The sequence below is a fragment of the Burkholderia seminalis genome (assembly GCF_001718535.1).
GTDB lineage: Bacteria > Pseudomonadota > Gammaproteobacteria > Burkholderiales > Burkholderiaceae > Burkholderia > Burkholderia seminalis.
In genome coordinates this window covers 674292-787587 of sequence record NZ_CP013400.1, presented here as the reverse complement: position 1 = coordinate 787587, position 113296 = coordinate 674292, and the positions used below count along the sequence as shown (strand labels likewise).

The window sequence follows — 113296 nt, the reverse complement described above, 5'->3', positions numbered from 1 at the left end:
GCCCTTCGACCAGTCGGCCAGCCGCCGCACCTCGGGGCTCAGGAACCACACCCACCACATGAAGCCGACATAGCGCGCCGGGCTCTTGAAATACAGCCAGAAGCCGACCGCGATGGCCAGCACCGGAAACGCGAGCGTCAGCACCTTGCCCTGATGCACGGCGATCAGCGCGGCGGTGAAGGACCACAGCGCGGCCTGCCCGACCCAGTGCTTCGGCTCGGGAAGCCGGCTGCGCTTGGGCGACGGTGCGCGCTCGGCGGCAATCGTACTCATCGATCCGCTCTCACCGCGACGACGGGCGTGAATCGGCGAGCGGCATCGCCAGCCCCGCGGCGGCCGGCGTGCGGCGCCGGCGCAGCATGTCGCGCGTGATCCGCACGTGCTGCTCGGCGAACGCCTGCGTGGTCAGGTCGCGATCGCGCAGGCATGCGGCGGCCGCCCGCGCGCAGTCGAGCGCCGCCGCCGGATCGGCGACGAAGCGGTCCGCGGCCTGGCGCATCGCCGGTGCATCGAACGCCGGCACATACGCGGCCGTATCGTGCGGGAAGTAGTCGCTGAGCCCGCCGACATCGGACACGATCATCGGCTTGCCGACGGCCGCCGCCTCGAGCATCACGGTGATACCCGACGCATGGAAATTCGGCCGCAACGGCACGACGATCACGTCGGCCCACGCGTACAGCTCGTGCTGCTTCGCCAGCCCCGACGCCGAGCCGATCTTCACGTTCGGCGCATGCCACTCGCGCGGCACGCGGCGGCGCGTCGCGAGCCGCACGTCGTAGCGCGCGTCGCCGCCGAACGCGGCGAGGAACGTGCGCCAGTCGCGGTCGCGGTCGTTGCCGATCGCCGCGATCCGCAGCGGCTGGTTCGGTGTCCACTGCCGCGGCTCGGCCGGCGGAAAATCCTGGGTGTTCAGCCCGTAGTAGACGAACTCGGCTTCGCGACCGAGATAACGACGGCACAGCTCGGCGTTGTCGCGCGCCAGCGTGGTCAGCGCGTCGGCGCGCTTGAGCAGCTTGCGGTACAGCCAGCGGCGCGGACCGCCGAAACTGTCCCACTTGTCGAACAGCCACACGCTCTGCGCGAGCAGCAGCGGCCGCTTGCCCCGCGTACCGGCGAGCTTGAGGACCAGCGCCGCCGCCAGATGCTCCTGTTCCGTATGCGTCCAGATCACGTCGGTGTTCAGCAGCGCGGCGCGATTGCGCCACGCATGCACGACGTCGAAGCCGAGCGCCGCCTTCAGCGCGCGGCGTGCAAGGCTGGCGACGCGGTTCTCGCCGCCGTCCTGCGAATAGGTCAGCCGGAACTCGTCGGATTCGGCGTGGTGATAGCCGTACAGGCAGCCGATGTTCTCGCCTTTCCGGTAGGTACGCGGATCGGCGCCGTAAAACAGATGGACGTGGACGTTCGTTGCAGTCATGCGAGCCCTCCGGGGGTGGCCGCGCGCGAGGCGCGCGGGCCGTTCAAGACGTCACCGGCGGCATCGCCGCATGGTGGGGGGCAAGGTTCGCGCGGCGGGCATCGCGCGCGCCACGGCGCACCGCGCGCCAGTGCTCGCGGATCCGCTCGCGCTTCGCCGTATGCAGCGACAGCAGCACGTGCGCGAAGCCCGGGTAGACGCGCGTGCCGACCAGCGTCCACCACCACCACGCGATCTCGCGCCGCAGCGGCGGCAGGTGCTCGCGCAGGATCAGGTGCATGTTGTACGCGCCGTTGCTGATCGCATTCAGCGACGCGGCATCGCGCCGGTCGTCGTCGAAACGCTCGGCCGGAAAATGATCGACCGCGATCGCCGGGTCGTAGACGAGCGTCCAGCCGTCGCGCTGCACGCGCATGCTGAAGCCCATGTCGTTGTGCACCTGCGCACCGGCGCCGCGCAGCCGCGTGTCGAAGCGCAGCCGCTCGATCGCGGCGCGGCGGTAGCTCATGTTCGCGCCTTTCAGCATGTCGACTTCGCGCGCGCCGCCGACGCCGAGGTGATGATTGCCGACGATCTTGCCGGACAGCGTGAGCTGGCCGACGCGTTCGCGCGATTCGTCGAGCACGCGGCCTTTCTCGTGGACCCAGTCGCGCCCGCCGACCGCGCCCACGCGCGGATCGGCCTCGAATACCGCTTCGACGCGGGCGAGCCAGTCGCGATGCGGCGCCGCATCGTCGTCGGTGATGGCCACGATGTCGCCGGTCGCGGAATCGAGCCCCTTGTTCAGCGCGGCGACCTGCCCCGGCACGTCGACCGGCACGACGCGCAGCGGCAGCGCGCCGCCGACCGCCGGATCGGCGAGCCGCTCGTGCGTGGCGTCGTCCTCCGGGCGCGCGACGACGATCACCTCGTCGGGCAGCCGCTGCTGGCGCTGCAGCGCCAGCAGGCAGCGCGCGAGGTCGGCGGGACGCCGGTAGGTCGGAACGAGCACGGAAATTTTCATCGATGGTTCTCCAGTCGGCCGGGCGGGCAGCACGCGCCGCCCGCCCGGTTACGCGCCAGACGGATCAGGCGCTCAGGTATTCATGCACGGCCGCATAACCGCGGCCGTAGCCGCGCGCCTTCGGCGGCACGCCGTTGAAGATCCCGCCTTCCAGGTCGACACCCGCGGTGCGCAGGCGCTTGATCGCATCGGCGATCTCGCCTTCGGTATGCATGCCCGAGCGCAGCACGAGGAACGTCGAGCCGGCCATGCGGCCGATGATGGTCGCGTCGGTCACCGCCAGCACCGGCGGCGAATCGATCAGCACGACGTCGTAGCGCTTGCCGAGCCCTTCGAGGTATTGCGGCAGGCGCGACGACATCAGCAGCTCCGACGGGTTCGGCGGACGCGTGCCGGCCGCGATGAACGACAGGCCCTGCACCGGCGTTTCGCGCACGGCATCCTCGAGCGGCGCCTGGTCGCTCAGCAACTCGGACAGGCCCGGCTGCGCGGTCAGGCCGAAATAGCGGTCGAGCAGGCCGCGGCGCATGTCGGCGTCGATCAGCAGCACGCGCTTGCCCGAATGGGCGAGCAGCACCGCGAGGTTGACCGTCAGGAAACTCTTGCCGATGCCCGGCGTCGGGCCCGTCAGCACGATCACGCGGTTCTTCGCGTCCATCATCGCGAACTGCATCGCGGTGCGCAGGCTGCGCAGGCTCTCGACGCTGAGATCCTTCGGACGCAGGCTCGCGAGGATCGGCCGCGCGCGGCCGCCGCCCTTCTCGGCCGCCGCGTCGAGCTTCACCTGCTCGGCGCTTTGCGGCACCAGCCCGTACAGCGGCAGGTTGAACGTGCGCTCGATGCGGTCCGGATCCTCGATGCCCTGGAACAGGTTGCGGCGCAGGAACACCACGCCCGTGCCGAGGATCAGGCCCAGGAACACGGCCGCCGACAGGATCAGCACCTTCTTCGGCTTGACCGGATCGCCCGGACGCAGCGCCGAATCGACGAGGTGGATGTTGCCGCCCGTGCCGGCCTTCTGCACCGACAGTTCCTGCACGCGGTTCAGCAGCAGCACGTAGATGTCCTCGGCGACCTTCGCGTCGCGCTGGAGCTGGACGGCCTTCACTTCGGTGGCCGGCAGGCTGCGGAAGCGGTTGCTGAACTTGTCCTTCTCGCCCTGCAGTTCCGCGAGCTGCTGCTTGGCCGCGATCACCATCGGGTGCGAATCGGTGAAGCGCTGCGCGAGCGACGCGAGCTGCAGGCGCTGCGCGGCGATCTGCTGTTCGTACTGCACGCTGCCTTCGAGGTAGACCTTCGCCTCGTCGCTCGCGTTGATCGAGCCCGACGTGCGCTGGTACTGCGTCAGCGCGGCTTCCGCGCGTTCGAGGTCGGCCTTCAGGCGCGGTTCCTCGCCCTTCAGGAAGTCGAGCATCTTGGTCGCCTCGGCCTGCTTCGCGACCACGTGCTGGTTCAGGTACGACTGCGCGAGCGCGTTCGCGATCGCGGCGGTCTGGTCCGGGTCCTTGCCTTCGAGCGAGATCTGCACGACGCCCGTCTGCTTGCCCTGCTCGGTCACCTGGATGCCGGCCTGGAAGCCGCTGATGGCGTCGAGATCGTTGTAGCGGACCACCGTGAACTGCGTGCCGGGGCGCGCGACGAGCTTCTGCACGAGCAGCGTCACGCCACCGCCCTGCGCCGCTTCGCCGACATGGCCCGACAGCAGCCGCGTCCCGTTCGGGTCGACCAGCGAATAGGTGCCGTCCGGGCCGGCCGTCAGCGTCAGCTTCTTGCCTTCGAGCGCCGGCACGACGCTGATCGAATCGACGTCGGCGACTTCGCCGCCCCACGCATACGACTTCAGGCCGAGCCACGGCCGCGACGGCACGCCCGCCGTCGCGAGGCGCGCGGCGAGGCTGCCGATCACCGGCAGCGTCTTCGGCGCGATCGAGAAATTCAGCTTGAACTGATCGACCACCGGCGCGACGACGCCGCGGCTCTTGATGATCTCGATTTCCGCATCGGTCTGCGCCTGCTGCGGACCGGTGTTGATCGTCGCGCCGGTCTGCGTCTGCGTGAGCGCCTGCGACGTGTTGTCGTTGCTCTCGACCCGCACGTGGACGTCGGCCTGGTACACCGGCTTCGCCACGTAGCAGTAGAGGCCGGCGAGCGCGACGACCGTCACCGCGATGCCGAGCAGCAGCCAGATGTCGTCCATGATCACCTGGAGCAACTGGCCGAGGACGACGTCCTCTTCCTCGGTTTTCACGGACAGATCCGCGTAGGAGTGTTTCGCTTGCGTGTTCACCATTCGTTCCCGCTTGAGTGGTGCCGGGGCGGAGGCGCCGCCCCGGCGGGCTATCAGCGCGTGATTTGCCGCATGTAGAAGATCGTCTGGATCGTCGGCAGCACCTGCTGCAGCACACGGTTGAACTGCACCGAGCTGGCCGTGCTGACGTAGACGACGTCGAGCGGTTGAAGCGGGAAGCGGCTCGACAGCATCAGCGCATCGGGTTGCGTCATGTCGAGACGGAACACTTCGGGCTTCGTCGGGTTGTCGCGCATCCCGCGCATCACGTAGATCTTGCGCGGGTTCGCGTCGGTGTCGAGGATGCCGCCGCCCGCGGTCAGCGCGTCGGCGATGGTCAGCCGGCCCTTGAGCATCGGCACCGTGACCGGCGTCTTGACCTCGCCCATGATGAACACGCGGCTGTCGCTGCGGTCCGGCACGTTGATGATGTCGCCCGCCTGCAGCATCACGTTCTTGTTGACTTCGCCGCGATCGAGCACGCCGTTCGCGTCGAGCGTGTAGAGCTTGCCGTCGCGGGTCAGGCGCACGCGCTGCAGGTCGGCCTCGTTGGTCGAGCCGCCCGAGCGCGAGATCGCGTCGACGAGCGTCAGCGGCACGTCGCTCATCGCGAGCGGGCCCGGCTGCTTCACCTCGCCCGTCACCTGCACCTTCTGGCTGCGGAACGACAGCACGCGCACGTCGAGCTGCGGATTCTTCACGTAGCGCGACAGGCCGGACGCCATCTCGTCGCGGATCTGCGCGACGGTCTTGCCCGCCACGCGCACGCGGCCGACGAACGGGAAGAAGATCGTGCCGTCGGCGCCCACCGTCTGGCCATACGGATCGGCCTGGCCCGGCAGCGCGGTCGTATACGGCTGCTGCAGCGCGCCCGCGACCGATTGCGTCGTGTTGCCGCCGCTCGAGAACGACTGGCCCTGCGGCGTCGTCAGCTCGGGGTGGTCCCACACGGTGACGCCGAGGATGTCCTGCGGGCCCACGCGATAGGTGTACTGCGACGGGTCGGTGTAACGTCCCGGCGGCAGCGGATGGTCGACCTGCGCCTTCTGCAGCTGGTCCATCACCACTTTGGCGTCGATGTAATGCACCGGATAGGTTTCGGCGGCTTGCTGCCGGCCTTCGTCCTTCAGGTTCGACGAGTCGAGGTAGTTGCCGGGAGCGGTTGCACAGGCCGACAGGAAAGTCGTCAGCGCGACGGCAAGCGCCACCGGGCGCATCGGGCGTTTCAGCATAGTTTCTGTAGCCATCCTTGAACCAGACGTTCGATCAGTGAGTAGCTCTCGCGGTAGTCGGCCTCGGGGCCGCCGTGCGGGTCGGCAATCTCGGCCCCTTCCCACTTGCCGAGCAGGTGGACCTTGCCGCGCGCGAACGGATCGACCGATTCGACGGCCGCGATCTGTCCGCGCTCGCTGACGAGAATCAGGTCGGCGTCGCGCACCAGCCGGCGCGACAGCCGCCGCGAGCGGTGGGTCGTCGCATCGACGCCCCGCTCGGCGAGCAGTTGCCGCATCACCGGATCGATGCCGTCGCCGTCATTCGCGTGCACGCCGGCCGAGTGAAAGGTCGGGCGCGGGCCGCCGCGCGACGCGGCGTGCGACTTGAACAGCATTTCCGCTGCCGGGCTGCGGCAGACGTTCGCGTGGCAGACGATCAGGATGTTCCGGAACATGGCGCCTCGTAACGAGTGACGGGAAACGGGTTACGCACTCGCGCGCGCGGCGCCGGGCACGCGGGCGGCGACGGCCTGGCGCGAGCCCGGCCGGCCGATCGGGTGGTACTCGATGCCCTGCTCGCTCATCGTCTCCGGCTCGTACAGGTTGCGACCGTCGAAGATCACCGGCGCTTTCCACAGGCGGCCGAGCGCGACGAAGTCGGGGCTCTTGAAGATCTTCCATTCGGTGACGATCACGAGCGCGTCGGCGTCGCGCGCGGCCTGCGCCTCGTCGTCGACGAAGGTCAGGCGCGCCAGCCAGCTCGGGTGATCGGCGAGATCGAGCGCGATCACGCGGCGCGCTTCCTGCTGCGCGACCGGGTCGTACGCGGCGATGCGCGCACCGCGCGACAGCAGCTCGGCGATCAGCTCGCGGCTCGGCGCTTCGCGCATGTCGTCGGTGTTCGGCTTGAACGCCAGGCCCCAGATCGCGAACGTGCGGCCCGTCAGGTCCTCGCCGAAACGCGCGACGATCTTGTCGGCGAGCACGCGCTTTTGCGTCGCGTTGACCGACGACACGGCCTTCAGGATCTGCAGCGCCTGCCCGTGCTCGTCGGCCGTGCGGATCAGCGCCTCGACGTCCTTCGGGAAGCACGAGCCGCCGTAGCCGCAGCCGGCATACAGGAAGTGATAGCCGATGCGCGGATCGGAGCCGATCCCGCGGCGCACGGCCTCGATGTCCGCGCCGAAGCGGTCCGCGAGGTTCGCCAGCTCGTTCATGAACGAGATGCGCGTCGCGAGCATCGCGTTGGCCGCGTACTTCGTGAACTCGGCCGAGCGCACGTCCATGTACAGCGTGCGTTCGTGGTTGCGGTTGAACGGCGCGTACAGCTTCTTCATCAGTTCGCGGGCGCGCTCGCCCGGCACGTCGTCGTCGCAGCCGATCACGATGCGGTCCGGACGCGTGAAATCGTCGACGGCCGCGCCTTCCTTCAGGAATTCCGGATTCGACACGACCGAGAACATCTGGTCGCCGCCGCGCTTCGCGAGCTCCTCGGCAACCGCCGCGCGCACGCGCTCGGCCGTGCCGACCGGCACCGTCGACTTGTCGACGATCACCTTGAAGCCCGTCATGTAGCGGCCGATGTTGCGCGCGGCGGCGAGCACGTACTGCAGGTCCGCCGAGCCGTCCTCGTCGGGCGGCGTGCCGACCGCGATGAACTGCACATCGCCGTGCGCGACCGCGGCCTCGACGTCGGTCGAGAAGCGCAGGCGGCCGGCCGCGCGGTTGCGCGCGATGACTTCCTTCAGGCCCGGCTCGTGGATCGGCACGCCGCCGTTGTTCAGGACGTCGATCTTTGCCTGGTCGACGTCGAGACAGAACACGTCGTGCCCGATGTCGGCGAGACAGGCGCCGGTGACAAGACCTACGTAACCGCTGCCGATGATAGTCAGATTCATGATGTGTCGGACCTCGTGACCAATGATTCGAAATTCGTAAAACCGGAACGCCTGCGCGGCGCGTCAGTACGCGTTGCTGCCGGTAAAGCCTTTCCAGAGCGTCAGCACGACGATCTTGATGTCGAGCCAGAACGACCAGTTCTGCATGTAGTACAGATCGAGCTTCACGCGCCCCATCATCTTCTCGATCTGGTCGGTCTCGCCGCGATAGCCGTTGATCTGCGCCCACCCGGTGATGCCCGGCTTGATCCGGTAGCGGAACATGTAGCCCTTGACCAGATCCTTGTAGATGTCGTCGTGCGCGAGCGCATGCGGGCGCGGGCCGACGACCGACATCTCGCCCTTCAGCACGTTGATGAACTGCGGCAGCTCGTCGAGGCTCGTGCGGCGCAGGAACCGGCCGACCGGCGTCACGCGCGTGTCGTTCTTCGTCGCCTGCGTGACTTGCCCGGCCACTTCCTGATGCACCTTCATCGAGCGAAACTTGTAGATCTCGAACTCGTGCCCGTCGATGCCCTTGCGCTTCTGGCGAAAGAACACCGGCCCGCGCGACGTCAGCTTGATCAGGGCCGCGATCAGCACCATCACCGGCGCGAGCGCCGTGAGCGCCGCCAGCGCGAACAGCCGGTCGAACACGAACTTCGGCAGGATCCGCACGTCGGTGATCGGCGACGCCGCGAGGTTGATCGCCGGCACGCCGAGCACCTCGACCACTTCCTGGTTGAAGAACGACAGCGTGCGCACGTCCGGGATGAAGCGGATATTCACGAAGTCGTGGCGGAACACCGTCACGATCTGGTGAATCCGGCGCTCCTCCGTGATCGGCAGCGTGAGCCACAGCTCGCTGATCGCGCGGCTGCGCACCAGCCACACCAGCGATTCGAACTGCCGCTCGATGCGCACGTCGTCGAGCGCCACTTCGCCCGGCGCTTCGCTTTCGTCGTACACGCACACCGGGTTGAAACCGGCTTCCGGCCGCGCCCGCATCTGCGCGATCAGCCGCCGCGCCGCCGGCGTACCGCCGACGATCGCGACCGCCTTCAGGTTGTAGCCGCCGCGACGCAGCTGCCGCAGCACGACGTGCACGCACGTCTTCGAGCCGGCGAGCAGCGCCATCGTCACGAGCGCCCAGTAGCCGAGCCAGAGCCGCGACAGCTCGCCCGACTGGTGAAAGCTGAAGCTCATCAGGATGCCCGCGAGCTCGACCACGAGCCACGCGAACGCGACCCGGCCCACCAGCCCGACGAGACGCTTGCCGCGCCACGACTGGTAAATGCCGATGGCCGGAAAGAACACGACGACGAGCAGGCAGTCGAACAGCACCGTCGTGCGCTGCAGGTCGTTGAGCCAGATACTGCCGTCGTGCAGCGCGGCGGCGATCAGCGCCCCCGCTACGACCATCGCGATATCGATGACTCTCGCCAGCACGCTCAACATGTCTGCTTCCTCTTTGAACAGGCGTTTGCCGAACAGCTCCTCGTGCGACCCGTGCCGCACCTTCGATTCAAACGTTGCATGACGCTATTGAAGCGACAAGAAAATCCCCCCTCAAGCGCACAAGTATTTCGAAAAATAATCGGAAATTCTTGCCGCGAACTTTTTGAATTAATTCGGCACGTTTTCCCGAATCGATCTGAAATCGAGAATTTTTCGGAAACTTTACGTTCGGCTCAATCCCTTTACAGACAAGCTCCAGCCGCCGGCGCACGGAATTATTTTTTATTTTTTTATTTGCATCCGATGCTAGCGCGGAAAATTTTTCCAGATGAATGCCCGATGAATATCAGGCAATGGGCCCGGTTTTATTGTCGATTTACTTCATGCTACAACGACAGGCACTGACTTCAACCGTGGAGAGTGCCATCATGAATGCTCCGGCCGTGGCAGCCGAAACGCGCCATGCTTCTTCCGCCGCCCCCGCCGCCGGCACGCGCCTCGCGGTGCAACCGGTGATTCTTGCCGGCGGCTCCGGCACACGCCTGTGGCCGATGTCGCGCGAACGTTTTCCGAAACAGCTGATCGGCCTGCTCGGCGACCATTCGCTGCTGCAGTCGACCGCCCTGCGCCTCGACGGCCTCGCGGCCGACCATCCGCTGAACGACGACGTGCTGATCGTGTGCGGCGAGGATCACCGCTTCACGACCGCCGAACAGCTGCGCCTGACGGCCAAGCGCGCGACGATCATGCTCGAGCCGCTCGGCCGCGACACCGCGCCCGCGCTCACGCTGGCTGCGCTGCGGCTCGTCGCCGGCGGCAACGATGCGGTGATGACGGTGATGCCGGCCGACCACGCGGTCGCCGACCTGCCGCGCTTTCATGCAGCGGTCGCGGCCGGCGTGCACTGCGCCGCGCAAGGCAAGATCGCGACGATGGGCATCGTGCCGAAGCACGCGGAGACCGGCTACGGCTACATCCGCGTGGGCGCGCCGCTCGGCGACGCCGCGACCGGCAGCCTCGACGTGCGCCGCCTCGACCGTTTCGTCGAGAAGCCGCACCTCGAACTCGCCCAGCAGTACGTCGCATCGGGCGAATACTGGTGGAACAGCGGGATCTTCATCGTGCGCGCGTCGGTCTGGCTGAAGGCGATCCGCCAGCTCGAGCCGGCGATCTACGCCGCGTGCGAAACGGCCGTCGCCCAGGGCAAGGACGACGGCGATTTCTTCCGTGTCGATCGCGAGGCGTTCGCCGCGTCGCCGTCGAACTCGATCGACTACGCGGTGATGGAGCCGCTCGCGAGCCTGCCGCAACTGTGCGAAAGCGTGGTCGTGCCGCTCGACGCCGGCTGGTCGGACGTCGGGTCGTGGGACGCGATCTGGCAGATCTCGCCGAAGGACGATGCGCAGAACGTCGGCCGCGGCCATGTGCTGTTCGAAGGCGCCGAATCGACTTTCGCGCATTCGGAAAGCCGGCTCGTCGCCTGCGTCGGCACGCAGAACCTCGTCGTCGTCGAAACGCCCGACGCGGTGCTCGTCGCGGACAAGTCGCGCGTGCAGGACGTGAAGAAAATCGTCGGCCGCATCAAGGCGCAACGCGGCGCGGAAGCCACCGATCACCGCAAGGTGCATCGCCCGTGGGGCCACTACGACTCGGTCGACATGGGCGAGCGCTTCCAGGTGAAACGCATCGTCGTGAAGCCGGGCGCGCAACTGTCGCTGCAGATGCATCACCACCGCGCCGAACACTGGATCGTCGTGCGCGGCACCGCGCGCATCACGCGCGGCGACGAAACGTTCCTGCTGTCCGAAAACGAATCGACCTACATCCCGCTCGGCGTCTCGCACCGCCTGGAGAACCCGGGCAAGATGCCGCTCGAACTGATCGAAGTGCAATCGGGCGCGTATCTCGGCGAGGACGACATCGTCCGCTTCGACGATACCTACGGCCGCCAGTGATGCATCAAACGCCCGGGGCGCCGCTTCGACGGCGGCGCCCCGGGGGCCAGGCCCGTTCACACCGACAACGGTCTCGCGAACGTACCCGGGCAGGCACGCGCGGGCGTCGTGGCACACGACGGCCCGCGCCTCGCATCGGCACCGCGATCAGCCGACGCGGTACGCGTACTCGCGACGTTCCGACTGCACCGGATCGTTGCGGCTTTCGGTCAGCGCACCGGTATGACGCTCGGCGATGAAGCGCTTGATGTCGGACTCCGCACGCGACAGCGCCGACAGACCGGCCAGCACCTCGCTTTGCGGCGCGCGCGCCGGCTCGTCGCTCGCGCCGTGGCGATCGATCCACTGGCGCGCCCAGTCGAGCGCGTACTGCTCGGCTTCCTCGGCGTCGGTAAAGCGCGGGCCGATCAGGCCCGAGCGTTCCACGCGCCGGTCGTCCTGCGAGATCTCGGCCCACGCGCGATACATCAGGTTCTGCACCGGCTGCGCGGTGCCGCTGATCGTATAGCCGCGATACGAGTCGACTTGCGGTTCGGCCGCGGCGAAGCTCGCCGACGACACATGCGCATGACGCAACTCCGTCGACGGCGCGCCGGGCACCACGAACGATGCGTCGGACCGGTCGATCACCGCATCGTCCTGCCTCGCGCTGACCGACGCGCCTTCGCCCTCCCAAACGTTTGCCTGAGCGACCGGCAATTGCCACGACTCGGGGTTTTGCCAGAACACGCCGCGCAAGCGATCGTTGTCGGGCACGGATTCCACACGGCGCGCGGGAACCACAGGCACCGGCGGCGGCGGAATATACGCGAACGTGCGCCCGCTGAACTGGGTCAGCACGTCGATCATCTGCAGCAGCGTGCCGTTCGCAAGCCACTCCTCGTAGCGGCGGCGGCACGTCGGCCCGGACGGATAGCGGCCGGGCAGCTTGGACCAGGCTTCACCGGTCGTCAGGATCCAGAGCACCGCATTGGCAACGACGCGCGGTTCGGCACGCGGACGCCCGCGACGATTCAGCCGGATGGGTTCATCGGCGATCAGCGTTGAAAGACGAAACCACTCTTCATCGTTAAGCTCATCGAAGAACATAGTAGATCTCTCCACGCAGCCAGGCCGGGCTGCGATTGGCGGCGCCATTGCGACACTTCGCGTCGCGGGGGCGGCCAGGTTGCACATTATGGTTATCCGGTGTTGTGCATGCCGGCTCGGCACCGCACTTTTACGGTGCCGTGATTCCCGGCAATGGCGCACAAATCACGGTCTCACTCCAATGTGGGAATTTTTGTGCACGAAGCATACCATCCTCAGGGTTTATCTCAATATGACAATGACTTAATGTTACGCACTGAAACAACCTGCCATTGATGCGCAATCCATTTACGCTTGAATTTTTTTGCGAGATCTTTATGCCCGTCGCTGCAAAGGCCCGCCTGGCGGGGCTCTACAGGGTATGAAGAATGGCTTGAAATAACCGGTTACAGGCTGGTCCGACCCTTGCCGGCAACAATCGCCGGAACTGCTGCCTAAAATCGGTAAATCATGGGAAAATTCGTAACAAGAGATTCACGAATCGGTAAATCATTCAATTTCCGTTCGCCGTGATTATCTTCGTACACAATCTTGATATTGTTTCTCTGCGAGTGATGAAAGGGCGGTGACGCGCGATGCACGGTATGTCTCCGCGTGCAAATTCGTGACGCGTGTTACATCTTCGCGGCGACAGCCGGGCGGCCCCCTGTTTCGGGTCGGAACGGAACGGCGGAAACCGGGCGCGCGGGACGCGCGGCGCTCGGTCAGCGCAGGTCGCCGGCCAGCGATGCGGTCACGTCCGCGTCGATGCGCTGCGGCGGCATCGTATAGGCAGGATGATCGCAGCCGATCGACAGCGCCGCCCCGCCCTTGAGCGCCGCGCGCATCGGCGCGTCGAGTTCGAAACGCACGAAGTGCACGGCCGACGTCTTCTCGGCGGTGTCGCGCTCGAGATCCTCGTCGGCGATCGCGTAGACGCTCGCATGCCCGTCGACCCGCACGTACACGCGATCTTCGACGCCGATCAGCCGCGCGAGCGCCGCGCGCCGCTCGGCCTCGTGCTCGTATTCGATCTGCATCGTCGCCTTCAGGTTGGTGCCGTCGGGTATCAGCGGCAGATACGCGTCCAGCTCGCCTTCGATGCCTGCCTCGTCGAAGATCTTCTCGATGTGCAGCATCTCCTGGATCTGATAGCGGATCGTCGTCTCGTCCTCGAACAGGAAGCGCAGATGGTTGCCTAGCGCCACCGCGCGGCGGCGCTTGTACGCGACGAGCCGCGCGTGTTCGGTCCGGCGGATCTTCGCGTACGCCTCGAGCGTCAGCAGGGAGTCGCGGGTCAGCGTCATGAGAGGTCCTCGAGGATGGCGGGCGTCGTCAGACGCCGTAGGCGCGGCGCAGCAGCGTGAGCGGATGCGCGAGCGGCGCGGACGGCAGCCCCTTCTCGTCGATGCCCTGCACGATGTGATGGCCGGCCAGCGCGCAGTCGGACGACACGACGTCCGGCCGCGGCTCGGCCATCGCCTTGAACACGGGTGCGCCGATCCGCATCGCGTCCGCATGGAATTCCTTCTTCACGCCGAACGTGCCCGCATGCCCCGAGCAACGCTCGACGACGTTCACGCGCGTATCGGGCACGAGCGACAGCGCGTCGGCGGTCTTGCGGCCGATGTTCTGCACGCGCGCATGGCACGGCACGTGATACGACACGGTGCCGAGGCCGGTCTTGAAATCGGTCTTCAGCAGCCCGTCGCGATGCCGCGCGATCACGTATTCGAACGGATCCCAGAACGCATCGGCCACCGCGCGCACCGCGTCGTCGCCGGGGAACATCAGCGGCAGCTCGCTCTTGTACATCAGCACGCAGCTCGGAATCGCGCCGATCAGCGCGTAGCCTTCGCGCGCATAGCGTTCGAGCACCGGGATGTTCGCGGCCTTCTTCGCGGCCACGCCCGCGAGGTTGCCCTGCTCGAGCAGCGGCATGCCGCAGCAGGCTTCGCGCGCGACGAGTTCGTACGGGATGTCGTTATGCGCGAGGATCGCGAGCAGATCGTGGCCGATGCCCGGTTCGTTGAAATTCACGTAGCACGTCGCGTAGATCGCGACCTTGCCGGGCGTGCGTTCACCGTCGCGCACGGGCGGGTTGCCGGAGCGCTGCGCGGCGCGCCGGAACTTGCGCGGCGCGAACTCCGGCAGCCATGCGTCGCGATCGACGCCGAGCGCCGCTTCGAGCGCGTGGCGGGCGGGCGGCGTGCGGTTCACCGCGTTGACGGCCTGCGTGACGATCGGAATGCCCGCGAAATGACCGAGCGCATCGGTATTCGACAGCACCTTGTCGCGCAACGCCACTTCGCCGCGCCGGTAGCGCGCGGCCTTGCCGCGCAGCATCAGGTGCGGGAAGTCGACGTTCCATGCGTGCGGCGGCACGTACGGGCATTTCGTCATGTAGCAGAGGTCGCACAAATAACACTGGTCGACGACCTTGCCGAACGCTGCCTTCGGCACTTCCTCGATGTCGCCCATCGGCGTGTCGTCGACCAGGTCGAACAGCGCCGGAAACGCGCCGCACAGCGACACGCAACGCCGGCACCCGGCGCAGATGTCGAACACGCGCGTCATTTCCGCATCGATCGCGGCCTGGTCGTAGAACGCATCGGACTGCCAGTCGAGCGGATGCCGGGTCGGGGCTTCGAGACTGCCTTCCTTGTGGGGCATGGGGCGCTCCAGCGTGGCGCGCATGCGCGCGAGCGCGCTGCCCGCGCGCGGCGGGCAGCGATGAACGAACGGCCGGCCGCATGCCGGACGCGCGGCGATGCCGTGCGGCCCGCGGCGGCCCGTCAGTCGACGAGACTGTCCAGCGCCTTCGTATAGCGGTTCGCGTGGCTGCGTTCGGCTTTCGCCAGCGTTTCGAACCAGTTCGCGATTTCGTCGAAGCCTTCGTCCCGCGCGGTCTTCGCCATGCCCGGATACATGTCGGTGTATTCGTGCGTCTCGCCGGCGATCGCCGATTCGAGATTCAGCCGCGACGAACCGAACGGCAAGCCCGTGGCCGGATCGCCGACCGCTTCCAGGTATTCGAGATGGCCGTGCGCATGGCCCGTTTCGCCTTCGGCGGTCGAGCGGAACAGCGCGGCGACGTCGTTCTGCCCTTCGACGTCGGCCTTCGAAGCGAAATACAGATAGCGCCGGTTCGCCTGCGATTCACCCGCGAATGCGGCCTTCAGGTTCTCTTCGGTTTTGCTGCCCTTGAGTTGAGCCATTTGCGCCTCCGTTCGAGTCGGCGCGGCCGCGTGCGAAGCCGGGCCGATGAAGTATGTGGGGAACGATGCGTGTGCCGGGGCGCGCACATCGTGCTCTTCAATCTAGGCGCTCGCGTTCGCATCCCCCAATAGGCTTTTTCAATGCGCGCGATAGTGTCGGGTGGGGGCGCGGGTGGCGTCGGGACCATGCGTTCGGCGCGCTCCGCGTGGGTCATGCCTCATGCGTCAGGCATCGGTCGCGCGCTTGAGCAGTAATTCGCGTTCGCGCGCGTTGCGCGTCATGTCCGCCGCGCGCCGGAACTCCAGCCGGGCTTCGTCGGTGCGGCCGAGCTTGGCCAACAGGTCGCCGCGCACGCTCGGCAGCCAGTGATAACGCGCGAGCGCGGGATCGTCGCGCAACGCATCGACGATGTCGAGGGCCGCGGCCGGCCCGAACGCCATCCCCACCGCCACCGCGCGATTCAACTCGACGACCGGCGACGGGGCAACCTCGGCGAGCGCGTCGTACAGCGCGACGATCTGCGCCCAGTCGGTATCCGACGCCTGCCGCGCACGCGCATGGCAGGCCGCCAGCGCGGCCTGCAGCGCATACGGCCCGCGCACGCCGCCGAGCTTGGTCGCCCGCTCCAGCGCCGCGAGGCCGCGCCGGATCAGCAGCGGATCCCAGCGGCTGCGATCCTGATCGAGCAGCAGCACCGGCCGGCCCTGCGCATCGGTGCGCGCATGCATGCGCGACGCCTGCAGTTCCATCAGCGCGACGAGCCCGAGCACTTCGCTCTCGTCCGGCGCGAGCCCGGCCAGCACGCGGCCGAGCCGCAGCGCTTCGTCGCACAGCGCCGGACGCGTCCAGTCGTCGCCGGCGGTCGCCGCATGGCCTTCGTTGAACACGAGGTAGATCACTTCGAGCACCGACGCGAGCCGTGCCGGCCGTGCATCGGCGGCCGGCACCTCGAACGGCACGTGCGCGGCCGACAGCGTGCGCTTCGCCCGCACGATCCGCTGCGCGATCGTCGGCTCGGGCGTCAGGAACGCACGCGCGATCTCGCCGGTCGTCAGCCCGCCGAGCAGCCGCAGCGTCAGCGCGACCCGCGCATCGGTCGACAGCACCGGGTGGCACGACGTGAAGATCAACCGCAGCAGGTCGTCGCCGATGTCGTCCTCGCTCGCGTCGGCGAGCGCCTCCGCGATGTCGGGGACGACGTGCGCTTCGAGCGCGTCCATCTCGTGACCGAGCTGGTCGCGCTTCGCCGCATGCAGCGACTCCTGCCGGACACGGTCGAGCGCGCGGCGCTTCACGGCCGTCATCAGCCACGCGGCCGGATTGTCGGGCACGCCGTCGACGGGCCAGTGTTCGAGCGCCGCGACGAGCGTGTCCTGCGCCAGTTCCTCGGCCACGCCGACGTCGCGCACCACGCGCGCGGCACGCGCGATGATCTTCGGCGCCTCGATCCGCCAGACCGCTTCGATCGCACGATGCGTCGCCTCAAGCGTCACGACGCCTGCCCCTGGCCCGACGCGTCCAGCGGCATGGCCATCAGCTCCCATGCGTGGCCGTCCGGATCGTCGAACCCGTGGCCGTACATGTTCGGATACTCGCGCGGGGCCTGCGGCGCGGAGCCGCCGGCCGCGAGCGCCTTCGCGACGATCGCGTCGACCTCGGCGCGGCTGTCGCACGACAGGCACGACAGCACCTGCACCTGCGTCGCCGGATCGATGATCGTCTTGCCGGTAAAGGTCTGGAAGAACGGCCGCACGAGCAGCATCGCGAAGATCGTGTCGCTGATCTTGATGCAGGCGGCCTGGTCGTTGGTATAGGCCGGCACGACTTCGAAGCCGAGGGCCTGGTAGAACGCCTTCGAGCGCGGCAGGTCGGCCACGGGCAGGTTGATGAAGACCATCTTGTGCATGACGGGTGCTCCCGGTGAAGTTGGATCGACGTGGACGCTCAGGCGCCGGCGCGGCCGACGTGGAGATCGCGGAACCGCTCGACCGCATCGCTCGGCGTGAGGTCGTCGAGTTCGAACAGCGGCCGCACCTCGATCTCGCAATCCATCTCGGCACCGAACGGCGCGGGAAACCGCCGCGTCCATTCGAGCGCCTCGTCGCGCGAACGCACCTGGATCAGCGTGTAACCGGCGATCAGTTCCTTCGTTTCGGCAAACGGCCCGTCGACCACCGTGCCCTTGCCGCCCGTGTAGCGCACGCGCCAGCCGCGCGCGCTCGGCCGCAGCCCGTTCGCGTCGAGCAGCACGCCCGCCTTGGCCAGTTCCTCGTGATAGACGGTCATGGCCTCGACCAGCCGGTTGTCCGGCAACGCGTCGGATTCGCTGACGGCGTTCGCCCGGATCATGATCATGAATCGCATCGTGTACTCCTTGTCGTCGATGGCAGGAGGCGCCCGTTCATCGGGGCCTTATCCGGACGACGGACGAAAGACGGCCGGATCGACACGCGCCGCGACGCATCAGGGTAAATACCGAGTCGCCGTCGTTACAGGAAGCACGGCCCCACCGCCCGAACCTCGACCGTGCACCATTGCGCGGCCGGGCACTGGCGCGCGATCTCGATCGCCTCTTCGCGCGTGTCGACATCGACGAGGAAGAAGCCGCCGACCATTTCCTTTGCCTCCGCGAACGGGCCGTCGAGCAGGCGCGTCTCGCCGTCCCGCACCTGCACGCGCGTGCCGCGCTCGGAGCGCTCCAGCGACTCGACGCCGCGCAGCACGCCGCGCGCCTTCAACGTCTCGGCGAAATCGACCATCCGCGCGTACAGCGCCTGACCTTCGTCGAGCGTGCGCTCGGCGCGCTGTTCGGTCGGTTCGACAATCAACAGCATGTAAGACATGGATTTCTCCTGTGGGGACGGGGCGCGGCAGCGATCGGCACGCGGCACCCGATGCGAAAGCGTAACAGCCGCGATGCGGCCGGCCGACATCGTTGGCCGATCGGCACTGGCCTGACGGCCAATTCGGCCGCTTCCTGACATTTTGCCTTCAGGATGCAGGCCCGAACTGTCGGATTTTCTTCCCGAGGACCGCCCCATGTCACGCCTGCCGCCGCTGCTTGCCGTTGCGCTGTTGCCCGCCCTCTTCGTCCGCCCGGCCGGGGCCGCGCTGCCGATCAGCGCCGGCTGCGGCGGCGCGACCTCGGCGATTGCCGACCTGCGCCGCGCCGGCGGCCCGTCGCCGGCGGCAGGGCACACGACGTCGATCGAGGCCGTCGTCACGGCGGCGTTCGGCGGGGCCGACGGCCTCGGCGGCTTCTTCGTCCAGCAGGCGGACGCGCGGCGCAAGCGCACGCCGGGCGTCCCGGAAGGCCTGTTCGTGTACGCGCCGAACGCACGCGCGACCGCCGGCGATCTCGTGCATCTCACCGGCCGGGTCGACGATCGATACGGCCGCACGCAATTCACGCTGACGGGCGGCATCGCCGTCTGCGCACGCGGGCAGACGGTCACGCCCGCCACGCTCACGCTGCCGGTCGCCACGCCGGACGTGCTGACCGCGCACGAAAGCATGCTGGTGCGCCTGCCGCAAACGCTGACGGTCAGCGACACGCACGAACTCGGCCGCTACGGCAGCGTCGTGCTCAGCAACGGCCGGCTGCGCATCCCGACCCAGGTCGCGCCGCCCGCCGAGGCCGCGGCGCGCGCGGCGGCCAACGCGCGCAACCGCATCGTGCTCGACGACGGCTCGAACCGCCTCGATCGCACGGCAGTCCGCTATCCGCCACCCGCACTGAGCGCCGCCAACACGCTGCGCGCGGGCTACACGGTGCGCGGCGTCGAAGGCGTGCTCGAGCTGCGCTACGGCGCGTGGCGCCTGCAACCGGCCGCCGGCGCACCGCCGGTGTTCGACGCCGCGACGAATCCGCGTACCGATGCGCCACGCCGGCATCCCGACGCCGACGTGCGCATCGCGTCGTTCAACGTTTTCAACTATTTCAACGGCGACGGCCACGGCGGCGGATTCGGCGCAGCGGCCGATCGCGGCGCAAAATCACCCGCGGCATTCGCGCGGCAGGAAGCAAAGATCGTCGCGGCGTTGCGCGCGCTGGACGCCGACGTGATCGGGCTGATGGAAATCGCGAACAACGGCCACGGCGACACGAGCGCCGTGCGGCGTCTCGCCACGCAACTCGGCGACGGCTGGCGCGCGGTCGATCCCGGTACCGCGCGGCTCGGCGACGATGCGATCGCGGTGGCGCTGCTGTACGACAGCCGCGCGGTCGAACCGGTCGGGCGCGCCGCCACCGTCGCGCTGGGCGGCCGGCACCGGCCGCCGCTCGCGCAGACATTCCGGCGCGTCGGCGGCACACGTGCGTTCACGGTCGTGGTCAATCACCTGAAGTCGAAGAACTGCCCGAACGCGAGCGGCGCCGATCGCGACCAGTCGGACGGCCAGGGCTGCTGGAATGCGGCCCGCACGCGGGCAGCCGTGCGCGTCGCCGACTGGCTCGCCACGTCGCCGACGGGCGCCGCGGCCGACGGCGTGCTGCTGATCGGCGACCTGAACAGCTATGCGAAGGAAGACCCCGTTCGTGCGCTCGAAGCGCGCGGCTATACGAACCTGGTGGCACGCTTCGTCGGTGATACTGCGTACAGCTACGTATTCGGCGGCGAAGCCGGCAGCCTCGATCACGCGCTCGCGACGCCGGGCGTGGCCGCGCGCGTCAGGGCCGTGCACGTCTGGCACATCAACGCCGATGAACCGTTTGCCCTGCAACCGGTGCCCGATTACAAAACGGCCGCGCATCGGTCGTCCTATTACGCACCCGACGCGTATCGGTCATCGGACCACGATCCCATCGTCGTCGACCTCGCACTGGGTAACGGCCCGCGAATGCCGGGCGCAGGCACAAACCCTGCTCGCCCGTACGGCGTCGATTAGTGCATTTGCATCAGCCCATCGCGTGCAATGGCACTATTTACCTGGTACCCCGGGCGACGCCATATTTACCGCACATTCACTTCGTATCGCTTTGAGCTGCACACGTTTCGCCCAATTGAGAATTTTTTTCAATCTTCGCGCGGCCCCGCGTGGCGGGGCTTCCCGGCAATTCCGCCGACGAATTGAAAAATTGTCTCGAAACTCAATCGGGTCAAGTGAATCACATTGGTTGCTGGGATTCGTCTTATCTTCAAATTGGCCTTGAATCGAAGGAGGATAAACATCATGGCGCTCACCGACTCGATCGAACACAAGCTGGACCGCGGCCTCTCCGACATCCGTCGCACCGGCCGGCGCGTGGGACGTACGACACGCTCGGCCGCCCGCGACCTGCACGCGGACGTGACCGACGATCTGCGCGGGCTGGTCGACGAACTGGAAGACCTGTTGAAAAACGATGGCGACGGCGATATCGCCGCCCTGCGCAAGCGCGTGCAATCCAAGCTCGACGAAGCACGCGGCGCGCTCGACTACGCGTCGGGCAGCGCGGCCGCCCGGCTGCGCGAGTCGGCGGAACGCGTGTCGCAGGTCGTGCACGACAACCCGTGGCAAACCGCCGGCGTCGTGGCCGGTCTCGCATTCGTTGCGGGCCTGCTGCTGTCCCGCCGTTGACCGCGGCCAGCCGCCCCGCTGCCCGCACCGCCCATCTTCAATCAGACAACGAAGGAGAACCGCCATGCAGAAGTCTCTCGCCATGAAGGCCGCCGCCGCCGTGATGCTCGGCAGCCTCGCGCTCGCCGGCTGCACGACCACGCCCGACAAACCCGACAGCCCCGCCGCCAGCGCATCGAAGCGCCAGTCGATCGACGCCAGCGTGAACGCCACGCTGTCGCGCCTCTATTCGACGGTGCCGGGTTCGCGTGAGCTCGTCGCGAAATCGCGCGGCACGCTCGTGTTCCCGAACGTGCTGCAGGCCGGTTTCATCGTCGGCGGCCAGTCCGGCAACGGCGCGCTGCGCGTCGGCGGCAGCACCGTCGGCTACTACAACACGTCGTCGCTGTCGGTCGGCCTGCAGGCCGGCGCGCAGTCGAAGGCGATCGTGTTCCTGTTCATGACGCAGGATGCGCTCGACTCGTTCCGCAAGTCCGAAGGCTGGTCGGCCGGCGCCGACGCGTCGGTCGCGGTCGTGAAGGTCGGCGCGAACGGCGCGGTCGACTCCAACACGGCCACCGCACCGGTCGAGGTGCTGGTCCTGACCAACGCGGGCCTGATGGGCGACCTGTCGGTGAACGGCACCAAGGTGACGAAGCTCAACATCTGACGATGCGGCACGCGGCCTCGGGCCGCGCCCGCTTCCCGGCAGCGCCGCGGCCCCGGCCGCGGCGTTTTCGCATGGGTCACACGCAGCCGCTATGATCGCGGGGCCTTTGCGGGCATACTCCCGTTCGGGCCGCCCCGCGCCGCGCTCCGCCGCGAACCCGTGACGTTCGCGAGCCGATCGCGCGCCGGGCCACGCAATTCAATCAAACGAAGCAACAATCTGCGCGAACGCCACCCATGGATAGCGGACACGATCACCAAAAATTCTTCTATTTCCTGCTGGCCGCGGTCACCGTCGGACTCTGCTGGATCCTCGCGCCGTTCTCCGGCGCCGTGTTCTGGGGCACCATTCTCGCGATCCTGTTCCAGCCCGTGCAGCGCTGGCTCGCCGCGCGCTTCGGCAAGCGGCGCAACCTGGCCGCGCTCCTCACGTTGTCGCTGATCATCCTGATCGTGATCCTGCCGCTCGTGTTCGTCGCCGCGACGCTCGTGCAGGAAATCGCGTATGTCTACCAGGAAATCAAGTCGGCGCCGCCGAATTATTCGCAGTACTTCCAGGACATCATTCACGCGCTGCCGTCGTCGATCCAGCACCTGCTGCAGAAATACGGGTTGACCAACATCCCGGGCATCCAGAAGAAGCTGACCGACGGCGCCGCGCAGATCAGCCAGTTCGCGGCCACCCAGGCGCTCAGCATCGGCCAGAACACGTTCCAGTTCATCGTGAGCTTCGGCGTGATGCTGTACATGGTGTTCTTCCTGCTGCGCGACGGCGGCGAGATCGGCCGCCGCGTGCGCCGCGCGCTGCCGCTCGACGACGAGCACAAGAACCTGCTGCTCGCGAAATTCACGACGGTCGTGCGCGCCACCGTGAAGGGCAACATCGCGGTCGCGCTCGTGCAGGGCGCGCTCGGCGGCCTGATCTTCTGGATCCTCGGCATCGAGGGCGTCGTGCTGTGGGGCGCGCTGATGGCGTTCCTGTCGCTGCTGCCCGCGATCGGCGCGGGCCTCGTATGGGTGCCGGCGGCGCTCTACTTCCTGATGATCGGCGCGGTCTGGAAATGCGTGATCCTCGTCGCGTTCTGCGTCGGCGTGATCGGCCTCGTCGACAACCTGCTGCGCCCGATCCTCGTCGGCAAGGACACGAAGATGCCCGACTGGGTCGTGCTGATCTCGACGCTCGGCGGGATGGCGCTGTTCGGCATCAACGGGTTCGTGATCGGGCCGCTCGTGGCGGCGCTGTTCATGGCGAGCTGGGACATCTATGCACGCTCGGAACAGGGCGAGTGACGCGCGCCGTCAAGGATGACGGATGTTGATGACGACGGGCGCCACGGCGCCCGTTTCGTCATCCGCCGCAACCGTCATCACACCGCCGTACGGGCCGACGCGATACGCGCGCCCCGATACCAGCGGCACGCTTCGATCGTCGCGCGCATCGCGCCACGTGGCGCGTACCCCCGAACCGGCATCCGGCTCGAACGGCGTGCCATCGGCCGCGGCCAGCGTCACCTGCGCGCCCGGCAAGCGCCGGCCGTGCGCTTCGAACCGCAGTGTCGCCACCGCGCTGCCGGTCATCTCCCGCCCTTCGACGAACGCGCCGGACGGCGCATCGAGCGTCACGTCGTAGAGATCGACGAGGGCGCCCGTGAAATGCACGACGCCGTCCGACGTCGCCTGCCCGTTTGCCATCGCACTCGACATGGCCAGCGCGACACCGAGCCCGACAGCGATCCGCTGCACGCCACCCGTACGCGACGCCGTTCGATTGCGCACCGCGCCCGATGCCGATGCCCCCCGTTTCGCGTCGTTTCGCATGTTCCCTCTCCCCTTTCGCGTGACCCAAAAAAAGGCGGCGTGACGCGTCGGTCACGCCGCCTGTCTGCTGGCAATCACTTTAGGGAGAGCGGCCGGGACAATATATGGGACAAGTCCTAAAATGCGGCCCGGTTAATCGAACTCACTGTAGTCGGCACCGGTCGCCGGCAACCGGCGACCCGCCTCTCCGCCTCGTCACGCATCCGGATCGACGCGCAGCACGAGCTTGCCGCGATGGTCGCCGTCGAACAGGCGATTGAGCACGTCGGGCGCATTCTCGAGACCATCCGCCACGGTTTCCTCGGCCTTGAGCCGGCCGTCGCGCAGCCAGCCGGCAAGCGTCTGCACGGCTTCGCGGCTCTTGCGGTAGTCCAGGATCAGGAAGCCGCGCATCGTCAACCGCTTCGAGATCAGCACGCCGACGTCGTCGGCCGCGCGGCCGCTGTTGTAGTTCGAGATCACGCCGCACAGCGCGACGCGCCCGCCGATCACCATTCGCGACAGCACCGCGCGCATCACCTCGCCGCCGACGTTCTCGAAGTTCACGTGCACGCCGTCCGGCGTCGCCGCCTTCAGTTGCTGACGGAAATCGTCGGCCTTGTAGTCGACGGCCGCGTCGAAGCCGAGCGTCTCGGTCAGATAGCGGCACTTGTCCGCGCCGCCCGCGATGCCGACCACGCGCGCGCCGTGGATCTTGCCGATCTGCCCGGCGATCGAGCCGACCGATCCGGCCGCCGCCGACACGACGAGCGTCTCGCCCGGCTGCACCGGCGCGATGTCGGTCAGCCCGTAGTACGCGGTCAGCCCGCTCATCCCGCACGCGCCGAGCAGCGTCGGCAGCGGCAGGCCCGACTGCGCGGGCAGCTTCACGAGCTGCGCGGCCTGGTCGGCCGGCACGACCGCATAGTCCTGCCAGCCGACGAGCCCCTGCACGAGATCGCCGGGCGCGAACCCCGCATGACGCGACGCGACCACGCGCCCGATGCCGAGCGCGCGCATCACCTCGCCGATCGCGACAGGCGGCAGGTACTGCGGCACGTCGCTCATCCACACGCGGTTGGTCGGGTCCATCGACAGGTACAGCACGCGCACGAGCACCTCGCCGTCCGCGAGCGCCGGCACCGGCGTCTCGACGAGCGAAAAATGTTCGCGGCCGACGCGCCCCTCGGGGCGCGTCTTCAGCAGCAGTTGGCGGTTCACGGGTGTCGACACGATGTTCTCCTCCAGTCGTTGTGGTTCGGGATGCGCGTCAGACCGCGCACATGCCGCCGTCGATCACGAGTTCGGCGGCCGTCACGAAGCGGCTCTCGTCGGAGGCGAGATACACCGCCGCGTGCGCGACGTCGTCCGGCTCGCCGAGCCGGCGCAGCGGAATGCCGCGCGCGAGCTTGCGCGTCGCGTCGCGTTCGCCGAGCGACTGGAACAGCGGCTCGACGATCCCCGTGCGGATGAACGCCGGGTGAATGGAATTGCAGCGCACGTCGATTTCGCGGCGCGCGCAGTCGATCGCGACCGACTTCGTCAGCGACGCGACCGCCGCCTTCGACGCGTTGTACGCGGTGAAATCCGGTTCGACCTTGAACGCGGCGACCGACGAGATGTTGATGATCGACGCGGGATGGCTCTCGGCCAGATACGACAGCGCATGCTTGCAGCCGAGCACGATGCTCTCGACGTTGATCGCCATCACGCGCCGCCATTCGTCCAGCTCGATCTGCGCGGGCGAACCGATCGAGCCGACGCCCGCGTTGTTGACGAGCACCGACAACCCGCCCATCGCATCGACCGCCTGCGCCAGCAGCGCCTGCCAGCGCGCTTCGTCGCGCACGTCCTGCGTCGCGGCGAACGCGACCGGCATGGCGTGGCCCGCGTTGAGTTCCTGCGCGAACGCATCGAGCACCGCCGCCTCGGCGATGTCGGTCACGAACACGCGCGCGCCCTGCTCGACCATCCGGCGCGCGATCGCGCGGCCGAGGCCGCCAGCGGCGCCGGTAATGTATGCGCACTTGCCTGCGAGGCGCGATGAAACGGCTGTCATGTGACGGGCTCCTGTCGTGGTTCGTCGTCGCGGAACGCTGCCGCGACGGGTTTTTCCGTGCCTATCCCGGCCGACACGGGCCGGTCGACCGTGCGCGGTCGTGACGACGCACCGCACGGTTTCCGCGAGTATATCGAGATGATCGTGACGCGCACCGGTCAGTCCGGCGGCCTGCCCCGGTTGAACGTCAGCCAGCGTACGCGAATGCCGCCAATCGATGAAATGAATATTCGTTATACCCGGTCATAGGCACCGTTCATGACCTTCGCGCCCCTGCGCCAACGCGCGAGCCGATACGGACGATCCGGCGGGCCGGCCGATGCGCCGATTCGGGGAATGGCAAGGGTGACGTTCCGCGACGCGGGACGCGCAATGGCGCTCGGGACAATCGATCGGGGAACCGCCGGACGAACGCCGGCGGGAAACGGCCAGCCGTCAGAATCCGTCGCCCGACGGCGCGCGCACGAACGCGCAGAGCTGCGGCGAATGCATGTCGATCATCTGCTGGAACGGCGCGCGATGCCCGTACGCGATGCCCGACACGAGCAGCAGGCAAACCGCCGCGATGCGCGGCGAGAACGCGCGCTGCCGCGCGCCGTCGTAGCCGCGCAGGAACACCAGCGCGACCAGCGCGCCGAGCAGCCAGCCGACGACGACTTCAGGCAGCGTGTGCGAGTGGTCGAACACACGCGCGACGGCCGTGATCGCGCCGACAGCCAGCCCGGCCGCGATGCCAGGCGCCTTGCCGGGCCGGAACGCCTGCCACAGCATCGACAACGCGACCGTCCACACGGACGTCGACAGCATCGTATGGCCGCTGATCACGCGGAAATCGAATTGCGGCAGCTCGATGCCGCACCCGGCATACAGGATCTTCGTCGCGCCGACGACGCCCATGCCGGCGGCGAGCAGCATGCCCCAGCGGGCGGCGAGGCGCCAGTCGGCCATCGCCAGCCAGGCCGCGCAGGTCAGCGCGATCGGCAAGGTCAGCGCGGCGTCGCCGATGTTGCTGATTTCACTCCACATAACGGACTTCGGACAACGATGGAAAGGCCGCAGTTTACCGCATGCGCGCCGCGCGGCTGTGTCAGCCTGTGACAGGCTGTATCAGCCCGCGACACCGGTAATCAACAACAGGTTCGTGCCGGTGATGACGACGAACAGCGCCCACGCGGCGACCTGCATCCCGCGGCCGATCGTGTGCTCGCCCATCGTGTCGCGGTCGCTGACCGAGCGGATCAGCGGCCACATCGCGAACGGCAGCTGCAGGCTCAGCAGCACCTGGCTCCACACGAGCAGTTGCCCGACCGACCCGTCGCCGAGCCACAGCACGCCGATCAGCGCCGGCACGAGCGCGAGCCCGCGCGTGATCAGCCGGCGCTGGTAGCACGGGATCTTCGTATGCAGGAAGCCGTCCATGATCACCTGGCCGGCGATCGTGCCGGTCAGCGTCGAGCTTTGCCCCGACGCGAGCAGCGCGATGCCGAACAGCAACGCGGCCGCGCCGCCCGCGATCGGCGTAATCAGCTTGTAGGCCTGCTCGATGTCGGTCACGTTGTGCAGGCCGGTCGCGTGGAACGCCGCACCGGCGACGATCAGGATCGCCGCATTGACGAGCATCGCGACGAACAGCGACACGCAGGTATCGATGCGCACGAGCGCGAGCGTGTCGCGAATCATGCCGCGTGCGCCGCCGACGACATGCCGCGTCTGCACGACCGACGAATGCAGGTACAGGTTGTGCGGCATGATCGTCGCGCCGACGATGCCGAGCGCGAGCACGATCGCGTCCTTGCGGTCATGGCCCGGATCGCCCGGCACGAGCCCGCCGACCACCGCATGCCAGTCGGGCGGCGTGATCGCGACCTGCGCGACGAAGCAGAACGCCATCGTCGCGATCAGCCCGAGCACGATCGCCTCGATCTGCCGGAAGCCCTTGCCCTGCAGGCCGAGCACGATCACCGTGTCGAGCGCGGTCAGCACGACGCCCCACGCGAGCGGCACGCCGAGCAGCAGCTTGAACGCCAGCGCGCAGCCGAGCACTTCCGCGATGTCGCACGCGATGATCGATATTTCGGCGGTGATCCACTGCACGATGCGGCCGAACCGGCCGTAGCGTTCGTAGCTGGCCTGCGCGAGATCCTTGCCCGCGACGAGGCCGAGCCGCGCCGCGAGCATCTGCAGGAAGATCGCCGCGAGGCTCGAGAACGCGACGACCCACAGCAACGAATAGCCGAACTGCGAGCCGGCCTGGATGTCGGTCGCCCAGTTGCCGGGATCCATGTAGCCGATCGCGACGAGCAGGCCGGGGCCGAAAAAGCGCTTGAGCTTCTGCCAGCGCGGCGCGCCGGCGTCGATCGTGATGCTGCCCTTTACTTCCGACGGGCAGAAAGGGGCGGTGGCGGTAGTGGGGAGGAAGGGCATGGAAACCGGGAATCGAGATCGCGACAGGGCGATTTTACGGGTATCCGTCCCGTTTTCTCGTGCGCGTCGATACACGCGTCCCAACTCGCCCCGTCGCCGGCGCGGTACGCGGCGCCGGAACCCTCGTCCGCCTCGGTCGACATGGTGCCGCGATTCAGCAGCCGGTCCCGCTCGGCGACGCGAAATTCGGTCGGCGAGATCAGCAGGCGCTGCCGAAACAGCTTCGCGAGCCGCTCGCCGCTGCCGAACCCGGTGCGCCGCGCGACCTTGTCGGCCGGCAGCGTCGTGTGGATCAGCATGTGGCACGCACGCTCGAGCCGCACGTGCTGAACGAACTCGGTCGGCGTCACGCCGATCTCCTTCTTGAAGCGCCGCAGGAAATTGCGCTCGCTCATCGCGGCGACCCGCGCGGCGTTCGCGATCGACACGCGGTTCACGCTCTGCGCGCGCAGCCGCTGCGCCGACATCCGGATCGGCGGGCTCGCGCTCAGTTCGCGAAACGCCCACATCGACTGCGCGTAGCGCTGCTCGACCGGCCGCATCATGTTGCTGGCGATCTCCTGCGCGGCGCTGTCGCCGAGGTCGACGCGGAACATGTCGAGCGCGGCGGCGAACACGTCGGTCTCGCCGGCCTGCAACTCGACCGTCGTCGCGCCACGACGCGCGCCCCGGCCCGGCCGCACGTCGATCGTCGCCGACGGCCGCCGCGTGGCCGCGAGCGCGGGCAGGTCCATCGCATCGACGATCCAGCGCGCATGCCGTCGAATGTCGGTCAGGCGCCGCTGCAACGCGTCGTTCCAGTTGACGGCCGCGCGCTCGCCGTGAAGATGAAAGAACGCGAGTGCGCGACGGCCATGCTCGTCACCGAGCGGCTCGGCCGCGATTCTCACGCCGGACGACGACTGCAACAGTCCCCCGCTTTCGGATACGTACTTCAGTTGGTAATCCGCACTGTACGCATGCAGGCGATTCGCCAGGTTGAAGGCCTCGCCAAGACGCGCGGCCTGGGCCAACGAAAACCCCGTACTCAAATAGATAACGACCCACCGCTGATCTGCTGCATTCACTGGCCAAGCCCCCGACTTGTTCGACTTCTTCTAATACCGTCGAACTGTCAGGCTTATATTTGGTTTGAATGCGTGCGACAGGACGGCTATCCCGAAATATGAAGCGACGGCATCTTAGCCGAACGGGTAGCGCCTTTGGCACGAAATGGCCGACGTGGACAGCATGATGGCGGATTACTACAGGCTCTCATGTATTGCCGGTATGCCCATGCAGAATCACGCAAGCGAGGCACGCATCGTGGCGTGCCGCACTGCGGGCGAAGCCGCACGCGCGTACCGGTCCGAACGGCATCGATACGCATCGAACGTGTTCGATCGGCACGCACGTCACGCACCACACGCGGCGCATCCGTTGCCTGCGCATCCCTTAGAATCGATCCACCGTTCACCACCCCCACCGCGCGCCGTGCCTGCCGATCATCGCCTCGACCTGAACCTGTTTCGCGTGCTCGACGCCGTGTACGTATACGGCGGCATCGGCGCGGCCGCCCGCGCGCTGCATCTCACGCAGCCGGCCGTCACGCACGCGCTCAACCGGCTGCGCGCGCATTTCGACGATCCGCTGTTCGTGCGCCAGGGCAATCGCGTCGTGCCGACCGAACGCACGCGCGCGATCATCGCGGACGTGCAACTGCATCTGAAGGGCCTGCAACGCACCGTGCGCGATCCGTCGGCCTTCGATCCCGCGACGCTCGACCTGAGCATCGCCGTCGGCATTCGAGACGTGCTGGAATCCATTGCGTTGCCGCGGATCGTCGCGGCATTCGCCGACGAAGCGCCGGGCCTGCGACTCGTGAGCCGCCGTGTCGCGGTGGCCGACATCGAGCGCGAACTCGCGTCGGGCAATACCGACCTCGTCGTCGATCGTCGCGTGCAGACGGGCCCGCGCATCGCCACCGAACACCTGCTCGACGATTCGCTCGTCGTCGCGCTGCGCCGCGATCATCCGCTGGCGGGCGACCCGCTGCGGCGCAGCGACTATTTCGCGGCCCGACATATCGCGGTGTCGTCGCTCGGCGAACCGCAATCGCTCGACGTGCTGCTCGGCAACGACGGGCGCTTCCGCGATATCCGCCTCACCTGCCAGCACTATTTCGCCGCGTGCCAGATCGCCGCGACGGGCGACCTGCTGGTCACGCTGCCGCATACGTATGCGCTGCGGATGGCCGCACTGCTGCCGATCGTCGTGCGGCCGCTGCCGTTGCGGCTCAAGCCGTTTCCGCTGCTCGCGTACTGGCATGAATCGCGCGACACCGATCGCGCGCACCAGTGGGTACGCGAACGCATCGCCGCACTCGTGCGCAGCAGCGCCGGCGCCGCCAACGCATAGCCCAGGCCGGGACGGTATGCTGACGGCTGCGCGCCGTCACGCGGCGCCCGCCTTTTACTTCCCGCTTACCGGAGACTTGCCATGTCGCTCATCCATGCCGCCGCCGTGCTCGACGCGGACGCACCCGACTACGTCGTCCAGCTGCAGGCCGGCACGCACGCGCTGACCGGCGACGAAGCGCCGCGCGAAGGCGGCCAGGATCGCGGGCCGGCGCCGTACGAGTTCGTCCTGGCCGGTCTCGCGCAATGCACGGCCGCGACGCTGCGCATGTACATGCAGCGCAAGACGTGGCCGGCCGTGCGCATCGCCGTGCGCACCGAGCTGCATGCCGATCGCGAAGGCGTGCAGTACGTGCGGCGCGTCGTGACGCTCGACGGCCCGCTCGACGACGCGCAACGCCAGCGTCTCGCGGAAATCTGCGAGAAGACGCCGGTGACGCAGTTCATCAAGCGCGGCACGCGGATCGAAACGACGTTGAACTGATGCACGCGGCGAGCGACACGCGACACGCGATCGCCGCCCGACATGCAAAACGGGCGGGCCGCGCATGATGCGCGACCCGCCCGTTCATCGATACCGCCGCGCGCTTACAGTCCGAGCGCGGACAGGTCCAGCTTGCCGCCCTTCATCGGCGGACACCAGAAATACGCGCCCGTCAGCGGCCGCGTGAAGCGGAACAGGCCGTCGACGATCCCGTCGTCCGCGCCGCTCATCCGCCGCATCTGCACGTCGAACGCGCGGAACGAGCAGCCGAACGCGACGAAGTAGAGGCCCGCGCGACGCGCGTCCGACCACGGCGAAGAACGGCGCAGCATGAACGCCTCGGGCTCGAAGCTTTCCTGCGCGGTGCGCTTCACGTGCGCGAACTCGGGTGCGTCGTCGAGCTCCTCGTTGTCCGAGCGGCGGCGCCCGACGATGTTGTCCATGTCGCCCGACGGAATGCGCTCCATCTGGTCGAAGTCGTGCAGCCATTGCTGCACCGCGACGAAGCTCGCACCGTCGAGCCCCGCCCCCTGCCCCGTGACGATCGCCGCGGCCACCGCGTCGTCGCCTTCCGGGTTCTCGGTGCCGTCCTCGTAACCGGACAGGTCGCGGTCGTTCGAATAGCGGAAACCGTCGACGGCATCCTGCAGCGCAAATGCCGGCGCGAGCGCGCGCTCGATCGCCCGCGCACGCAGCACGATCTCGCCGCGGTCGTCGGCGCGCAGCCAGACCCATACGTCGGCCGGCGTGGCCGGCAGCGTGCGATCCTTCACGGCGAACGCAGGAAAGTCGGTCAGGCCCGGCACCGGACGCCCGAGGTGAGCGGCCAGCGACTGTCCGAAACCGACGACCGTGTCGCGTCCGTCGACGATCTCGCGCAGCGCGGCCAGTGCCGCCGCCACGTTGCCGTCATTCGAAATCGTGAAAGTGAGGTACCGGGCTGCCGTGTCGATCGGAGCCAGGATGCCTTGCTGAACGTCGCTCATCGTTTCCTCAGGAGTGTATCGGGGGTGAATCTACAAGGGTCGCACCATCGTGCGCCGTGGACGCCGAAGTGTAATCGATGCCCCTGCCGGCCCCTGCGCTGCCGCGCCGCGAGACGCCCGCGAAAGCAGGGCCGAAACCCTGAATACTAACCGTATCGACGCCGCAACGCCGCATTCGTCAGACGTTGCAGCGCGCCGTACACTGCTGATAGAATCTTTTCACGTCTTTTCGGCGTCCTTTCAACGTTCACTTCAGAGGAGGTGCAGATGTTCCGAATGCCAGCCACCTTCTCGAACGTGGTCCCACGGCGCAGCTGATCCAGCCCGCCGTCCGCGCCGGCTCCCGAGTTTTCCGCTAACCCGTCCGCCGCGCTTTTCCCGACAGCCCGTTTTTCGCTCCGCCCGCGTTTTCCACGCGGCCCGGCTGTTGCGTTTTCGACGTTCTCCGAACCGGAAAGTCCCGTCGCGCGATGCGCCGGGCAACGATAAATGACCAGAAAAACCTCCCATCTGGGCGGCCACGCATTCCGGGCCGTCTTCGGCTTCACCCTTCGTTACTGGCGCAAGCAGCCGGCACGCACCGCCACGGTCGCGGGCCTCGCGCTGTTCGCCGCGCTCGCGGACGTCCTCACGCCGCTGTTCGCCGGCCGCCTCGTCGACGCACTGTCGACCGGCCTCACCGACCGTGCCGCCGCGTGGCATTCGGCCCTCGCCGCGTTCGGCATGCTCGCGGCGCTCGGCATCGGCGCGACGGTGCTGCGCCAGGGCGTGTACCTGAACATCATCACGCTCACGCTGAAGATGATGAGCGAGATCGCCGCCGCGTCGTTCCATCGCGTGCAGCGCTTCTCGACCGACTGGCACGCGAACAGCTTCGCGGGCTCGACCGTACGCAAGATCACGCGCGGCATCTGGGCGCTCGACCTGCTGAACGACACGGTGCTGATCGCGCTGCTGCCGTCGGTCACGATGCTGGTCGGCGCCACCGTGCTGCTCGGTACGCACTGGCCCGTGATGGGGCTCGTCGTTGGCGCGGGCTCGTTGCTGTACATCTCGGTGACGGTCGCGGTGTCGCTCGGCATCGTCGCGCCGGCCGCGCGGCTCGGCAACCTGTGGGATACGCGCATGGGCGGCGCCCTCGCCGACGCCGTCAGCTGCAACGCCGTGGTCAAGGCCTTCGGCGCGGAAACGCGCGAGGAAGCGCGGCTCGCGCGCGTGATCGGCAAGTGGCGGCAGCGCACGCGCCGCACGTGGGTGCGCGGCACGTTCAACGGCGGGCTGCAGGGCGCGATGCTCGTCGCGATGCAGGCCGCGATGATCGGCGTCGCGCTGCGGCTGTGGGCGAACGACGAGGCGAGCGTCGGCGACATCGCGTTCGCGCTGACGATGTTCTTCATGCTGCAGGGCTACCTGCGCGACGTCGGCATGCACATCCGCAACCTGCAGCGCTCGGTGAACGACATGGAAGAGCTCGTCGCGCTCGAACGCCAGCCGCTCGGCATCGACGACCGCCCCGACGCGCCGGCCATCCGGATCGGACAAGGCGAGATCCGCTTCGAGCACGTGACGTTCCGCTACGGCAACCATCCGGTGCCGCTGTACGACGACTTCTCGATGCGCATCGCTCCGGGCGAGCGCGTGGGCCTCGTCGGCCACTCGGGGTCGGGCAAGACGACGTTCATCAAGCTGATCCAGCGGCTGTACGACGTGTCGGGCGGCCGCATCACGATCGACGGCCAGGACATCGCGCGCGTGCGGCAGGATTCGCTGCGCAGCCAGATCGCGATCGTGCAGCAGGAGCCCGTGCTGTTCCACCGGACGCTCGCGGAGAACATCGCCTACGCGCGCCCCGACGCGAGCCGCGCCGACATCGAGCGCGCCGCGCGTCTCGCCAGCGCGCACGACTTCATCGCCGCGCTGCCGGACGGCTATGACACGCTCGTCGGCGAACGCGGGATCAAGCTGTCGGGCGGCGAACGCCAGCGCGTCGCGATCGCGCGCGCGTTCCTCGCCGACGCGCCGATCCTGATCCTCGACGAAGCGACGTCGAGCCTCGACAGCGAAAGCGAGCTGCTGATCCAGCAGGCGATGGAGCGGCTGATGGTCGGCCGCACGACGCTCGTGGTCGCGCACCGGCTGTCGACGGTGCGCGCGCTCGACCGGCTGCTCGTGCTCGATCGCGGCAAGGTGATCGAGGAAGGCAACCACGACGCGCTGATCCGCATCGAGGGCGGCATCTACCGCCGGCTGTTCGAGCGGCAGGCGCTGGAGCTCGCGAAGGGGCTCGCCGATGCGCCGCGGCGCATGGCGAACAACGACGCCGGGCCGCTGGGGGAGCCGGCGGAAGCCTGACGCAAGCCCCCGGCCCGGTGATGCCGGCGGGACTGCCGGGCCGGGGCGCCCCACGAGATCCGGTTCGAGGTCGTGCCGTGTGCACGGCCTTTTTCATGTCCCCGAATATCGCGGGGCCTCCCCCGGATCGCGCGCGGCGGCACCGCCTCTTGCGGGATCACTTATCATGTCGGCCAGGAAATTAGCGACGAGGGATCGACGATGTTTACAGGAATTGTCCAGGGCGTTGGCGTCATCAAGGCCACCAAGGATCACGGGGAGCTGAGAACGTTCAGCATCGAATTCCCCGAGCGGTTCACCGACGACATCGAAATCGGGGCCAGCGTCTCGGTCGACGGCGTCTGCCTGACGGTGACGACCATCCATTCGCCGACGCTGGTCGACTTCGACGTGATGCTGCCGAGCCTGAAAATCACGACGCTGGCCGATCTCGCGACCGGCTCGCGGATCAACGTCGAACGGGCCGCGAAGGACGGCGCGGAAATCGGCGGGCATCCGCTGTCGGGCCATGTCGACTTCCCGGGCACCATCCTGCACATCGCGACGTCCGAACACAACCGGATGATCCGCATCGGCGTGCCCGCCGAGTTCAAGCGTTATGTGTTCGCGAAGGGCTATATCGCGATCAACGGCTGCAGCCTCACGGTCTCGGACGTGAACCGCGACGAAGGCTGGTTCGATATCTGGCTGATTCCCGAAACGCGCCGCGCGACGACCTTCGATGCGAAGGGCGTCAACGACAAGGTCAACATCGAGATCGAGCGCAGCACGCAGGTGGTCGTCGATACGATCCGCGAAGCGGTCAAGGAAACGCTCGGCGAACTCAACGGCGTCGTCACCGCGCTGCTGGCGGAAAAAGGCATCGACATCGAGGAACTGCTCGCGCGCAACGTCGCGCGGCTGCCGAAGCAGTAAGGCCGCGTGCCCGGTGATCCGCCGGATCACCGGAACCCGGTTTTCGTCGAATAACACCTCGATCCGGGGCTCCGGTTCGTCAAACGGCACCCTCGAACGGCTTCGACCGCAGCCGCTTGCGCGCCTCACTCCGCCCCGGCCTGTGTCCCCTTGCCCACCGCCACGCGCTGCGCGCGATAAATCCCCGCGTGCCCCGAAAACAGGTACGCGACGACACACGCGACGATCGCATACACGCCGATGTCCGCGCCAAACAGTTCGATCGCCATGATCGTCGACGCGATCGGCGTGTTGGCCGCGCCCGCGAACACCGCGACGAACCCGAGCCCCGCGAGTACCGGCACCGGCAGCGCCAGCACCTGGCCGAGCGCGTTGCCGAGCGTCGCGCCGATATAGAACAGCGGCGTCACTTCGCCGCCCTTGAATCCCGACGCGAGCGTGACGACCGTGAACGCGAACTTGCCCGCGAAATCGTAGAGCGGCAGCGGGCCGTGAAACGCCGCTTCGATCGTCGGGATGCCGAGGCCGAGGTACTGCGGCACGTTCAGCACGGTGGCCGCCACCGCGACCAGCAGGCCGCCGAGCACCGGCTGCAGCGGCGCATGGCGGACGACGCGGCGGAACCACGCGGTCAGCGCATGCGTCGCGAACGCGAACAGCCGCCCGACGACGCCGAACGCGACGCCCGCGACGATCGTCACGACCAGCCCCGTCGCCGACACGGCCGGCACGAACGGAATCGCATAGGCCGTGTGATGCACGCCCCACGCGCGGCACACGACGTCCGCGACGATCGCCGACGCGACGCAGGTCAGCAGCGCGTCGTACCGCACGCGCCCGATCGCGAGCACCTCGAGCCCGAACACGGCGCCCGCGAGCGGCGTGCCGAACACCGACGCGAAACCGGCCGCGATGCCGCCCATCAGCAGCACGCGGCGATGCTCGCGATCGAGCCTGAACACGTGCGTGATGCGATCGGCCAGCGCGCCGCCCATCTGCACGGCCGTGCCCTCGCGGCCGGCCGAGCCGCCGAACAGATGCGTGACGACGGTCGCGACGAGCACGAGCGGCGCCATCCGCTTCGGCACGAGCGCCTTCGGATCGTGGATCTCGTCGATCAGTAGGTTGTTGCCGCGCGCGACCGACTGGCCGAAACGGTGATAGGTCCAGCCGGTGGCGAAACCGGCGGCCGGCAGCCCCCACAGCAGCCACGGATGCGCGACGCGCGTGCCGGTCGCCCAGTCGAGCGCGATCAGGAACAACGCGGAAGCCGTGCCCGCGAGCGCGCCGAGCAGCGCCGAGAGCGCGAGCCAGCGGCATACGTAGCGCACGGTCGCGAGAAGATCGGAAGAAGTCGTGAAAAACATGATTTCCAGATTCGACGGAACATCAAAACCTGGGCGGCAGAATACCGCATGGACGGCCTGCGACCTCCTGACGACCCAGGAACACGCAGGCATCATCAGCCGGGCAAACCGGCGGTTGAGGGCCGCCCCGCGCGCAACGCGCCGGCAACGGCCGCAGGGAGGCATGCCATCTCCGCAGGCCGCCATTGTACGCGACGCCGCGCATCGCCCGCAATGCGGCCCGCCGCGTGCCGTCAGTCGCGCAGCGGGCGCGTGATGCGCGAGATCAGCTGGGGCGCGATCCGCTCGAGCGGCAGGATCGCCGACGCCGCGCCGATCGCCGCGGCCGCCTTCGGCATCCCGTAGACGGCGCTGGTCGCCTCGTCCTGCGCGATCGTGTAGCACCCCTTCGCGCGCATCGCCTTCAGGCCGAGCGCACCGTCGCGTCCCATGCCGGTCAGCAGCACGCCGAGCGCGTCGCCCTGCCAGCCGTCGGCGACGCTGTTGAAGAACACGTCGATCGACGGCCGGTACGGCGTCTCGACCGGATGCTGCGTATAGCCGAGCACGCCGCGCGGCGACAGGTAAAGGTGATCGTTGGTGGCCGCCAGCAGTACCTCGCCGGCCTGCGGCACGCTGCCTTGCCGCGCGACGCGCACCGGCAGCCGCGTATAGCCGTCGAGCCACTCGGCCATCCCGTACGCGAACGCCTGGTCGACGTGCTGGACGATCACGAGCGCGGCCGGGAAATCGGCCGGCAGCGCGCGCAACAGCGCGGTGAGCGCGGTCGGTCCGCCCGCCGACGCGCCGATCGCGACGAGCGTGGGCTGGCCGCGCGCGGGCGCCGGCCCCGGCGGCACGAGCGCGGCCGTCCGGCTTTCGAGCAGCCGGCCGATCTGGTCGATCTTCGCGAGCAGCGCCTGCGGCGACGCGTCGGTCGACAGCCCGAGCGCGAGGGTCGGCGTGTCGACCGCATCGAGCGCACCGGCCCCCATCGCCTCGTACACCGACGACGTGTTCGCGCTGACGCTCGCCGTGACGATCAGGATCGCGCACGGCGCGCGCGCCATGATCCGGCGCGTCGCCGCGACGCCGTCGACCTTCGGCATCACGAGATCCATCAGCACGACGTCGGGCGGCTGCGCGACGCAGAAATCCACGGCCTCGTCGCCATCGGTCGCGACCCACAGCACGCGGTGGTCCGCGCGCAGCGCGATCACGCGGCGCAGCGCCTCCACGGCCAGCGGCAGGTCGTTGACGATACCGATGTTCATCCGCGTGCACCCCCGATCAGGTCGTGCACGGCATCGAGCAGCGCCTCGTCGTGGAAGCTGCTCTTCGCGAGGTAGTAGTCGGCGCCGGCGTCGAGCCCGCGACGGCGATCCTCGTCTCGATCCTTGTACGACACGATCATCACCGGCACGCGCTTGAGCATCGGATCGCCCTTGATCAGCGTGACGAGTTCGATGCCGTCCATGCGCGGCATGTCGACGTCGGTCACGACGAGATCGAACGTATCGCTGCGCACCGCGTTCCAGCCCTCCATCCCGTCGACCGCGACCGTCACGTCGTAACCGCGCTTTTCCAGCAGCTTGCGTTCGAGCTCGCGCACCGTCAGCGAATCGTCGACGACGAGCACGCGGCGGCGGCGATCGGCGAACGCGAGTTGCGGGTCGCGCGTGACCCGCGCAAGCTGCCCGCCGCGCACGAGCTTGTCGACCGAGCGGATCAGGTCCTCGACGTCGACGATCAGCACCGGGTCGCCGTTCTCGAGCAGCGCGCCGGCCGCGATGTTCTGGATCTTGTTCAGGCGGCTGTCGAGCGGCTGCACGACGAGCATCCGCTCGCCGAGGAAACGGTCGACCGCGACGCCGTACAGCTCGGGCTCGCCGCCGACGACCACGACGGCCGTGCTCGTGCGCGCGACGTCGGGTTCGCCCGCGTCGAGCAACTGGTGCGCGGCGACCAGGCCCGCGCGCCGGCCGTCGAACGGAAAATGCGGCTGCCCTTCGAGCACGTCGATGTCGTCGTGCGCGAGTTCGAGCGTGCGGCGCACATGCGCGAGCGGGAACGCATACGGCTCGCCGCCGACTTCGACGAGCAGGCTGCGGATCACCGACAGCGTGAGCGGCAGCTGCAGCACGAAGCGCATGCCCGCGCCCGGCTCGTTGAAGATCCGCACCGCGCCGCGCACGCCGCGCACCATCTCCTGCACCGCATCGAGGCCGACGCCGCGCCCCGACACGTCGGTCACCGCATCGCGCATCGAGAAGCCCGGCAGCAGCAGGAATTCGAGCAGCTCGGGGTCGGACAGCCGCGCGGCCGTCTCGTCGTCGGTCAGGCGCTGGCGCACGACGGCCGCGCGCAGCGCGTCCATGTCGACGCCCGGCCCGTCGTCGATCACGCTGACGAGCAGCGAGCCGGCGCTGTGGCGCGCCTCCAGCGTCACGCTGGCCTCGGCCGGCTTGCCGCGCGCACGCCGCGCATCGGGCGAATCGACGCCGTGATCGATCGCGTTGCGCAGCAGATGGCCGAGCGGCGCGTCGAGCAGGTCGAGGATGTCGCGATCGACCTGCGTGCTCTCGCCGACGATCGAAAAGCGCACCTGCTTGCCGAGCGAACGCGCGAGATCGCGGACGATGCGCGGATACGCGCGCGTCGCGTCGCCGAACGGCCGCATCCGGCACTGCAGCGCCTCGTCGTACAGCTGCTCGGCGATATGCGTGCTGCGCCGCTCGAAGCGGTCGAATTCGTCCATGCGCTCGGCCAGCGAACGCTGCAGGTCGTTGAGCATGTGCCGCACTTCGTTCATCGACGCGAGCATGCCCGCGTCGAGATCGTCGGCGAATTGTTCGTACATCAGATCGAGCGAACGGGCCGCGTCGCGCTGCGCGCGCTTCACGCGCAGCATCGATTCGGCGAACGGCTTGAGCCAGCGCGATTCGACCAGCGATTCGCCGGACAGGCTCAGCAGCCGGTTCAGCGTATCGGCCCGCACGCGGCGCATCGCGCCGGCGCCGGCCACGCGGCCGGCCTGCGCCGGATCGGGCGCCGCGCCCGACACCGCGAGCGGCGGCACCGCGGCGCTCGCGCCGACCGGCTCGTTCGCGGCGCCGTCGTGGTCGCGATACGGCATGGCAGGCGGCGGCACCGGCGGCGGCATCCCGGCAGGCGCCTGCATCGTCTGCGCGCCGTCGGCGCCCGCGAGCGCGGCCGCGAACACGTCGATCTCGGTCGACGTGACGGGCTGCGCCTGCGGATCGCCGACGCGCACCAGCAGATCGACGCCGGCGAGCAGCACGTCGACGTGCGTGGCCGTCAGCGAGATCGTGCCGGCCTGCGCGGCGACGAAGCACTCCTCCATCCGCCCCGCGATGTCGACGCCGAGCGGCACGCCGACGATGCGCGCGGCCCCCTTCAGCGAATGCGCGGCGCGCATGCAGGCTTCGAGCGCGACCGAGTCGGGCTCGCCCGATTCGAGCGCGAGCAGCCGCTCGGACAGCGCCTGGGTCTGCGTGCGCGTCTCCTCGCGATACAGCTCGAGCAGCGACAGGTGGCTCAGGTCGTCATCACCGCTCATCGCATGCTCCGTGTCACGGCGTCGAACAGACGGTCGTCGTCGAGCAGGCCCACCGACTTGCCGCGCCACGACAGCACGCCGCGCGACAGCCCGGCGCTCGCGCGCCCGACGGTCGCCGGCACGGGCACCCAGTCGGACGCGCCGTAGCGCAGCACGCCCTCGACTTCATCGACCGGAAACACGACCGGCTCGCCCTGGTGCGCGGCGACCAGCAGCCGCGTGAAGCGGCCGTCGCCGTCGCGGTCGCCGCCCTTGCCGGCATCGAGGCCGAGCAACGCGCCGATCGAGATCGCGATGCGCAGCGTGCCGCGGATGTTGACCACGCCGCGCACGGCCGAATGGCGGCGATGCGGCAGCGAATGGATCGGGCGCGTGCCGGCGATCTCGCGCAGCACACCGATCGGCAGCGCAAGCCATTCGTCGGCCACGCGGAACGCCAGCGCCGCGTGGTGCGTGTCGCCGTCGTCGCCCGCGCGCGTCGCGCCGAACGCACTGATCCGGCGCGTCGCGTCGGCCATCTCGGCCACGTCGAGCGGGCGCTCGAGCAGCTTCGCCGCGTGATACGCGTAGACCGGACAGTTCAGGCAGCGCAGGCAGTCGTTCAGCCGCTCGCACGAGCGGTCGCCGCGCGTGCCGATCCGGTTCCAGCAATCGTCGACGTCGATCGTCGTGTCGTCAATGGCAGCGGCGGCGCGGTTCATGAATTCCTCTGGTCATCGCGGTGTCGGTCCCGATTCCGTCATCGTGTCAGCCGGCCGAGCGCCGTGCGCGCTCGAGCAGCCATTGCGCGCCCGCGCGATCGCCGCCGACGTCGAGCAGCGTCGCGAGATGGGTCAGCGCTTCGTGGTGCGTGGGTCGCAGGTACAGCGCCTTCCGGTAGAAGTCGCCCGCTTCCGCGGCGCGCCCGCGCGCATCCGCGATCAATCCGTTCAGGTAGAACGCATCGGCATGCGGGCCGACGCGCGCCGAGAACTGCGCGAGCACGCGCTCGGCCTCGTCGAATGCGCCGGCGTTCGCGAGCGCCTGCGCATCCTCGAGCGTCGGCGCGACGGCTTCGGCAACCGGCGCGACCGCTTCGGCCGTCGCGGCCGACAGGTCGGCCCGCGCATCGAAGGTGGCCGTGTTCACGGCCGGCGGAGGCACCGCGAACGGCTGACGCGCATCACCCGGCCAGGACGGCGGCGCAACGGCCAGCACCGAGCGCGTCGCGGCGAGCGGCGCGACCGTGAAGCGCTCGGTGCGCCGGTACGGCGCCGCCGCAGCCGCGGCCGCGTCGGCCGCCGTGCCGGCCGGCTCGCGATGAAACGCGAATGCCAGCGGCACGCGCGCCGAGCGCATTCCGTGCCGCATCGCGACGCCCGTTTCGGCCGGCCCGACGAACAGCATGCCGTCGTCGACGAGCAGCGCGTCGAGCGAGCGGATCACGCGATCCTGCGCGTCGCGGTCGAAATAGATCAGCACGTTGCGGCAGAACACGAAATCGTAGCGAATGCCCGTATCCGCGGCCGGTTCGACGAGATTCGCGTGACGAAACTGCACGCAGGCGCGCACGCGCTCGTCGAGCAGCCAGCCGTCGCTGGCCGGCGTGAAATACCGTGAACGAAACTCCGTCGCCGTGCCGCGAAACGCGTTGCGTCCGTAACAGCCGAGCCGCGCGTACTCGATCGCGCGCGCGCTGAGATCGATCGCGTCGATCGTGAAGCTGGCCGGCTCGAGCCCCGCGTCGAGCAGCGCCATCGCCGCCGAATACGGCTCCTCGCCCGTCGAGCACGGCGCGCTCAGCACGCGGATCACCCGGCCGGGCAGCGCGGCAAGCCGTTCGGCCGCCAGCCGCGCGAGCGTCGCGAACGCCTCGCGGTCGCGGAAGAACCACGTCTCGGGCACGACGAACAGCTCGATCAGCGCGCGCCGCTCGTCGGCCGATGCGTTCAACTGCTGCCAGTACGCGTCGAGCGCCTCCGGCGTGACCGGCGGCCGCGCCGCCGACGGCAGCCGCTCGCCGTCCGCCTGCAGCGCATGCACGCGCTCCGTCAGCGCCCGCGTCAGAAAATCGTTGCCGAGCGAATCGGGGTCGATGCCGGTCTCGCGCAACAGCCAGCCGCGAAATCGCGATTCGGACGCTTTCATGCGAACTCCCCCCCGTGGCCCGGCAGGCCATCGAACAGATACAGGCGCGCCACGTCATCGATCAGGTCGGACACCGACACCTGCTGCACGATGCCGTCAGGCGTATTGGCGACGTGCCCGAGCCAGCGCGTGCGCGCGGTCGAGATGCCGCTCGCGTGGAACGCCGCGCGGTCGATCCGCATCGTCTGTGTCGCACGTTCGACGATCAGGCCGAGCGTGCGCTCGACGCCGGCCTCGCCCGCGCGGTAGCGGACCATCACGAGCCGCGTCGAGCGCAGCGCGTGCGCGCGCCGCCCGAGCGCCAGCATCGGCACGTCGATCACCGGCACCGGCTGGCCGGCGCGCATCAACAGCCCGGCGATCCAGTCGGGCGCGCCGGGCACGGCCTTCGTGTCCGCGAGCGGCAGCACCTCGTCGATGCCGGCCGCGTCGAGCGCATAACGCTCGCCGTCGAGCTCGAACATCAGGAACAGCGCCTGCGCGCCGTTCTGCGGATCGGCGCGCGTCACGCGTCGACCTTGAAGCGCGACACACTGGTGCGCAACTGGTTCGCCACCAGCGTCAGGTCGTCGATCGCCTGCGACGACTGGCGCAGCGACTCGGCCGTCTGCTGCGCGGCCTCCGACAGTTGCGACAGCGCCTGCGTGATCTGCTCGGCGCCGTTCGCCTGCGTCTGCATCCCCTCGTTGACCATCTGGAAGCGCGGTGCGAGCGTCTGCACCTCGGCGATGATCTGCGACAGCTGCCCGCCGACCTGCTGCACGTCGAGCATCCCGCGGCGCACCTCCTCGGAGAACTTGTCCATCCCCATCACCCCCGCCGACACGGCCGACTGGATTTCCTTCACCGTCTGCTCGATGTCGTAGGTCGCGACGGCCGTCTGGTCGGCCAGGCGACGGATCTCGGTCGCGACGACCGCGAAGCCGCGGCCGTACTCGCCGGCCTTCTCGGCCTCGATCGCCGCGTTCAGCGACAGCAGGTTGGTCTGGTCGGCCACCTTGGTGATGGTCGCGACCACCTGGTTGATGTTCAGCGCCTTCTCGTTGAGGATCGCGAGCTTCGCGTTCACCGAGCCGGCCGCGTCCATCACGCTGCGCATCGTCTCGCCCATCCGCGTGAGCCCGCTCTGGCTCACGCCGGCGAGCGTCGCCGACTGCTCGGCCACGCCGGCCACCTCGTTCATCGTGCGCAGCAGATCGCGCGAGGTCGCGAAGATCTCGCGCGAGGTCGCGCCGATCTCGGTCGTCGTCGCCGCGGTTTCGTTCGCGGTCGCCTGCTGCTCGCGCGACGTCGCCGCGATCTCGGCCACCGACGTGGTCACCTGCAGCGACGACTGCTGCGCGCGCGCGACGAGTTCGGTCAGCTCGTCGGCCATCCGGTTGAAGCCCGTCTCGAGCGTGCCGAATTCGTCGCGGCGACGCAGGTCGAGGCGGCGCGTGAGGTTGCCGGTGCGCATCACGTCGTGCACTTCCACCAGGCGCGCCATCGGAACGGTCACCGAACGGTACAGCACGTAGCCGAGCCCGAGCGCGGACAGCAGCACGAACGCGAGCGCGGTCGCGAGCACGACCTCGGTGTCCTGCACGGATTCGCGGATCAGCTTCGCGGACTGCTCGGCGAACTTGCGGTTCTCCTGGACCAGGACGTTGGCGTTGCGCACGACCTCGGCCCAGGCCGGTTGCGCCTTCGTGTACGCCGCGACCGCGTCGTCGTGCGACGCGCGGGTCTTCTGAATCGCGTCGCTCAGGAGCGGCAGGTAACGATCGTATGCGCCGCGGAACGCGGCGAACCGCTGCCGGTCGTCGTCGCGGAACGTCGTGGCCTGATAGTCGACCGACAGCGCCTCGACTTCCTTCATCGCGTCGGCGATCTTCGCGAGATCGCGATGCACGCTGTCGGGGTCGGTATCGACGAACGTTGCCTGCTGCAACAGCATGAACGATTCGTTGACCGAGCCGCGCAGCGATGACGCGAGGTACACGCCGGGCAGCGAGTCGCGCTCGATGCTGATGGCTTCGGCGTTGATCGCGCGCAGTCGCTCGTAGGACACGCCGGCTGTCACCAGCATCAGCACGAACAACACGCCGAAGCTGAGCAGGATGCGATTGCCGAGCGTCAGCCGGGCAGCGCCGATCGTCGGATGCAGGCTTTCATTGGTCGCGCGGGGCGTCACGGTGGCCATGTTCGTTATGGGCTTTCTAAAATCAGCGTTGAAAAAATCCGCGCCCGCCTGCGCGCCGGTCGGCGCGCCACGAGCGCATCGGGGTCGGATGCGGACGACGCGGCGCCGGCAGGCCGCGCCGCGAAATCACCGCTCCGCTTGCGCCGGCAGCCGAAGCGCGACCATGAAGCCGCGCGCCGTATTGCGCATCAGGATCTGGCCGCGATGCCGCGCCGCCGTCGCGCGCACGAACGCAAGCCCGAGGCCGAAGCCGCCGCGCGCCGCGCCGTTCACGGTTTCGAGCTGCACGAACGACTCGGTCGCGGCCGTGCGCTGCTCGGGCGCGATGCCGGCGCCGCCATCCTCGACGCCGATCAGCCAGGCGCCGTCCTCGCTGCTCAGCGTGCAGTGCACGTCCGTGCCGGCCGGGCCGTACTTCAGCCCGTTGTCGATCAGGTTCGCGACCGCGCGCGTGAGCATCATGCGGTCGCCCATCGTCACGCACTCGGTGTCGGGCACGTGCGCGACGACCCGGCAGCCGAGCCCGGCCGCTTTCTCCCACAGCTGGTCGACGGCATCGACCACGATCTCGTTGAGGCTCAAGACCTCGTGCGCGCGGCGCTCGGACTGCGCGCGGGTCAGGTGGATGAAGCCGTCGGCAAGCGCCAGCGCACGTCGCGCATGGCCGGCGATGCGCTCCATGATCGCCGGCATGTCGCCGTGTTCGGCGCGGTAGACGTCGAGCAGCGCGAGGATCGACGTCTGCGGGGAACGCATGTCGTGCGACAGGAAATCGAGCGCCTCGTCGCGCTGCCGGGACATCAGGTACGAATTCGAGTGATAGCGGATGCGCGCGGTCAGCTCCATCGCGTCGGGGAGCTTCACCAGATAGTCGTTCGCGCCGGCGATAAACGCCTCGCGCTTGACGATCGGCTCCTCCTTCGCGGACAGCACGATGATCGGCACCCGCGCGGTGCCGGCGTCGGCGCGCCACGCGCGGACGAGATCGAGGCCGTCGATCTCCGGCATCACGAGGTCCTGCAGGATCACCGTCGGCTTCACGTCGCGCGCGACCGCCATCGCCCGGTGCGCGTCGGTACACACGTGCAGATCGATGTCGTGCTCGCTGCGCAGCGCGCGGCGGATCACCTCGCCGACGAACGGTTGATCGTCGACCAGAAGGACCGATAACCCCGATTCAAGGCAATCCGAGGCATTATCACTGCTCGATTCTTTCATAAATACAGTTTCAAACGCCGAATCTCCAATCGATTCTTTCATAGGAGTTGTTTATCCGACTTGGACACTATCTTATTTTGGCGGTTGAAAAACCCGCCTGATTCCGCCGATTTGGCCTGTCGGCACTGCCTTGCGGGGCTTGAGACGCCGATTCCTTCCTCATCGGCAACCGCATTACCTCCGCATTCTTTCTCTCAATAAAGATAACCGGCTGATTCTAAATGAAATTAGAACACAGCATCTATCTCCTTCCGGTTTAGTTTTGCCAAATATGCAGAAAGAGACGGAATCAGATAAATCTGATCATTTCCGGATTCGAAAGACGATAACGTTTGCGAGACCGGCGCCATAAGGCTTGCATGGTCTGCAAGGCTGTTTGCCGGTGGTATTGAGGGCCGGATTCCGACAGGTCGAATCGGCTGGTGGGCGGGAGCAACATCGCGCGGCGGGGAAGGATCGGCCGCGCGCGGTGCAGGGCCGGCAGAACGCCGGCCCGTGGGATAGCGGGTCGCGCCCGCTTACCCGCGCGCGTGCTGCGCGGACACTTCCTGCAGGTCGAGATCGCGTTCGAGCGTGTGCAGCATCTCATCGTGGATGCGCCCCGACCGATGCAGGCGCAACAGTTCGGCACGCCCGGCCCTGATCGCGGCCAGCACGACGTCGTAGTGCGCGGTGCGCACTTCCGCCGGGTACTCGGGTTCGTTCTTCGAGCGTTCGGTCAGCTCCGCGCGATACGTGTACTGCTCGAGCAGGCGCGGATGGATCACGACGCCGTGCTCGTCGCGCACGAGCGGCTGGATCGCCGCGAGCTGCGCGGCCTCGACGTGCGCCCACGTCTGCGGCTCGGTCAGATGGTGCGCGGCGCGCTCCTCGCGCTGCGGCAGGCGCAGCAGCCGGATCAACGGCCCGATCGTCGTGCCCTGCAGCAGCACGGTGACGAGGATCACCGCGAACGACGCGACCAGGATCACGTCGCGGCCGGGCAACGCCTCGGGCAGCGACAGCGCGATCGCGAGCGTCACGACCCCGCGCATCCCGGCCCAGCTCATGATCGTCGCGGCCTTCCAGTCGGGCGCTTCGCCGCGCCGTGCGATCCCGCGCACCGGCCACTTCAGCGCCTCGACCGCGTAGATCCACACGAAGCGCGACACGATCACCGCCGCCAGCACCGCGACCACCGGCGGCACCATCGTGGCAAGCACCTGCTCGAAACCGCCGAGCCGGTGAATCGCGCCGCGCAGCGACAGCCCGATCAGCACGAACACCATCGCTTCGAGCAGGAACACGATGACCTGCCAGAATGCGGTGCCGCGCGTGCGCACGGCGGCCGAGAACACCTCGTGCTGATGCCAGCCGATGATCATGCCGGCCGTGACCGTCGCGATCACGCCCGACACCTCGACCATTTCGCCCGCGATGTACGCGATCCAGCCGGCGATCACCGCGACGGTGATCACGAGATAGTCGTCGTCGAGCAGCTTCAGGAACCACACGACGAGCCGGCCGATCACGAAGCCGACCACCACGCCGCCGAGCCCGAGTTCCGCGAAACGCACGACCGCATGCTCGAGGCTGAACGCACCGGTGAGGGCGGCCGCGACCGCGAAGCGGAACAGCACGAGGCCGGCCGCGTCGTTCAGCAGGCTCTCGCCTTCGAGCAGCACCATCAGCCGGCGCGGCAGCGCGACACGTTCGAGCACGGCTTTCGCGGCGACCGCGTCGGGCGGCGACACGATCGCGCCGAGCGCGAAGCACGCGGCCCACGGCAGCGCCGGCACGACCCAGTGCACGGCGAAACCGACCGCGAACGTCGTGAAGATGACCGCGCCGATCGCGAGCATCAGGATACCGCCGACGTTACGCTTGAACTCTTCCCATACGGAGAAGTACGCGCCGTCCATCAGCAGCGGCGGCAGGAACACCAGCAGCACCAGCTCGGGATCGAGGTTGATCGGCGGCAGGCCGGGAATAAATGCGATCCCGATACCGCCGATCAGCAGCGCGGCCGCGGGCGGCAACCGCAACCGCTTGGCGATGCATTCGAGCGCGACGATCGCCAGGAATGACAACAGAACCAGCTTGAATGCCGAGACGGGGGACATGAATCGACCTCGTGAAGAATGAATTCGCGCTTTCCGGTGCCGTGCCCCGGTCCGCAGTTTGGCGCGATTACATCACGAGGCGAGGCCCGCAGTCGAGCGCGCTGCGGGCGGCCCGCCGCGCGGCGGTACGCGCGCGATGCCGGACCGATGCGCGCGGCGCAATGAAAACGGCACGCAGGCCGGCCCGATCGCCTGCCTGCGTGCCGTTGCGGAGTGACGCCGCGGCCGGCGCGTTACCGGCGCCGCACGACCATCAGCCGCGGTTCGGTCATGTCCTCGATCGCGTAGCGGACCCCTTCGCGGCCGAGGCCCGAATCCTTCACGCCGCCGTACGGCATGTTGTCGACGCGGAACGACGGCACGTCGTTGATCACGACGCCGCCGACTTCCAGTTCATCCCACGCGCGCTGCGCATGCGTGAGCGAATCGGTGAACACGCCGGCCTGAAGCCCGAAGTCGCTGTCGTTCACGCGGGCGAGCGCATCGTCGAAGCGGTCGAACTTCTCGAGGATCGCGACCGGGCCGAATGCCTCCTTCCGGTACAGGTCCTGCTCGTGCCCGACGTTTTCCAGCAGCGTCGCCTCGAACATCGCGCCGTCGACCTTGCCGCCCGCGACGATCTTCGCGCCCGCCGCGACGGCCGCGTCCATCCAGCCCGACAGCCGGCGCGACTCCGATTCGGAGATCATCGGGCCGACGAACGTCGACGGATCCTTCGGGTCGCCCATCTTCAGCGAACGCGTCTTCGCGATCAGCTTCTCGCGCAGCGCGTCGTAAAGATCGGCATGCACGAGGATCCGCTGCACGCCGATGCAGCTCTGGCCCGACTGGTAGTACGCGCCGAACGCGAGACGCTCGACCACGTAGTCGAGCCGGTCGCGCTGATCCGCATCGACGATCGCGGCCGCGTTGCCGCCGAGTTCGAGCACGACTTTCTTCTTGCCCGCCTTCTCCTTCAGCGCCCAGCCGACGGCCGGCGAACCCGTGAACGACAGCAGCTTGAAACGCTCGTCGGTCGTAAACAGGTCGGCGCCGTCGCGATGCGCGGGCAGCACCGAGAACGCGCCCTTCGGCAGGTCGGTTTCCGCGAGCACCTCGCCGATGATCAACGCGCCGATCGGCGTGCGGCTCGCGGGCTTCAGCACGAACGGGCAGCCGGCCGCGAGCGCGGGCGCGACCTTGTGCGCGGCAAGGTTCAGCGGGAAGTTGAACGGCGAGATGAACGAACACGGGCCGATCGGCACGCGCTTCACGTACCCCGTATAACCCTGCGCACGCGCGGAAATTTCGAGGTTGACGATCTCGCCGTCGATCCGCACCGATTCCTCCGCGGCGACGCGGAACGTGTCGATCAGCCGCGTCACTTCGCCCTTCGAATCGTTGATCGGCTTGCCGGCCTCGATGCACAACGCCTCGGCCAGCTCGTCGAAGCGCTCGCGAAAGCGCGCGACGCAATGGTCGAGCACGGCCTGCCGCCTGAAGGCCGGCATCTCGCGCATCGGCTTCGCCGCGGCGACCGCCGCGCCGATCGCCGCATCGATCGCCTTCGCATCGGCCAGCGCGACGCGCGTCGCGACCTTGCCGCTGAACTTGTCCGTGACCTCCAGATCGGTGTTCGCGTAGACGGCTTCGTTGGCGAGGTAGTACGGATAGGTTTCCTTCAACATGGAACGTCTCCTTCCGGTGAACGGGGAATTCAGAGCTGGGCCGACAGGCGCTTGATCTCGCGGTTCAGCACGCGCTCGTTGTCCGAGTAATCGATCGGCACGTCGATCACGTGCACGCCCGGCGACGAGAAGCACTCGCGCAGCAGCGGCTCGAGATCGTCGGCCGATTCGACACGATGCCCGTGCGCGCCGTAGCTTTGCGCATACGACACGAAATCGGGGTTCTGCAGCGTCATCGCGTAATCGGGGAAATTCATGTTCTCCTGCTTCCAGCGAATCATCCCGAACGCGTCGTCGCGCAGGATCATCACGACGAGGTCGAGCTTCAGCCGCACGGCCGTCTCGAGCTCCTGCGAATTCATCATGAAGCCGCCGTCGCCGCACACGGCGATCACCTTGCGCTGCGGATGCACGATCTTCGTGGCGATCGCCGACGGCAGGCCGGCGCCCATCGACGCGAGCGCGTTGTCGAGCAGCAGCGAATTCGGCTCGTGCGCACGCCAGTAGCGCGCGAACCAGATCTTGTACATCCCGTTGTCGAGACAGACGATGCCGTCGACCGGCAGCGCGTTGTACAGGTCGTTGACGATCCGCACCGGGTACATCGGGAAGCGCGGATCGTGCTGGCCCTTCTCCAGATGGGCGTCGAAATGCTCCTTGATCATCGCGAAGCGCGCGAAATCCCAGTGCGGCTGCGGCGACATGGCCTCTTTCATTTGCCACACGGCATTCGCGATGTCGCCGACCACTTCGATCTGCGGGAAATAGACGGGATCGACCTGCGCGCCGAGGAAGTTCACGTGGATCACCGTCTTGTCGTCGGTGCGCATGAAGAACGGCGGCTTCTCGATCACGTCGTGGCCGACGTTGATGATGCAGTCCGCATGCTCGATCGCGCGATGCACGAAATCGCCGTCGGACAGCGTCGCATTGCCGAGCCACAGCGGATGGGTCTCGTCGATCACGCCCTTGCCCATCTGCGTGGTGAAGAACGGGATGCCCGTCTTGTCGACGAATTCGAGCAGCATCTTGCAGGTGGTCTTGCGGTTGCCGCCCGCGCCGATCATCAGCAGCGGATGGCGGGCGGCCTGGATCGCGTCGACCGCACGCGCGACCGCTTTCTCCTCGGCCACCGGCCGCCGGCTGTAGCTGCGCGGGATCGGCTTTCCGTCGCCCTCCTCGTGCGCGATGTCTTCCGGCAATTCGAGGTGCGCCGCGCCCGGGCGCTCCTCCTCCGCGCGGCGGAACGCCTCGCGCACGGCCGACGGGATATTGCCGATCGACACGATCTGCCGCGTGAATTTCGTGAGCGGCTGCATCATGTCCACCACGTCGACGATCTGGAAGTGGCCCTGCTTGCTCGACTTGATCGGCTTCTGCCCGGTGATCATCAGCATCGGCATGCCGCCGAGCTGCGCATACGCGGCGGCCGTGACGAAGTTCGTCGCACCCGGCCCGAGCGTCGCGAGACACACGCCGGTGCGGCCCGTCAGGCGGCCGTAGGTGGCGGCCATAAACCCGGCCGCCTGCTCGTGCCGGGTCAGCACGAGCTTGATCTTCGATCGCCGCAGCGATTCGAGCAGATCGAGGTTTTCTTCGCCGGGAATACCGAACACGTACTCGACGCCTTCGGCTTCCAGCGCCTTCACGAACAGATCCGATGCTTTCATGGGGGACTCTCGGTTATGCCGCCTGCCCGGCCTACGGGCGCGCGGCGTACATGACGCGCGCCGGCCTACGGCACGCGGACGCTCTACCTACTGGACACAGACCACGGCACTTCCCGCCGCGCGACGGACGATGCGCGGCGGCGCCCCCGGATGTCGGAGGACGAACGGACCCACCCGTGCGCGACGAGCATGCACGAGCGGCAAGGATGTGTTTGATTGTAGACGGATTCGAAAGATTTCGACTTCGGCCGAACGGCCAATCGGCACCCAAGCGAGGCGGACGGCCCTACCGCAGCAGCCGCGAAACGACTTGCCACCCCCCTTTTTTCTGTGAACCATGGTTTACATACTGCCATCGGCGCCCTACCGTGCACCTACGTTCAGTGCCCGAACCAGCGACGTCTTCGACACCTGGTTTGCCGGCCGGCAGGATCGCGTCGCGAAGCGCCGCATCCAGGCTCGCATCGACCGCCTGTCGATGGGCAACCCCGGCGACCGGAAGTCCGCCGGCTCGCCGGTCGTCGAAATGCGGATCGATCATGGCCCCGGCTATCGCATCTACTCCGTCCGGCGCGGACCGATCCGGGTCATCCTGCGCTGCGGCGGCGATCAATCGACGCAACAGGCCGACATACGCGCCGCGCACGCGATGCTCGCGCGCCTCGACATGGAATGATCGATGGACAAGATCCGCACCCGACCGTGGAATTCGGCCGAACCCCTGAAAACCGAAGACGACATGGCCGACTACTTCGAGGCCTGCCTGCAGGAGGCCGGCGACGATCCGGCCTTCATCGCGCACGCGCTCGGCGTGATCGCACGCGCACGCGACATGTCGCAGGTCGCGCGCGATGCGGGCCTGTCGCGCGAAGGGTTGTACAAGGCGCTGTCGCACGACGGCAATCCGAGCTTCGGCACGATCCTGAAAGTCATCAAGGCGCTCGGCCTGCAGCTGCACGGCGCGAAAGCGCACGCATGACAAAAAAAGCGCGTGCCCGGCATCGCGCCCGTTGTGCGGTGCTCGTGGCCGCGCCGGCGCCGCCGTTCGACGGCATGGGCGCGTCAAGGCAGCCACCCCGCCGCCCAGCGCGGCACCAGCGACACCAGATACAGCCCGAGCCCGATCAGCCCGCCGACCAGCGTGCCGTTGATGCGGATGTACTGCAGATCCTTGCCGATGTTCAATTCGATCTGCCGCGACATCTCGCGTGCATCCCAGTTGCGCACCGTATCGCGAATGTGGCGCATCAGGAAATCGGCGAAATCCGGCGCCATCTCGTGCACGGCCTTCTCGACATGCTCGTTCAGCGACGCGCGCAGCGCCGGGCTCTCCGACAGCCGCGCGCCGAGCCAGCCGCCCAGCGTCGCGGCCTGCCGGTGCAGCGCCGAATCGGCGCGGGCAAGATCGGCCTTCAGCCACGCGCGCAACTGGTCCCACAAGTCGCGCGCATACTCGTTGAATGCATCGCCGTCGCGGATATAGCGCTTGATCTCCTCGCCCTTCGCGACGAACGCCGGATCGTGCTTCAGCCGCTCGGTCAGTCGCGCGACCGTCCGGTCGAAGCGCTGCCGCAGCTCGTGCTCGGGGTCGGCCGCCACGCCTTCGAGCACGCGGCTCACCGCGCTCGCGAGCATCCGCGCGCCGTTCTCGCCGAACCATTGCGTCGGCATGATCTTCTCGACCTTCGGGTATTGCGTCTTCAGCCATTCGACGATGAAGCCCGCGATCACCTCGCGGTTCTCCTCCTTGTCGAGCACGTCCACCACCTGTTCGATCGCGTCGTCGAGCAGCGCCTGGTGGCGGCCGTCCTTCGTCAGCGTATCGAGGATCGCGCCGGCCGACTGCGACAGGTCGACCCGGTCGAGCACCGCGCGGAACGCGTCGTGCACGAACGTCTGGATCCGCGCGTCATCGGTCATGTCGAGCGCGAAACTCATCAGCCTCGTCACGTAGCCGCCGAGCGCATCGGTGTTCGCCGGCTCGCCGAGCCACGCACCGAGTTTCCGCGCGGGATCGTGCTGGCGGATCTGCGCGGCGAGCGCGTCGGGGCCGAGGAACTTCTCGCGCACGAACACCGCGAGGTTGTCGGCGATCTTGTCCTTGTTCTTCGGAATGATCTCGGTATGGCGCGACACGAACGGAATCGGCACGCGGCGGAACAGCGCGACGACCGCGAACCAGTCGGCGAGCGCGCCGACCATCGCGGCTTCGGCCACGGCCTTGAAGCCGTCGACCCACGGGCCGCGCGGCAGCAGGATCGTCGTGACGAACACCGCGACGGCGGCCAGCAGCAGCCACAGCGCGCGGCGCTTGCTGCGTTTCAGTTCGAGGGCTTTGTCTGGCGTCATGGCGGACCGGCGGATCGGCGATGCCGCTAATATCCCCGATTTCGCCGCAACCGACAAACGCGCGGGCCGCGCAGGCGCATGCGGTGCACGCACACCGCGCGCGCCGCCGTTACAGGAATGTCTTCAGGTTCACCGCCGGATCGGCCAGCTTCGCCGGGTCGGGCACCGCCCCTGCCGCGATCAGCCGGCGCGATGCGCCGATGTCGCGCCCGAGGTTCGCCGCGGCCACCGCGACGATCCTGCCGTCGTCGCCAAGCCCGAACACCGTGAACGGCCCGCTCGCCGGATCGCCGCGCACGACGATCGTGCGTTCGCCGCCGAACAGCCCGAGCATCTGCAGGTTGCAGTCGTACTGATCGGACCACAGCCACGGCAGCTCGCCATAGGTTTCGTCGGCGCCGAGCAGGTTCGCCGCCGCGACGGCCGGCTGGTTTTCGGCCACCTGCCACGACTCGATCCGCACGTGGCGCCCCAGCAGCGGATTGAAGTGCATCGTCACCTCGCCCGCCGCGAAGATCGCCGGATCGGCCGTACGGCAGCCCGCGTCGACGCGTATCCCGTTGTCGACGTCGAGCCCGGCCGCCTGCGCAAGCTCGACGTTCGGTACCACGCCGATGCCGACCACGACGATATCGGCCGGCACGTCGCCGCGATCGGTCTCGACGATCGCGCCGCCGCCCGGCGCGCGGCGGATCGCACGCGGCAGCGTCGCCATCCGGAACGCCACGCCACGCGTGTCGTGCAACCGACGCGCATACGCACCGACCACCTCCGGCAGCGCGCGCTGCAGCAAGCGCGGCGCCGGATCGATCACCGTCACGTCGCAGCCGAGCTGGCGTGCCGCCGCCGCGACCTCGAGGCCGATGAAACCGCCGCCGAGCACCGCCACGCGGCGGCCCGGTGCCAGTCGCGCACGCAACGCACGCGCATCGTCGACCGTGCGGACGTAGTGCGGCACGACGCCTTCGTCGACCGCCCCGCCGAACGTGCGCACGCGCGACCCCGTCGCGAGCACGAGCCGCGCGTACGGCAGCGTCGTGCCGTCGTCGAGCCGTACGCGCCGCGCATCACGCTCGATCGCGTCGACGCGCGTGCCGAGCCGCAGCTCGATGCGCTGCGCGTCGTACCACGCCGCGTCGCGCACGAACGCACGCTGCTCGCCGCCGTCCGTCAGCAGCGCATCCTTCGACAGCGCCGGCCGGTCGTACGGCAGCGCGCGCTCCGCGCCGATCATCACGATGCGCGCCGCCGCATCGCGTTCGCGCAGCGCTTCGGCCGTGCGCCGCGCCGCATGGCCGGCGCCGACGATCACGAACGGATCAGCCGACATTGACTTCCACCTGCCCGTCGACGATCCGGATCGGATAGGTCCGTACCGGCTCGGTGATCGGCGCGCATTTCGGCGCACCGGTGCGGATGTCGATCAGCCCCTGGTGCAGCGGGCACTCGACGCAGCCGTCCTCCACGTAACCCTCGGACAGCCGCGCATGGCCGTGCGTGCAGAGGTCGTGCATCGCGAACAGTTCGTCGCCGATCCGGAACACGGCGATCGGCTTCTGGCCGGCGACGCGCGCCGCCGGTTCGTCTTCGGAGAATTCGTCGAAAGCGCCGAGCGGATGCCACTCGGCCAGCGTTGCTTCGGTCATGTCGTTTCCTTGCTTCGTCAGATCGGCGTCGCGAGCAGCGTCTGCACGCGCGACGTGTCGTAGATCACTCGCTTGGTCTTGTAGCGCAGCCCGTCGGGCGTGCGCACGACCGTGTCGTAGTACTTGCCGGCCTGGTACACGTTCGACTCGCCGTTGCTGCGCGTCTGCACGACGACGTAGTTGCTCTCGGTGTCGATCTCGCCGTCGCGTTCCGCGACGATCGTCAGGCCCGACGTCATGTGCCGGTACGTGTGCTCCTCGTAGATGTTCGCGTGCCGCAGCGACACCACGCGATCGCGCAGCATCCGCTGGTTCGTGCAGTGGACGATCCCGACCGGCAGCCCGAGATCGGCGTTCTCCTTCGGCACGATCTCGTACGTGCAGTCCTCGGTGAACATCTCCGGCCAGTGTTCGAGCCGGTCGTTGTCGAGGTGCCCGATATAGCGGTTCTGGAGCATGTAAATCTCGAACCAGGTCTTCATGTCTTCCGTCATTTTTCGCTCCCGCCTCAATAGCCCATCAGCTTCTGGTAGCCGACCCAGAACTTGCGGATCAGGCTTTCGGTGATCACCGTGTCCTGCTGGTCCGGATTGCCGCGCGACATCTCGATCACCGACGTCGCATCGGCATCGCGTATCGTGCCGCGCTGCACGAGTTCGGTCGCTTCGGTGTCTTCCATCGAGATGTAGCCGGCCGGCCCGACGAGGTTCGCCTGCTTGATGCGCAATGCGCGCAGCTCGGGCGTGTCGTCCGCGTACCCGAAGAAGTGGAAGATCAGCTCGAAGTTGTCGGGACCCTTCGGCAGGATCTGCCGCGCGACCAGCGTGTTGTGGATCTGCTGGATCACGAGCTGCGGGAAGATCGGCTGGATATGGTTGGTGCAGTCCTCGTCGTATTCCGACACGAGATCGAGAATCGATTCGTCCTCGAGATGGAATCCCTCGTCGAACGACCGGATGTTCTGCTGCTTGTACGCGGCCGACGTGTCGTCGTTCGTCTTCGTCACGGTGATGATGCTGTGCAGCCCGTGGTTCGCGTCCGGAATCGAACGCGCCTTCATCCCGACGCGGAAGATGTTGAAGGTCGTATGGAACAGGTGCAGCATGCTCGCGTGATACGGGTCCTTCACGTTCTCCATGTACAGCTTCCAGTTCGACTTCGAATACTGGCGCGTGCAGCCGAGATACTCGATCGGCTTGTGGAAGATCCGGTCGATCCACGGGCGCATCTGCTCGCCGAGATACTCGGGCAGCGGCGCGACTGCGTCGCTGAAGGTCGCGAACACGAGCCCGCGATAGCTGTCGACGCGCAGCTTGCGCAGCCCGTGCTGCTTCGGGTCGAAGTCGGCCGGCATCCCGGTCATCCCCTTCTGGCCGCGCCGGAACGGCACGCCGAGCAGGTTGCCCTGGCTGTCGAAGCTCCACTGGTGATACACGCACGTGTGCGAACTCGCGTTGCCGCGCGACTTGCGGCACACCTGCGCGCCGCGATGCGCGCAGCGGTTCACCCACGCCGAGAGCGTGCCGTCCTCGGCGCGCGTGACGACCACCGGCGTGTCGCCGACGAACGTGCTCTTGAAGTCGCCGGCCTTCGGGATTTCCGCTTCGAGGGCGACGAAGTTCCATGTCGGCCCGCGGAAGATGCGCTCCTGCTCGCGATCGTAGACCGCACGCGAGCTGAACACCTTGTACGGCACGCGCGAGCCGTCGTCGTGCGGAAAGGTCACATCGGATGCGTCGCCGCGCTCGGCGAAAACGACGGGCGATTCTGTCTGCTCCATGTCGGACTCCTTGTCGATCGATTTCGTTGAATGCATGGAGCCGATTTTTGAAAAGCTAATATTCGTCGTCTATCCGGAAAGTGCGATTGCGGCGGCGCAATATCCACTTTCGGCGGATTTCTGCGCTAGCATGACGGCACACGCGACCCGGCGCACGATCGCGACCCATTCGTCGGATCGAAGCGCGCGTCGCCCATACCAAGGCTGAGGCCCATGTCCCCAACGTCGTTCGAGCCGTCCGCGCTGCGCGCGCACCGGCTGTTCGAATCCCGCGATCTCGACGAGACGCGCGAGCGCATCTCGCGCGTGATGCAGCCGCATGCACTGCTGCCGAACGGCCGCGTGCACGGCGCGTCGCACATGGATTTCGTCAAGCTGGGCGGGCTCGGGATCGGCACGATCGCATTCGGCGACGCGATGCGCGTGCAGGTCGACGCGGTCGACGGCTATTACCTGCTGATGTTCTGCCTGTCCGGCCAGGCCGAGGTGCGCGCGATGGGGCGGCAGCTCGGCGTCGACGGCCAGACCGGCGTGCTGTGCGCGCCCGGCGAGCGCTTCGACGCGGTGCTGTCGGCCGATTGCGAGCAGTTCGTGCTGCGCATCGACGCGGCGACCGTCGGCGCGCTGACCGGCGACCCGCGCGCGACGCTCGACCCCGTGCTGCACATCAGCGACGCCGCGCTTTCCGCGTGGCGCCAGCAACTGATGCTCGTCGCGCGATCGCCCGAACTGCTCGAGCGCGCGAACGCGAACCCGCGTGTCGCGTCGCAGCTCGAGCATTTGCTGATCGACCTGCTGATCGAAGGCCATCCGCCGTCGGTGCTGCGCGCGACGCACCGCGACCCCGCGCCGGGCTTCGTGCGGCGCGCGCAGGAGTTCGTGAACGCGCACTATGCGCAGCCGCTGCAGCTCGCCGATATCGTCCAGGCCGCCAACGTGCCCGAACGGACGCTGCGCGACGCTTTCCTGCAGTTCCGCGGCATGAGCCCGATGCAATACCTGCGCGCGACGCGGCTCGACCATGCGCGCGAGCTGCTGCGCGGCGCGGCGGCCGGCCGGCGGATCGCCGAAGTCGCGCTCGATTGCGGGTTTACGCACCTCGGACGCTTCGCGATCGCGTATCGGGAAAAGTTCGGCGAATCGCCGTCGGAGACGCTCGACGCGAAGCGGTAGCCGCGACCGCCAGGCTGGCCGGCCGGCTGTCGCGCGAGCCGCAACGGCATCGCGCCGCACCGCCCTCGCCCCATTCGGCGGCGTCCGCCCAAACAGACCGTTAGTTGCGATTCATCGCACCCACGGCGGTCATTGCGCCGCCGGCGCGATCATCTCCCGCGCAATCGCGCAGAACGCCGCCGTGGCCGCGCTTTCGCCGTGCAGCCGGCGACTCATGATGATCGGCGACGTCGCGGCCGGCTCCGGCAGCCGCCGGTAGACGACGCCCCGCACGCGCACGCCCTCCACACTCTCCGGCACCAGCGACACGCCGACCTGCGCGGCGACGAGCCCGAGCGCCGTCTGCAACTCGCGTACCTCGTGAACGGCCGCCGGCACGACCGCGCCGTCGCGCAGCGCGGACAGCTGCTGATCGGCGAAGCTCGGCCGCGGCGTGCTCGGGTAGACGATCATCGTCTCGTTCGCGATATCCGCGAGCGTCAGCGGCCGGGCCGGATCGGCGAGCGGATGCCCGACCGGCAGCGCCGCGATCAGCTTTTCCTCGATCAGCGCCTCGCGCACCAGCTGGTCGTCGTCGAAGCGCAGGCGGCCGAACCCGACGTCGATCCGCCCGCCCTTCAGCGCGCCGAGCTGTTCGAGCGTGAACATTTCGATCAGCGACAGCTCGACGTCCGGCTGCGCCTCGCGAAACGCGCGGATCACGTCCGGCAGCGCGCCGTACAGCGTCGACGGCACGAAGCCGATCACGATCCGCTCCGACAGCTGCGCAAGCCGCCGCGTCAGCGGGCCGAGCTCGTCGGCCTGGTCGACGAGGCGCTTCGCCTGCGCATAGAACACGCGCCCCGCATCGGTCAGCTTCAGCGGCCGCGCGCCGCGCTCGAACAGCGGCAACCCGATTTCGTCCTCGATCGCCTGGAGCTGGCGGCTCAGCGGCGGCTGCGTCATGTGCAGCCGCTCCGCCGCCCGCGTGATGTTCATTTCCTCGGCGACGGCGATGAAGTAGCGGAGCTGACGCAATTCCATTTCATGCCTCAAAGGTATGGAAGTAGTCGGAAAGAGTGTTGGACGACGCGGGGCGGGAATTCCTACCATGTGCACCAACAGGAGGAATCGCATGATAGCAACTGCCGCCACCATCGAACGCATCGACACGCTGCTCGTCGACGTGCCGACGATCCGGCCCCACAAACTGTCGGTCGCGACGATGAATTGCCAGACCCTCGTGCTGGTCCGGGTTCGATGCACGGACGGTATCGAAGGCGTCGGCGAGGCGACGACCATCGGCGGCCTCGCCTACGGCGAGGAGAGCCCCGAAAGCATCAAGGTCAACATCGACACCTACTTCGCGCCGCTGCTGCAGGGCATGGACGCGACACGCCCCGGCGCCGCGCTGGCGCGTGCGCGCAAGCTGTTCCAGGGCAACCGTTTCGCGAAGTGCGCGATCGAGACCGCGCTGTTCGACGCGCAGGCGCGGCGCCTCGGCGTGCCGCTGTCCGAGCTGTTCGGCGGCCGCCGGACCGATGCGGTCGATGTCGCCTGGACGCTCGCGAGCGGCGACACGCAGCGCGACATCGCGGAGGCCGAAGCGATGCTCGACGCACGCCGCCATCGTGCGTTCAAGCTGAAGATCGGCTCGAACGCGGTTGCCGACGACGTGGCGCACGTGGTCGCGATCAAGCGTGCGCTCGGCGAGCGCGGCGACGTGCGCGTCGACGTGAACCAGGCCTGGAGCGAAACCGATGCGATCTGGGCCGGCGCGCGGCTGGCCGAAGCCGGCGTGAGCCTCGTCGAGCAGCCGATCGCCGCGACCAACCGCGCGGGGCTCAAACGCCTCACGCAGCTCGCGCAGGTGCCGATCATGGCCGACGAGGCGCTGCACGGCCCGGTCGACGCGTTCGCACTCGCGCAGGACCGCGCGGCCGACGTGTTCGCGGTGAAGATCGCGCAGTCGGGCGGCCTGCAGGGCGCGGCGAGCGTCGCGTCGATCGCCGCGGCGGCCGGCATCGAGCTGTACGGCGGCACGATGCTCGAAGGCGCGGCCGGCACGATGGCGTCCGCGCAGCTGTTCAGCACGTTCGATTCGCTGAAATGGGGCACCGAACTGTTCGGCCCGCTGCTGCTCACCGAGGAAATCCTCGTCGAGCCGCTGCGCTACCAGGATTTCAAGCTGCATCTGCCGGCCGCGCCCGGCCTCGGCATCACCTTCGACTGGGCCCGCATCGAACGGATGCGACGCGACGCCCGCTGATCCCCACACGACAACCGAAACCGGAGACACAGATGAACAAGCAAGCCATCGACGCACTGCTGAAGACCTTCGACGACGCCGCCGAGAAACCCGGCAACCCGCGCGTGCGCGCGATCGTCAACCGGATCGTGAAGGACATCTGCTACACGATCGAGGACTTCGACGTGCAGCCGAGCGAGTTCTGGACCGCGCTGAACTACCTGAACGAAGCCGGCCGCGAATTCGGGCTGATTGCCGCGGGCCTCGGCCTCGAGCGCTTCCTCGACGTGCGGATGGACGAGGCCGAGGAAAAGGCCGGCATCCAGGGCGGCACGCCGCGCACGATCGAAGGGCCGCTGTATGTCGCCGGTGCGCCGGAATCGGTCGGCCACGCGCGTCTCGACGACGGCACCGATCCGGGCCAGACGCTGATCATGCGCGGCCGGGTACTCGGCGAGAACGGCGCGCCGCTCGCGAACGCGCTCGTCGAGGTGTGGCACGCGAACCATCTGGGCAACTACTCGTACTTCGATCAGTCGCAGCCCGCGTTCAACCTGCGCCGCTCGATCCGGACCGACGCCGACGGCCGCTACAGCTTCCGCAGCGTGCTGCCGGTCGGCTACAGCGTGCCGCCGGGCAGCAAGACCGAGCAGCTGCTCGACCAGCTCGGCCGCCACGGCCACCGTCCGGCGCACATTCACTTCTTCGTTTCGGCCGACGGTTATCGTAAGCTGACGACGCAGATCAACATCGACGGCGATCCGCATCTGTGGGACGACTTCGCGTTCGCGACGCGCGACGGGCTGATCCCGCCGGTCAAGCAGGCCGAAGGCGCGGAAGGCAAGCCGTATGGCGTCGACGGGCAGTTCGCGCTGATCGACTTCGATTTCTCGCTGCTCAAGGACAAGCAGCACGTGCCGGGCAGCGAAGTCGAGCGCGCACGCGCACAGGCCTGAGCGCGCACCGCGTTCGACGCATCGATCATTCAAGGAGTGCAGGATGCTGTTTCATGTGGAAATGACCGTTCGTCTGCCGGCGGACATGGATCCGGTCAAGGCGGCCACGCTGAAGGCGGAAGAAAAGGCGATGTGCCAGCGGCTGATGAACGAAGGCGTCTGGCGGCATCTGTGGCGGATCGCCGGGCAGTACGCGAACGTCAGCATCTTCGACGTCGAAAGCGTGCAGCAGCTGCATGACCTGCTGAGCCAGTTGCCGCTGTTCCCGTACATGGAGATGGACGTGCGGGCGCTGTGCCGGCACCCCTCGTCGATCCGGGACGACGATCGCTGAGCCACGATGAATCGCGGCCGTGACCCACGGCCGCGCGATGTACGACACGAGCGGCCGGTGAAGGCTCGCGGGCGCTCGTGTCGCTTTGCGTTTGGGAACGGTCGTCCGTGTCGCCGCGCACGCGGTGCGCGGCGGCCGTCATGCGGCCAGATGAACCGCGAATCCCGCCTGCCCCGGCGCGATGTCGTCCTTCAGCGTCAGCGCCGGAATCGCGTATTCCCCCGCGTTCTGCCGACGGAACGGAATCGGCGGCGTGGTCCACAGATCGTCGAGACGCCGGCCGAGCGCCGCGCGCGTTTCGTCGAAGCGCGCGTCGTTCATCTTCCCCGTCCGGTAGATCACGAACGGCGGCAGCACGTCGAACCCCGGGTAATACAGCACACCGTGATGGATCGGGAACAGCACGTCGTCGATCGGCCCGTTGATGCCGCGCGGGCTGTAGTGCGACTCCCACCCGCCCGTCGTGACGACCACCATCGCCCGCTTGCCGGTCATCCTGCCTTCGCCGTAGCGATCGCCCCAGTGCGTATCGGAATGCTCGCCAACCCCGTACGCAAAGCCGTATGCATACACGCGCTCGAACCAGCCCTTCATGATCGCCGGCATCGAGAACCACCACAGCGGAAACTGCAGGATCACCGCGTCGGCCCACTTCAGCTTCTCCTGCTCGCGCGCGATGTCGTCGCTTTGCGTGCCCGCCGCGAACGCGCGCTTCGAATCGAGCGACGGATCGAAACGCGCGCCGGGCGCATGGTCGGTCACGTCGTTCGCATCGAATATCGCCTTCCAGTTCATCGCGTACAGGTCGCTCACCTGCACCGCGTGGCCGGCCGCCTCGAGATGCCCGACGGCAAAGTCGCGCAACGCGCCGTTCAGAGACCGCGGTTCGGGATGGGCATACACGATCAGCACATTCATGTTCGTCACTCCGTCGATTGAATGACTGCAGGATGCGCCTGCCGAAGGTATATTTGAAATGAATTCCTGATATTCCAGGTATAGCCATGGACAATCTCAGACGGCTCGATCTGAACCTGCTCGTCACGCTGGACGTGCTGCTGGCCGAGCACAACGTCACGCGCGCGGCCGGGAAGCTGAACATGTCGCAGCCGTCGGTCAGCGTGCAGCTGCAGAAGCTGCGCGACCTGTTCGGCGATCCGCTGCTGCTGCCGGGGCCGCGCGGGATGCGGCCGACCGCACGTGCGGAAGCGCTGCGCGAGCCGTTGCGCGATGCGCTCGAAGCGATCGAGCGCGCGGTGGTGCCGGCCACGCCGTTCGATCCCGCGACCGCGACGAACACGTGGCGCGTGGCCGCGACCGACTACGGCGAATCGACGATCGTGCTGCCCGCGCTGAATACGCTGCGCTCGGCCGCGCCCGGTACGCGGCTCGCCGTGGTCGAACTCGTACCGCCGCGCATCGAGCAGGATACCGAACGAAACGGCATCGACCTCGTGTTCCATACGAGCGACGGGTCGCCGGCCGGCATGCGGCGCCTGCCGCTGTTCGTCGAACGCTACGTGCTCATCGGCCGCGCCGGGCATCCGAAGCTGAAGCGGCGCCCGACGCTCGCGCAGTTCGGCACGCTCGAACACGTGATCGTGTCGCCCGACGGCGGCGGCTTCTTCGGCGTGACGGACGAAGTGCTCGCGAGGGTCGGCGCCACGCGGCGCGTCGTGCTGTCGGTGCCGCACTTCCTGTTCGTGATGTCGGCCGTCGCGAGCACCGATCTCGTCGCGATGCTGCCCGAGCGGCTGGTGCGCGACGTGCCCGCGTTGCGCGTGGTGGACGCACCGGTCGAGGTGCCCGGCTATGAAATGTCGATGCTGTGGCATGAACGCGTGCATCGCGACCCGGCGCATCGGTGGCTGCGGGAGACGATCGCGGCGGCGGTCTGAACCGGCCCGGTTGCCGGACGACTGCCGCCCGCTGTCATCGGGGGCTTGAAAGTGCGCCGATCACTGTATATATTTACAGTGTTTCTGCGTCATTTGACCCGAATTCCGTCACCCGAGACGGTCTTTAGTGAGGCGACCATGTTCCAGTCATCCGCATTCGATCCCGAGCAACCCGGCTTCAATCCCGTCCACTTCGAGCGCGCCGCGCGGCAGGCGGTCGTCGATCTTCAGCGTGTCGTCGGCGGCCCCGCGCAGCGGGCGCTCGGCTTGCGGCGCCGCAGCCATCCGGCCGCCGTCCGCACGATGAGCTGGCAGGCGCTGCTGAATGTCGAGGAGCTGGCGTTCTCGAACACCGGCTTCCTGAACCGCAACGATCCGGCCGTCGTCGATGCCTTCATCCGGCTGCGCGACAGCCGGATGGTCGCCGCGGACATCGAGGAAGCCGTCGACTGGAAACGCGACGACGACGATCTGCCCGCCGTCTACCTGATCGTCAAGGCGATGCTGGAAGCGGAAGAGCGCGAGGCGCAACGCGTCGAGATGGAGTGACCGCCGCGACGCGCGGCCGTCCCGTTACAGCCGCGCCGCGAGCCGCGCGCCCTGATCGATCGCACGCTTCGCATCGAGTTCGGCGGCCAGCTCCGCGCCGCCGATCAGGTGCACCGGGCGCCCGGCCGCCTGCAACGGCGCGAGCAGCGCGCGCTGCGGCTCCTGCCCCGTGCAGAGCACGATCGTGTCGGCTTCGATCAGTTCGTGATCGGTGCGCTGCTCGCCGTACGACACGTGCAGCCCGCGCGCGTCGATCAATTCGTAGTTCACGCCGCCGATCATCTTCACCTGCTTCATCTTCAGCGTCGCGCGGTGAATCCAGCCGGTCGTCTTGCCGAGCCCCTTGCCGAGCGGCGCGGCCTTGCGCTGCAGCAGCGTCACTTCACGCGCGGGCGCGGGGACCTGCGCGCGCGTCACGCCGCCGCGCGTCGCGGCGGGGTCGGTCACGCCCCACTCGGCCTTCCACGCCGGCAGATCGAGCGCCGGCGATTCGCCGTCCTGCACCAGGTATTCGGCCACGTCGAAGCCGATCCCGCCCGCGCCGACCACCGCGACGCGCCGCCCGACCGGCTGCTTGCCCGCGAGCACGTCGATATAGCTGAGCACGTTCGGCCCGTCCTGCCCCGGAATCTTCGGGTCGCGCGGCGCGACGCCGGTCGCGAGCACGATCTCGTCATAGCCGCCCGCGATCAGGTCGCTCGCGTCGACGCGGCGGTTCAGGTGCAGGTTCACGCCGGTCAGCTCGACCTGGCGGCCGAAGTAGCGCAGCGCCTCGTGAAACTCCTCCTTGCCCGGCACCTGCTTCGCCATGTTGAACTGACCGCCGATCTCGGCCGCGCCGTCGAACAGGTCGACGTGATGGCCGCGCTGCGCGAGCACGGTCGAGCATGCGAGCCCGGCCGGCCCGGCGCCCACCACCGCGATGCGCTTCGGCTGCGGTGCGGGCGTGTATTTCAGCTCCGTCTCGTGGCACGCGCGCGGATTCAGCAGGCACGACGCGATCTTGTTCCTGAACGCGTGATCGAGGCACGCCTGGTTGCAGCCGATGCAGGTGTTGATCTCGTCGGCGCGGCCCTGCGCGGCCTTGACGACGAATTCGGCATCGGCGAGCAGCGGGCGCGCCATCGACACCATGTCCGCGCAGCCGTCCGCGAGAATCTGCTCGGCCACTTCGGGCCGGTTGATCCGGTTGGTCGTCACGAGCGGAATGCCGACCTCGCCCTTCATCTTCTTCGTCACCCACGCGAACGCGCCGCGCGGCACCGACGTCGCGATCGTCGGCACACGCGCCTCGTGCCAGCCGATCCCCGTGTTGATGATCGTCGCGCCCGCGCGCTCGACGGCCTTCGCGAGCTGCACGGTTTCGCTCCAGTCGCTGCCGTCCGGAATCAGGTCGAGCATCGACAGCCGGTAGATCAGGATGAAATCGCGGCCGACCGCTTCGCGCGTGCGCTCGACGATCTCGATCGGCAGGCGGATGCGGTTCTCGTACGAACCGCCCCACTGATCGGTGCGCTTGTTCGTATGCATCGAAATGAACTGGTTGATCAGGTAGCCCTCGGAGCCCATGATCTCGACGCCGTCGTAACCGGCCTCGCGCGCGAGCTTCGCGCAGCGCACGAACGCGCGGATCTGCCGCTCGACGCCGCGCGCGCTCAGTTCATGCGGCGCGAACGGCGAGATCGGCGACTTGATCTTCGACGGCGCGACCGCGAACGGGTGATAACCGTAGCGGCCCGTATGCAGGATCTGCAGCGCGATCTTGCCGTCCTCCGCATGCACGGCCTCCGTGATCTCGCGGTGCCGCCGCGCGGCGGCCGACGTCATCAGCGTGCCGCCGAACGGCTTGGTCCAGCCGGCCACGTTCGGCGCGAAACCGCCCGTCACGATCAGGCCGACGCCGCCGCGCGCCCGTTCGGCGAAATATTCGGCGAGGCGCGGCAACGTCTTGCGGCTGTCTTCGAGGCCGGTGTGCATCGAGCCCATCAGCACGCGGTTCTTCAGCGTCGTGAAGCCCAGGTCGAGCGGCGCGAGCAGGTGGGGAAAGGAGGTGGTCATGATGGTCGAGCCTATAAGCGATGCTTGCCATCGTAGGCGCGCGCCGCCTTGAGCGTGAGGGGGCAAACAGCCATAATGCTTGTCATTTCCGGCCAAACAGACATGACCTCCGCTCTCGCCAAAGACCGCCTCGGGCTGCGCCGGCCGACGATTCCGGTTGCCTATACGCGCCTGTTGCTGCAGGCGCTGGCCGCGCGCGGCGTCGACCTGGCCGCCGTGCGCGCCGGCACGGGCCTGCGCGACGCCGTGTTGGCCGAACCGGACGCGCGCGTCGCGCCGTCGCAATGGGGGCGGCTGGTGCTCAATGCGATCGAGATCGGCGGGGATCCCGGCATCGGGCTCGCGTTCGGGCTGCTGCTGAAGCCGACCGTACACGGCTTTCTCGGCTACGCGACGCTGACCGCGCGGGACATCCGCGAAGCATTGTCGGTCACGCAGCGCTACTTCCGGATGCGCAACCGCCAGTACCGGCTGACCTATGCGGAAGACGACCGCGGCGCGACGCTCGAACTGCACGGCGTGCAGGCGAGCCCCGTATTGCAGCATCACGTGATGTTCGAATTCGTGCTGACGGGGCTCGCGCAGAACATCTCGCAATGGGCCGGGCGCGCATCGCCGCCGATCGAGCTGCGGTTCGCGTGGCAGGAGCCTGCGTATTTCGCGCGCTATCGCGACCAGTTGCCGCCGGTGGAATTCGGCTGCGCGGCGAACGCGCTATGGATCGCGCGCGACGTGCTCGACTGGCCGCTGCCGCTCGCCGATGAAGTCGCGCACCGGCAGGCGCTCGTGCAGGTCGAGCGCGAGTATGCGCAGGTGCGGCAGGAAGAAGGCGACTTGGTCGGGCGCGTGCGCGCGGAGCTGGCGCGCGCAGCCGGCGACTACCCGGGGCCGGACACGCTCGCCCACGCGTTGCTCGTGTCGACGCGCACGCTGCGGCGCCGGCTGGAGGAAGCCGGGTCGAGCTACCGGCAGTTGCTCGACGAAGCGCGGTTTCGCGACGCGAAGCAGTTGCTCGCGGCGTCGGATCTCGACCTGAAGACGATCGCGGAGCGGCTGCAATTCACCGACCCGGCGAACTTCACGCGCGCGTTCCGGCGCTGGGCCGGGCAGACACCGAGCGCGTACCGGGAGGCGGCGGCGGGCGCGGCGCGCGACTGATGCCGGGCCCCGGCACGAGGTGCCGGCCCGCGATTTCATCGGTATGATCAATGCCAAGCCAAAGCGGCGCACTCTCCCGCCCCATGTCCAATCACACCACGCTGATCGAGTCGACGATCGACCGTATCGATACGAACCTCGTCCGGGTCGAGGCCAGTATCGCGAAGGTGCCGCTTTACCGACTCACGATGCAGAACGTCTGCTACTTCATCGGCGCCGGCGATATCGACGCGGCGGCCTTCAGGCAGATCGATCGATTGAAGCCCGGGATGGCCGTGCGCGCGTGCGTCTTCGACGATCGCGGCCGCCACCGGATCGCGTGGCTCAGAAGCGGCGATCTGGCGATCGCGCCTTACGATGCGCTCGGACAAAAGCGCCGCAACCTGTCGCTGCTGGCATGGGCGTCGTGCCTGTTCATGCTGAGCCTGCTGATCGGCGCGGCTGCGTTCAAAGCGGGCTGGGCGCTCGTCATCGCGCTGGCCGTGCTCGTGAGCATCATCAGCCTGCTGGGCACCCTGCTCGCGATCGCCGGCCTGTCCGAACGGGTCTTCCGGCCCCAGCGGCGCGAAGCCCAGGAAAAGTGGCGAAACGAACCCGCCGGATTCAAGGCGGAACGGAGCATCGGATGACCGATCGTGTGATGCAGATCGCGACCGGCGCCGTGACGTCCGTGAGCCAGAATACGATCCGTACGAAAGTCTGGAGCAACAACCTCGGCTGGACCACGCAAGGCATCGAGGAAATCGTGCTGCAACTCGACACGTTCGACGCACCGCTCACGGTCAGGACGGACAGCGCGCGAAGCCTGTTCATCGGCGCCGGCGACCGGCTGAATGTTGCTTACGTCCGAAGCCCGGATCGCGCCGCCATCTACGGCATTCGCAACGTCACGGACGGTTCGGTGTATCTCGTTCGCACCGCCGAAGTCGCCGGTGCCCGCACCGACGTATTCGTGACGATCGCCATTCTGGTCGCCATGGCCTTCGTCACCGGCATCATGTCCGCACTGCAACGCAGCACGGACGGCATGCTCGACATGGTGGCGTGGTTCGGCAGCACCGCGATTGTCCTCTTCGTGCTGAGTACGATCCTGCGCACCATGTTCGGCGTGATCGCGTGGCCGGAAATCCGGCGGCTCACGCAGCCCGGCGGCAAACGCGAGATGAATGCCGCCCGGCACGCGCTGTCGCTCACGCATGACGATACGCCGAACATCCGCTTTCTCTGACACGATACGCGCACGACGCGTCAGCCCCCGACGACGATCCGCGCGCCCCCTTCCCCCTCGCCCGCCTCGATCCGCACCTCCCCGGTCGCGGCGGCGATCGCGTCGTACACGTCGTCGCTCACGCACACCACCGGCACCGCGATCGCATACAGTTCGGCCGCCACGATCGCGCCGATCGAGATGATCAAGTCACGCTCCTTCAGCACGATCCCGACCGGCCCCGTGCCGTTGCGCACGGCTTCCGCGAGCACGCTGCTGCTCGAACTCGAACCCTTCGCGTGCGGCATCACCATCACCTTGCCGGCGAGGCTCGCGCCGGCCTGCGGATGGCCGCGATCGACGATCCTGCCCGCGCCCGAGTCGTAGCCGCCCCAGAAGCTGAGCGGCTTGTCGAGCACGAACGGGCGCGCGCACGCGCTGCCCGGCACGAGCGTGTCGCCCGTCAGACCCTTGCCCACGGCTTCAGTCATCGAATCGCACCTTTCCTTCGTACGCCGAGCGCACGCATTCGCGCATGCTGCCGTACGCGACCGTCACGCCGATGTTCGCGGGCGCATACGACGCCCATTTCCCCGAATTGGTCATCACGAGCCCCGACATCTGCTTCATCACGGGCGTGATGTACGTGCAGGTATCGACGACGATCTGGATGCCGCGCGCGGCGAACTTGCGCGCGAGGCCAGCCTCCTCCAGCTCCCACAGGATGAAGCGGCTCGTGTTCACGTAGAAATCGCACGCCGGCTTGCCGTCGAACGCGTCGAGCAACGTGTCGAGCGTGCGGAATTCGGCCAGCGAGAAATGCGGCGTGCCGAGCGCGACCGCGACGAGGGGATCGCCGGCCGCGCCGTGGTTCAGCGTGCGGCGAATCGCGTCGAGATCGGCCATCGCGACGTCGACCGTGCGTTGCGCCGCTTGCCCGTGCAATGCGACGTCGAGCGTCGGCGCTTCCGGCGTGATGCCCACCGCATGAAACAGCGCGACCGCACCGCTCGACGCGGCGGCCGCACCGAGTGCCTTGAGTTCGTCCTCGGTGGTGTCCGCCGGCAACCCGACGATCGCCGGCACGACCGCGCCCGCGATCCGGCCGATCAGCAGACCCAGCGCGGCAAAGTAGATGTCGCGCGACGGCAGGCCGGTGAAATCCGGCGCGTTGAACACGAGCCGCGCGGCGCGGTTCGCTTCGACATGGAGCCCCGCATACGGTGCGCGCCCGGTGATCGCGGCGGCCAGGTCGAGAAAATCGCCGTACCGGCTCGTGCGCGCGCCGAGCACCGAGTTCGCGAACACGATCGCATTCGATTCGGCCCACGCAATCTGCTCGCCCTTCGCGGGACGATGCTTCAGCTGATACGGCGCGCACGTGAAGCTCGATTCGCAACCGAGCTGCAGATGCGCATCCATCAGGCGCTGCGCGTCGCGCTGGATCGCGCGGTCGCCGTGGTACAGCTCGGGATGGATCAGGTCGAGCGACCCGACGTTCAGCGTGGTGGGCACCGCGACCTTCGTGCCGGTGTCGACGAAATACTCGACGAAATCGAGGCTCGTCCGGCCGTGGTAAAGACAGCCGTCGATGTGGGCGGACGTGATGTCGATCAGGTGCGGCGCGGACATCACGTGCGCGGTACGCACGACGATCCGCATCGCGCGCGCGACACCGTCGCCGAAATCCCCGCGCAACATCGCGTCGTCGCGGTCGCTCAACTGCAGCATCGGTTGCTCCTCGTGACTCGCACCCGGCAGTGTGTGTGCCGGTTCGTGTGATCCGTCAGAGGACTGTACAACTGGAAACAAAAACTGTCCAGATCGGGATTAATCCGGACAGTTTAAAAACCACTTTTCGCAGAAAACGACCGCCAGCGCCATCGTTGGCTCGAAATCCGCTCCAGTTCGCCTAGCGTTCCGCCGTCAGGCCGAACAGCTCGTCGCGCAATGCATTCGCGCGATCGCGGCCGACCTGCGCCTCGTATTCGTCCTGCGCGGCCTGCCACGCGATCCGCGCGCGTGCGAACGTGCGCTCGCCGAGCTTCGTCAGGTGCAGCACATGCGCGCGCGCATCGTGCTCGGACGCGGTCGTCATGACGAAACCGTCGCGCTGCAGCGGTTTCAGCCCGCGCAGCAAGGTCGTCCGATCCATCACGAGCGTCTCGGCGAGTTCGCTCATCAGCAGGCCGGGCCGGCGCGTGAGGTTCGCCATGATCGAGAACTGCGCGGGGGTGACGCCAACCGGGGCCAGATGGCGTTCGTACAGTTGCGTGACGAAGCGCGCCGCCTGACGCAGCGCGAGGCAGTGGCACGCCTGGGCAATCGAGGTGTCGTTCATGCTCCGCAATTTATATGTGCATATGCATAAAGTCAATGTACACTCCGCCGTAACGCGGCCGGCTGCCGGCCCTCGCGTCAAGGAGACGGACATGGACTACATCGACAAGCTGCGGATTTTCCGGTCGGTGGTGGAGATGCGCAGCTTCACGCGCGCCGCCGACATCCACGGTCTCGCGCGGCCGGTCGTGTCGCGCGCGGTCGCGGATCTGGAGGCGCGCTTCGGCAGCCGGCTGCTGCACCGGACCACGCGCCAGGTGTCGCTGACGGAAACGGCCGAGCGCATCTACGAACGCTGCGCGGCCGTGCTCGACGAACTCGACGCGCTCGAGGTCGAAGCGCAGACACAGAACCGCGAACCCGAAGGGCTGCTGCGTCTCGTCGCGCACACGACGGCCGCGCTGAACCGCCTCGTGCCGCTGATCGCCGGCTTCAAGAGCGCGCATCCGAAGGTGCGCCTCGACGTCACGCTGACCGAGCGCCCGGTCGACCTCGTCGGCGAAGGCTACGACATCGGCATCGTCGTGCCGTACATGCTGACGAGCGAATCGACCGTCGTGCGGCTGATCGAGCGCATTCCGGTCGTGATCGTCGCGACGCCCGCGTATCTGCGAGCGCATGCGCGCCCCGAGACGCCGGCCGACCTGGCCGATCATCCGTTCGTGCCGATCTCGCCTTCGCTGCGCCGCCCCGCCCTGTCGTTTCGCGTCGACGGCGACCTGCTGACCGTGCCATTCCGCTTCGACATCTCGTCGAACAGCCCCGTCTTCAACCGCGAAATGGTGATGAACGACTTCGGCATCGGCGTCGTCCCGAAAACGCTCGTCCAGGCCGAACTCGCGTCGGGCGCGCTCGTGCAACTGCTGCCCGACGCCGACCTCGTCGACGCATCCGTCGAGATCAAGCTCGCGTACGCGAACCGCGTGCTGCTGCCCGCGAAGGTGAAGGCGTTCATCGACTACACGGCCGCCTATTGCGACCGCGAAGGCTGGATCGTTCCCGCCGCGGCCTGACCGGGCGCGCGAACGCGCCATGTTGCAGTCGATTGGTACAGCCACGACACCAATCTGATCCCGCCCCGCCCATCGCTTCACGCGATCCCCCGCCCTAACATGTGCACATGCACAAGACCACGCTCACCGACGACGATTGCTTTGCGGTCCGCCAGGCCGCCCGGCGAATCTCGCAGTTCTACGAGCGCTATCTGTCGCGCGCAGGTGTCACGCCGTCGCAGTACAGCATTCTCGCGCTGCTGCGCGACCAGCCCGGCCTCACGATGGCAACCTTGTCGAGCGTGCTGGTGATCGAACGCACCGCGCTGCTGCGTGCGCTCAAGCCGCTCGTCGGCGCGGCGCTGGTGACGGGCCGGATCGAGCCGCCGTGCCGCGGCCAGACGTTCGCGCTCACCGCGCACGGCGAAACCAAGGTCGCCGATGCGCACGTGCACTGGCTCGCCGCGCAGGAAGCATTCGAGCGGTGTTTCGGGTCGGCACAGGCGGCCCGCCTCAGAGACGAATTGTTCCGGATCACGCACAACCTGCCGGAACGCTGATCGACGACTTCCCCGACGGACGGCACGCCGTCTTTCGTTTTGATAAGTGCATATACATAGGTGAATCGATGGAAACGACCCAAACCGCTGCCGCGTCACGCGAAGCAGCCACAACCGAGCAGCCCGCGAAGCAGCAACGCCGCGTGCCGTGGATGCGGATCGCGGTAGGCGCCGTCGTCGTCGTCGTGGCCGCGGCCGCGCTCGACTGGCTGTTCGTGCTGCGCTTCCAGGAGAGCACCGACGATGCGTACGTCGGCGGCGACGTGACCGTGCTCGCGCCGAAGGTCAGCGGTTTCGTCGACAAGATCCTCGTGACCGACAACCAGCGCGTGAAGGCCGGCGACGTGCTCGTGCAGCTCGACGCACGCGACTACGACGCGAAGCTCGCGCAAGCGAGCGCCGAAGTCGACAGCGCGCGCTCCGCCGTCACCGAACTCGAAGCGAAGCAGCAACTGCAATTCGCGGTGATCGGCCAGCACGCGGCGGACAAGAACGCGTCGTCGGCCGAACTGACGCGTGCCGCATCGGACCGCGTGCGCTACCGCGAACTCGTCAAATCCGACGCCGTATCGAACCAGATCGTCGAGCGCGCCGACGCCGATTACTCGAAAGCCGGCGCGGCCGTCGAACGCAGCGACGCCGCGCTGCTCGCCTCGAAGCGGCAGCTCGACGTGCTCGGCGCGCAGCTCGCCGATGCACGGGCCCGCGTGAACACCGCGCTGGCCGCGCAGCGCGTCGCGGCGCTCAACGTCGAATACACGACGATCCGCTCGCCCGTCGACGGCTACGTCGGCAACCGCACGGGCCGTGTCGGCATGCTCGCGAACGTCGGCGTGCCGCTGCTGACCGTCGTACCGGCTTCCGGACTGTGGGTCGATGCGAACTTCAAGGAAGACCAGCTGCGCAAGATGCGCGCGGGCGATCGCGTCGACGTGTCGCTCGATGCGTCGAGCACGAAACTGCATGGCCGCGTCGACAGCCTCGCGCCCGCGACCGGCGCGACCTTCAGCGTGCTGCCGCCCGAGAACGCGACCGGCAACTTCACGAAGATCGTCCAGCGCGTGCCCGTGCGCGTGCATCTCGATCCGCAACCCGGTATCGATCACGTGCTGCGCCCCGGCCTCTCCGCGGTCGTGACCGTGCACACCGACCACGCGAACTGAGCGGGAGCCGACGATGACCACCGCGTTTTCCGGCGACCCCGCGTCGCAACCGACGAAGCAGCGCGTATTCGCGTTCGCGCTGATGTGCGTCGGCTTCTTCATGGCGACGCTCGACATCCAGATCGTCGCGTCGTCGCTGCGCGACATCGGCGGCGGGCTTTCCGCGAGCCAGGACGAACTGTCGTGGGTGCAGACGGCCTACCTGATCGCCGAGATCATCGTGATCCCGATGTCGGGCTGGCTGTCGAAGGTGATGTCGACGCGCTGGCTGTTCGTTGCGTCGGCCGTCGGCTTCACGATCACCAGCATGCTGTGCGGGCTCGCGTGGGACATCAACTCGATGATCCTGTTTCGCGGGCTGCAAGGCGCGCTCGGCGCCGCGATGATCCCGACCGTGTTCACCACCGCGTTCGTGCTGTTCCCCGGCAAGCAGCGGCTGATCGCGTCGACGACCATCGGCGCGCTTGCATCGCTCGCCCCGGCGATCGGCCCGGTGATCGGCGGCTGGATCACCGACCAATGGTCGTGGCACTGGCTGTTCTACCTGAACCTCGTGCCGGGCATCGCGGTGGCCGTGCTCGTGCCGCGCTACGTGCATATCGACGAGCCCGACCTGAGCCTCATCAAGCGCGGCGACTATCTCGGCATCGTGCTGATGTCCGGCTTTCTCGGCTGCCTCGAATACGTGCTCGAGGAAGGCCCGCGCAAGAACTGGTTCGGGGACGACGTGATCATCATCTGCGCATGGATCTCCGGCATCTGCGGCTTCCTGTTCCTCGTGCATGCGCTGACCGCGAAGGATCCGATCGTCGACCTGCGCGCGCTCGCCGTGCGCAACTTCGGCATCGGCAGCCTGCTGTCGTTCGTAACCGGTATCGGGATCTTCGTGACCGTGTTCCTGACGCCGCTGTTTCTTGCGCAGGTGCGCGCATTCAGCTCGCTGCAGATCGGCATCGCGCTGCTGTCGGTCGGGGCGTTCCAGCTGGTCGCGCTCTGCGCCTATGCGTTCGCCGCGCGCTTCTTCAGCCTGCGCGCGCTGCTCGTGTTCGGGCTGATCTGTTTCGGCCTCGGCTGCTACCTGTACACGCCGATCACGCACGACTGGGGCTGGCGCGAATTGCTGCTGCCGCAAGCGCTGCGCGGCATCGGCCAGCAGTTCAGCGTGCCGCCGATCGTGACGATGGCGCTCGGCTCGCTGCCGCAGTCGCGGCTCAAATCGGCGAGCGGCCTGTTCAACCTGATGCGCAACCTCGGCGGCGCGATCGGCATCGCGGTGAGCGCGACGATGCTCAACGACCGGCTGAATTTTCACTATCTGCGCCTGAACGAGCACGTGAGCGCCGGCGAACCGCAGATCGCGTCGCTGCTCGATCGACAGGCCGCGTACTGGGGCTCCGTCGCAGGCAATACGCTGAATACCGCGCAGGCCGGGCTCGCGAACCTGCATCGGCTGATCTATCGCGAAGCGCTGACGCTCACTTATGCGGATGCGTATTACGCGCTGTCGCTGTGTTTCGTCGTCGCGCTGCTCGCCGTCGTGTTTTCCAAACCCATTACGTTGAACGCGCCGCCGCCGGACGCACACTGAGGCCAAGGTCATCATCATGAAAAAGCTACTCGTCGCGCTGGCCGTCAGCGCATTCGCCGCCGGGTGCGCGGTGCAGCCCGCGCAGCATCCGGCGCTGTCCGAATCCGTCCAGACGCTCGCGCCCACCGCATGGGATACCGACGTGCCGCGCGCGGACATCGACGCCGCCGGCTGGTGGGCGCAATTCCACGATCCCGTGCTCGATCAACTGATCGCGACCGTGCTCGACGGCAACCTCGATCTGCAGGCCGCGGCCGAACGCGTGAAGCAGGCACAGGCGCTGACCGTGCAGAAACGTGCGGTGCTGCTGCCCGAACTCGACGCGACCGCGCACGCGTCCGACGCGCGGCAGAACACGCCGCCGCCGCTCGGCTACGTGCGGCAGGCAGGTGCCGGGCTCGCGCTGAGCTGGTCGCCCGACGTGTTCGGCGGCGAACGCCTCGACCTGCTCGCCGCGCAAGCGGAACTTGTCGGGCAGAAGCATGCGGAAGACGCGATGCGGCTCGCGCTGGCGGCCGATGCGGCATCCGCGTATGTCGATCTGCGCTGGGCGCAGCAGGAACTGAAGATCCTGCAGGACAACGCGAGGATTCGCCAGCATGCGCTCGAACTCACGCGCAAGCGGCAGGCGTTCGGGTTGTCGACCGAACTCGACGTGACCCGCGCGCAGAACCAGCTCGATGCGCTCGAAGCGCGGATTCCGCCGACGCAGGCGCAGATCTCGCATCAGCTCAACCTGATTGCCGTGTATTCGGGGCGCACGCCGGAAGCGGTCGACCGGCTCGTGCTGGCGCAGGCCGGGGAGATCCCGGCGCCGCCGATCGGGGCGCCGGGGACGCTGCCTTCGCAGGCGTTGTTGCGGCGGCCGGACGTGCTGACCGCCTATGCGCAGGTCGAACGGCGTGCGGCGCAAGTCGGTGTGGCGAAGGCCGAGCGGTATCCGAAGTTTTCGTTGAACCTGACGGACGGGATCCTGGCCGCGTCCTATCTCGGGTTGCCGACGTTGACCGACAACCTGTTCAGCGCGGCGCTGAGTGCGACGAGCCCGATTTTCAATGCGGGGCGGATTACCGCGGATATCTCGCAGAGCGAAAGCCGGATGCGCGAGTCGGAACTCGGGTTGCGGCAGACGATGCTGCAGGCATTGCGGGAAGTCGAGGATGCGCGCGCGAATCTCGTCAGCTCCGACGAGGCGACACGGAAGCTCGGTAGCGCGCTTTCCGCGTCGGACAAGGCGCTCGGATTGGCGAATCAGCTCTACAAGGGCGGTGCGACGGATTTTCTGGATGTGCTGTCGGCGCAGGAGGTGTATCTGCGGGATTCGGATTCGCTCAACCAGGTCAAGCGTGAGCATGCGCTGGCGGCGGTGGCGTTGTATCGGTCGCTGGGGGGTGGGTGGAGCAGGAATGACGCGGCCGGGGAGGTGGAGGCGGTGGCGAAGAACTAGGCGCGATCGCGATACGGTGCCGGCCGCTACATTGGCCGGCGCGCCGTGCATCAGCAGCACGATTCTGGACACTTGATCGACGACAACCCGATCGAGTCAACCGCCATCACGCGATTGCGAATTCGCACATGCCACCGCGACGCGGTCATCCCGCATCGGGCCAACGATAACCGATCACTTCGTTCAGCGGATACGCAAGCTCGCGCACCTCTTCCAGCTGATTGCCGCCGAACAGATGCACGTATTCGTCGTCGTGACGCAGATAGAACCCGACATGCCCTTTCCAGCTCGCCGGATCGTCGCGCGTCAGGATCGCGATGCAGCCATAGACCGGACGCTCCAGCGGCCGGCCCCATTCGAGCCATGAGCGCGCCAGTGCGGAGCCGGTGCCGCGGAATCCCGCGTGCGTCATGCACCAGTTGACGAAGGACGAACACCAGGAAATCTTGTCGTCGTAGCCGACCAGGTTCGTGTGGTTGTTGTACTCGACGATGCGCGGGTTGATGCTGCCGGGTGGATGGCGGCGGATACCGAGTTCGGCCAGCGCGACGGCCATCCATGGCGGATGGGCGGCCTCCGGGCTGCGCTCAGGATTGGACAGGGTCACGTCGTTCTCGGGCGAGTGTGATGTGCGTGCAATCTTCGCACGAATCCGAAGGTTGGCAGCGCCACTCACCGACGACGTCGAAAAAGGAAAATCCGGCAGCCCGAACCGGGCGCGCGGATGCAATCGGAAGGTAGAGAATCGATCACACGCGAGGTTCGGGCGCGCGCTGTTGCGCGCCCGGGTAACTACATGCGCCGGGTGGGCACCACGGCGTTGTGGTTAGCCGCGCGTATCGACCCAGTTGCGTGCCCAGTGTGCCGAGTGCCGCAGTGCCTGCGCTTCACTCTCGAAGTAGTCGAGCGAATAGAACCGGTAGCGGCCTTCCGCGGACGCGCTATCGACGCGCTCGAGCAGCAGGTTGGCTGAAAAACTGCCGTCGGGCAGACGATGCGCCGAGGGCTGGACGGCATAGCCGTTATATCGATGATTTTGTATGTTTTGCATTTCTAATTTTAATAATGTTCGACTGCGCGCGTGCCGTGCGATATGTGCACGGATGCGCCGATTCAACGCCATTGCGCGCTGAATCTCAAGCAGTCGGAAAGCGAAAATAAGGCGCTGCGGCCGGAGGGGGAATGAAGTGCAACGAGACGTGTGACGCCGGGTTGGCCGCTGAATGAACAGAAGCAGCCACGAACACGCGCGCCAACTTTAGGAGACCAGGCTCCGTGAGGATGTCGCTGCGACCCGGCGCCCATCGTGGGAGGCCGGGCCCTTCAAACTTTACAGCGGCTGGATGTTGGCCGCTTGCAGACCCTTCGGGCCTTGCTTCGTCTCGAAGCTCACTTTCTGGTTTTCAGCCAGCGTCTTGAAGCCGTCGGCACGAATTTCCGAGAAATGAGCGAACAGGTCGTCGCCGCCGTTGTCCGGCGTGATGAAGCCAAAGCCTTTGCTGTCGTTGAACCACTTGACGATACCGGTATCCATGAAGATTCCTTGAGAAAAAAATAGAGAGATTTGCTCTGTTGAAGAGCGCGTGAAGCGTCAAGGAGGGAGAGGACAACGAATACCGCTGTGGAGAGCGAGCAATTGATGAACAGCAATCGGACTTCTTGGACTTCGATGCACACACTAACCGCCGGGCAGGTGCGCGTCAACAGATAACTTGTAACTGTTTCATCTCGCGATCCGCTTTTCGGGCGAATCGATGTGGCCCCAACCGGCTGTGCGCCTTGGCTGGCCTGGCGCGCGTGGCACACGGTCCCCACGCGAATACGCCGATCGGCAACACCCTTCCCGCCGGATGATTTCCGCTCGATCCAACCGTATCATGTCGGTAGCCGCCTCCGATTCCCGCCTGCCATGCGCATCACGCCTCTCCCCCCACTGCAATGCCTCGTCGCGTTCGAAGCCGCCGTGCGGCATGCGAGCTTCACCAAAGCCGCCGCCGAACTGCACTTGACCCAAAGCGCGATCAGCCGCCAGATTCAACAACTCGAGGAATTCCTCGGCCGCTCGCTGTTCGTGCGCGAGCACCGCTCGCTGCGGCTGACGATCGCCGGCGAGCAATACGCGGCACAGGTCCACCACCTGCTCACGCAATGCGCGGAAGCCACGCACGACGTGATGAAGCCGTACGGCGATCTCGAACTGACGATCGCGTGCTCGTCCGGCGTCGCGGTGCTGTGGCTGACGCCGCGGCTGCCGCACTTTCGCGCCGCGTATCCGAACATCAAGCTGCGCCTGATCGTGCGCGATGCGCTCGCATCGATGTCGCCGGCGGAATTCGACGTCGGCGTCTACTACGTGCGTCAGCAGACGCCGGCCGAATACACCGCGCGCCGGCTGTTCGACGAGGAAGTGTTTCCCGTCTGCGCGCCGGGCTATCTGGCCGGCCGCACGCTGGACGCGGCCGATCTCGCGAACGAAACGCTGCTGCGCCTCGAGGACGGCCAGCGCCAATGGATGTCGTGGTCCGAATGGTTCGACATGAACGACGTCGACCGGCAGAAGGCGCAACCGCAGGACATCACGATCAACTCCTATCCGCAGATCGTGCAGATGACGATTCTCGGCCAGGGCGTGTCGCTCGGCTGGCGCTACATGATCGACGCATGCATCGAAGCGGGCCTGCTCGTGCGCGTGACGGAAGCGTCCGCGAGCCATGGCGGCGGCTATTACGTGATCTCGCCGAACGACCGCGTGCAGAACCAGGCCGCCCGCCTGTTCACGCGCTGGCTGTTCGAACAGGCGGAGCAGCAGACCGCGCCCTGACGCTCCGGGCGCGATGCATGCGTACAGCGCATGCGTGCATGCGAATCTTTCGTTTCAGAAAAAAATCCGGCTGTCCGTAGCATGGGATTCACGCGGGGCAGTCGTCCCGGCTTCTGACAAAGGAAAAGACCATGCAAGGAACGCTTTCCCCGCGCGCCGCGCCTGCCGTCGATGCGGCCGTGCAGCAACGCCGCCGCGCCATCGTCGCGACCGTGATCGGCAACGGCCTCGAATGGTTCGACTTCACCGTCTACAGCTTCTTCGCGGTGATCATCGCGAAGCTGTTCTTCCCGACCGGCAACGAACTGACGTCCGTGCTGCTGACCGTCGCGACGTTCGGCGTCGGCTTCTTCATGCGGCCGGTGGGCGGGATCGTCCTCGGCGTGTATGCGGACAAGGTCGGACGCAAGGCCGCGCTGTCGCTCACGATCCTGCTGATGGCGGCCGGCACGGCGCTCATCGGGATCGCGCCGACCTACGAGCAGGCCGGCATCGCCGCGCCGCTCCTGATCGTCGTCGCGCGGCTGCTGCAAGGTTTCTCGGCCGGCGGCGAGATGGGCGGCGCCACCGCGTTCCTTACCGAATACGCGCCGCCGGAGAAGCGCGCGTATTACTCCAGCTGGATCCAGTCGAGCATCGGCTTCGCGGTGCTGCTCGGCGCGGCGACCGGCACGTTCGTCACGACATCGCTCGACACGCAGGCACTGCACAGCTGGGGCTGGCGGTTGCCGTTCCTGCTCGGAATCATCGTCGGGCCGGTCGGTTACTTCATCCGCAGCCACATCGACGAGACGCCCGCGTTCAGCGCCGTCGAATCGCAGGTGAAGGAAAGCTCGCCGCTGAAGGAGGTGCTGTCCACCTACCCGCGCGAGACGTTCGCGAGTTTCTCGATGGTCATCCTGTGGACCGTCTGCACCTACGTGCTGCTGTTCTACATGCCGACCTATTCCGTGCGCACGCTGCATCTGCCGCAATCGACCGGCTTCGTGGCCGGCATGATCGGCGGGCTGATGATCATGTGCTGCTCGCCGATCGTCGGCCGGCTCGCCGACGTGTGGGGACGGCGCGTGTTCCTGTCCGGCTCGGCGCTCGCGATCCTCGTGCTCGCGTGGCCGATGTTCGCGTGGATCAACCATGCGCCCGGGTTCGCGTCGCTGATCGTGTTCCAGGCCGTGTTCGGCGTGCTGATCGCGACCTATACGGGGCCGATCCTCGCGGCGTTCGCTGAGCTGTTTCCGACCAAGGTGCTGTCGACCGGGCTCTCCGTTGCGTACAACTTCGCGGTGACGATCTTCGGCGGGTTCGCGCCGTTCCTGATCACGTGGCTCATCGCCCGCACGGGCAGCAACATGGCGCCGGCGTTCTACGTGATGCTCGCGGCGGCCGTCAGTTTCGTCGGCACGCGCTTCGTGAAGGATGCGAAGCGTGCGGCCTCCACGACTCGATAAGGATTTTTCCATATGACCATTACCGTGCTGCAAGGCGGCGACGTGCTCGACCTCGAACGAGGCGTGTTGCTCGAACATCATCATGTCGTGATCGAAGGCGAACGGATCGTCGAAGTCACCGATCGGCCGGTGGATTTGCCGAATGCGCAGGTGATCGACGTGCGCGGCAAAACCGTGATGCCGGGGTTCATCGATTGCCATGTGCATGTGCTGGCTTCGAATGCGAATCTTGGCGCGAATGCGACGCAGCCGAATATTCTTGCGGCGATCCGGTCGCTGCCGATTCTCGATGCGATGTTGTCGCGTGGGTTTACCAGCGTGCGGGATGCCGGGGGCGCGGACTGGAGTTTGATGCAGGCGGTCGAGACGGGGCTGATTCCGGGGCCGCGGATTTTTCCGTCGGGGAAGGCGTTGTCGCAGACCGGCGGGCATGGTGATTTTCGGCCTCGGGGGGATTTGCTGGAGCCCTGCTCCTGCTGTTTCAGGACGGGGGCGATTGCGCGGGTCGTCGATGGGGTTGAAGGTGTACGGCTTGCCGTGCGTGAGGAGATTCAGAAAGGCGCGACGCAGATCAAGATCATGGCGTCAGGCGGCGTGGCTTCGCCGACCGATCCGATTGCGAACACACAGTATTCGGAGGACGAGATTCGGGCGATCGTCGACGAGGCCGAGGCCGCGAATACGTATGTGATGGCGCATGCCTATACGGGGCGAGCGATTGCGCGGGCCGTGCGATGCGGCGTGCGGACGATCGAACATGGGAATCTCGTCGATGAAGCGGCCGCGAAGATCATGCATGAGCATGGGGCGTTCGTGGTGCCGACGCTCGTCACTTATGACGCGCTGGCCAAACATGGGGCGGAGTTCGGGATGCCGGCGGATTCCATCGCGAAGGTGGCTTCCGTCCAGCAGAAGGGACGCGAGTCGCTTGAGATTTATGCGAAGGCCGGCGTGAAGATGGGGTTCGGGTCGGACCTGCTTGGCGAGATGCATGCGTTTCAGTCTGGGGAGTTTCGGATTCGCGCGGAGGTGCTTGGGAATCTGGAAGCGCTCAGGTCGGCGACGACGGTGGCGGCGGAGATTGTGAATATGACAGGGCAGCTTGGAGTCGTTGCGGTGGGGGCAATCGCCGACCTCGTCGTGCTGGATGGGAATCCGCTTGAGGATATTGGGGTCGTGGCTGATGAAGGCGCGCGGGTCGAGTATGTGTTGCAGCGGGGGGCGGTTGTGAAGCGGCGTGCCGGCGGGCGTTGATGTGAATTCATGCCGCGACTTCGGCAGGCGCGGTGTGGCCTCACGGACCACGCGGTCGTGACAGTTACGCTCGGCAACGCAGTCGATCATCGGTACGTAAGCCAACTCCAGTCCACGCCATGTGAGATGATCAGACGACGATGACGGGTCGTCCGACCGCTTGTGGCCGAACGCCGCCGGCCGCCGCCCTGCGAGGCGCGACCGGCGCAGATCGACCCGCTGCGGTCAGTGGTATCGACCGATAGCCGTCGTTCATTCGCTTCTAAACATCTGCGCAGTCACCATTTAGCTGCTTGTAATGCGTACCCCTTCGCTTCTTAAGCGCTGCAGAAACTGATTCCGTGCCACAGATGCGCTAGCCCAAAGATCGACAAGCTCCCCCTCCCAAAGAAGAAATGTGGCTCTTAGCGGTATGTAGATGTATGCGCTTATGCCGCAACGAAGCACTGTGGCGCAACACCCAAGCACGTCATCTGCTTCGCTGGCCTCGAAGAGTTGGCCAAAGCCGTCCCACGGGTTTAGCTTGCCGGAGCATGTCGATTCCATCTCCTCCAATAGTGAATTCTCAAGCTCCGCATACCTCGACCAATCCGTGACCTGGAGCAAACAGGTTCTCGGCGGCTCAAGATAGCTGCGAATGCCGTCGACAATCACGGAAGCTGCCCCATCGGTTTCCGGCACTGCGAATTGCAAATACGATGTGTGGCCTAGTCCGGCCTTCCCGTACGGCGCTTCAATACATTCTTCGTTTTTCAGCCACGTCGAACAATCGGAAGGGGACAGCGATTTCATGTCGATACCCGAGCATGTTGCGCAAGTAGGAGGTAGATCCAATTGTCGACCAATTAAGTGGTCGCGTCTAACGTCTGAAATTGGCCGAAGCGGACAACGGTCCGACAGCCCCGTACCGAAACAGCGCTTCCTATTGAACAATGTCACTCAAGATAAGAATCCGTCGGCGACTTTCGCCACCATCGCGGCAATGACGGCGACAAGCACCACCGCCCTCGCGCCAACCCCTCAATTTGGAAATGCGTTTCATTTCCACAAACACCACCAGATCCGATCCATCTAGCAAAAACGACCACCGTGCCCCACGGCGGTCGTCTCTCAGAAACCCTACTCCAAACCCCAAAATCAACCCCTACTCATCCACCTTAAAAGCCGAAACCAGCCTGGTCAATTCCGCCGCCTGCTGCTTCAAACTCTCCGCCGCGGCCGCACTTTCCTCGACCAAAGCCGCATTCTGCTGCGTCATCTGATCGAGCGACTGCACCGCATCCCCGATCTGATCGATCCCAGCACTCTGCTCCAGACTAGCCTCGGCAATCTCGCTCATCATCGCGCTCACGCCTTGAACCTGCGAGACAACGTCGCTCATCACCTTCCCCGCCTCGCTCACCAGCCGCGACCCGGTATTCACCGTCCCCGCGCTATGCTCGATCAGCGCCTTGATCTCCTTCGCCGCCTGCGCACTGCGCTGCGCCAGATTCCGCACCTCCGAAGCAACAACAGCAAACCCGCGCCCCTGCTCCCCCGCCCGCGCCGCCTCCACAGCGGCATTCAGCGCCAGAATATTCGTCTGAAACGAAATACTGTCGATCATCACGATGATCTCGGAGATACGCTGCGACGCGTTGCTGATCTGCTCCATCGTCGTCACGACCTCGCCCACCACCTGCCCGCCACGCGCCGCCGTATCCGATGCGCCGTTGACCATCTTCGCGGCCGTCGCCGCCGTCTCGGTGTTATTGCGCACCACGGCCGTGATCTCTTCCATCGACGAAGCCGTCCGCTCCAGGTTGCTCGACTGCCCTTCGGTACGCTCGCTCAGATCCGCATTCCCCGAAGCAATCTGCGCCGATCCGGTCGCAATCGACGCCGACGCCGCGCGAATCCGGTGAACGAGCGTCGACAGCGACGACACGAACCGGTTGAACGCATCCGACAACTGCCCGATCTCGTCCTGGCTCTCGACCGTCATCCGGCGCGTCAAATCGCCCTGACCACTGGCGATCTCCGACAGCAGCGTCGCCGCCCGACGAATCGGCGCGGCAATCGCACGGCCCACCAGCCAGATCACCAGCAGCGCAACCGCGAGGCCCACCACCGCCGCAACCAGCGCCGCGCTGCGAATGGCGCGCGTCACCGGCCCGAGCAATTCAGCCTGCGGTACTTCGACGACCACATACGCATTCAGCTCCGGAATGAACGACGTCGCGATGAAGCGCGCGCCGCCATCGCCGTCGTAACTGAGGTACGCGTACGGCTTGCCGGCGAGCAGCGTCGACGACGCATCGCCCGGCAGCCCCGGCTGATCCTTCAGGAAATGCTTGCCGTCGATCAGCGACGTATCGCGATGCATCATGAACGCGCCGTCGGGACGCACGAGATACGCGAACCCGGTCTGGCCGATCCGGTAGGCCGAAATGCCCTTAGCAAGCGCATCCACGGACAAGCTCATGCTCGCCGCGCCGATCGGCGCGCCGTCGAGTTCCACGCGGCTGTTGATGAACATCATGTAGCCGCCGACGGTCACCTCGCGATCCATGTTCACGTCGAATGCCTTGCCCGACGACAGGAAACGCGTCAGCCACTGATCCTTGTCGGTCACCTTCCGCTGCAGGCCGGCTTCGTTGTAGTAGTTGCCGCTCTTCACCGACACCCACTGCACGGACGCGGCCTTCTGCTCGTCCTTCACGTTCTTCGCGAGCTGGATCCAGTTGCGCGTGCCGGCGTCGGGTTCGCCGTCGGCTTCCCATTGCAGCAGGAACGCATCGCGCGCGAGAATGCGCGACGCGGCGATCGGGCCGGCCATCTGGCGCTGCACGTCGGCACGAATGCCGTTCACGGCGGTCGGCAACTCTTCACGGACGACGCGATCGCGCACCGCGTTGCCGATCAGACGAACGCTGAGCCCGCTCGAAATCGCGACAAACACGAGCAGGCAACTCGTCATGCTGAGAATCAGCTTGTTCTGAATGGAAAGCTTGCGCCAGAAGTGCATGGGGAACCCTCGGTAACCGCTCGGTCTGAGCCAGTTTGGGTTATCGGCATGCACGCGCGGAATCGCATCGCTGATTTCAGATATCGACCATGCGAGATTCGTTATGTTGATGACGGGCGGACATAAGCGTCGACCCATACGCAAGGATCGGATCAGTACGCAACGAAAATCGTGACGCGCCGATTCCTTGCCCTTGATGCGGCGTCGTCCCCCACAACGAGCGGCTGCGTATCGGCCCGCCCGATCGCCGCCAGCCGATGCGGCGCCACACCGCGCTCCGTCAGGTAGCGCACCACACTCCCCGCACGCGCCGACGATAGCTCCCAGTTCGATTCGTATTTGGCGTTGGCAATCGGCACATTGTCCGTGTGGCCTTCGACGAGGATGTCGCCGGTTGCGTGCGCGCTCAGTGCCTGCGCGATCTGGTTCAGCACCGGCGACGAATCGGGCAGCAGGCGCGCATCGCCGACATTGAACAGGATCTTCGCATCGATGCCGATCTCGACGCCGTGCGGCGCCTTCACCAGCGAGATCCGGCCATTCGACTTCAACGAATCGAGCAGCGCGAGCCACGGCGGCGGCGCGGAGTCGGGTTTCACTACGTTGGCAGCACTGGCAGCGCTTCCGGCCTGCCGCGCTAGCGTCTGGAAGCGTGCATCGAGCGCGTTGTATTTCGCGAGCTGCAGCACATACAGCGCAAGAAACAGCACCATCAGCGTCGTGATGAGATCCGCGTACGAAATCAGCCAGCGTCCGGACTGCGCGCCTTCGAGTTCGTCATCGTCGCGATCGGCAGCGGAAGCGCCGTCAGTTCGAGCAGTCATGCGGTCGAGAATCCCGGTTCGTCATATGGCGCTGGCACCTGAACGCGCACACGTCCATCAAGCAAGCGATTCGGCCGCCCGCCCACGCACGTCGCCGGTCAGGCGCGTTTCGATCGTGTGCGGCGACTCCCTGCGCGAAATCGCGAGCAAACCGTCGAGATACAGCTTGCGGAACCGCATCTCGCTGTCGATCTGCGCACGCAGCTTGCCGTACAGCGGCAGGAACACGAGGTTTGCAAACGCGAGCCCGTACAGCGTCGCGACGAACGCCACCGCGATGCCCGGCCCAAGCTGCGCCGGTTCGAGAATATGGCTCGTCACCTGCACGAGCCCGAGCACCGAGCCGAGAATGCCGAACGTCGGCGCATAGCCGCCGGCCTGCTGCCACACGCGCACGGCGGCGAGGCGGCTGCGCTCGTACGCATCGAGTTCGCGCTGCAACGCATCCTCGAGCACGGCGGTCGACACGCCGTTCGCCAGCAGTTCGAGCCCGCGGCGCGCGAATGGATGAATGCCGCTCACGTCCATCGACTCGAACGCGAGCAGCCCGTCGAGCTTCGCGCGGTCGCCCCATTCGAGCAGGTCGGACAGGTTCTTGCGATCGACCTCGCGCGCGCGCACGAACGCGAGCCGCAGTTGCTTCACCGCGTCGAAGAAGCGCGCCCACGTGTTCTGGATCATCACCGCGCCGAGCGTGCCGCCGAGCACGATCACGAGCGCCTCGAACTGGAACAGCATCGAGAAATGACCGCCTTCCAGCGCGAAACCGAACACGATCGCCGCGCCGCCGAGCACCACACCGGCCAGGGTCAACAGATCCATACGCCTCCCCGTCTCATGCATCCGACGACGACGTGGACGCCACCGGCGCCACGCCCGCCGCAGGCGCCTTCGCCGCACGCACGGCATCCAGCACGCGCTGCTCGATTTCCTCGACCTCGATCGGGTCGAGCTTGATCTCGCGGCGCATCACCCATGACACCTCGTTGCGCCGCGCCTCGGTCATCACGGAAAACAGCTTGTCGGCCACCGCGCGATCGTCGAGGTTCGCGATCAGCTTCGCGAGATCGTACGTGTCGAACGCGCTGATCACGTCGAACAACGTGCGCTGGTCGACCCACACGAGATCCTCCAGCGCGCGCACGTCGCCGCCGCGCCGCGCGTTGCGCCGCGAGAAGTACGCAACGCCCTTCTGCTCGACGTAACTGAGCACCTTCGATTTGCGGAACGCGAACACTTCGTCGGCGATCTCGCCGTTCGACAGCTTGTTGAGCAGCAGCGTCTTGTCGACGCCGATCAGCGATTCGAGATCGGCCAGTTCGATGAGTTCGAGTTCGCTGTTGATCGACAGGTCGAGATCGTGATCGGCGACCTGCTGCGCGCGATCGATGATGCGCGCGGCGTCGAACGTGACGACCTGGCGCGCGTCCGACGAAGCCGCGTAGTCGACGGCACCGCCGGCACCGTCGGATTGCGCGGCTTCGATCGTGACGAGATTGAGTTTTTCCATGCGGCGCAGCATCGCGAGCACGTGCGGGCGCGAGTGGCCGGAAATCGCGCGGCATTTGCGGATCACCTCGGCGAGCGGCACGGAAGCTTCGGCGGCATGCGCCTGCATCGGCCGGCGCGCCCATGTATCGCCCGCGTCGCGCGTGTCGGCGCCCGCCATCAGCGACAGCACGTGCGCATACGACAGCACGCCCGGCATGAAGTCGGCATGCGTGTAAGTCGCAAGCTGGTCGTCCTTGCGCTTCACGCGGCGGATCATCGTTCGCACGATATGGCGCAGCAGCGCGGACACGCGCTCGATTTCATCGTCAAGCATGCCGGCCGGCACGACCGTGAGCTGACAGAACGACAGCGCCTTCGCGGTATGCGCGCGCGGCTCGGCCGCGAGCAGCGCCGATTCGCCGAAGAACTCGCCGCGGCCGAGCGTCGCGACGATCACGCGCTTGTCGTCGCAGCGCGTGGACAGCTCGACCTTGCCGTCGGTAATGAGGAAGATGACGGGCTCGCCGGCGAAGCCCTCGGAATAAATGATTTCTCCGGGCGCCGCCGTACGCGTCCACGATTGCTGACGATTCAAGTCGATTCCCCTGCTGCGCTGGTTGTTGCGGACTGCGCGTCGCCCGTCGAAAGCGCGCGATCGCGAGTCGTCCCCGTGACTCGTTTACGTCATTGGGCTCAACATCCTTTAGGGAATTCGTCCTCGTTTCCGACCGAAATCAAGGTAAAACGTTTGCGAGTGGCGCAAGCGCGTCGAATGTTCGTTTCGCCGCTTGCGCGTGTAGTGAAATTGAAAGCGTACGGCGGCCGTGTGCGTCAGAACTCCATGTCGAGTTCGTCGATGTCTTCATGCTCGGCCTTCGCCGCATCGATCCATTCCGCGACGAACGGCTGCGCGAGCACGCGCATGCAGTATTCGGCGATGTCCGGCTCGAGCTTGACGTCGTAGGTCAGGAAGCGCGTGACGACCGGCGCGTACATCGCATCGGCGATCCCGATCTGCGCGCCGAACAGCCAGGGGCCCCCGTACGCGGCGAGGCACTCGCGCCAGATCGTGACGATCCGCTCGATATCGTGCTGCGCGCGTGACCAGATCCGGAAGCCGGGAAAATGCGCGCGCAGGTTCATCGGCAGCGCGGAGCGCAACGCGCTGAAGCCGGAATGCATCTCGCCGCAGATCGAGCGGCAATGCGCGCGCGCATGCCGGTCGTCGGGCAGCAGCCGCGCCTGCGGCCGGATCTCGTTCAGGTACTCGGCGATCGCGAGCGTATCCCATACCTTGCTGCCGTCATGCGTCAGGCACGGCACGAGGATCGACGGCGACAGCAACAGCAGTTCCGCGCGCGACGCCGCATCGATCGGCACGCTGACCGTCTCGAACGCGAGGCCGCTCAGCTTCGCGAGCAGCCAGCCGCGCATCGACCACGACGAGTAATTGCGGCTGCTGATGGTCAGCGTCGTCAGTCCGGTGGATTCCATGTTGCTCCCTGCTGGTTGCCGTTCGTGCCCCTGCACCGAAACGGATGCATCACGCCGTGATCCGCACCACGCCTGTGCGGCCCATTCGCCGAACTGGCGCAGCGCCGCACGGTGTCGCGACACGCATCGCACGCCGGAGCGGTGCGGCCACGCATCGACCGCACCTGCCCGTCGTCTTGCGCCGCCCGCGCCGCCGCGTTTCCGAACCGCGTGCAACGCGCGTGCCAGCCGCATGCTGGCACACGGCTTGCCTCGTTCCTTGCAACGCGGCGCAACGAGCGACGGCCATGAACCTGCTTGCCTATCCGTTTTACCAATGGTCTGCCGAATGCGTGCGCCCGGCGCGCGCATGGGCGGCCGCCACCCGTGCGACGATGTCGCTGTGGCCGCCCTCGACGTCGACGCCGACCGGCCGCATGCTCGACGCGCTGTGCGAACTGCTCGAATGCTGCGCATTCTCGCACCGGCGTCCGCCGTTCGGAATCGAATCGATCGCCGTCGACGGCGACACGGTGCCGATCGTCGAGGAAGCGGCGGCCGTCACGCCCTTCGCGACGCTGCTGCACTTCCGCAAGGCGCGGCCCGTCGCACGCCAGCCGCGCGTGCTGATCGTCGCGCCGATGTCCGGACACTTCGCGACGCTGTTGCGCGGCACCGTGCAGACGATGCTGGCCGATCACGACGTGTACATCACCGACTGGCACAACCCGCGCGACATCCCGCTGACGGCCGGGCGCTTCGGCTTCGACGAATACGTGGCGCACGTGATCGACTTCATCCGCCAGATCGGCCCGGACGCGCACGTGCTCGCGATCTGCCAGCCGACGGTCGCCGCGCTCGCGGCGGTTTCGCTGATGGCAGCCGGCGGCGATCCGGCGCAGCCCGCGAGCCTGACGCTGATGGCCGGCCCGATCGACTGCCGCGTGAATCCGACGAAGGTCAACGCGCTCGCGACGAGCCAGCCGATCGAATGGTTCGCGCGCAACCTGATCAGCGTCGTGCCGGCGGGCTTCGTCGGCGCGCAGCGGTGCGTGTATCCGGGCTTCGTGCAGGTCGGCGCGTTCATGTCGATGAACCCGGACCGGCACGCGGCGTCGTTCGCCGATCTGTACTACCAGCGCGCGAAAGGCGACCCGGCGAAAGCCGACACGCTGCGGCATTTCTACGACGAATATTTCGCGACGGCCGACCTCACCGCGGAGTTCTATCTGGAAACGGTCGAGAAGGTGTTCCAGCAATACGCGCTCGCGCGCGGGGAGCTGACGGTCGGCGACCGGCTCGTCGAACCGGCGGCGATTCATCGCACCGCGCTGTTGACGGTCGAAGGCGAGAAGGACGATATCTGCGCGGTGGGCCAGACGGTGGCCGCGCAGGAACTGTGTTCGGGGTTACCGTCGTATCTGAAGACGCACCACGTCCAGACGGGTGTGGGGCACTACGGCGTGTTCAACGGCAGCCGGTGGGAAACGCAGATCTATCCGATCGTGCGGGCGACGATCCATGACAACGAGCCGTACGATCGCACCGCGAATGCGGAAGGCGACCCAAGCGGCACCCACTACGTCACGCTGCGCGCCCTGCTCGATGCGCGCGCAACCGGGAGCGACGCAACGACGGAAACACGATCGCATCACGCGCACTGAGCGTGCGCGTCGCCGCAAACGAATCGCCCCGCCGAAGAGGCGGGGCGACGTTTGCTGCGGCGTTCGGACGACGCGCGAGCGAAGGCACTCGCGCGCCGGCACCGCGCGTTACGAGCAGGCCTTGCCGTGCGACGCGTGGTAGCCCTTCGCCTTCGCGTCGGCTTCCGACATGTAGCTGCCGTGCTTCGTCTTGCCGTAGTACTTGTCGGTCGAGCAGTGGTAGACCTTCGTGCTGTCGTTCGCCCACACCTTGCCCGCACCGCCGCCCGGCGCGGCTGCCGTCGTCGCGGCGGCGCTCTTCGCGGGTGCCGTGCCCGATGCCGGCGCGGCGGACGCCGCCGTGGCCGGCGCCGCGGCCGGTGCGCTCGCCGCGGCGGCGGCCGATGCGCCGTACCACGTCTTCACACCCTTGTGGCCCGCACAGGCGCCCTTCTTCGATGCGCCCGAGTAGAACGAGCCGTCCTTGCACAGCCCGGTCGTGCCGGCCGGCGCGCTGGCCGGAACCTGCGCGAACGCACCGATCGACACACCCATGCCGGCGACCAGCGCGGCGATCAACATCGTTTTTTTCATGGTCCTCTCCTGATTTGCCTGAATGATGAAAACGTCCCGGGCATCCCCGGACAAAGCCACGGTTACCGCACCCAGCGGCACACGCGATGGTGGTGATGATCGAAATGGCACACGCGGTGCGAATGCGCTTCGGCCAGTGCCGGCACGAGCACGGCGCAAGCCAGTGCGGTTGCCGTCAGGATCTTCGCGATGCGGTTCATGGTGAAACTCTCCCGGATAAATCAGCCGGTGATCCGGCTGGTCACTCCTTAACGCCGGTCGTCGACCGGCCGTGCACCGCGCGGCCGCGCAATTGACGATCTTTGACATCGCGTCGCGAATCGGCGCTCGAAGCTGACGAATGTCTTTCTTTTCTTTCCGGATCTTCAGCGCCGCAACGGTTTGGAATTCGAAGCACCGTTCCGAAGCGGGAGGCGGGTCGCAGCAGTCCAAAGCTCAATAAAAAACCGCCCGAAGGCGGTTGGTCTCGAGCATGCGCCCGGCGCGCCGGAAACCCGGCAAGCTATGCGCCCGCCTCGCCCCACGGCGTCGGCGCGGGTACCGCGCACGGCCCGTCGACGTCGATCGACTTGAAATCGGCGGGCCCGACAATCTCCAGGTACTCCATGTCCGGCGAATAGTCGAACAGGTAGTGGACGATCCCCGGCGCCTGGTGCACGCAGTCGCCGGCGGCTACCAGCGTTTCCTGTTCGCCATACATGAAGCGTGCCCAGCCCTTCAGCATGATCACGATATGGAACTCGGCCTCGTGACGGTGCCAGCCGGTGCCCGCCTCCGGTGCATGGTTTGCCCTGACGAGTTGCGCGACGACCTTGCCGTTCGTCGCGGCCGCGATGCCGAGATCGCGGTACAGGAAGAAGTCGCGCAGGCCCTCGCCTTGATAGGCGGTGTCCTGCGGCTTCACGTGGGAAAAAGCGGTGGTGGTCTGCTCGCTCATCGCTGTGCTCCTTCATCGAAAGGATCACGCGTGACAAGCATTTAGCGTTCCAGTTTGCAGCGGCGCGACGCCCGCGTGCGAAGCCCTGCCCGTCAGCAGCGTTTGCGCGATCATCGCCGCGCCGACATTCATGGCGCGTTTCTCAAACTGGGTTGCCGCCTGATCCGCAGGAATACCCGGCATGCAAAGCAGTCTTCGAGAAACCTGCTCTTAGCGTAGCCATTCACCCACCCGGGCGCGATTCGACGCGATCCATCGCGCGACACCCTTCTGCGGATCGGATTCACCGGCGGCACGGATATCGTTCATCAGCGAGCCGAGCGTCTGGTCGTCCATCTTCCATGCACCGAGCCAGCGCGCGACATCCGGACGTGTCTGACTGAAGCCGGCCTTCGCGATTGCATAGATCGCATCGGGTTGACCGAACACCTGCTTCGGGTCTTTCAGGTAGTGCATCGGATACTTCGCCCACACCCAATGCGGATTCCACAGCGTGACGACGATCGGCTGGCGACGCTTTGCCGCGCGATCCAGCGCGAGCAACATCGCAGCCTCCGATGACGGCAACACAGTCGCGTCGAGCGCATAAGCGGTGCGCGCCTCGCCCGTCAGTTTCATCAGGCCGCTGCCGGGTTCGATGCCGAAAATCGTCGGCTTGCCGTCGTGGCTGAACTGGGCGGCATGTGCGTTCAACTGTTCGATGCTGTCGATCGCGACGTAATCGGGCACCGCGAGGCCCAGCTGAGCGTGGGGAAACCACGGGCCGATCTTCTCGACGCGCGACTTGATCGCATCGTACGGCGGGCCGTCCGCGGATGGCAGCCAGACTTCGAACGTCAGATCGAGCTTGCCCTGCGCGACGCCGTTATAGATGATCGCCTTGTCGCCCGACTGCAGCGTGACGTCGTAGCCTTTTTCCGCAAGCAGCGCCTTCCACAGATTCGCGACCGCGATATTCTCGGCCCAGTTGTTCACTCCGATCACCACCGTTCCGTTGCCGGCGGCGTGCGCCGACACCGAAACCGATAGCGCGAAGAAAAGCATGAACCGCCCGAGTACCGGGCGACGCATGGTGACAATAAGCAGGCGGGCAAGCAACGACAGGATCATGAGAAGGGCTCCTATTGAATGGGGAAGGCACTGAGGCAAGGCATGACGCGGCCGATGGAACCGGGCGGGAGCGATCGCGCGGACACCGGCATCCGTGGCAACGGTCATCCGTTCGCTCACAGATATATTTATTGCGCCAATTTCGTTTTGACAGCGAGGAATTCCGATAGGGACCATCGGAGAGGCCGAACGATCGCGTCGTTGCGTTGGGCCCGGCTCCCGCGAGGCTACGGGATGCGATGCACGATCATTCAGGCCGGCGACGGCGCGCTCGCCGCGCGGCGGCGCTCCTCGACCATCGTCTCGATCAGCAGCGCCAGATCGTCGGCTGCAGGATTGCGACTGCCGGGTGAGCGCAGCAGCTCGAGATCTGCGGGCGGCAGCGCCGGCAAGCCGTCTTCCATGTCCAGCACGCGCCAGTTCGCGGGCAGCGTGCAGCGGTCGATGATCGTCACCGCCGCACCGTGATTGACGGCGACCTTGATGCCGGTCGGGCTCTGGCTCGTGTAGATCACGTGATACTGCCGCCCGAGTGCCGCCAGTGCCGCGAGTCCACGCTGACGGTAGCAGCATGTTTCCGGAAACAGCGCGAGCGGCACGGACGCGCCGCCCGGTAACACGAAATCGCGATGCGCGGCCCACACCACGTCCTCGCGGCCGAGATGACGCCCACCGCTTTGCGCGCCGTGCCTGACGACCAGTGCCAGATCGAGTTCGCCCGCCTGCAGGCGCTCGATCAGCTCCAGCGACATTCTGCAATCGATATGCGGGCGCGCATCCGGCCGCAGGCGATAGAACTTTTCGAGCAGATCGGGCAACCAGAGCTCCGCGTAATCCTCAGGCAAGCCGAAGCGAATCACGCCATGAGCGCTCGTGCGTTTGAGTGCCGCTATCGCTTCGTTCTGCACCTGAATGATGCGGCGCGCATGGATCAGGAAGTTTTCCCCGTCTCGCGACAATGCCAGACGGCGACTGTCGCGCAGAAACAGATGCGTTTCCAGCCGCTCTTCGAGCGTACGGATGCGAAGGCTGATCGTCGATTGCGTCCGGTGCATCTGCCTGGCTGCGGCGGTCACGCCGCCGCTGTCGACCACCGTGATGAACGCGCGCACCAGTTCTCCGTCGAGCGAGCTGAGTTGAGACCAATCGGGTTCGCTGATGTCAGTCATCGAAATTACTCGTTATCCAAGGGAATTTGTCGATCGAATCATTGACGCATCGATAGGCCGATTGTTGTCGAAAACAATTCAGGCCACAAACGCCTCACCCCTCGAAACTGGAGCCAACCGTGCAAGCAAGCCCGCCTCTCGCCGACGCAGAATGTACTGATCTGAGCGACATCGTCGATACCGACCACTATCCGTTGCATGACCCCGGGCACGCCGGAATGCGCGACCTGCTCGCAACGTGCCGGGCCCAGCTGACCGCCAGCGGCAGCGCGGTGTTGCGCGGCTTCCTGCGCCCCACCGCACTGGAACAGGCGCGCGTCGAAGGGCTCGGCTTCGCGAAAAAAACCTATTTCTCGAGCCGCAAGGTCAATGCGTATTTCACCGCCGACGATCCGTCGTTGCCCGCCACGGATCCGCGCCGCATCTTTATGGATCGCACGAGCGGCTTCGTCACGCGCGACGTGATCCCGGCCGATGCAATCGTTCACCGGATTTACGTGGCGCGTGCGATGAAGCAATTCGTCGCTGCATGTCTCGGCGAAACGCAGATCTGGGAATACGCGGACCCGTACGCCGGACTGGTTCAGAACGTCATGCCGCCCGGCACCGAACAGCCGTGGCACTACGACACCAACGAATTCATCGTGTCGATGATGACGCAGCAGCCCACGGCAGGCGGCGATTTCGAGTACTGCCCGAACATCCGGTCGCCCGAGGGTGAAAACTACGATGCGGTCGGCGCGGTGGTGCGCGGAGAGACGCGCACGCCGATCAGCGTGATTACGCTGCAGCCGGGCGATCTGCAACTGTTCAAGGGCCGTTTCTCGCTGCACCGCGTGACCCAGGTGCGCGGCGACATCGATCGTCACACTACGATCTTCGCCTATTCGAAGAAGCCCGGGGTGGTCGGCCGCCTCGAGCGAACCCGCCAGCTGTACGGCCGCGTATCCGAAATGCATCTGGAAGCCGAACAGACACTGGTCCGCGCGGACAACCTGGTCGACTGACGATGCGATTTCCCGATGGGTAGACCCATCCCATTACTTCGTTGTACTGACACTTATAACGTTACCCCTGCCATCATGACGATGCTTCGACCGACTCACCGCCCGGAAGATTGCGAGCCTACCGCCGACGAAATCGCCCAGATCCAGCGCGACCGGCTTGCCGCGGTTCGCCGCGAACTGAAGAAACGCGACCTGACCGCCGCTATCCTGTTCGACCCTACCCACATGCGATACGCCACCGGCTCTCGCAACATGCAGGTGTATTCGATGCGCAATCCCGCACGCTATCTGTTCGTGCCGGCCGAGGGAAAAGTCGTGCTGTTCGAATACGCGGGATGCGAATTCCTGGCCGACGGACTCGATACCGTGGATGAAGTCCGGCCCGCGACCGCGATTTCGTACTACTTTTGTGACGACATGCTGCGTCAGATCACGGAGCGCTGGGCGGACGAGATTGACGATCTGGTTCGCTCGTGCGGTGGCGGCAAGCGGATCGCGATCGAAAGTGCGACATCGGCGGCCGCATTTGCGTTGCAAGCGCGCGGCTACGAGATTTCGGACGCCCAGGAGCCGCTCGAACGCGCCCGTGCAATCAAGGTGCCGAACGAGATCAAGATGATCCGCGCGTCACTGCGCGCGGCGGAAGCGGGTGTGCGCAAGCTCGAGGCCGCCCTCGTGCCCGGCATCAGCGAGAACGAGCTGTGGTCGTACCTGCATCAGCATGTGATCGAGACCGACGGTGACTATGTCGAGACCCGCTTGATAAGCTCGGGCCCGCGCACGAATCCATGGTTCCAGGAAAGCAGCCCACGCAAGATCCAGGCGGGAGAACTGGTCGGGCTCGATACCGACGTGGTGGGCCGCTTCGGCTACTACGCGGATTTCTCGCGCACTTTTCTTTGCGGCGACGGTCCCGCGTCCGCCGCGCAAAAGACGCTGTACCGCCTCGCCTATGAGCAGATCCACACGAACATGGAGAACGTAAGGGCCGGCACCACGTTCCAGGAATTCATCGCGAAGGCGTGGCAGATCCCGCAGCCGTATCGCGCACGCCGCTATTTCGCGCTGGCCCACGGCGTCGGGATGACAGGCGAATACCCGTATATCTGTCATCGCGAGGACAACGATGCAAAGGGCTACGACGGCGTGATCGAACCCGGCATGACGCTGTGCATCGAGAGCTACATCGGCCACGAGGACGGAGGCGAAGGCGTGAAGCTCGAGGAACAGGTCTACGTCCGCGACGACGGCCAGCTCGAACTGCTGTCCGACTACCCGTTCGAGCGCCGCCTGCTCGCCTGAACGCCGCGCGAGACCGATCCCACGGGGCCTTTATGAAGCCGTCTCCTACTTCAAGCGCCCCGACAGAAACTGCCCGAGCCGCTCGCTCTTCGGATTCACGAGAATCTCCTGCGGATCGCCTTCCTCCTCGATCTTCCCCTGATGCAGGAAGATCACGTGATTCGACACGTTGCGCGCGAAGCCCATCTCGTGCGTGACGACGACCATCGTGCGGCCTTCCTCGGCGAGCTTCTGCATCACCTTCAGCACTTCGCCCACCAGTTCGGGATCGAGCGCCGACGTCGGTTCGTCGAACAGCATCACCTCCGGCTCCATCGCGAGCGCACGCGCGATCGCGACGCGCTGCTGCTGGCCGCCCGACAGGTGCGACGGATACATGCCCTCGACGCGCGGCGCGAGCCCGACCTTCTCCAGATACGTGCGCGCGCGCGCGATCGCTTCGTCCTTGCCGATCCCGAGCACGGCCATCGGCGCCTCGATCACGTTCTCGAGCACCGTCATGTGCGCCCACAGGTTGAAGTGCTGGAACACCATCGACAGCTTCGTGCGCATCCGTTGCAGCTGCTTCTGGTCGGCCACGCGCAGTGCGCCGTTGCGGTCGCGGGTGGTCTGGATCGGCTCGCTGCCGATCGTGATCTGCCCCGAGCACGGCTGCTCGAGGAAGTTGATGCAGCGCAGGAACGTGCTCTTGCCGGAGCCGCTCGAACCGATGATGCTGATCACGTCGCCGGCCTTCGCCTTCATCGACACGCCCTTCAACACCTCGTTGTCGCCGAATTTCTTGTGCAGGTTGTCAACGGTAAGCTTGTACATGCTGGGTCCTTCGTTGCGAATCGTGCGGATGCGTTAATGGCTGCGCGGCGCGAGGTACGCGAGCCAGCGCGTCTCGAGCTTGCGGAACGCCCAGATGAGCGTGAACACGACGGCGGCGTACAGCACGGCAGCGATGCCGTAGGCCTGGAACGACATGTAAGTCGCCGAATTGACGTCGCGCGTGACCTTCAGGATGTCGGGCACGGTGGCGGTGAACGCGAGTGTCGTCGCGTGCAGCATCAGGATCACTTCGTTGCTGTAGCTCGGCAGCGAGCGGCGCAGCGCGGACGGCAGGATGATGCGCGTATACAGCTTGAAGCGCGACATCCCGTAGGCCATCCCGGCCTCGATCTCGCCGGCCGAGGTCGCCTTGATCGCGCCCGCGAAGATCTCCGTCGCATACGCGCATTCGTTCAGCACGAACGCGAGCAGCGTGCAGTTCATCGCGTTGCGGAAGAACGTGTCGAGCAGCACGTGGTCGTGCACGACCTGCAGGCTGTAGATGCCCGTGTAGCACATCAGCAGCTGCACGTAGAGCGGCGTGCCGCGGAACACGTACGTGTAGAGCCAGACGGGGCCCGAGATCCAGCGGTTCGACGACGCACGCGCGATCGCGAGCGGCACGGCGAGCGCGAAACCGAGCGCGATCGACACGACCAGCAGCCACAGCGTGATCGCGAGGCCGCTGAAGCGGTAGCCGTCGGAATAGAGATAGCTTTGCCAGTACTGGCTGACGAGTTCGATCACAGTGCGAGCCTCCGGACACCGACGGAATAACGCTTCTCGAGGTGATGCAGCACGACGTTCGACACCGTCGTGATCGCGAGGTAGATCGCGCCCGCAGCCAGCGTGAAGAAGAAGAAATCGAGCGTGCTCTTGCCCGCGTCCTGCGACGCCTTCACGACGTCGGCCAGGCCGATGATCGACACGAGCGCGGTCGCCTTGACGAGCACCTGCCAGTTGTTGCCGATGCCGGGCAGCGCGAAGCGCATCATTTGCGGAAACAGGATGCGACGGAACACGCGCCAGCCGCTCATCCCGTACGCGAAGCCGGCTTCGAGCTGGCCGCGCGGCACCGCGAGGAACGCGCCGCGAAACGTCTCGGTGAAGTACGCGCCGTAGATGAAGCCGAGCGTGATGACGCCCGCCACGAACGGGTCGATGTCGATCTGGTCCCAGCCAAGCATGTCGGTGAAGTTGTTCAGCAGGATCTGGATCCCGTAGAACAGCAGCAGCATCAGCACGAGGTCCGGCACCGCGCGGATCAGCGTCGTGTAGAAGGTGCCGATCGACTTGAGCATGCGGTTCGTCGACAGTTTCGCGCTCGCGCCGATGAGGCCCAGCACGAGCGACGCGGCGAGCGACAGCACCGCGAGCTTCACGGTCTCGACCGTGCCGGCCCACAGCAGCGGGCCAAATCCTTGGAAGATCATATGTGGGGTCCAGAGCGAGGTGGCTGGATTGTCAATAGCCATTAGCCGTGCATCAAACGATATCTGCGCACAACCTGATGCACGCTGCTCATCAAGTCGGACGCATCGCGTGAAGCGGGTTGCACCCGGTCACTAACGCGGCGCGCCACAACCGATGCGCGCCGCATGGACGTTCAGCCGCCGTAGACGTCGAACGCGAAGTACTTCTTCTCGAGCTTCCTGTACGTGCCGTCCTTGATGATGTCGGCGATCGCATGGTCGATCTTCGCCTTCAGGTCGGCGTCGTCCTTGCGCAGGCCGATGCCGGCGCCGTTGCCGAGCGTCTTCGGATCGTCGATGTCCTTGCCGGCGAATGCGAAGTTCGCGCCGCGCGGCGTCTTCAGGAAGCCGATGTCCGCCTGCACCGCGTCCTGCAGCGCCGCGTCGAGACGGCCCGACATCAGGTCCTGGTACACGCCGTCCTGGTTCTGGTACGGCACGACCTGCACGCCCTTCGGTGCCCAGTAGGCCTTCGCATAGGTTTCCTGGATCGTGCCCTGCTCGACGCCGACCGATTTGCCCTTCAGCGATTCGGCCGTCGGCTGCAGATTCGCGCCCTTCCTCGCGACGAGGCGCGTCGGCGTGTTGAACAGCTTGTCGGAGAACGCGATCTGCTCGGCGCGCGCCGGCGTCATCGACATCGACGACAGCACGCCGTCGAACTTCTTCGCCTTCAGCGCCGGGATCATCCCGTCGAAGTCGTTCTCGATCCACACGCATTTCGCCTTCAGGCGGGCGCAGATCTCGTTGCCGAGATCGACGTCGAAGCCGACGACCTTGCCGCTTGCATCCTTCGATTCGAACGGCGGGTAGCTGGCGTCGACGCCGAACCGGATCGTCGACCAATCCTTGGCGTGAGCACCGACCGCGATGCAGGCAAGGGCAATACTGAGCGCGAGTTTCTTCATCGTGTTCCTGTCAAAGGCGAACTGGGCCGGGTTCCGGCCGGACTGCCCGCCGCGAACCCTTCCAACCCGGATATCGCCCCCTTTCGGCGACGCTCCAAGTTGTACATACAACTTTGCCTTTTTCGGGAGGGTGCCAGCAATCCGTGTTTATCTCTAATTGTCGGCCGATTATGGTCGTGGTCCAGAATTTTCCTTAACTTTCAATTAATTAACGATTACACGATGTTGAATGAAGGCTTTCTCGCGGCAGACTGCTCCAGCCTGGAGCCGCGCAAAACCTGTCTAGACCTCGTGCCGCATGCCGTCCGCTTCCCAACCCGACCAGCCGGTAACCGGACAGCAGCTCCGTCAACGGGTGCCACGGCCGAGGGCGGGGCGCGTCGACGCATCGCGGGGATCGATCCGGGGCCGGCCAATGCCGTTTTTATGCGTTCTTTTCAGGCCCGGCGCGAGTCTATACACCGTATCGTCACCGCGATTCCTAGAATGGGCGTCATGTCAAAGACGAGATCGCCACGCTGCACGGCACGAGGCGACCCGGGGATGCATGCATGAAACCGACCAGAACCGAATCCGCCGCTTCACACGATCTGCTGCCCGTGCGTTCGCGGCGCACGTGTCCCGACGACGACCTCGTGCTGCTGTCGATCCGCGTCGAATCGGACAACCTCGCGGCCGTGCGGCGCCGGCTGCATCGGGCCGTCGGCGCCGCGCTCAATTTCTATACGGCCGTGATCGACCGCCGCACCGGGCGCGCGTGCATCGAGTTCGAAGTCGCGCGATCGCAGGCGTCGCCGGCCATCCTGTCGATCCTGCGCGAACTGCCGGCCGCCGAGTTCGGCACGATCCGCCTGTTGCAGCACTAACCGGCGTTCGCCGCCGCGCGTGACTCGCGTCACGCGCTCCCCCTTTCATCGATTCGAACGCGCGGATCCGCACGGACCCGCGCGGCGAATCGTCGTTCCCGTCTCGACGGGCCTTTCCAGGAAGCACACGCAATGAAAAAAGCAGTCGTCGGCACCCTCTCCCTCGCGTTCTTCGGCGCCGCCGCGCATGCGCAAGGCAGCGTCACGCTCTACGGGATGCTGGATGCCGGTATCGCCTATACGAACAACCAGTCGGGCAAAAGCGCGTGGCAGCAAGGCAGCGGCCTGCTGTCGAACACGGTCTTCGGCCTGAGCGGCAACGAGGATCTCGGCGGCGGCCTGCATGCGCTGTTCCGCCTCGAGAACGGCTTCAACCTGAACAACGGCACGCAGTCCTACAAGAACACGATGTTCGGGCGCCGCGCGTACGTCGGCCTGCAGAGCGACCGATACGGCGCGCTGACGCTCGGCCGCCAGTACGACGCCGTGGTCGACTATCTCGGCCCGCTCGCGATGGCCAACAACGGCGACGGCAACAACCTCGCGTCGCACCCGTTCGACAACGACAACATCGACGATTCGTTCTACATCGACAACGCGGTGAAATACACGAGCCCGACGCTCGCGGGCTGGCAGTTCGGCGGCCTGTACGGGTTCAGCAACGCGGCGGGCGGCTTCGCGAACAACCGCGCGTACAGCGCGGGCGTGTCGTATGCGAACGGGCCGGTCAGCCTCGGCGCCGCTTACCTGCAGCTCGATCGCGGCGGGCTGACGGCGAGCGGCGCGCTGTCGACCAACGACGGCGCGAACTTCCCGGCCGTGCGCCAGCGCGTGATGGGCGCCGGCGGCAGCTACGCGTTCGACCGGCTGACGGTTGGCGCGCTGTGGACGCATTCGATGTTCGACGAAACGGCCGCGTCGTCGCTGCCCGGTGCACTGAATGCGCTGCGGTTCGACAACTACGAGGTCAACGCGCGTTATACGCTGACGCCGGCCGTCTCGCTCGCGGGCGCCTATACGTTCACCGACGGCCGCTACGACGACGCGGCCGGCAGCCACCGGCCGAAATGGCAGCAGGTGACGCTGATGGCCGATTACGCGCTGAGCAAGCGCACCGACGTGTATGCGGAAACCGTGTACCAGCACCAGTTCGGCGTGCCGTCGGGCGCGACGCTCGGGTTCGCGAACGTGACGGGGCTCGCGGCATCGTCGACGAATACGCAGGTCGTCGCGACGGTCGGCATCCGGCATCGGTTCTGACCGCGCGCCGGCTGTCGCGGGCCGGCCGCTCTGTGCAATCCCGCATGGACGCGCGCCGGCCGAACAGGGATCATTCGGGGCATCCGGGCCGGCGCGTCCGCGAAACCGGTACACTCGGCGCCGGGCGCGCGCCGGATCGGCATTCGGCGGCGGGCCGCTGCCGACTCTGGAATCGTGATCCCATGACCACACCGATCTATCAGGAAATCAAGGACTTCATCCTCGCGCGCATCCATGCCGGCGAATGGGCGGAAGGCGACCAGGTGCCGTCGGAGAACGAGCTTGCGCGCGAATTCAACGTCGCGCGGATGACCGTCAACCGCGCGCTGCGCGAGCTGACGGCCGAGCAGGTGCTCACGCGCACGCGCGGCTCCGGCACGTATGTCGCGTCACCGAAATACGAATCGACGCTCGTCGCGATCCGCAGCATCTCGGACGAAGTCGCCGCGCGCGGCCACGGTTATCGCGCGCAGGTGCTGCAGGTCGGCGCGGCCGTCGCCGACGCGAAGCTCGCCGACGAACTGCAGCTCGATACCGGCCGCCCGATCTTTCATTCGCGCGTGCTGCATTTCGAGAACGACACGCCCGTGCAGCTCGAGGAACGCTGGGTCAATCCGGCCTGCGCGCCGGAATACGCGCTGCAGGACTTCACGGCGACGACGCCGAACCAGTACCTGACGCGCGTCGCGCCGCTGCAGCGCGTCGAGTACCGGATCGAGGCCGCGATGCCCGACGCCGAAACGCGCCGCCACCTGACGATGGACGACCGCGAACCATGCCTGATGCTGCATCGGCGCACATGGTCGCAGGGATTGGTCGCGTCGGTCGCCAATCTGTGGCACCCGGGCAGCCGTTACCGGTTCACCGGGCATTTCTGATACCGGTGCACGGGTTCACCGCGCACCGGCACGCGCCCATCGTTCGATCGCGCTGACGGCCAGCGCCAGACCGTCCTCTTGCGCGATGCGCGTGCCAAGCTCCGTCGCGCGCGCCTGCGTCTCGCTCCGTTCGGCGAACGCAATGGCCCGCGCCAGTGCGGCGGCATCCACGCGCCGTCCCGCCACGGGCGCATCGGCCACGCCGAGCCGCTGCAACCGGTCCGCCCAGAAGAACTGATCGCCCGCAAACGGCACGACGACCGACGGAATGCCGGCCCGTGCGGCCGAATGCGTGGTGCCCGACCCGCCATGATGAATCGCCATCGATACGCGCGGAAACAGCCAGTCGTGCGGCGTGTCGCCGATCACGCGAACGTGTGCCGGCAGCATCGACGCCTCGATGCCGCTCCAGCCCGGATAGAACAGCGCGCGCCGGCCTGCGAGCGCACGGGTCAGCGCGTCGGCCATGGCGGCCCGGTCGAAGCCGGCCATGCTGCCGAAGCCGATGTACACGGGCGGAACGCCCGATTCGAGAAACGCCGACAGATCGCACGGCGGCGCCCATGCACGCCCGTCGACCCGCCATTGCCCGCATGCCCACACATTCGGCGGCCAGTCGGCCGGGCCTGACAGCAGCGCCGGCGACACGCCATACAGCATCGGATGATCGGTCCACACATGCTTGCGCGGCGGCAACCCGCACACGCCGGCGCGTGCCGCGTTCGTCGAGTTCCGGAACGCCTGCCACAACAGCGCATTCACGAACCGATGGCTCGCACGATTCAGCCAGCCCGGCACCTTCCCCGGCGGCAGGAACGGCGACGCGAATCCGGCGGTCGGCGTGATCGGGATCATGCCGGTGCCGATCGCCGGCACGCGGCGATATTCGGCGACCGACAGCCCGACGAACGACGCAAGCCCCGACACGAGGAGCGCGTCGCAGCCGTCCGATGCATCCGCGACTTCGCGCATCCACGCGGCCGTATTCGCATTCGCGATTGCCGCGAGCGCCTTCGACGTGTCGTGGAAGCCGCCGCGCCCGCGCACCGCGTCGGCCAGCGCGCCTTGCGGCGCGATCGCGCGGCGGATCTCGCCGGACAATGGCGCCGACGGCACGCCGAGCGCCGCGGCCGCCCCGAGTGTCGCGGCGTCCGCGAGCAACCGGACATCGTGGCCGGCGTCCATCAGCGCGCGGCCAAGCGCCGCGAGCGGGCGCGTATCGCCTTCGGTGCCATAGGTGGCGATGACGAGCTTCATGCACGACTCCTTGCACGGCGAAAACGGGGTGGATTCACAAAAATGCACGTCGTATACTAATGTAATTCGTGCATTTTCAGCCAATCCCCCGCCATGCCGATTCAGACCGACGATCCGGGCCGCCGCGCACGCAAGCGCATCCAGATGCTCGCGCATCTCGCCGCCACCGCCGCGCGCCTGTTCGACTCGCACGGCTACGAGGCCGTCACGATGGAGCAGATCGCCGCCGAGGCCGATGTCGCGAAGCGCACGCTGTACAACCACTTTCCGACGAAGGAAGCCGTGCTCGCGCACTGGCTCGAAGGCGAACTCGCGCGCGATCTCGCGCCTCTTCAGCGCGACGTCGCGCGGCGCAGGACCTTCGCGTCGCGCATCGGTTGCGTGCTCGACGCATCGGCCGCGTGGTGCGAGCGGCATCCCGCGTACCTGCTCGCGTATCTGCGGCACCGGCTCCTGAGCATCGGTGCGGCCGAACCGGAAAGCGCGGGACAAAATGGCAGCGACATCGCGCGGGTGTGGCAGCAACTGATCGTCGCCGCGCAGCAGGCCGGCGAACTGAACGGCACGCTGCGGGCCGATCAGCTCGCGACGTGGTTCCATCACCTGTATCTCGCGGCGATGCTGCGCTGGCTGACCGTGCCGGGGTTGTCGCTGAAACGGGAGTTTCAGTCGGTCGCGAAGCTGTTCATCGAAGGAGCGGAAGCAAAACGCTGACGGGCCGCGGCCGACCCGCGTCGTGCGATGTACACACCTTTTTGCGGCGAACACACGCACCGCATGCCAAATTTCCCGCGCGGCAGTATGCTGATGTCGTACGGCAGCGCACTGTGCATAGGGCAATCCCGTAGTCTGCCTGGACTCGCGCCGCCGTCGCGACCGCAATCATGCGTTGCAAGGAGGGTTGTGATGGCTACCACGCATCAGCACTTCCACCTCGAACTACGGCACGCCACCGCGCCGACCTACTTCATCAGTTACCTGTTCCCTGCGTTGCTGTTCGCGTACGAACTGCTGCGCGTCGGCCAGTGGATTCGCGATCACGGGATGCACTTCGCCGCGTTCAAGCAGATGGGCTACGAGTACCTGCTGATGCTGCTGTTCGTCGGGCTGCAGATCGCCGTCGAGGCGATCTTCCTGCTCGGCGCCGCGATGCGCCGCGACAATCGCGACTTCGAGCACCGGCTGCCGAACGTGATCCTCGGGATCGGCTGCTCGATCGCGCTGCTCGCGATCGATCTCGCGATCCAGTTGTCGTTCTGACGTCCGGCGGGCACCCGCCCGCCGGGGGCGGGCGTACTCAGGCGCCCGCGTCGCGCAGGAGCGTCGCGACGGCGGCCAGCACGTCGTCCGGCCGCTCGCGGTGCGGCATGTGCCCGCATCGGGCGAGCAACAGGAACGACGAGGGCCCCGCGACGCGCGCGGCGATCCGCTTCGGATGCACGTCGGAGCCGTATTCGTCGTCCTCGCCGTGAATCGCGAGCGTCGCGCATCGCACGCGCGGCAGTTCGTCGTCGAGACGCCAGTCGCGAAACGCCGGCGACAGCCACGTGTCGACCCACGCGCGCAGCACCCATTCGGCCTTGTCGCCGTGATAGCGCGCGAGCCGGTCGAGCTGCCCCGGTTCGTCGAACTGCCGCGCCGCCTCGCGAATGCCGGCCAGCGTGCGATCCTCGACGAACGCCTGCGCGGCGACCGTCACGAGCGCACGGCAACGCTCCGGATGCGCGGCCGCACAGCCCACCGCCATCCCGCCGCCGACGCTGTGCCCGAACGCGACGAACGCATCGACACCCAGTTGCGCGAGCACCGCGGGGAACGCATGGTCGGCCTCGTCGCGCACGAACGTCGTGCCGAGCGCCCCCGGATGGCGATCCGAGCGGCCGAACCCGAGGCGGTCGTAGGCGATCACGTCGCGTTGCGTCGCGCGGGCGAGCTGCGCGGGGAAATCGCGCCACAGATCGACGCAGCCGAGCGAATCGTGCAGCAGCACGATCGGCGCGGACGCGTCGTGCGCCGCACGCGCACGCCAGCGTTTCGCGAAGAGACGCCCTTGCGGCGTCCCGACGGTCGTCTCCTCGGTCACGATATCGGTCATGGGTCGGTCGTCTGCGTGAAAGCGGCCGCACACCGGCGGCCGCATCGAATCGGGTCATGGTGGCCTGCCGGCGCGCACCGCGTCAAGCAAGCCCCTACCGCCCGCGCGCTCATTCGGGCTGCGGCGGCAGGTACTCCATCTGCGCTTCGTCGTACAGCCGGTAGATCAGCGCCTGCATCGCGCGGATGTCCTCCGATTCGTCGAGCATCCGCATGCTCATGATGATCGGCGACACGAGGTTCGGATCGTCGAGCGGCTTGTAGCTGATGTCGTCGCGCTTCAGCCCGTACACGCTGTGCGGCACGACCGACACGCCCTCGCCCATCGCGACGAGGCCGAGCGCGATCTGCAGCTCGCGCGTCTCGTAGATCTTGCGCGGCTGCAAGGCGCGATCGTGGAAGGCCGCAAGCACCTGGTCCGCATAACTCGGGCGCGGCGCCTTCGGGAAGATGATCAGCGTGTCGTTCACGAGATCGTGCAGCGACAGCACGGGCTTCGCGCTGTCGAGCACATGGCCGACCGGCAGCGCGACGATCATCCGCTCCTCGCGCAGCACGACGCGCCGCACGCTCGGATCCTCGTGGCGGATGCGGCCGAACCCGACGTCGATGCGCCCTTCCTTCAGCGCCTTGATCTGGTCCATCGTCGACATCTCGTGCAGGCTCAGCTCGACCGCCGGATACTCGCTGCGAAAGCGCCGGATGATCTTCGGCAGCATCCCGTACAGCGTCGAGCCGACGAAGCCGACCGACATGCTGCGCTCGATCTTGCCGACCCGCTTCGTCATCGATTCGAGCTCGGTCGTCTGCGCGAGCAATTGCACCGCGTGCGAATAGAAGAAGCGCCCCGCGTCGGTCAGCTTCAGCGGCCGCGCGTTGCGCTCGAACAGCGGCACGCCGAGCGCCTCCTCGAGCTGCTGGATCTGCCGGCTCAGCGGCGGCTGCGCGATGTGCAGCCGTTCCGCCGCCCGCGTGAAATTCCGCTCTTCGGCCACCGCGACGAAGTAGCGGAGATGTCTCAACTCCATGTTGATGTCTCCCGGACAGCCATCCGGCGCACACCCCGGCCGGACGATGTCGTCACGATACCGCAGGCGGCGCCCGCCGCCACGCGCCGCACCGCGCAAAGCAAAACGGGAAGCCCGCGGGCTTCCCGTCGTTTCATCGCGGTGGCATCGCGATGACGTCGCGACCGCGCATCACACCTCGGTCGCGTAGAGCGCGTCGCGCTGCGCGTCGCTCAGCGTGTCGAGCGGCACGTCCGGCAACCGATAGCAGATCATCGTGCCGTACAGCTCGGCGAGGCAGTTGCTGCCGGCGTCCAGCGCGTAGCCGTCCTCGCCGTCCGGCGCCGGCGGGTACACTTCGCGCCACGCGTTGATCGCGGCTTCGATTCGCACGATGGAAACGGGTCCGGCCTTCCGCTCGGCGGGTGATGCGCTCATGGATTCCTCTGGGTTGCGCGCTCCGCGGGCCAGGCGGCCCGGATGGAACGATGAAAACGCCGGGCATCTCGCCGGCCGCCGCGCGCCGCGCACGCCGGATGCCGATCCGCGCCGCGCGTGTCGCGCCGGCCGGGCCGTGGCCCGGTAGGGTCGGGCAATATAACCGGCTTTGACCCCGTGCAGGCGAAAGCCGGGCAAAAAAAACGGGAAGCGCGCGGCTTCCCGTTTCAACGTCCGTCGCGCGGCCGCCTGCCGCGCCCGCGTCAGCCCGCGGTTTCGCGGTTCGCCACCGGCTGGCGCTGCGCGCCGCGGTTCGCGGCGATCCACGGCGCGATCTCCATGTCTTCGTAGCGCACGAAGCGGCTCTTCTTCAGGAACCGGTAGCCGAGCCACACGATGAGGAACAGCGGAATGCCGACGTAGGTCGCGGCGACGCCGGCCCAGTCGATCCGGTTCGCGAGGAACGCCTGGTAATCCTGGCCGAGCGCGATCACGAGGCACAGCACGAACGCGAACAGCGGGCCGAACGGGAACCACTTCGACTGGTACGGCAGCTGGTCGAGCACATAACCCTGCTTCACGTAGCCCTTGCGGAAGCGGTAATGGCTGACCGCGATGCCGAGCCACGCGATGAAGCCCGTCATCCCCGACGTGTTCAGCAGCCACAGGTACACGGTCTTGTCGCCGTACAGCGACGTGAAGAAACACAGGGCGCCGACGGCGGTCGTCGCATACAGCGCGTTGCGCGGCACGCCGCCCCGCGACAGCTTCGCGAAGATCTTCGGCGCGCGGCCTTCGGTCGCGAGGGTGTAGAGCATGCGCGTCGACGCGTACATGCCCGAGTTGCCGGCCGACAGCACGGCCGTCAGGATCACCGCGTTCATCACGCCGGCCGCGAACGCGAGGCCCGCGTGGCGGAACACGAGCGTAAACGGGCTCACGCCGATGTCGGTCACGTCCGTCTTCAGCAGGTTCGGGTCGGTGTAGGGAATCAGCACGCCGATCACGAAGATCGCGAACACGTAGAACAGCAAGATCCGCCAGAACACCTGGCGCACCGCGCGCGGGATCGTCGTGCGCGGGTTCTCCGATTCGCCGGCCGCGACGCCGATCAGCTCGGTGCCCTGGAACGAGAAGCCCGCGATCATCGCGACGCCCATCAACGCCGGCAGCCCGCCCGCGAACGGCGCGTCGCCGATCGTCAGGTTGCCCCAGCCGTTGCCCGGCGCGCCCTTCAGAATGCCGAAGATCATCAGCAGCCCGACGCCGATGAATGCGACCACGGTGACGACCTTGATCAGCGCGAACCAGTATTCGGCTTCGCCGAAACCGCGCACGGTGAGCGCGTTGAGCAGGAACATCACGCCGAGGAAGGCCGCGCTCCACCACACGCCCGGCACGTCCGGAAACCAGTAGTGCATCACGAGCTGCGCGGCGACGAGTTCGACCGCGATCGTCACGGCCCAGTTGTACCAGTAGTTCCAGCCGAGCGCGAAGCCGAAGCCTTCGTCCACGTATTTCGCGCCGTAGGTCGCGAACGAACCCGACACCGGCATGAACGCGGCCATCTCGCCGAGGCTCGTCATCAGGAAGTACACCATCAGGCCGATCAGCATGTACGCGACCATCGCACCGCCGGGGCCGGCCTGCGAGATCGACGCGCCGGACGCGACGAACAGGCCCGTGCCGATCGAGCCGCCGATGGCGATCATCGTCAGGTGGCGCGCCTTCAGCGCGCGATGAAGCTTGGGTGGGTTCGCGGACGAACCGGGTGGGTCGGAATTCGGAATTGCGGACATAAAACGAGACGAACGTTGAGCGGGCCGGCATCCGTAGCCGGCGCATGCGGAACCGGAGCGCGGTGCGCGTCCGGCGATGCATTCGATGCGGCCCCGATACGCGTTGCGCGGCGGGCGCCTGCGGCGAAGCGCGGATTCTACCTGATTCGCCAACGGGACCGGTCGGCCCGGCACGCTTGCCAGCGCGGGGAAATGTCGCGCCATCGGGGCGTTGGCTGCGTCGGCGCGGTCGCAACCGCATGCCGCCCCAAAAACCCACGCGTTACTCGTGGTTATCCGGTTTTTCATTCCGGCCCGAAAGCAGCCGATCCTGTCGCGATCCGCCAAATACCGCGCCGACGCGCAAAATCGACACTTCTTCACTCCATTAATCAGACAAAATGACCTGGTCTGATAATTGATTCAAATCAACCTGCCCGCGCGCGATGCGGTAATGGCGCGTAACGGTTTCGAATTGCCGTTTCCGCATGCATGTTTTGCATGCGCACGCGAAAATCATGATTTCGCGAGATAATGCGGATTAATTCGAAATAATCCGCGCGCGGAACCGCCAGTCACGCGAATATCCGCCGCCCGCCACGCCCGAGGATGAAGTCACTCCCGCTGCCCGCCACGCTGCGCCGCCACACCGCGTCGATCGTGGCACGCGTTCTGTCGCCCCGCGGCGTGCTCGTTGCGGGCATCTTGCTGCTGATGTTCAGTTGGGGACTTTCCACGTCGCTATTAATCGAGGCAAGGCGCGACGCGTATGACCATGCGGTCGAAAATGCGCGCAACCTGATGCTGCTGATCGAGCGCGATATCGCGCGCAATATCGAACTCTACGATTTGTCGCTGCAAAACGTCGTCGACGGCGTCACCGATCCCGAGCTGATGACATTGCCGCCGCGCCAGCGCCACCGGCTGCTGTTCGACCGCGCGGCAACCGGCGAGTATCTCGGCTCGATTTTCGTGATGGATCCGCACGGCAATATCATGATCGATTCGAGTGCGTCGCCTGCCCGGCAAGGCAATTTCGCCGACCGCGACTATTTCGCCGTGCATCGCGACGGGCTCGCCCGCGGCCTCTACATCAGCCGCCCGTACGCTTCCCGGCTGCGCGGCGGCGCACTGACGATCGCGCTCAGCCGCCGGATCACCCTGCCCGACGGCAGTTTCGGCGGCATCGTCGTCGGCACGCTCAGCATCGACTACTTCCGCGCGCTGCTCGACGGCCTCGCGGTCGGCCGGCACGGCAGCGCGGCGATCGTCGAGGACAACGGCACGCTCGTATCGCGCCTGCCGTACGACACCCGCGTGGTCGGCCTCGACTTGCACGACTCGCCGCTGTTCATCGAGTCGCAGCGCAGCCGCATCGGCGAGCTGACCGGCATCGGCGCGATCGACGGCGTCCGGCGCATCTACGTCTACAAGCATCTCGCCGGCCTGCCGCTGATCGTCGACGTCGCGCCGGCCGAGCTCGACATCTACGCGTCGTGGCACTACCGCGCGGTCTGGACCGTCGTGCTGATGTGCCTGTTCACCGGATTCATCGCGTGGGGATCGCTCGCGCTGTCGCGCGAACTGAAGCGCCGGCAGGTCGCCGAATCGAAGCTGTACCGGCTCGCGCACACCGATTCGCTGACGGGCCTCGACAACCGCGGCACGTTCGACACGGTGCTCGCGAAAGAAGCGCAGCGCGCGGCACGCAACGGCCGGCCGCTGTCCGTGCTGTTCGTCGACGTCGATCACTTCAAGGCATTCAACGACTACTACGGCCACCCGGCCGGCGACGACGTGCTGCGCCGCGTCGCGCAATCCGCGTCGGGCTGCCTGCGCCGCAACAGCGACCATGTCGCGCGCTACGGCGGCGAGGAATTCGTCGTCACGCTGCCCGACACCGACGCGCAAGGCGCGGCCACCGTCGCCGAAGCCATCCGGTACGCGATCGCGGAGCTCGGCATCGAGCACGTGAAGAGCCCGTACGGGCGCGTCACGGCCAGCATCGGCACCGCGACCACCGCCGACGGCCGGATGAACGCCGCGACGCTGCTGCGTCGCGCCGACGAAGCGCTGTACCGCGCGAAGTCCGGCGGCCGCAACCGCGTGCTGGAAGCGCTGCCGACTCCGGCCGACGCGTGACGTCGCGTGCCGCCCGGCCGCGCCGTGGACAGCCCGCGCGCGTTCGGTTAGCGTGACGTCTGCTGCGCCAGCGGCGTCGCGCCTGCCCGCGCACGCCGCCGTGCGCGTTCCGGCCACCTCCGTTTCGTCATGACCACCCCGCTCCCTACCCGACTGCCGCCCCTGCTGCGCAATGCGCTCCGCCCGCTGCTCGACCCGTATCGCCGCTACCGGCACGCGAAGCTGATCCATGCGGCGCGCGTCGCGCTCGCGATTCTCGTGTCGATCGCGCTGTCCACCGGCCTGAACGTGCCGCACGGCGAGTGGTCGACGATCACCGTGCTGATCGTCGTCGGCGGGCTGCAGCATCACGGCAACATCCGCAAGAAAGCGGCCGAGCGCGCGCTCGGCACGTCGATCGGCGCGCTCGCGGGGCTCGGGCTGATCGTGCTGTATTCCGTCTTGCATGCGCCCGTCGCGATCTACCTGCTGATGGCCGTCGCATGCGGCATCTGCGCGTATCACGCGATCGGCAAGGCCGGCTACATCGCGCTGCTGTCGGCGATCACGATGGTGATCGTCGCCGGGCACGGCGACAACGAGATCGTCGACGGCCTGTGGCGCGCGGTGAACGTGCTGACCGGCATCGCGATCGCGCTGGCGTTCTCGTTCGCGCTGCCGCTCTACGCCACCTATTCGTGGCGCTACAAGCTCGCCGACGCGCTGCGCGCGTGCGCGGCCGTGCATGCCCGGCTCGCGGGCGACCGCCCGGTCAGCGACGACGCGCACCTGAAGGAAATGGCCGCGCTGAGCGCGCTGCTCGTGCAGCTGCGTTCGCTGATGCCGTCGGTGTCGAAGGAATGCGAGACGTCGATGGCGCAGCTCGAGGCGATCCAGCGCAGCCTGCGCCTGTGCATCGGCTACCTGGAGATCCTGTCGAGCGCGGTGCCGGCCCGCGACGACGTGGCGGCCCGCGAATACATGCGCGTCGAGATGAAGGCCGTGAACCGGCGCATCCGCGACACGCTGGTCGGCGCCAGCCGCGCGCTCAAGTTCGGCACGCCGAGCCGGCTTGCGCCGCGCCGCCGGCCGGCCGACCCGCCGCACGACGTGCCGCCGCCGCAGCTGTCCGGCTATGTGTCGATCACGGCCAAGCTGGCCGGCGAAGTCGACCAGTTGCGCGAGAAGCTGCTGGACACCGCGCAGTCGTGGAATATCTGAGGTTCCCGGCGGATGCCGGGTGTCGGGCGCAATGCTTTCATATTCCTTTCGGAATGGCGGACCGGCATTTCCATCGCGGCTGCCGCGCGTTTCGGCCGATCCGGCCCCGCAAGCCGGCCTCGCGACCGTGCTCGCCGCGGCCGGTTTCGGCCGCGATTTCGCGCCTTCCGGCCTCGCGTTCTCCGCGTGGTTAATCGCCCGTCCGGCCCGCCCGACGGGCCGGACGACGATTCCGCACGAAAATCAGCCCTTGCCCCAACTTCCCGGACAGCCGATACTCGCATATTCCGCGAAATACGATCCCACCGGCTTCAATCCACGGTAATTCCTATGAGCACGATTCTCGAAAGCCTCCCGACCGGCCAGAAGGTCGGTATCGCCTTCTCCGGCGGCCTGGACACCAGCGCTGCGCTGCACTGGATGAAACTGAAGGGCGCCGTCCCGTACGCATACACGGCGAACCTCGGCCAGCCCGACGAAGACGATTACGACGCGATCCCGAAACGCGCGATCGAATACGGCGCAGCCGGCGCCCGCCTGATCGACTGCCGTGCGCAGCTCGTCGCCGAAGGCATCGCGGCGCTGCAAAGCGGCGCGTTCCACATCACGACGGCCGGCGTCACGTACTTCAACACGACGCCGATCGGCCGCGCCGTGACGGGCAC

Annotated in this window: 109 protein-coding genes and 1 riboswitch (2 of these 110 only partly in view); of the genes, 40 read left to right on the top strand and 69 right to left on the bottom strand. The window is 67.0% G+C overall.

Annotated elements, in window-relative coordinates:
• From WJ12_RS24305 to WJ12_RS24270, 8 genes are all read right to left on the bottom strand, one after another.
• Window positions 1–273 carry the start of an O-antigen ligase family protein gene (locus WJ12_RS24305; protein ID WP_059558445.1) on the bottom strand. Its footprint begins 1194 nt before the window's first position, so only the first 273 of its 1467 coding nucleotides appear in the window; its start codon is at window positions 271–273; its stop codon lies beyond the left edge, outside the window.
• Window positions 274–283: 10 nt separating this feature from the next.
• Complete coding sequence (locus WJ12_RS24300) at window positions 284–1420, bottom strand: glycosyltransferase family 4 protein (protein ID WP_034185700.1); 1137 nt, start codon at window positions 1418–1420, stop codon at window positions 284–286.
• A gap of 43 nt (window positions 1421–1463) precedes the next feature.
• A complete protein-coding gene (locus tag WJ12_RS24295) occupies window positions 1464–2423 on the bottom strand; it encodes a glycosyltransferase family 2 protein (protein ID WP_059558447.1) in 960 nt (319 codons plus the stop codon).
• A gap of 64 nt (window positions 2424–2487) precedes the next feature.
• On the bottom strand, window positions 2488–4713 hold the full coding sequence (locus tag WJ12_RS24290) for a polysaccharide biosynthesis tyrosine autokinase (RefSeq protein WP_034185698.1): 2226 nt from the start codon (window positions 4711–4713) through the stop codon (window positions 2488–2490).
• Window positions 4714–4763: 50 nt separating this feature from the next.
• Window positions 4764–5942, bottom strand: a complete 1179-nt coding sequence (locus tag WJ12_RS24285) for a polysaccharide biosynthesis/export family protein (RefSeq protein ID WP_034185697.1) — start codon at window positions 5940–5942, stop codon at window positions 4764–4766.
• A complete protein-coding gene (locus WJ12_RS24280; RefSeq protein ID WP_034185696.1) occupies window positions 5936–6379 on the bottom strand; it encodes a low molecular weight protein-tyrosine-phosphatase in 444 nt (147 codons plus the stop codon). The genes WJ12_RS24285 and WJ12_RS24280 overlap by 7 nt, the downstream gene beginning before the upstream one ends.
• Before the next feature lie 30 nt (window positions 6380–6409).
• The gene (locus WJ12_RS24275) at window positions 6410–7822 is read right to left on the bottom strand and encodes a UDP-glucose dehydrogenase family protein (protein ID WP_059558449.1); all 1413 of its coding nucleotides are present in this window, start codon (window positions 7820–7822) and stop codon (window positions 6410–6412) included.
• A 63-nt stretch (window positions 7823–7885) separates the two neighbouring features.
• Window positions 7886–9259, bottom strand: coding sequence for an undecaprenyl-phosphate glucose phosphotransferase (locus tag WJ12_RS24270; RefSeq protein WP_034185967.1), 1374 nt, complete (start codon window positions 9257–9259; stop codon window positions 7886–7888).
• A 428-nt stretch (window positions 9260–9687) separates the two neighbouring features.
• Here WJ12_RS24270 and WJ12_RS24265 point away from each other — a divergent pair, with 428 nt between their 5' ends.
• Window positions 9688–11214 carry a mannose-1-phosphate guanylyltransferase/mannose-6-phosphate isomerase gene (locus WJ12_RS24265; protein ID WP_034185694.1) on the top strand — a complete coding sequence of 509 codons (1527 nt, stop codon included), beginning with the start codon at window positions 9688–9690 and terminating at the stop codon, window positions 11212–11214.
• A gap of 147 nt (window positions 11215–11361) precedes the next feature.
• Here the strand turns inward: WJ12_RS24265 and WJ12_RS24260 are convergent, their stop codons facing one another.
• From WJ12_RS24260 to WJ12_RS24225, 8 genes are all read right to left on the bottom strand, one after another.
• Entirely contained in the window at window positions 11362–12303 is a 942-nt protein-coding gene (locus WJ12_RS24260) for a DUF6566 family protein (protein ID WP_034185693.1), read from the bottom strand.
• Window positions 12304–13007: 704 nt separating this feature from the next.
• Entirely contained in the window at window positions 13008–13589 is a 582-nt protein-coding gene (locus WJ12_RS24255) for a DUF3501 family protein (RefSeq protein WP_059558451.1), read from the bottom strand.
• Between the two features lie 28 nt (window positions 13590–13617).
• A complete protein-coding gene (locus WJ12_RS24250) occupies window positions 13618–14955 on the bottom strand; it encodes a heterodisulfide reductase-related iron-sulfur binding cluster (protein WP_034185966.1) in 1338 nt (445 codons plus the stop codon).
• 122 nt (window positions 14956–15077) lie between these two features.
• A complete protein-coding gene (locus WJ12_RS24245) occupies window positions 15078–15500 on the bottom strand; it encodes a rubrerythrin family protein (protein WP_006497294.1) in 423 nt (140 codons plus the stop codon).
• Window positions 15501–15725: 225 nt separating this feature from the next.
• Window positions 15726–16994 (bottom strand): RNA polymerase sigma factor, encoded by a 1269-nt coding sequence (locus WJ12_RS24240; RefSeq protein ID WP_049029219.1) that lies wholly within the window; start codon window positions 16992–16994, stop codon window positions 15726–15728.
• Window positions 16991–17407 carry a VOC family protein gene (locus tag WJ12_RS24235; protein ID WP_034185690.1) on the bottom strand — a complete coding sequence of 139 codons (417 nt, stop codon included), beginning with the start codon at window positions 17405–17407 and terminating at the stop codon, window positions 16991–16993. The genes WJ12_RS24240 and WJ12_RS24235 overlap by 4 nt, the downstream gene beginning before the upstream one ends.
• A gap of 38 nt (window positions 17408–17445) precedes the next feature.
• Complete coding sequence (locus tag WJ12_RS24230; RefSeq protein WP_034185689.1) at window positions 17446–17865, bottom strand: YciI family protein; 420 nt, start codon at window positions 17863–17865, stop codon at window positions 17446–17448.
• Between the two features lie 125 nt (window positions 17866–17990).
• Window positions 17991–18344 (bottom strand): YciI family protein, encoded by a 354-nt coding sequence (locus WJ12_RS24225; protein ID WP_034185688.1) that lies wholly within the window; start codon window positions 18342–18344, stop codon window positions 17991–17993.
• A gap of 196 nt (window positions 18345–18540) precedes the next feature.
• Between WJ12_RS24225 and WJ12_RS24220 the strand changes: the two genes are divergently transcribed.
• The 4 genes from WJ12_RS24220 (at window position 18541) to WJ12_RS24205 (ending at window position 22998) form a co-directional block, all read left to right on the top strand.
• Window positions 18541–20388, top strand: coding sequence for an ExeM/NucH family extracellular endonuclease (locus tag WJ12_RS24220; protein WP_059558452.1), 1848 nt, complete (start codon window positions 18541–18543; stop codon window positions 20386–20388).
• 285 nt (window positions 20389–20673) lie between these two features.
• Window positions 20674–21060, top strand: coding sequence for an ElaB/YgaM/YqjD family protein (locus tag WJ12_RS24215; RefSeq protein ID WP_034185686.1), 387 nt, complete (start codon window positions 20674–20676; stop codon window positions 21058–21060).
• 64 nt (window positions 21061–21124) lie between these two features.
• Window positions 21125–21709, top strand: a complete 585-nt coding sequence (locus WJ12_RS24210) for a BPSL1445 family SYLF domain-containing lipoprotein (RefSeq protein WP_034185685.1) — start codon at window positions 21125–21127, stop codon at window positions 21707–21709.
• Between the two features lie 236 nt (window positions 21710–21945).
• Window positions 21946–22998, top strand: coding sequence for an AI-2E family transporter (locus tag WJ12_RS24205; RefSeq protein ID WP_034185684.1), 1053 nt, complete (start codon window positions 21946–21948; stop codon window positions 22996–22998).
• A gap of 9 nt (window positions 22999–23007) precedes the next feature.
• Here WJ12_RS24205 and WJ12_RS24200 read toward each other — a convergent pair whose 3' ends face one another.
• The 6 genes from WJ12_RS24200 to WJ12_RS24175 form a co-directional block, all read right to left on the bottom strand.
• Window positions 23008–23526 carry a hypothetical protein gene (locus WJ12_RS24200; RefSeq protein ID WP_034185683.1) on the bottom strand — a complete coding sequence of 173 codons (519 nt, stop codon included), beginning with the start codon at window positions 23524–23526 and terminating at the stop codon, window positions 23008–23010.
• A 195-nt stretch (window positions 23527–23721) separates the two neighbouring features.
• Entirely contained in the window at window positions 23722–24738 is a 1017-nt protein-coding gene (locus WJ12_RS24195) for an NADP-dependent oxidoreductase (protein ID WP_034185682.1), read from the bottom strand.
• A gap of 37 nt (window positions 24739–24775) precedes the next feature.
• Entirely contained in the window at window positions 24776–25564 is a 789-nt protein-coding gene (locus WJ12_RS24190; RefSeq protein ID WP_059558454.1) for an SDR family oxidoreductase, read from the bottom strand.
• Window positions 25565–25999: 435 nt separating this feature from the next.
• Window positions 26000–26590 carry a phosphatase PAP2 family protein gene (locus WJ12_RS24185; protein ID WP_049028189.1) on the bottom strand — a complete coding sequence of 197 codons (591 nt, stop codon included), beginning with the start codon at window positions 26588–26590 and terminating at the stop codon, window positions 26000–26002.
• A gap of 81 nt (window positions 26591–26671) precedes the next feature.
• The gene (locus WJ12_RS24180; RefSeq protein WP_049028188.1) at window positions 26672–27988 is read right to left on the bottom strand and encodes an Nramp family divalent metal transporter; all 1317 of its coding nucleotides are present in this window, start codon (window positions 27986–27988) and stop codon (window positions 26672–26674) included.
• Window positions 27937–29001, bottom strand: a complete 1065-nt coding sequence (locus WJ12_RS24175) for a helix-turn-helix domain-containing protein (protein WP_059558457.1) — start codon at window positions 28999–29001, stop codon at window positions 27937–27939. Before WJ12_RS24175 ends, WJ12_RS24180 begins: the two co-directional genes overlap by 52 nt.
• Before the next feature lie 460 nt (window positions 29002–29461).
• Between WJ12_RS24175 and WJ12_RS24170 the strand changes: the two genes are divergently transcribed.
• A complete protein-coding gene (locus WJ12_RS24170; RefSeq protein ID WP_034185677.1) occupies window positions 29462–30385 on the top strand; it encodes a LysR family transcriptional regulator in 924 nt (307 codons plus the stop codon).
• An 81-nt stretch (window positions 30386–30466) separates the two neighbouring features.
• On the top strand, window positions 30467–30868 hold the full coding sequence (locus WJ12_RS24165) for an OsmC family protein (protein ID WP_049028162.1): 402 nt from the start codon (window positions 30467–30469) through the stop codon (window positions 30866–30868).
• A gap of 104 nt (window positions 30869–30972) precedes the next feature.
• Here WJ12_RS24165 and WJ12_RS24160 read toward each other — a convergent pair whose 3' ends face one another.
• Window positions 30973–31854, bottom strand: coding sequence for a Dyp-type peroxidase (locus WJ12_RS24160; RefSeq protein WP_049028163.1), 882 nt, complete (start codon window positions 31852–31854; stop codon window positions 30973–30975).
• Window positions 31855–32343: 489 nt separating this feature from the next.
• Here WJ12_RS24160 and WJ12_RS24155 point away from each other — a divergent pair, with 489 nt between their 5' ends.
• Window positions 32344–34206 (top strand): ABC transporter ATP-binding protein, encoded by a 1863-nt coding sequence (locus WJ12_RS24155; RefSeq protein WP_069245879.1) that lies wholly within the window; start codon window positions 32344–32346, stop codon window positions 34204–34206.
• A 201-nt stretch (window positions 34207–34407) separates the two neighbouring features.
• Entirely contained in the window at window positions 34408–35121 is a 714-nt protein-coding gene (locus WJ12_RS24150) for a riboflavin synthase (RefSeq protein WP_034185673.1), read from the top strand.
• Between the two features lie 125 nt (window positions 35122–35246).
• Here the strand turns inward: WJ12_RS24150 and WJ12_RS24145 are convergent, their stop codons facing one another.
• The 11 genes from WJ12_RS24145 to WJ12_RS24095 all read right to left on the bottom strand — a co-directional run bounded on the left by WJ12_RS24145 (window position 35247) and on the right by WJ12_RS24095 (window position 51013).
• The gene (locus tag WJ12_RS24145) at window positions 35247–36488 is read right to left on the bottom strand and encodes a voltage-gated chloride channel family protein (protein WP_034185672.1); all 1242 of its coding nucleotides are present in this window, start codon (window positions 36486–36488) and stop codon (window positions 35247–35249) included.
• 79 nt (window positions 36489–36567) lie between these two features.
• A riboswitch (Fluoride riboswitch) is annotated at window positions 36568–36671 on the bottom strand.
• Between the two features lie 50 nt (window positions 36672–36721).
• Entirely contained in the window at window positions 36722–37741 is a 1020-nt protein-coding gene (cheB, locus tag WJ12_RS24140; RefSeq protein WP_034185671.1) for a chemotaxis response regulator protein-glutamate methylesterase, read from the bottom strand.
• The gene (locus tag WJ12_RS24135) at window positions 37738–40047 is read right to left on the bottom strand and encodes a hybrid sensor histidine kinase/response regulator (RefSeq protein ID WP_059558466.1); all 2310 of its coding nucleotides are present in this window, start codon (window positions 40045–40047) and stop codon (window positions 37738–37740) included. The genes cheB and WJ12_RS24135 overlap by 4 nt, the downstream gene beginning before the upstream one ends.
• On the bottom strand, window positions 40044–40748 hold the full coding sequence (locus WJ12_RS24130) for a chemotaxis protein CheW (protein ID WP_034185669.1): 705 nt from the start codon (window positions 40746–40748) through the stop codon (window positions 40044–40046). The genes WJ12_RS24135 and WJ12_RS24130 overlap by 4 nt, the downstream gene beginning before the upstream one ends.
• A gap of 46 nt (window positions 40749–40794) precedes the next feature.
• Window positions 40795–42174, bottom strand: a complete 1380-nt coding sequence (locus WJ12_RS24125) for a CheR family methyltransferase (RefSeq protein WP_034185668.1) — start codon at window positions 42172–42174, stop codon at window positions 40795–40797.
• Window positions 42171–42683, bottom strand: a complete 513-nt coding sequence (locus WJ12_RS24120; RefSeq protein WP_034185667.1) for a chemotaxis protein CheW — start codon at window positions 42681–42683, stop codon at window positions 42171–42173. Before WJ12_RS24120 ends, WJ12_RS24125 begins: the two co-directional genes overlap by 4 nt.
• Window positions 42680–44356, bottom strand: a complete 1677-nt coding sequence (locus WJ12_RS24115; protein ID WP_034185666.1) for a methyl-accepting chemotaxis protein — start codon at window positions 44354–44356, stop codon at window positions 42680–42682. The genes WJ12_RS24120 and WJ12_RS24115 overlap by 4 nt, the downstream gene beginning before the upstream one ends.
• Window positions 44357–44482: 126 nt before the next feature.
• A complete protein-coding gene (locus WJ12_RS24110; RefSeq protein ID WP_034185665.1) occupies window positions 44483–45616 on the bottom strand; it encodes a hybrid sensor histidine kinase/response regulator in 1134 nt (377 codons plus the stop codon).
• Window positions 45617–46092: 476 nt separating this feature from the next.
• Window positions 46093–47676, bottom strand: coding sequence for a Na+/H+ antiporter (locus WJ12_RS24105; RefSeq protein ID WP_049031033.1), 1584 nt, complete (start codon window positions 47674–47676; stop codon window positions 46093–46095).
• 233 nt (window positions 47677–47909) lie between these two features.
• The gene (locus WJ12_RS24100; protein ID WP_034185663.1) at window positions 47910–49343 is read right to left on the bottom strand and encodes an aldehyde dehydrogenase family protein; all 1434 of its coding nucleotides are present in this window, start codon (window positions 49341–49343) and stop codon (window positions 47910–47912) included.
• Window positions 49344–49372: 29 nt separating this feature from the next.
• Window positions 49373–51013 (bottom strand): acetolactate synthase large subunit, encoded by a 1641-nt coding sequence (locus WJ12_RS24095; protein ID WP_034185662.1) that lies wholly within the window; start codon window positions 51011–51013, stop codon window positions 49373–49375.
• Between the two features lie 337 nt (window positions 51014–51350).
• On the opposite strand from WJ12_RS24095, the gene WJ12_RS24090 reads away from it, so the two are divergent.
• Both WJ12_RS24090 and WJ12_RS24085 read left to right on the top strand, forming a co-directional pair.
• Window positions 51351–51689, top strand: coding sequence for a type II toxin-antitoxin system RelE/ParE family toxin (locus WJ12_RS24090; RefSeq protein WP_069245878.1), 339 nt, complete (start codon window positions 51351–51353; stop codon window positions 51687–51689).
• Window positions 51690–51692: 3 nt separating this feature from the next.
• Entirely contained in the window at window positions 51693–51992 is a 300-nt protein-coding gene (locus WJ12_RS24085) for an addiction module antidote protein (RefSeq protein ID WP_069245877.1), read from the top strand.
• Window positions 51993–52075: 83 nt separating this feature from the next.
• Here WJ12_RS24085 and WJ12_RS24080 read toward each other — a convergent pair whose 3' ends face one another.
• The 5 genes from WJ12_RS24080 to andAc all read right to left on the bottom strand — a co-directional run bounded on the left by WJ12_RS24080 (window position 52076) and on the right by andAc (window position 56788).
• Complete coding sequence (locus WJ12_RS24080) at window positions 52076–53362, bottom strand: DUF445 domain-containing protein (RefSeq protein ID WP_034185659.1); 1287 nt, start codon at window positions 53360–53362, stop codon at window positions 52076–52078.
• A gap of 109 nt (window positions 53363–53471) precedes the next feature.
• Window positions 53472–54692: an anthranilate 1,2-dioxygenase system ferredoxin--NAD(+) reductase gene (gene andAa, locus WJ12_RS24075; protein WP_069245876.1), complete on the bottom strand. Its 1221-nt coding sequence runs from the start codon at window positions 54690–54692 to the stop codon at window positions 53472–53474.
• Window positions 54682–55008, bottom strand: a complete 327-nt coding sequence (gene andAb / locus WJ12_RS24070) for an anthranilate 1,2-dioxygenase ferredoxin subunit AndAb (RefSeq protein ID WP_006479527.1) — start codon at window positions 55006–55008, stop codon at window positions 54682–54684. The genes andAa and andAb overlap by 11 nt, the downstream gene beginning before the upstream one ends.
• Before the next feature lie 17 nt (window positions 55009–55025).
• Window positions 55026–55502, bottom strand: a complete 477-nt coding sequence (andAd, locus tag WJ12_RS24065) for an anthranilate 1,2-dioxygenase small subunit AndAd (protein ID WP_006490977.1) — start codon at window positions 55500–55502, stop codon at window positions 55026–55028.
• A 14-nt stretch (window positions 55503–55516) separates the two neighbouring features.
• Window positions 55517–56788 (bottom strand): anthranilate 1,2-dioxygenase large subunit AndAc, encoded by a 1272-nt coding sequence (gene andAc, locus WJ12_RS24060; RefSeq protein ID WP_049029683.1) that lies wholly within the window; start codon window positions 56786–56788, stop codon window positions 55517–55519.
• A 213-nt stretch (window positions 56789–57001) separates the two neighbouring features.
• Between andAc and andR the strand changes: the two genes are divergently transcribed.
• Entirely contained in the window at window positions 57002–57961 is a 960-nt protein-coding gene (gene andR / locus WJ12_RS24055) for an anthranilate 1,2-dioxygenase regulatory protein AndR (protein WP_034185657.1), read from the top strand.
• Between the two features lie 129 nt (window positions 57962–58090).
• Here andR and WJ12_RS24050 read toward each other — a convergent pair whose 3' ends face one another.
• A complete protein-coding gene (locus WJ12_RS24050) occupies window positions 58091–58984 on the bottom strand; it encodes a LysR family transcriptional regulator (protein ID WP_034185656.1) in 894 nt (297 codons plus the stop codon).
• Window positions 58985–59075: 91 nt separating this feature from the next.
• On the opposite strand from WJ12_RS24050, the gene WJ12_RS24045 reads away from it, so the two are divergent.
• The 3 genes from WJ12_RS24045 to catC are packed head-to-tail and all read left to right on the top strand — an operon-like array spanning window position 59076 to window position 61478.
• A complete protein-coding gene (locus tag WJ12_RS24045) occupies window positions 59076–60209 on the top strand; it encodes a muconate/chloromuconate family cycloisomerase (protein ID WP_034185655.1) in 1134 nt (377 codons plus the stop codon).
• Window positions 60210–60241: 32 nt separating this feature from the next.
• The gene (gene catA / locus WJ12_RS24040) at window positions 60242–61144 is read left to right on the top strand and encodes a catechol 1,2-dioxygenase (RefSeq protein ID WP_034185654.1); all 903 of its coding nucleotides are present in this window, start codon (window positions 60242–60244) and stop codon (window positions 61142–61144) included.
• Between the two features lie 43 nt (window positions 61145–61187).
• Entirely contained in the window at window positions 61188–61478 is a 291-nt protein-coding gene (gene catC, locus WJ12_RS24035; protein WP_034185653.1) for a muconolactone Delta-isomerase, read from the top strand.
• A 138-nt stretch (window positions 61479–61616) separates the two neighbouring features.
• Here catC and WJ12_RS24030 read toward each other — a convergent pair whose 3' ends face one another.
• Window positions 61617–62396, bottom strand: a complete 780-nt coding sequence (locus WJ12_RS24030; RefSeq protein ID WP_069246041.1) for an NAD(P)H-dependent oxidoreductase — start codon at window positions 62394–62396, stop codon at window positions 61617–61619.
• An 86-nt stretch (window positions 62397–62482) separates the two neighbouring features.
• Here WJ12_RS24030 and WJ12_RS24025 point away from each other — a divergent pair, with 86 nt between their 5' ends.
• Window positions 62483–63376 (top strand): LysR family transcriptional regulator, encoded by an 894-nt coding sequence (locus WJ12_RS24025; protein ID WP_034185652.1) that lies wholly within the window; start codon window positions 62483–62485, stop codon window positions 63374–63376.
• A 138-nt stretch (window positions 63377–63514) separates the two neighbouring features.
• Entirely contained in the window at window positions 63515–63925 is a 411-nt protein-coding gene (locus WJ12_RS24020) for a DUF2471 family protein (protein WP_049036155.1), read from the top strand.
• Window positions 63926–63949: 24 nt separating this feature from the next.
• Here WJ12_RS24020 and WJ12_RS24015 read toward each other — a convergent pair whose 3' ends face one another.
• Window positions 63950–65983 (bottom strand): NADPH-dependent 2,4-dienoyl-CoA reductase, encoded by a 2034-nt coding sequence (locus WJ12_RS24015; protein WP_069245875.1) that lies wholly within the window; start codon window positions 65981–65983, stop codon window positions 63950–63952.
• A gap of 75 nt (window positions 65984–66058) precedes the next feature.
• On the opposite strand from WJ12_RS24015, the gene WJ12_RS24010 reads away from it, so the two are divergent.
• The 3 genes from WJ12_RS24010 to WJ12_RS24000 all read left to right on the top strand — a co-directional run bounded on the left by WJ12_RS24010 (window position 66059) and on the right by WJ12_RS24000 (window position 68369).
• Complete coding sequence (locus WJ12_RS24010) at window positions 66059–67141, top strand: AraC family transcriptional regulator (RefSeq protein ID WP_069245874.1); 1083 nt, start codon at window positions 66059–66061, stop codon at window positions 67139–67141.
• Between the two features lie 188 nt (window positions 67142–67329).
• Complete coding sequence (locus WJ12_RS24005) at window positions 67330–67770, top strand: hypothetical protein (RefSeq protein WP_236871765.1); 441 nt, start codon at window positions 67330–67332, stop codon at window positions 67768–67770.
• A 116-nt stretch (window positions 67771–67886) separates the two neighbouring features.
• A complete protein-coding gene (locus tag WJ12_RS24000; RefSeq protein ID WP_226103890.1) occupies window positions 67887–68369 on the top strand; it encodes a hypothetical protein in 483 nt (160 codons plus the stop codon).
• A gap of 20 nt (window positions 68370–68389) precedes the next feature.
• On the opposite strand, the gene WJ12_RS23995 is transcribed toward WJ12_RS24000, so the two are convergent.
• From WJ12_RS23995 to WJ12_RS23985, 3 genes are all read right to left on the bottom strand, one after another.
• Window positions 68390–68839, bottom strand: coding sequence for an aconitase X swivel domain-containing protein (locus WJ12_RS23995; protein WP_049036158.1), 450 nt, complete (start codon window positions 68837–68839; stop codon window positions 68390–68392).
• Entirely contained in the window at window positions 68832–70079 is a 1248-nt protein-coding gene (locus WJ12_RS23990) for an aconitase X (RefSeq protein WP_069245871.1), read from the bottom strand. The genes WJ12_RS23995 and WJ12_RS23990 overlap by 8 nt, the downstream gene beginning before the upstream one ends.
• A gap of 181 nt (window positions 70080–70260) precedes the next feature.
• Window positions 70261–70689, bottom strand: a complete 429-nt coding sequence (locus tag WJ12_RS23985) for a MarR family winged helix-turn-helix transcriptional regulator (RefSeq protein WP_069245870.1) — start codon at window positions 70687–70689, stop codon at window positions 70261–70263.
• A gap of 91 nt (window positions 70690–70780) precedes the next feature.
• On the opposite strand from WJ12_RS23985, the gene WJ12_RS23980 reads away from it, so the two are divergent.
• From WJ12_RS23980 to WJ12_RS23960, 5 genes are all read left to right on the top strand, one after another.
• Window positions 70781–71701, top strand: coding sequence for a LysR family transcriptional regulator (locus WJ12_RS23980; RefSeq protein ID WP_069245869.1), 921 nt, complete (start codon window positions 70781–70783; stop codon window positions 71699–71701).
• A 107-nt stretch (window positions 71702–71808) separates the two neighbouring features.
• A complete protein-coding gene (locus WJ12_RS23975) occupies window positions 71809–72240 on the top strand; it encodes a MarR family winged helix-turn-helix transcriptional regulator (protein ID WP_034185643.1) in 432 nt (143 codons plus the stop codon).
• A gap of 68 nt (window positions 72241–72308) precedes the next feature.
• Window positions 72309–73403 (top strand): HlyD family secretion protein, encoded by a 1095-nt coding sequence (locus WJ12_RS23970; RefSeq protein ID WP_034185642.1) that lies wholly within the window; start codon window positions 72309–72311, stop codon window positions 73401–73403.
• A gap of 13 nt (window positions 73404–73416) precedes the next feature.
• Window positions 73417–74991, top strand: a complete 1575-nt coding sequence (locus WJ12_RS23965) for a DHA2 family efflux MFS transporter permease subunit (protein ID WP_034185641.1) — start codon at window positions 73417–73419, stop codon at window positions 74989–74991.
• Window positions 74992–75007: 16 nt separating this feature from the next.
• Window positions 75008–76438, top strand: coding sequence for an efflux transporter outer membrane subunit (locus WJ12_RS23960; protein ID WP_059558509.1), 1431 nt, complete (start codon window positions 75008–75010; stop codon window positions 76436–76438).
• A gap of 145 nt (window positions 76439–76583) precedes the next feature.
• On the opposite strand, the gene WJ12_RS23955 is transcribed toward WJ12_RS23960, so the two are convergent.
• From WJ12_RS23955 to WJ12_RS23945, 3 genes are all read right to left on the bottom strand, one after another.
• Window positions 76584–76994 carry a TIGR02594 family protein gene (locus tag WJ12_RS23955; protein ID WP_034185639.1) on the bottom strand — a complete coding sequence of 137 codons (411 nt, stop codon included), beginning with the start codon at window positions 76992–76994 and terminating at the stop codon, window positions 76584–76586.
• A 270-nt stretch (window positions 76995–77264) separates the two neighbouring features.
• Window positions 77265–77489: a hypothetical protein gene (locus WJ12_RS23950; protein WP_034185638.1), complete on the bottom strand. Its 225-nt coding sequence runs from the start codon at window positions 77487–77489 to the stop codon at window positions 77265–77267.
• Between the two features lie 279 nt (window positions 77490–77768).
• On the bottom strand, window positions 77769–77972 hold the full coding sequence (locus WJ12_RS23945) for a cold-shock protein (RefSeq protein WP_034185637.1): 204 nt from the start codon (window positions 77970–77972) through the stop codon (window positions 77769–77771).
• A 375-nt stretch (window positions 77973–78347) separates the two neighbouring features.
• Here WJ12_RS23945 and WJ12_RS23940 point away from each other — a divergent pair, with 375 nt between their 5' ends.
• The 3 genes from WJ12_RS23940 to WJ12_RS23930 all read left to right on the top strand — a co-directional run bounded on the left by WJ12_RS23940 (window position 78348) and on the right by WJ12_RS23930 (window position 81961).
• Window positions 78348–79259, top strand: coding sequence for a LysR substrate-binding domain-containing protein (locus WJ12_RS23940; RefSeq protein WP_069245868.1), 912 nt, complete (start codon window positions 78348–78350; stop codon window positions 79257–79259).
• A gap of 131 nt (window positions 79260–79390) precedes the next feature.
• The gene (locus tag WJ12_RS23935) at window positions 79391–80707 is read left to right on the top strand and encodes an MFS transporter (protein ID WP_034185635.1); all 1317 of its coding nucleotides are present in this window, start codon (window positions 79391–79393) and stop codon (window positions 80705–80707) included.
• Between the two features lie 12 nt (window positions 80708–80719).
• Complete coding sequence (locus WJ12_RS23930; RefSeq protein ID WP_069245867.1) at window positions 80720–81961, top strand: metal-dependent hydrolase family protein; 1242 nt, start codon at window positions 80720–80722, stop codon at window positions 81959–81961.
• A 285-nt stretch (window positions 81962–82246) separates the two neighbouring features.
• Here WJ12_RS23930 and WJ12_RS36080 read toward each other — a convergent pair whose 3' ends face one another.
• From WJ12_RS36080 to WJ12_RS23905, 6 genes are all read right to left on the bottom strand, one after another.
• Window positions 82247–82753, bottom strand: a complete 507-nt coding sequence (locus WJ12_RS36080; protein ID WP_156810501.1) for a hypothetical protein — start codon at window positions 82751–82753, stop codon at window positions 82247–82249.
• A 352-nt stretch (window positions 82754–83105) separates the two neighbouring features.
• On the bottom strand, window positions 83106–84968 hold the full coding sequence (locus WJ12_RS23925; RefSeq protein ID WP_034185632.1) for a methyl-accepting chemotaxis protein: 1863 nt from the start codon (window positions 84966–84968) through the stop codon (window positions 83106–83108).
• Between the two features lie 152 nt (window positions 84969–85120).
• The gene (locus WJ12_RS23920; protein WP_034185631.1) at window positions 85121–85792 is read right to left on the bottom strand and encodes an OmpA/MotB family protein; all 672 of its coding nucleotides are present in this window, start codon (window positions 85790–85792) and stop codon (window positions 85121–85123) included.
• A 57-nt stretch (window positions 85793–85849) separates the two neighbouring features.
• Complete coding sequence (locus tag WJ12_RS23915) at window positions 85850–86614, bottom strand: flagellar motor protein (RefSeq protein WP_034185630.1); 765 nt, start codon at window positions 86612–86614, stop codon at window positions 85850–85852.
• Between the two features lie 13 nt (window positions 86615–86627).
• Window positions 86628–87878: a Crp/Fnr family transcriptional regulator gene (locus WJ12_RS23910; RefSeq protein WP_069245866.1), complete on the bottom strand. Its 1251-nt coding sequence runs from the start codon at window positions 87876–87878 to the stop codon at window positions 86628–86630.
• Between the two features lie 236 nt (window positions 87879–88114).
• Window positions 88115–88777, bottom strand: coding sequence for a glutathione S-transferase family protein (locus tag WJ12_RS23905; RefSeq protein ID WP_034185628.1), 663 nt, complete (start codon window positions 88775–88777; stop codon window positions 88115–88117).
• A gap of 287 nt (window positions 88778–89064) precedes the next feature.
• Here WJ12_RS23905 and WJ12_RS23900 point away from each other — a divergent pair, with 287 nt between their 5' ends.
• A complete protein-coding gene (locus tag WJ12_RS23900) occupies window positions 89065–90420 on the top strand; it encodes a polyhydroxyalkanoate depolymerase (protein WP_049035779.1) in 1356 nt (451 codons plus the stop codon).
• A 108-nt stretch (window positions 90421–90528) separates the two neighbouring features.
• On the opposite strand, the gene WJ12_RS23895 is transcribed toward WJ12_RS23900, so the two are convergent.
• The 6 genes from WJ12_RS23895 to WJ12_RS23880 form a co-directional block, all read right to left on the bottom strand.
• The gene (locus WJ12_RS23895) at window positions 90529–90993 is read right to left on the bottom strand and encodes a DUF3761 domain-containing protein (protein ID WP_034185626.1); all 465 of its coding nucleotides are present in this window, start codon (window positions 90991–90993) and stop codon (window positions 90529–90531) included.
• Between the two features lie 62 nt (window positions 90994–91055).
• The gene (locus WJ12_RS36490; protein ID WP_006488624.1) at window positions 91056–91193 is read right to left on the bottom strand and encodes an HHHH-motif protein; all 138 of its coding nucleotides are present in this window, start codon (window positions 91191–91193) and stop codon (window positions 91056–91058) included.
• Between the two features lie 302 nt (window positions 91194–91495).
• A complete protein-coding gene (locus WJ12_RS23890; RefSeq protein WP_049035781.1) occupies window positions 91496–91930 on the bottom strand; it encodes a cupin domain-containing protein in 435 nt (144 codons plus the stop codon).
• Between the two features lie 24 nt (window positions 91931–91954).
• Window positions 91955–92113: a hypothetical protein gene (locus tag WJ12_RS36485; RefSeq protein ID WP_167361891.1), complete on the bottom strand. Its 159-nt coding sequence runs from the start codon at window positions 92111–92113 to the stop codon at window positions 91955–91957.
• A gap of 27 nt (window positions 92114–92140) precedes the next feature.
• Window positions 92141–93148 carry a glycine betaine ABC transporter substrate-binding protein gene (locus WJ12_RS23885; protein WP_226103889.1) on the bottom strand — a complete coding sequence of 336 codons (1008 nt, stop codon included), beginning with the start codon at window positions 93146–93148 and terminating at the stop codon, window positions 92141–92143.
• A 143-nt stretch (window positions 93149–93291) separates the two neighbouring features.
• Window positions 93292–94152, bottom strand: coding sequence for a LysR family transcriptional regulator (locus WJ12_RS23880; RefSeq protein ID WP_231750644.1), 861 nt, complete (start codon window positions 94150–94152; stop codon window positions 93292–93294).
• A gap of 176 nt (window positions 94153–94328) precedes the next feature.
• Here WJ12_RS23880 and WJ12_RS23875 point away from each other — a divergent pair, with 176 nt between their 5' ends.
• Window positions 94329–95216, top strand: coding sequence for a HalD/BesD family halogenase (locus WJ12_RS23875; protein ID WP_049035787.1), 888 nt, complete (start codon window positions 94329–94331; stop codon window positions 95214–95216).
• Window positions 95217–95291: 75 nt separating this feature from the next.
• Entirely contained in the window at window positions 95292–96518 is a 1227-nt protein-coding gene (locus tag WJ12_RS23870; RefSeq protein WP_034185622.1) for a M24 family metallopeptidase, read from the top strand.
• 45 nt (window positions 96519–96563) lie between these two features.
• Here the strand turns inward: WJ12_RS23870 and WJ12_RS23865 are convergent, their stop codons facing one another.
• The 4 genes from WJ12_RS23865 to WJ12_RS23850 form a co-directional block, all read right to left on the bottom strand.
• A complete protein-coding gene (locus WJ12_RS23865) occupies window positions 96564–97331 on the bottom strand; it encodes an ABC transporter ATP-binding protein (protein WP_034185621.1) in 768 nt (255 codons plus the stop codon).
• A gap of 33 nt (window positions 97332–97364) precedes the next feature.
• Window positions 97365–98078 (bottom strand): ABC transporter permease, encoded by a 714-nt coding sequence (locus WJ12_RS23860; RefSeq protein ID WP_034185620.1) that lies wholly within the window; start codon window positions 98076–98078, stop codon window positions 97365–97367.
• Complete coding sequence (locus WJ12_RS23855; protein ID WP_059237438.1) at window positions 98075–98764, bottom strand: ABC transporter permease; 690 nt, start codon at window positions 98762–98764, stop codon at window positions 98075–98077. Before WJ12_RS23855 ends, WJ12_RS23860 begins: the two co-directional genes overlap by 4 nt.
• 173 nt (window positions 98765–98937) lie before the next feature.
• The gene (locus WJ12_RS23850) at window positions 98938–99711 is read right to left on the bottom strand and encodes an ABC transporter substrate-binding protein (RefSeq protein WP_034185618.1); all 774 of its coding nucleotides are present in this window, start codon (window positions 99709–99711) and stop codon (window positions 98938–98940) included.
• Between the two features lie 551 nt (window positions 99712–100262).
• Between WJ12_RS23850 and WJ12_RS23845 the strand changes: the two genes are divergently transcribed.
• From WJ12_RS23845 to hutC, 3 genes are all read left to right on the top strand, one after another.
• Window positions 100263–100577 carry a hypothetical protein gene (locus WJ12_RS23845; RefSeq protein ID WP_080287695.1) on the top strand — a complete coding sequence of 105 codons (315 nt, stop codon included), beginning with the start codon at window positions 100263–100265 and terminating at the stop codon, window positions 100575–100577.
• 132 nt (window positions 100578–100709) lie between these two features.
• Window positions 100710–101837: a porin gene (locus WJ12_RS23840; protein WP_059558519.1), complete on the top strand. Its 1128-nt coding sequence runs from the start codon at window positions 100710–100712 to the stop codon at window positions 101835–101837.
• A gap of 182 nt (window positions 101838–102019) precedes the next feature.
• Complete coding sequence (hutC, locus tag WJ12_RS23835) at window positions 102020–102715, top strand: histidine utilization repressor (RefSeq protein WP_059558691.1); 696 nt, start codon at window positions 102020–102022, stop codon at window positions 102713–102715.
• Window positions 102716–102730: 15 nt separating this feature from the next.
• On the opposite strand, the gene WJ12_RS23830 is transcribed toward hutC, so the two are convergent.
• Window positions 102731–103972, bottom strand: a complete 1242-nt coding sequence (locus WJ12_RS23830) for a glycosyltransferase (protein WP_059558522.1) — start codon at window positions 103970–103972, stop codon at window positions 102731–102733.
• Between the two features lie 93 nt (window positions 103973–104065).
• On the opposite strand from WJ12_RS23830, the gene WJ12_RS23825 reads away from it, so the two are divergent.
• Both WJ12_RS23825 and WJ12_RS23820 read left to right on the top strand, forming a co-directional pair.
• Window positions 104066–104686: a TetR/AcrR family transcriptional regulator gene (locus tag WJ12_RS23825; RefSeq protein WP_059558524.1), complete on the top strand. Its 621-nt coding sequence runs from the start codon at window positions 104066–104068 to the stop codon at window positions 104684–104686.
• A gap of 192 nt (window positions 104687–104878) precedes the next feature.
• A complete protein-coding gene (locus tag WJ12_RS23820) occupies window positions 104879–105232 on the top strand; it encodes a hypothetical protein (protein ID WP_034185614.1) in 354 nt (117 codons plus the stop codon).
• A gap of 37 nt (window positions 105233–105269) precedes the next feature.
• On the opposite strand, the gene WJ12_RS23815 is transcribed toward WJ12_RS23820, so the two are convergent.
• The 4 genes from WJ12_RS23815 to WJ12_RS23800 form a co-directional block, all read right to left on the bottom strand.
• A complete protein-coding gene (locus WJ12_RS23815) occupies window positions 105270–106067 on the bottom strand; it encodes an alpha/beta fold hydrolase (RefSeq protein WP_059558527.1) in 798 nt (265 codons plus the stop codon).
• 109 nt (window positions 106068–106176) lie between these two features.
• The gene (locus tag WJ12_RS23810) at window positions 106177–107094 is read right to left on the bottom strand and encodes a LysR family transcriptional regulator (RefSeq protein WP_021157347.1); all 918 of its coding nucleotides are present in this window, start codon (window positions 107092–107094) and stop codon (window positions 106177–106179) included.
• Between the two features lie 171 nt (window positions 107095–107265).
• Window positions 107266–107511 (bottom strand): DUF3717 domain-containing protein, encoded by a 246-nt coding sequence (locus tag WJ12_RS23805; RefSeq protein WP_031399027.1) that lies wholly within the window; start codon window positions 107509–107511, stop codon window positions 107266–107268.
• Between the two features lie 263 nt (window positions 107512–107774).
• The gene (locus WJ12_RS23800; protein WP_059558530.1) at window positions 107775–109310 is read right to left on the bottom strand and encodes an amino acid permease; all 1536 of its coding nucleotides are present in this window, start codon (window positions 109308–109310) and stop codon (window positions 107775–107777) included.
• Between the two features lie 588 nt (window positions 109311–109898).
• Between WJ12_RS23800 and WJ12_RS23795 the strand changes: the two genes are divergently transcribed.
• From WJ12_RS23795 to argG, 4 genes are all read left to right on the top strand, one after another.
• Window positions 109899–111431, top strand: coding sequence for a sensor domain-containing diguanylate cyclase (locus WJ12_RS23795; RefSeq protein WP_059558532.1), 1533 nt, complete (start codon window positions 109899–109901; stop codon window positions 111429–111431).
• A gap of 129 nt (window positions 111432–111560) precedes the next feature.
• Complete coding sequence (locus WJ12_RS23790) at window positions 111561–112631, top strand: FUSC family protein (protein ID WP_059558535.1); 1071 nt, start codon at window positions 111561–111563, stop codon at window positions 112629–112631.
• Between the two features lie 31 nt (window positions 112632–112662).
• Complete coding sequence (locus tag WJ12_RS36070; RefSeq protein WP_156444795.1) at window positions 112663–112956, top strand: hypothetical protein; 294 nt, start codon at window positions 112663–112665, stop codon at window positions 112954–112956.
• A gap of 5 nt (window positions 112957–112961) precedes the next feature.
• Window positions 112962–113296 carry the start of an argininosuccinate synthase gene (argG, locus tag WJ12_RS23785; protein WP_059558537.1) on the top strand. 1000 nt of this gene lie beyond the right edge of the window, so 335 of the gene's 1335 nt are visible here — the first part of the coding sequence; the start codon lies at window positions 112962–112964; the stop codon falls past the right edge of the window.

Coding starts and splice junctions, on each gene's coding strand:
- WJ12_RS23890 (WP_049035781.1), bottom strand. CDS start 91,930: ATGAGCGAGCAGACCACCACCGCTTTTTCCCACGTGAAGCCGCAGGAC.
- WJ12_RS23970 (WP_034185642.1), top strand. CDS start 72,309: ATGGAAACGACCCAAACCGCTGCCGCGTCACGCGAAGCAGCCACAACC.
- andAb (WP_006479527.1), bottom strand. CDS start 55,008: ATGACCGAAGCAACGCTGGCCGAGTGGCATCCGCTCGGCGCTTTCGAC.
- WJ12_RS23935 (WP_034185635.1), top strand. CDS start 79,391: ATGCAAGGAACGCTTTCCCCGCGCGCCGCGCCTGCCGTCGATGCGGCC.
- WJ12_RS23815 (WP_059558527.1), bottom strand. CDS start 106,067: ATGACCGATATCGTGACCGAGGAGACGACCGTCGGGACGCCGCAAGGG.
- WJ12_RS23800 (WP_059558530.1), bottom strand. CDS start 109,310: ATGTCCGCAATTCCGAATTCCGACCCACCCGGTTCGTCCGCGAACCCA.
- WJ12_RS24050 (WP_034185656.1), bottom strand. CDS start 58,984: ATGGAATTGCGTCAGCTCCGCTACTTCATCGCCGTCGCCGAGGAAATG.
- WJ12_RS23865 (WP_034185621.1), bottom strand. CDS start 97,331: ATGTACAAGCTTACCGTTGACAACCTGCACAAGAAATTCGGCGACAAC.
- WJ12_RS24115 (WP_034185666.1), bottom strand. CDS start 44,356: ATGGCCACCGTGACGCCCCGCGCGACCAATGAAAGCCTGCATCCGACG.
- WJ12_RS24215 (WP_034185686.1), top strand. CDS start 20,674: ATGGCGCTCACCGACTCGATCGAACACAAGCTGGACCGCGGCCTCTCC.
- WJ12_RS24090 (WP_069245878.1), top strand. CDS start 51,351: ATGGTTTACATACTGCCATCGGCGCCCTACCGTGCACCTACGTTCAGT.
- WJ12_RS24200 (WP_034185683.1), bottom strand. CDS start 23,526: ATGCGAAACGACGCGAAACGGGGGGCATCGGCATCGGGCGCGGTGCGC.
- WJ12_RS23965 (WP_034185641.1), top strand. CDS start 73,417: ATGACCACCGCGTTTTCCGGCGACCCCGCGTCGCAACCGACGAAGCAG.
- WJ12_RS23995 (WP_049036158.1), bottom strand. CDS start 68,839: ATGACTGAAGCCGTGGGCAAGGGTCTGACGGGCGACACGCTCGTGCCG.
- WJ12_RS23930 (WP_069245867.1), top strand. CDS start 80,720: ATGACCATTACCGTGCTGCAAGGCGGCGACGTGCTCGACCTCGAACGA.
- cheB (WP_034185671.1), bottom strand. CDS start 37,741: ATGAACATCGGTATCGTCAACGACCTGCCGCTGGCCGTGGAGGCGCTG.
- andAa (WP_069245876.1), bottom strand. CDS start 54,692: ATGTCGGCTGATCCGTTCGTGATCGTCGGCGCCGGCCATGCGGCGCGG.
- WJ12_RS23850 (WP_034185618.1), bottom strand. CDS start 99,711: ATGAAGAAACTCGCGCTCAGTATTGCCCTTGCCTGCATCGCGGTCGGT.
- WJ12_RS23830 (WP_059558522.1), bottom strand. CDS start 103,972: ATGAAGCTCGTCATCGCCACCTATGGCACCGAAGGCGATACGCGCCCG.
- WJ12_RS24290 (WP_034185698.1), bottom strand. CDS start 4,713: ATGGTGAACACGCAAGCGAAACACTCCTACGCGGATCTGTCCGTGAAA.
- catA (WP_034185654.1), top strand. CDS start 60,242: ATGAACAAGCAAGCCATCGACGCACTGCTGAAGACCTTCGACGACGCC.
- catC (WP_034185653.1), top strand. CDS start 61,188: ATGCTGTTTCATGTGGAAATGACCGTTCGTCTGCCGGCGGACATGGAT.
- WJ12_RS23960 (WP_059558509.1), top strand. CDS start 75,008: ATGAAAAAGCTACTCGTCGCGCTGGCCGTCAGCGCATTCGCCGCCGGG.
- WJ12_RS24105 (WP_049031033.1), bottom strand. CDS start 47,676: ATGTCCCCCGTCTCGGCATTCAAGCTGGTTCTGTTGTCATTCCTGGCG.
- WJ12_RS24265 (WP_034185694.1), top strand. CDS start 9,688: ATGAATGCTCCGGCCGTGGCAGCCGAAACGCGCCATGCTTCTTCCGCC.
- WJ12_RS24245 (WP_006497294.1), bottom strand. CDS start 15,500: ATGGCTCAACTCAAGGGCAGCAAAACCGAAGAGAACCTGAAGGCCGCA.
- WJ12_RS24180 (WP_049028188.1), bottom strand. CDS start 27,988: ATGCCCTTCCTCCCCACTACCGCCACCGCCCCTTTCTGCCCGTCGGAA.
- WJ12_RS24145 (WP_034185672.1), bottom strand. CDS start 36,488: ATGTTTTTCACGACTTCTTCCGATCTTCTCGCGACCGTGCGCTACGTA.
- WJ12_RS23885 (WP_226103889.1), bottom strand. CDS start 93,148: ATGACCGTTGCCACGGATGCCGGTGTCCGCGCGATCGCTCCCGCCCGG.
- WJ12_RS24110 (WP_034185665.1), bottom strand. CDS start 45,616: ATGAAAGAATCGATTGGAGATTCGGCGTTTGAAACTGTATTTATGAAA.
- WJ12_RS24135 (WP_059558466.1), bottom strand. CDS start 40,047: ATGAGCGGTGATGACGACCTGAGCCACCTGTCGCTGCTCGAGCTGTAT.
- WJ12_RS23820 (WP_034185614.1), top strand. CDS start 104,879: ATGGCTACCACGCATCAGCACTTCCACCTCGAACTACGGCACGCCACC.
- WJ12_RS24250 (WP_034185966.1), bottom strand. CDS start 14,955: ATGCCCCACAAGGAAGGCAGTCTCGAAGCCCCGACCCGGCATCCGCTC.
- andAd (WP_006490977.1), bottom strand. CDS start 55,502: ATGACGGAAGACATGAAGACCTGGTTCGAGATTTACATGCTCCAGAAC.
- WJ12_RS24160 (WP_049028163.1), bottom strand. CDS start 31,854: ATGAGCGACGTTCAGCAAGGCATCCTGGCTCCGATCGACACGGCAGCC.
- WJ12_RS36080 (WP_156810501.1), bottom strand. CDS start 82,753: ATGAAATCGCTGTCCCCTTCCGATTGTTCGACGTGGCTGAAAAACGAA.
- WJ12_RS24255 (WP_059558451.1), bottom strand. CDS start 13,589: ATGACGCTGACCCGCGACTCCCTGCTGACGCTCGAGGCGTACGCGAAG.
- WJ12_RS24295 (WP_059558447.1), bottom strand. CDS start 2,423: ATGAAAATTTCCGTGCTCGTTCCGACCTACCGGCGTCCCGCCGACCTC.
- WJ12_RS24270 (WP_034185967.1), bottom strand. CDS start 9,259: ATGTTGAGCGTGCTGGCGAGAGTCATCGATATCGCGATGGTCGTAGCG.
- WJ12_RS36070 (WP_156444795.1), top strand. CDS start 112,663: ATGCTTTCATATTCCTTTCGGAATGGCGGACCGGCATTTCCATCGCGG.
- hutC (WP_059558691.1), top strand. CDS start 102,020: ATGACCACACCGATCTATCAGGAAATCAAGGACTTCATCCTCGCGCGC.
- WJ12_RS23895 (WP_034185626.1), bottom strand. CDS start 90,993: ATGAAAAAAACGATGTTGATCGCCGCGCTGGTCGCCGGCATGGGTGTG.
- WJ12_RS24085 (WP_069245877.1), top strand. CDS start 51,693: ATGGACAAGATCCGCACCCGACCGTGGAATTCGGCCGAACCCCTGAAA.
- WJ12_RS23900 (WP_049035779.1), top strand. CDS start 89,065: ATGAACCTGCTTGCCTATCCGTTTTACCAATGGTCTGCCGAATGCGTG.
- WJ12_RS23990 (WP_069245871.1), bottom strand. CDS start 70,079: ATGCTGCAGTTGAGCGACCGCGACGACGCGATGTTGCGCGGGGATTTC.
- WJ12_RS24080 (WP_034185659.1), bottom strand. CDS start 53,362: ATGACGCCAGACAAAGCCCTCGAACTGAAACGCAGCAAGCGCCGCGCG.
- WJ12_RS23985 (WP_069245870.1), bottom strand. CDS start 70,689: ATGAACGACACCTCGATTGCCCAGGCGTGCCACTGCCTCGCGCTGCGT.
- WJ12_RS24300 (WP_034185700.1), bottom strand. CDS start 1,420: ATGACTGCAACGAACGTCCACGTCCATCTGTTTTACGGCGCCGATCCG.
- WJ12_RS23975 (WP_034185643.1), top strand. CDS start 71,809: ATGCACAAGACCACGCTCACCGACGACGATTGCTTTGCGGTCCGCCAG.
- WJ12_RS23845 (WP_080287695.1), top strand. CDS start 100,263: ATGAAACCGACCAGAACCGAATCCGCCGCTTCACACGATCTGCTGCCC.
- WJ12_RS23945 (WP_034185637.1), bottom strand. CDS start 77,972: ATGGATACCGGTATCGTCAAGTGGTTCAACGACAGCAAAGGCTTTGGC.
- andR (WP_034185657.1), top strand. CDS start 57,002: ATGTCCCCAACGTCGTTCGAGCCGTCCGCGCTGCGCGCGCACCGGCTG.
- WJ12_RS24130 (WP_034185669.1), bottom strand. CDS start 40,748: ATGAACCGCGCCGCCGCTGCCATTGACGACACGACGATCGACGTCGAC.
- WJ12_RS23920 (WP_034185631.1), bottom strand. CDS start 85,792: ATGACTGCTCGAACTGACGGCGCTTCCGCTGCCGATCGCGACGATGAC.
- WJ12_RS23870 (WP_034185622.1), top strand. CDS start 95,292: ATGACGATGCTTCGACCGACTCACCGCCCGGAAGATTGCGAGCCTACC.
- WJ12_RS24275 (WP_059558449.1), bottom strand. CDS start 7,822: ATGAATCTGACTATCATCGGCAGCGGTTACGTAGGTCTTGTCACCGGC.
- WJ12_RS23955 (WP_034185639.1), bottom strand. CDS start 76,994: ATGGCCGTCGCGCTGGCCGAACTCGGTATCCGCCGCCATCCACCCGGC.
- WJ12_RS24005 (WP_236871765.1), top strand. CDS start 67,330: ATGCAGAACGTCTGCTACTTCATCGGCGCCGGCGATATCGACGCGGCG.
- WJ12_RS23905 (WP_034185628.1), bottom strand. CDS start 88,777: ATGGAATCCACCGGACTGACGACGCTGACCATCAGCAGCCGCAATTAC.
- WJ12_RS24210 (WP_034185685.1), top strand. CDS start 21,125: ATGCAGAAGTCTCTCGCCATGAAGGCCGCCGCCGCCGTGATGCTCGGC.
- WJ12_RS23925 (WP_034185632.1), bottom strand. CDS start 84,968: ATGCACTTCTGGCGCAAGCTTTCCATTCAGAACAAGCTGATTCTCAGC.
- WJ12_RS23950 (WP_034185638.1), bottom strand. CDS start 77,489: ATGCAAAACATACAAAATCATCGATATAACGGCTATGCCGTCCAGCCC.
- WJ12_RS24190 (WP_059558454.1), bottom strand. CDS start 25,564: ATGACAGCCGTTTCATCGCGCCTCGCAGGCAAGTGCGCATACATTACC.
- WJ12_RS24185 (WP_049028189.1), bottom strand. CDS start 26,590: ATGTGGAGTGAAATCAGCAACATCGGCGACGCCGCGCTGACCTTGCCG.
- WJ12_RS24015 (WP_069245875.1), bottom strand. CDS start 65,983: ATGACCACCTCCTTTCCCCACCTGCTCGCGCCGCTCGACCTGGGCTTC.
- WJ12_RS24280 (WP_034185696.1), bottom strand. CDS start 6,379: ATGTTCCGGAACATCCTGATCGTCTGCCACGCGAACGTCTGCCGCAGC.
- WJ12_RS23840 (WP_059558519.1), top strand. CDS start 100,710: ATGAAAAAAGCAGTCGTCGGCACCCTCTCCCTCGCGTTCTTCGGCGCC.
- WJ12_RS24095 (WP_034185662.1), bottom strand. CDS start 51,013: ATGAAAGCATCGGATCTGTTCGTGAAGGCGCTGGAAGCCGAAGGCGTC.
- WJ12_RS36485 (WP_167361891.1), bottom strand. CDS start 92,113: ATGCCGGGTATTCCTGCGGATCAGGCGGCAACCCAGTTTGAGAAACGC.
- WJ12_RS24205 (WP_034185684.1), top strand. CDS start 21,946: ATGGATAGCGGACACGATCACCAAAAATTCTTCTATTTCCTGCTGGCC.
- WJ12_RS23805 (WP_031399027.1), bottom strand. CDS start 107,511: ATGAGCGCATCACCCGCCGAGCGGAAGGCCGGACCCGTTTCCATCGTG.
- WJ12_RS24220 (WP_059558452.1), top strand. CDS start 18,541: ATGTCACGCCTGCCGCCGCTGCTTGCCGTTGCGCTGTTGCCCGCCCTC.
- WJ12_RS24230 (WP_034185689.1), bottom strand. CDS start 17,865: ATGCGATTCATGATCATGATCCGGGCGAACGCCGTCAGCGAATCCGAC.
- WJ12_RS24150 (WP_034185673.1), top strand. CDS start 34,408: ATGTTTACAGGAATTGTCCAGGGCGTTGGCGTCATCAAGGCCACCAAG.
- WJ12_RS24020 (WP_049036155.1), top strand. CDS start 63,515: ATGTTCCAGTCATCCGCATTCGATCCCGAGCAACCCGGCTTCAATCCC.
- WJ12_RS24260 (WP_034185693.1), bottom strand. CDS start 12,303: ATGTTCTTCGATGAGCTTAACGATGAAGAGTGGTTTCGTCTTTCAACG.
- WJ12_RS24165 (WP_049028162.1), top strand. CDS start 30,467: ATGTCGCTCATCCATGCCGCCGCCGTGCTCGACGCGGACGCACCCGAC.
- WJ12_RS23795 (WP_059558532.1), top strand. CDS start 109,899: ATGAAGTCACTCCCGCTGCCCGCCACGCTGCGCCGCCACACCGCGTCG.
- WJ12_RS24125 (WP_034185668.1), bottom strand. CDS start 42,174: ATGAAAGCGTCCGAATCGCGATTTCGCGGCTGGCTGTTGCGCGAGACC.
- WJ12_RS23855 (WP_059237438.1), bottom strand. CDS start 98,764: ATGATCTTCCAAGGATTTGGCCCGCTGCTGTGGGCCGGCACGGTCGAG.
- WJ12_RS23915 (WP_034185630.1), bottom strand. CDS start 86,614: ATGGATCTGTTGACCCTGGCCGGTGTGGTGCTCGGCGGCGCGGCGATC.
- WJ12_RS23980 (WP_069245869.1), top strand. CDS start 70,781: ATGGACTACATCGACAAGCTGCGGATTTTCCGGTCGGTGGTGGAGATG.
- WJ12_RS23940 (WP_069245868.1), top strand. CDS start 78,348: ATGCGCATCACGCCTCTCCCCCCACTGCAATGCCTCGTCGCGTTCGAA.
- WJ12_RS23810 (WP_021157347.1), bottom strand. CDS start 107,094: ATGGAGTTGAGACATCTCCGCTACTTCGTCGCGGTGGCCGAAGAGCGG.
- WJ12_RS24155 (WP_069245879.1), top strand. CDS start 32,344: ATGACCAGAAAAACCTCCCATCTGGGCGGCCACGCATTCCGGGCCGTC.
- WJ12_RS24225 (WP_034185688.1), bottom strand. CDS start 18,344: ATGTCTTACATGCTGTTGATTGTCGAACCGACCGAACAGCGCGCCGAG.
- WJ12_RS24025 (WP_034185652.1), top strand. CDS start 62,483: ATGGACAATCTCAGACGGCTCGATCTGAACCTGCTCGTCACGCTGGAC.
- WJ12_RS24010 (WP_069245874.1), top strand. CDS start 66,059: ATGCTTGTCATTTCCGGCCAAACAGACATGACCTCCGCTCTCGCCAAA.
- WJ12_RS36490 (WP_006488624.1), bottom strand. CDS start 91,193: ATGAACCGCATCGCGAAGATCCTGACGGCAACCGCACTGGCTTGCGCC.
- WJ12_RS24045 (WP_034185655.1), top strand. CDS start 59,076: ATGATAGCAACTGCCGCCACCATCGAACGCATCGACACGCTGCTCGTC.
- WJ12_RS24100 (WP_034185663.1), bottom strand. CDS start 49,343: ATGTTGAAGGAAACCTATCCGTACTACCTCGCCAACGAAGCCGTCTAC.
- andAc (WP_049029683.1), bottom strand. CDS start 56,788: ATGGAGCAGACAGAATCGCCCGTCGTTTTCGCCGAGCGCGGCGACGCA.
- WJ12_RS24235 (WP_034185690.1), bottom strand. CDS start 17,407: ATGCACAAGATGGTCTTCATCAACCTGCCCGTGGCCGACCTGCCGCGC.
- WJ12_RS23790 (WP_059558535.1), top strand. CDS start 111,561: ATGACCACCCCGCTCCCTACCCGACTGCCGCCCCTGCTGCGCAATGCG.
- WJ12_RS23825 (WP_059558524.1), top strand. CDS start 104,066: ATGCCGATTCAGACCGACGATCCGGGCCGCCGCGCACGCAAGCGCATC.
- WJ12_RS24285 (WP_034185697.1), bottom strand. CDS start 5,942: ATGCTGAAACGCCCGATGCGCCCGGTGGCGCTTGCCGTCGCGCTGACG.
- WJ12_RS24030 (WP_069246041.1), bottom strand. CDS start 62,396: ATGAATGTGCTGATCGTGTATGCCCATCCCGAACCGCGGTCTCTGAAC.